110 protein-coding genes, 3 tRNA genes, 1 pseudogene and 1 riboswitch (2 of these 115 running past the window's edge) are annotated in these 112,824 nt (G+C 65.7%); of the genes and pseudogenes, 38 read left to right on the forward strand and 76 right to left on the reverse strand.

Annotated elements, in window-relative coordinates; all coding sequences use genetic code 11:
• The 5 genes from cysN to plsY form a co-directional block, all read right to left on the reverse strand.
• Positions 1-1,297, reverse strand: the 5' portion of a protein-coding gene (cysN, locus tag SLG_RS11115) for a sulfate adenylyltransferase subunit CysN (protein WP_014076563.1). 611 nt of this gene lie to the left of the window's left edge; only the first 1,297 of its 1,908 coding nucleotides appear in the window; it begins with the start codon at positions 1,295-1,297; its stop codon lies beyond the left edge, outside the window.
• On the reverse strand, positions 1,297-2,202 hold the full coding sequence (gene cysD / locus SLG_RS11120) for a sulfate adenylyltransferase subunit CysD (protein WP_014076564.1): 906 nt from the start codon (positions 2,200-2,202) through the stop codon (positions 1,297-1,299). The genes cysN and cysD overlap by 1 nt, the downstream gene beginning before the upstream one ends.
• 159 nt (positions 2,203-2,361) lie before the next feature.
• A complete protein-coding gene (gene topA / locus SLG_RS11125; protein ID WP_014076565.1) occupies positions 2,362-4,965 on the reverse strand; it encodes a type I DNA topoisomerase in 2,604 nt (867 codons plus the stop codon).
• Positions 4,966-5,074: 109 nt separating this feature from the next.
• On the reverse strand, positions 5,075-6,163 hold the full coding sequence (gene dprA, locus SLG_RS11130; RefSeq protein WP_014076566.1) for a DNA-processing protein DprA: 1,089 nt from the start codon (positions 6,161-6,163) through the stop codon (positions 5,075-5,077).
• Positions 6,160-6,747 (reverse strand): glycerol-3-phosphate 1-O-acyltransferase PlsY, encoded by a 588-nt coding sequence (plsY, locus tag SLG_RS11135; RefSeq protein WP_014076567.1) that lies wholly within the window; start codon positions 6,745-6,747, stop codon positions 6,160-6,162. Before plsY ends, dprA begins: the two co-directional genes overlap by 4 nt.
• A 166-nt stretch (positions 6,748-6,913) precedes the next feature.
• On the opposite strand from plsY, the gene SLG_RS11140 reads away from it, so the two are divergent.
• Entirely contained in the window at positions 6,914-10,192 is a 3,279-nt protein-coding gene (locus SLG_RS11140) for an amidohydrolase family protein (RefSeq protein ID WP_014076568.1), read from the forward strand.
• A 215-nt stretch (positions 10,193-10,407) separates the two neighbouring features.
• Positions 10,408-11,139, forward strand: coding sequence for a ParA family protein (locus SLG_RS11145; protein WP_014076569.1), 732 nt, complete (start codon positions 10,408-10,410; stop codon positions 11,137-11,139).
• Positions 11,140-11,158: 19 nt separating this feature from the next.
• Here SLG_RS11145 and SLG_RS11150 read toward each other — a convergent pair whose 3' ends face one another.
• Entirely contained in the window at positions 11,159-13,522 is a 2,364-nt protein-coding gene (locus SLG_RS11150) for a putative bifunctional diguanylate cyclase/phosphodiesterase (protein WP_014076570.1), read from the reverse strand.
• A 134-nt stretch (positions 13,523-13,656) separates the two neighbouring features.
• Positions 13,657-15,375, reverse strand: coding sequence for a fatty acyl-AMP ligase (locus tag SLG_RS11155; protein ID WP_014076571.1), 1,719 nt, complete (start codon positions 15,373-15,375; stop codon positions 13,657-13,659).
• 155 nt (positions 15,376-15,530) lie between these two features.
• On the opposite strand from SLG_RS11155, the gene SLG_RS11160 reads away from it, so the two are divergent.
• From SLG_RS11160 to SLG_RS22190, 4 genes and pseudogenes are all read left to right on the forward strand, one after another.
• Positions 15,531-16,088: a regulatory protein RecX gene (locus SLG_RS11160; RefSeq protein ID WP_014076572.1), complete on the forward strand. Its 558-nt coding sequence runs from the start codon at positions 15,531-15,533 to the stop codon at positions 16,086-16,088.
• Between the two features lie 6 nt (positions 16,089-16,094).
• Positions 16,095-16,661 (forward strand): DUF192 domain-containing protein, encoded by a 567-nt coding sequence (locus tag SLG_RS11165; protein WP_014076573.1) that lies wholly within the window; start codon positions 16,095-16,097, stop codon positions 16,659-16,661.
• A gap of 60 nt (positions 16,662-16,721) precedes the next feature.
• Positions 16,722-17,117, forward strand: coding sequence for an NADH:ubiquinone oxidoreductase subunit NDUFA12 (locus tag SLG_RS11170; protein WP_014076574.1), 396 nt, complete (start codon positions 16,722-16,724; stop codon positions 17,115-17,117).
• A 239-nt stretch (positions 17,118-17,356) separates the two neighbouring features.
• Positions 17,357-17,527, forward strand: a pseudogene (locus SLG_RS22190) (DUF2155 domain-containing protein); the annotation flags it as partial.
• A 35-nt stretch (positions 17,528-17,562) separates the two neighbouring features.
• Here the strand turns inward: SLG_RS22190 and aat are convergent.
• Positions 17,563-18,321 carry a leucyl/phenylalanyl-tRNA--protein transferase gene (gene aat, locus SLG_RS11180; protein WP_014076576.1) on the reverse strand — a complete coding sequence of 253 codons (759 nt, stop codon included), beginning with the start codon at positions 18,319-18,321 and terminating at the stop codon, positions 17,563-17,565.
• A gap of 99 nt (positions 18,322-18,420) precedes the next feature.
• On the opposite strand from aat, the gene SLG_RS11185 reads away from it, so the two are divergent.
• The 4 genes from SLG_RS11185 (at position 18,421) to nusG (ending at position 20,170) form a co-directional block, all read left to right on the forward strand.
• Positions 18,421-19,113 (forward strand): alpha/beta hydrolase, encoded by a 693-nt coding sequence (locus SLG_RS11185; protein ID WP_014076577.1) that lies wholly within the window; start codon positions 18,421-18,423, stop codon positions 19,111-19,113.
• 61 nt (positions 19,114-19,174) lie between these two features.
• A tRNA-Trp gene (locus tag SLG_RS11190) sits at positions 19,175-19,250 on the forward strand.
• A 141-nt stretch (positions 19,251-19,391) separates the two neighbouring features.
• Positions 19,392-19,598, forward strand: coding sequence for a preprotein translocase subunit SecE (gene secE / locus SLG_RS11195; RefSeq protein ID WP_014076578.1), 207 nt, complete (start codon positions 19,392-19,394; stop codon positions 19,596-19,598).
• Between the two features lie 35 nt (positions 19,599-19,633).
• Positions 19,634-20,170 carry a transcription termination/antitermination protein NusG gene (gene nusG, locus SLG_RS11200; protein WP_014076579.1) on the forward strand — a complete coding sequence of 179 codons (537 nt, stop codon included), beginning with the start codon at positions 19,634-19,636 and terminating at the stop codon, positions 20,168-20,170.
• Positions 20,171-20,726: 556 nt separating this feature from the next.
• On the opposite strand, the gene SLG_RS11205 is transcribed toward nusG, so the two are convergent.
• From SLG_RS11205 to SLG_RS11235, 7 genes are all read right to left on the reverse strand, one after another.
• Positions 20,727-21,866 (reverse strand): site-specific DNA-methyltransferase, encoded by a 1,140-nt coding sequence (locus SLG_RS11205; protein ID WP_014076580.1) that lies wholly within the window; start codon positions 21,864-21,866, stop codon positions 20,727-20,729.
• Positions 21,867-22,100: 234 nt separating this feature from the next.
• Positions 22,101-22,670, reverse strand: coding sequence for a TMEM165/GDT1 family protein (locus tag SLG_RS11210; RefSeq protein WP_014076581.1), 570 nt, complete (start codon positions 22,668-22,670; stop codon positions 22,101-22,103).
• A gap of 12 nt (positions 22,671-22,682) precedes the next feature.
• Positions 22,683-22,857: riboswitch (yybP-ykoY riboswitch) on the reverse strand.
• Positions 22,858-22,955: 98 nt separating this feature from the next.
• The gene (locus SLG_RS11215) at positions 22,956-23,537 is read right to left on the reverse strand and encodes a ribonuclease HII (RefSeq protein WP_014076582.1); all 582 of its coding nucleotides are present in this window, start codon (positions 23,535-23,537) and stop codon (positions 22,956-22,958) included.
• Positions 23,534-24,652: a bifunctional hydroxymethylpyrimidine kinase/phosphomethylpyrimidine kinase gene (gene thiD / locus SLG_RS11220; RefSeq protein ID WP_014076583.1), complete on the reverse strand. Its 1,119-nt coding sequence runs from the start codon at positions 24,650-24,652 to the stop codon at positions 23,534-23,536. The genes SLG_RS11215 and thiD overlap by 4 nt, the downstream gene beginning before the upstream one ends.
• A gap of 153 nt (positions 24,653-24,805) precedes the next feature.
• Positions 24,806-25,030 (reverse strand): DUF1272 domain-containing protein, encoded by a 225-nt coding sequence (locus SLG_RS11225; RefSeq protein ID WP_014076584.1) that lies wholly within the window; start codon positions 25,028-25,030, stop codon positions 24,806-24,808.
• A 14-nt stretch (positions 25,031-25,044) separates the two neighbouring features.
• Positions 25,045-26,397, reverse strand: coding sequence for a phosphoglucosamine mutase (gene glmM / locus SLG_RS11230; RefSeq protein ID WP_014076585.1), 1,353 nt, complete (start codon positions 26,395-26,397; stop codon positions 25,045-25,047).
• A gap of 225 nt (positions 26,398-26,622) precedes the next feature.
• Entirely contained in the window at positions 26,623-28,203 is a 1,581-nt protein-coding gene (locus SLG_RS11235) for a peptide MFS transporter (RefSeq protein WP_014076586.1), read from the reverse strand.
• A 184-nt stretch (positions 28,204-28,387) separates the two neighbouring features.
• On the opposite strand from SLG_RS11235, the gene SLG_RS11240 reads away from it, so the two are divergent.
• Positions 28,388-28,966, forward strand: coding sequence for a nitroreductase family protein (locus tag SLG_RS11240; protein ID WP_041391951.1), 579 nt, complete (start codon positions 28,388-28,390; stop codon positions 28,964-28,966).
• 84 nt (positions 28,967-29,050) lie between these two features.
• Positions 29,051-29,398: a GntR family transcriptional regulator gene (locus SLG_RS11245; protein WP_014076588.1), complete on the forward strand. Its 348-nt coding sequence runs from the start codon at positions 29,051-29,053 to the stop codon at positions 29,396-29,398.
• A gap of 13 nt (positions 29,399-29,411) precedes the next feature.
• Here the strand turns inward: SLG_RS11245 and prsR are convergent, their stop codons facing one another.
• The 3 genes from prsR to SLG_RS11260 are packed head-to-tail and all read right to left on the reverse strand — an operon-like array spanning position 29,412 to position 34,283.
• Positions 29,412-30,773: a PEP-CTERM-box response regulator transcription factor gene (prsR, locus tag SLG_RS11250; protein WP_014076589.1), complete on the reverse strand. Its 1,362-nt coding sequence runs from the start codon at positions 30,771-30,773 to the stop codon at positions 29,412-29,414.
• Complete coding sequence (gene prsK / locus SLG_RS11255; RefSeq protein WP_014076590.1) at positions 30,773-32,881, reverse strand: XrtA/PEP-CTERM system histidine kinase PrsK; 2,109 nt, start codon at positions 32,879-32,881, stop codon at positions 30,773-30,775. The genes prsR and prsK overlap by 1 nt, the downstream gene beginning before the upstream one ends.
• Before the next feature lie 13 nt (positions 32,882-32,894).
• Entirely contained in the window at positions 32,895-34,283 is a 1,389-nt protein-coding gene (locus SLG_RS11260) for a TIGR03013 family XrtA/PEP-CTERM system glycosyltransferase (RefSeq protein ID WP_041391953.1), read from the reverse strand.
• Positions 34,284-34,506: 223 nt separating this feature from the next.
• Between SLG_RS11260 and SLG_RS21360 the strand changes: the two genes are divergently transcribed.
• A complete protein-coding gene (locus SLG_RS21360; protein ID WP_014076592.1) occupies positions 34,507-34,929 on the forward strand; it encodes a hypothetical protein in 423 nt (140 codons plus the stop codon).
• Positions 34,930-34,941: 12 nt separating this feature from the next.
• On the opposite strand, the gene SLG_RS11265 is transcribed toward SLG_RS21360, so the two are convergent.
• Together SLG_RS11265 and rmuC are read right to left on the reverse strand one after the other, a co-directional pair.
• Positions 34,942-36,282 (reverse strand): amidohydrolase, encoded by a 1,341-nt coding sequence (locus SLG_RS11265; protein WP_014076593.1) that lies wholly within the window; start codon positions 36,280-36,282, stop codon positions 34,942-34,944.
• A 117-nt stretch (positions 36,283-36,399) separates the two neighbouring features.
• Entirely contained in the window at positions 36,400-37,857 is a 1,458-nt protein-coding gene (gene rmuC / locus SLG_RS11270) for a DNA recombination protein RmuC (RefSeq protein ID WP_014076594.1), read from the reverse strand.
• Positions 37,858-37,987: 130 nt separating this feature from the next.
• On the opposite strand from rmuC, the gene SLG_RS11275 reads away from it, so the two are divergent.
• Entirely contained in the window at positions 37,988-39,055 is a 1,068-nt protein-coding gene (locus SLG_RS11275; protein ID WP_014076595.1) for a PA0069 family radical SAM protein, read from the forward strand.
• A 43-nt stretch (positions 39,056-39,098) separates the two neighbouring features.
• On the opposite strand, the gene dnaE is transcribed toward SLG_RS11275, so the two are convergent.
• The gene (gene dnaE, locus SLG_RS11280) at positions 39,099-42,590 is read right to left on the reverse strand and encodes a DNA polymerase III subunit alpha (RefSeq protein WP_014076596.1); all 3,492 of its coding nucleotides are present in this window, start codon (positions 42,588-42,590) and stop codon (positions 39,099-39,101) included.
• Positions 42,591-42,756: 166 nt separating this feature from the next.
• On the opposite strand from dnaE, the gene SLG_RS11285 reads away from it, so the two are divergent.
• A complete protein-coding gene (locus SLG_RS11285; RefSeq protein ID WP_014076597.1) occupies positions 42,757-43,917 on the forward strand; it encodes a Yip1 family protein in 1,161 nt (386 codons plus the stop codon).
• Positions 43,918-43,924: 7 nt separating this feature from the next.
• Positions 43,925-44,251: a DUF1905 domain-containing protein gene (locus tag SLG_RS11290; protein WP_014076598.1), complete on the forward strand. Its 327-nt coding sequence runs from the start codon at positions 43,925-43,927 to the stop codon at positions 44,249-44,251.
• Positions 44,252-44,317: 66 nt separating this feature from the next.
• Here the strand turns inward: SLG_RS11290 and SLG_RS11295 are convergent, their stop codons facing one another.
• The 3 genes from SLG_RS11295 to SLG_RS11305 form a co-directional block, all read right to left on the reverse strand.
• Positions 44,318-44,983, reverse strand: coding sequence for an SDR family oxidoreductase (locus SLG_RS11295; RefSeq protein ID WP_014076599.1), 666 nt, complete (start codon positions 44,981-44,983; stop codon positions 44,318-44,320).
• An 83-nt stretch (positions 44,984-45,066) separates the two neighbouring features.
• The gene (locus tag SLG_RS11300) at positions 45,067-45,738 is read right to left on the reverse strand and encodes an ABC transporter ATP-binding protein (RefSeq protein ID WP_014076600.1); all 672 of its coding nucleotides are present in this window, start codon (positions 45,736-45,738) and stop codon (positions 45,067-45,069) included.
• Positions 45,731-46,981 (reverse strand): lipoprotein-releasing ABC transporter permease subunit, encoded by a 1,251-nt coding sequence (locus tag SLG_RS11305; RefSeq protein ID WP_014076601.1) that lies wholly within the window; start codon positions 46,979-46,981, stop codon positions 45,731-45,733. The genes SLG_RS11300 and SLG_RS11305 overlap by 8 nt, the downstream gene beginning before the upstream one ends.
• A 1,188-nt stretch (positions 46,982-48,169) precedes the next feature.
• Between SLG_RS11305 and SLG_RS11310 the strand changes: the two genes are divergently transcribed.
• Positions 48,170-48,637 carry an Hsp20 family protein gene (locus tag SLG_RS11310; RefSeq protein WP_041393165.1) on the forward strand — a complete coding sequence of 156 codons (468 nt, stop codon included), beginning with the start codon at positions 48,170-48,172 and terminating at the stop codon, positions 48,635-48,637.
• A 99-nt stretch (positions 48,638-48,736) separates the two neighbouring features.
• Here the strand turns inward: SLG_RS11310 and SLG_RS11315 are convergent, their stop codons facing one another.
• From SLG_RS11315 to secG, 3 genes are all read right to left on the reverse strand, one after another.
• Positions 48,737-49,507: a GNAT family N-acetyltransferase gene (locus SLG_RS11315; RefSeq protein WP_014076603.1), complete on the reverse strand. Its 771-nt coding sequence runs from the start codon at positions 49,505-49,507 to the stop codon at positions 48,737-48,739.
• Between the two features lie 76 nt (positions 49,508-49,583).
• Positions 49,584-51,218, reverse strand: a complete 1,635-nt coding sequence (locus tag SLG_RS11320; protein ID WP_014076604.1) for a CTP synthase — start codon at positions 51,216-51,218, stop codon at positions 49,584-49,586.
• An 82-nt stretch (positions 51,219-51,300) separates the two neighbouring features.
• Entirely contained in the window at positions 51,301-51,681 is a 381-nt protein-coding gene (gene secG, locus SLG_RS11325; RefSeq protein WP_014076605.1) for a preprotein translocase subunit SecG, read from the reverse strand.
• A gap of 285 nt (positions 51,682-51,966) precedes the next feature.
• On the opposite strand from secG, the gene SLG_RS11330 reads away from it, so the two are divergent.
• Positions 51,967-52,527, forward strand: coding sequence for an OmpA family protein (locus SLG_RS11330; protein WP_014076606.1), 561 nt, complete (start codon positions 51,967-51,969; stop codon positions 52,525-52,527).
• A gap of 36 nt (positions 52,528-52,563) precedes the next feature.
• Here the strand turns inward: SLG_RS11330 and uvrC are convergent, their stop codons facing one another.
• The 9 genes from uvrC to SLG_RS11375 all read right to left on the reverse strand — a co-directional run bounded on the left by uvrC (position 52,564) and on the right by SLG_RS11375 (position 61,281).
• The gene (gene uvrC, locus SLG_RS11335) at positions 52,564-54,486 is read right to left on the reverse strand and encodes an excinuclease ABC subunit UvrC (protein WP_014076607.1); all 1,923 of its coding nucleotides are present in this window, start codon (positions 54,484-54,486) and stop codon (positions 52,564-52,566) included.
• A 131-nt stretch (positions 54,487-54,617) separates the two neighbouring features.
• Entirely contained in the window at positions 54,618-55,271 is a 654-nt protein-coding gene (locus SLG_RS11340; RefSeq protein WP_014076608.1) for a F0F1 ATP synthase subunit B family protein, read from the reverse strand.
• A gap of 1 nt (position 55,272) precedes the next feature.
• Positions 55,273-55,758, reverse strand: a complete 486-nt coding sequence (locus SLG_RS11345; RefSeq protein ID WP_014076609.1) for a F0F1 ATP synthase subunit B family protein — start codon at positions 55,756-55,758, stop codon at positions 55,273-55,275.
• A gap of 86 nt (positions 55,759-55,844) precedes the next feature.
• The gene (locus SLG_RS11350; protein WP_014076610.1) at positions 55,845-56,072 is read right to left on the reverse strand and encodes a F0F1 ATP synthase subunit C; all 228 of its coding nucleotides are present in this window, start codon (positions 56,070-56,072) and stop codon (positions 55,845-55,847) included.
• 48 nt (positions 56,073-56,120) lie between these two features.
• Positions 56,121-56,879: a F0F1 ATP synthase subunit A gene (locus SLG_RS11355; protein ID WP_173385024.1), complete on the reverse strand. Its 759-nt coding sequence runs from the start codon at positions 56,877-56,879 to the stop codon at positions 56,121-56,123.
• Positions 56,880-56,948: 69 nt separating this feature from the next.
• Positions 56,949-57,272: an AtpZ/AtpI family protein gene (locus SLG_RS11360; RefSeq protein WP_041393167.1), complete on the reverse strand. Its 324-nt coding sequence runs from the start codon at positions 57,270-57,272 to the stop codon at positions 56,949-56,951.
• A gap of 186 nt (positions 57,273-57,458) precedes the next feature.
• The gene (locus tag SLG_RS11365) at positions 57,459-57,860 is read right to left on the reverse strand and encodes a YdbL family protein (protein WP_014076613.1); all 402 of its coding nucleotides are present in this window, start codon (positions 57,858-57,860) and stop codon (positions 57,459-57,461) included.
• Positions 57,857-58,039 carry a YnbE family lipoprotein gene (locus SLG_RS11370; protein ID WP_014076614.1) on the reverse strand — a complete coding sequence of 61 codons (183 nt, stop codon included), beginning with the start codon at positions 58,037-58,039 and terminating at the stop codon, positions 57,857-57,859. The genes SLG_RS11365 and SLG_RS11370 overlap by 4 nt, the downstream gene beginning before the upstream one ends.
• Positions 58,040-58,062: 23 nt before the next feature.
• The gene (locus SLG_RS11375; protein ID WP_014076615.1) at positions 58,063-61,281 is read right to left on the reverse strand and encodes an intermembrane phospholipid transport protein YdbH family protein; all 3,219 of its coding nucleotides are present in this window, start codon (positions 61,279-61,281) and stop codon (positions 58,063-58,065) included.
• Between the two features lie 74 nt (positions 61,282-61,355).
• Between SLG_RS11375 and radC the strand changes: the two genes are divergently transcribed.
• On the forward strand, positions 61,356-62,063 hold the full coding sequence (gene radC / locus SLG_RS11380) for a RadC family protein (protein WP_014076616.1): 708 nt from the start codon (positions 61,356-61,358) through the stop codon (positions 62,061-62,063).
• Between the two features lie 74 nt (positions 62,064-62,137).
• Here radC and SLG_RS11385 read toward each other — a convergent pair whose 3' ends face one another.
• Entirely contained in the window at positions 62,138-62,734 is a 597-nt protein-coding gene (locus SLG_RS11385) for an EF-hand domain-containing protein (protein ID WP_148276567.1), read from the reverse strand.
• A gap of 306 nt (positions 62,735-63,040) precedes the next feature.
• On the opposite strand from SLG_RS11385, the gene purB reads away from it, so the two are divergent.
• The 3 genes from purB (at position 63,041) to pyrF (ending at position 65,561) form a co-directional block, all read left to right on the forward strand.
• Positions 63,041-64,360, forward strand: a complete 1,320-nt coding sequence (gene purB, locus SLG_RS11390) for an adenylosuccinate lyase (RefSeq protein WP_014076618.1) — start codon at positions 63,041-63,043, stop codon at positions 64,358-64,360.
• A 176-nt stretch (positions 64,361-64,536) separates the two neighbouring features.
• The gene (locus tag SLG_RS11395) at positions 64,537-64,890 is read left to right on the forward strand and encodes a lipopolysaccharide assembly protein LapA domain-containing protein (protein WP_041391955.1); all 354 of its coding nucleotides are present in this window, start codon (positions 64,537-64,539) and stop codon (positions 64,888-64,890) included.
• Entirely contained in the window at positions 64,887-65,561 is a 675-nt protein-coding gene (pyrF, locus tag SLG_RS11400; protein WP_014076620.1) for an orotidine-5'-phosphate decarboxylase, read from the forward strand. The genes SLG_RS11395 and pyrF overlap by 4 nt, the downstream gene beginning before the upstream one ends.
• Before the next feature lie 253 nt (positions 65,562-65,814).
• On the opposite strand, the gene SLG_RS11405 is transcribed toward pyrF, so the two are convergent.
• Genes SLG_RS11405 through ndhC form a run of 20 tightly spaced genes read right to left on the reverse strand, consistent with a single transcriptional unit; the run spans position 65,815 to position 85,115 of the window.
• The gene (locus tag SLG_RS11405) at positions 65,815-66,099 is read right to left on the reverse strand and encodes a DUF1467 family protein (protein ID WP_014076621.1); all 285 of its coding nucleotides are present in this window, start codon (positions 66,097-66,099) and stop codon (positions 65,815-65,817) included.
• A gap of 15 nt (positions 66,100-66,114) precedes the next feature.
• Positions 66,115-67,761, reverse strand: coding sequence for a ribonuclease J (locus SLG_RS11410; RefSeq protein WP_014076622.1), 1,647 nt, complete (start codon positions 67,759-67,761; stop codon positions 66,115-66,117).
• On the reverse strand, positions 67,758-68,552 hold the full coding sequence (locus tag SLG_RS11415) for a type III pantothenate kinase (protein WP_014076623.1): 795 nt from the start codon (positions 68,550-68,552) through the stop codon (positions 67,758-67,760). Before SLG_RS11415 ends, SLG_RS11410 begins: the two co-directional genes overlap by 4 nt.
• Before the next feature lie 32 nt (positions 68,553-68,584).
• A complete protein-coding gene (locus SLG_RS11420; protein WP_331386533.1) occupies positions 68,585-69,304 on the reverse strand; it encodes a biotin--[acetyl-CoA-carboxylase] ligase in 720 nt (239 codons plus the stop codon).
• Complete coding sequence (gene nuoN / locus SLG_RS11425; RefSeq protein ID WP_014076625.1) at positions 69,301-70,740, reverse strand: NADH-quinone oxidoreductase subunit NuoN; 1,440 nt, start codon at positions 70,738-70,740, stop codon at positions 69,301-69,303. Before nuoN ends, SLG_RS11420 begins: the two co-directional genes overlap by 4 nt.
• Positions 70,740-72,281 carry an NADH-quinone oxidoreductase subunit M gene (locus tag SLG_RS11430; protein ID WP_014076626.1) on the reverse strand — a complete coding sequence of 514 codons (1,542 nt, stop codon included), beginning with the start codon at positions 72,279-72,281 and terminating at the stop codon, positions 70,740-70,742. The genes nuoN and SLG_RS11430 overlap by 1 nt, the downstream gene beginning before the upstream one ends.
• Positions 72,278-74,410 (reverse strand): NADH-quinone oxidoreductase subunit L, encoded by a 2,133-nt coding sequence (gene nuoL / locus SLG_RS11435; protein ID WP_014076627.1) that lies wholly within the window; start codon positions 74,408-74,410, stop codon positions 72,278-72,280. The genes SLG_RS11430 and nuoL overlap by 4 nt, the downstream gene beginning before the upstream one ends.
• A gap of 4 nt (positions 74,411-74,414) precedes the next feature.
• Positions 74,415-74,720 (reverse strand): NADH-quinone oxidoreductase subunit NuoK, encoded by a 306-nt coding sequence (gene nuoK / locus SLG_RS11440; protein WP_014076628.1) that lies wholly within the window; start codon positions 74,718-74,720, stop codon positions 74,415-74,417.
• Positions 74,721-74,748: 28 nt separating this feature from the next.
• Positions 74,749-75,363 (reverse strand): NADH-quinone oxidoreductase subunit J, encoded by a 615-nt coding sequence (locus tag SLG_RS11445; protein ID WP_014076629.1) that lies wholly within the window; start codon positions 75,361-75,363, stop codon positions 74,749-74,751.
• Between the two features lie 30 nt (positions 75,364-75,393).
• On the reverse strand, positions 75,394-75,879 hold the full coding sequence (gene nuoI, locus SLG_RS11450; RefSeq protein WP_014076630.1) for an NADH-quinone oxidoreductase subunit NuoI: 486 nt from the start codon (positions 75,877-75,879) through the stop codon (positions 75,394-75,396).
• Positions 75,876-76,922: an NADH-quinone oxidoreductase subunit NuoH gene (gene nuoH / locus SLG_RS11455; protein WP_014076631.1), complete on the reverse strand. Its 1,047-nt coding sequence runs from the start codon at positions 76,920-76,922 to the stop codon at positions 75,876-75,878. The genes nuoI and nuoH overlap by 4 nt, the downstream gene beginning before the upstream one ends.
• Positions 76,919-78,946, reverse strand: a complete 2,028-nt coding sequence (nuoG, locus tag SLG_RS11460; protein ID WP_014076632.1) for an NADH-quinone oxidoreductase subunit NuoG — start codon at positions 78,944-78,946, stop codon at positions 76,919-76,921. The genes nuoH and nuoG overlap by 4 nt, the downstream gene beginning before the upstream one ends.
• Positions 78,946-79,668 (reverse strand): hypothetical protein, encoded by a 723-nt coding sequence (locus tag SLG_RS11465; protein WP_014076633.1) that lies wholly within the window; start codon positions 79,666-79,668, stop codon positions 78,946-78,948. Before SLG_RS11465 ends, nuoG begins: the two co-directional genes overlap by 1 nt.
• Positions 79,665-81,020, reverse strand: coding sequence for an NADH-quinone oxidoreductase subunit NuoF (gene nuoF / locus SLG_RS11470; RefSeq protein ID WP_014076634.1), 1,356 nt, complete (start codon positions 81,018-81,020; stop codon positions 79,665-79,667). The genes SLG_RS11465 and nuoF overlap by 4 nt, the downstream gene beginning before the upstream one ends.
• Complete coding sequence (locus tag SLG_RS11475; protein ID WP_014076635.1) at positions 81,020-81,685, reverse strand: complex I 24 kDa subunit family protein; 666 nt, start codon at positions 81,683-81,685, stop codon at positions 81,020-81,022. The genes nuoF and SLG_RS11475 overlap by 1 nt, the downstream gene beginning before the upstream one ends.
• A complete protein-coding gene (locus tag SLG_RS11480) occupies positions 81,685-81,990 on the reverse strand; it encodes a nuclear transport factor 2 family protein (RefSeq protein ID WP_051003869.1) in 306 nt (101 codons plus the stop codon). Before SLG_RS11480 ends, SLG_RS11475 begins: the two co-directional genes overlap by 1 nt.
• A 50-nt stretch (positions 81,991-82,040) precedes the next feature.
• Positions 82,041-83,279, reverse strand: a complete 1,239-nt coding sequence (locus tag SLG_RS11485) for an NADH-quinone oxidoreductase subunit D (RefSeq protein WP_173385025.1) — start codon at positions 83,277-83,279, stop codon at positions 82,041-82,043.
• Entirely contained in the window at positions 83,276-84,184 is a 909-nt protein-coding gene (locus SLG_RS11490; RefSeq protein WP_014076638.1) for an NADH-quinone oxidoreductase subunit C, read from the reverse strand. Before SLG_RS11490 ends, SLG_RS11485 begins: the two co-directional genes overlap by 4 nt.
• 11 nt (positions 84,185-84,195) lie before the next feature.
• Entirely contained in the window at positions 84,196-84,750 is a 555-nt protein-coding gene (locus SLG_RS11495; protein WP_014076639.1) for a NuoB/complex I 20 kDa subunit family protein, read from the reverse strand.
• Positions 84,741-85,115 carry an NADH-quinone oxidoreductase subunit A gene (ndhC, locus tag SLG_RS11500; RefSeq protein WP_014076640.1) on the reverse strand — a complete coding sequence of 125 codons (375 nt, stop codon included), beginning with the start codon at positions 85,113-85,115 and terminating at the stop codon, positions 84,741-84,743. The genes SLG_RS11495 and ndhC overlap by 10 nt, the downstream gene beginning before the upstream one ends.
• A gap of 229 nt (positions 85,116-85,344) precedes the next feature.
• Here ndhC and SLG_RS11505 point away from each other — a divergent pair, with 229 nt between their 5' ends.
• Complete coding sequence (locus tag SLG_RS11505; protein ID WP_014076641.1) at positions 85,345-85,569, forward strand: (2Fe-2S)-binding protein; 225 nt, start codon at positions 85,345-85,347, stop codon at positions 85,567-85,569.
• 149 nt (positions 85,570-85,718) lie between these two features.
• Positions 85,719-86,198 (forward strand): bacterioferritin, encoded by a 480-nt coding sequence (gene bfr / locus SLG_RS11510; protein ID WP_014076642.1) that lies wholly within the window; start codon positions 85,719-85,721, stop codon positions 86,196-86,198.
• Between the two features lie 505 nt (positions 86,199-86,703).
• On the opposite strand, the gene SLG_RS11515 is transcribed toward bfr, so the two are convergent.
• From SLG_RS11515 to efp, 3 genes are read right to left on the reverse strand one after another with little or no spacing between them, the layout of a single operon-like run.
• Positions 86,704-87,528, reverse strand: a complete 825-nt coding sequence (locus tag SLG_RS11515) for an inositol monophosphatase family protein (RefSeq protein ID WP_014076643.1) — start codon at positions 87,526-87,528, stop codon at positions 86,704-86,706.
• Between the two features lie 44 nt (positions 87,529-87,572).
• Positions 87,573-87,941 (reverse strand): hypothetical protein, encoded by a 369-nt coding sequence (locus tag SLG_RS11520; protein ID WP_014076644.1) that lies wholly within the window; start codon positions 87,939-87,941, stop codon positions 87,573-87,575.
• Positions 87,941-88,504, reverse strand: coding sequence for an elongation factor P (efp, locus tag SLG_RS11525; RefSeq protein ID WP_014076645.1), 564 nt, complete (start codon positions 88,502-88,504; stop codon positions 87,941-87,943). Before efp ends, SLG_RS11520 begins: the two co-directional genes overlap by 1 nt.
• Positions 88,505-88,690: 186 nt before the next feature.
• Between efp and SLG_RS11530 the strand changes: the two genes are divergently transcribed.
• Together SLG_RS11530 and SLG_RS21365 are read left to right on the forward strand one after the other, a co-directional pair.
• Positions 88,691-89,092: a nuclear transport factor 2 family protein gene (locus SLG_RS11530; protein WP_014076646.1), complete on the forward strand. Its 402-nt coding sequence runs from the start codon at positions 88,691-88,693 to the stop codon at positions 89,090-89,092.
• Positions 89,093-89,718: 626 nt separating this feature from the next.
• Entirely contained in the window at positions 89,719-90,006 is a 288-nt protein-coding gene (locus SLG_RS21365) for a hypothetical protein (RefSeq protein WP_148276568.1), read from the forward strand.
• A 343-nt stretch (positions 90,007-90,349) separates the two neighbouring features.
• Here the strand turns inward: SLG_RS21365 and SLG_RS11535 are convergent, their stop codons facing one another.
• The 9 genes from SLG_RS11535 to tkt all read right to left on the reverse strand — a co-directional run bounded on the left by SLG_RS11535 (position 90,350) and on the right by tkt (position 98,799).
• Positions 90,350-90,946, reverse strand: coding sequence for a TPM domain-containing protein (locus SLG_RS11535; protein ID WP_014076648.1), 597 nt, complete (start codon positions 90,944-90,946; stop codon positions 90,350-90,352).
• Positions 90,943-91,569 (reverse strand): thiamine phosphate synthase, encoded by a 627-nt coding sequence (gene thiE / locus SLG_RS11540; RefSeq protein WP_014076649.1) that lies wholly within the window; start codon positions 91,567-91,569, stop codon positions 90,943-90,945. Before thiE ends, SLG_RS11535 begins: the two co-directional genes overlap by 4 nt.
• A 244-nt stretch (positions 91,570-91,813) precedes the next feature.
• Positions 91,814-92,359, reverse strand: a complete 546-nt coding sequence (locus SLG_RS11545; protein ID WP_014076650.1) for a hypothetical protein — start codon at positions 92,357-92,359, stop codon at positions 91,814-91,816.
• 6 nt (positions 92,360-92,365) lie between these two features.
• Positions 92,366-92,908: a glutathione peroxidase gene (locus SLG_RS11550; RefSeq protein WP_014076651.1), complete on the reverse strand. Its 543-nt coding sequence runs from the start codon at positions 92,906-92,908 to the stop codon at positions 92,366-92,368.
• 98 nt (positions 92,909-93,006) lie between these two features.
• Entirely contained in the window at positions 93,007-93,906 is a 900-nt protein-coding gene (locus tag SLG_RS11555) for a fructose bisphosphate aldolase (RefSeq protein WP_148276728.1), read from the reverse strand.
• 163 nt (positions 93,907-94,069) lie between these two features.
• Positions 94,070-94,348, reverse strand: coding sequence for a hypothetical protein (locus SLG_RS11560; protein ID WP_148276569.1), 279 nt, complete (start codon positions 94,346-94,348; stop codon positions 94,070-94,072).
• Positions 94,349-94,437: 89 nt separating this feature from the next.
• On the reverse strand, positions 94,438-95,646 hold the full coding sequence (locus tag SLG_RS11565) for a phosphoglycerate kinase (protein WP_014076654.1): 1,209 nt from the start codon (positions 95,644-95,646) through the stop codon (positions 94,438-94,440).
• 152 nt (positions 95,647-95,798) lie between these two features.
• On the reverse strand, positions 95,799-96,809 hold the full coding sequence (gap, locus tag SLG_RS11570) for a type I glyceraldehyde-3-phosphate dehydrogenase (RefSeq protein WP_014076655.1): 1,011 nt from the start codon (positions 96,807-96,809) through the stop codon (positions 95,799-95,801).
• A 22-nt stretch (positions 96,810-96,831) separates the two neighbouring features.
• On the reverse strand, positions 96,832-98,799 hold the full coding sequence (tkt, locus tag SLG_RS11575; RefSeq protein ID WP_014076656.1) for a transketolase: 1,968 nt from the start codon (positions 98,797-98,799) through the stop codon (positions 96,832-96,834).
• 281 nt (positions 98,800-99,080) lie between these two features.
• Between tkt and SLG_RS11580 the strand changes: the two genes are divergently transcribed.
• The 4 genes from SLG_RS11580 to SLG_RS11595 all read left to right on the forward strand — a co-directional run bounded on the left by SLG_RS11580 (position 99,081) and on the right by SLG_RS11595 (position 100,702).
• Positions 99,081-99,356: a hypothetical protein gene (locus tag SLG_RS11580; protein ID WP_014076657.1), complete on the forward strand. Its 276-nt coding sequence runs from the start codon at positions 99,081-99,083 to the stop codon at positions 99,354-99,356.
• A gap of 1 nt (position 99,357) precedes the next feature.
• Positions 99,358-99,708 carry a cell division protein ZapA gene (locus tag SLG_RS11585; RefSeq protein WP_014076658.1) on the forward strand — a complete coding sequence of 117 codons (351 nt, stop codon included), beginning with the start codon at positions 99,358-99,360 and terminating at the stop codon, positions 99,706-99,708.
• A gap of 203 nt (positions 99,709-99,911) precedes the next feature.
• Positions 99,912-100,487 carry a 5-formyltetrahydrofolate cyclo-ligase gene (locus tag SLG_RS11590; protein WP_014076659.1) on the forward strand — a complete coding sequence of 192 codons (576 nt, stop codon included), beginning with the start codon at positions 99,912-99,914 and terminating at the stop codon, positions 100,485-100,487.
• Positions 100,484-100,702, forward strand: a complete 219-nt coding sequence (locus SLG_RS11595) for a DUF2842 domain-containing protein (protein ID WP_014076660.1) — start codon at positions 100,484-100,486, stop codon at positions 100,700-100,702. The genes SLG_RS11590 and SLG_RS11595 overlap by 4 nt, the downstream gene beginning before the upstream one ends.
• A gap of 201 nt (positions 100,703-100,903) precedes the next feature.
• On the opposite strand, the gene SLG_RS11600 is transcribed toward SLG_RS11595, so the two are convergent.
• The 3 genes from SLG_RS11600 to thyA all read right to left on the reverse strand — a co-directional run bounded on the left by SLG_RS11600 (position 100,904) and on the right by thyA (position 103,244).
• A tRNA-Asp gene (locus SLG_RS11600) sits at positions 100,904-100,980 on the reverse strand.
• A 57-nt stretch (positions 100,981-101,037) separates the two neighbouring features.
• Entirely contained in the window at positions 101,038-102,252 is a 1,215-nt protein-coding gene (locus tag SLG_RS11605; protein WP_014076661.1) for an AI-2E family transporter, read from the reverse strand.
• 8 nt (positions 102,253-102,260) lie between these two features.
• Entirely contained in the window at positions 102,261-103,244 is a 984-nt protein-coding gene (gene thyA / locus SLG_RS11610; RefSeq protein ID WP_014076662.1) for a thymidylate synthase, read from the reverse strand.
• 220 nt (positions 103,245-103,464) lie between these two features.
• On the opposite strand from thyA, the gene SLG_RS11615 reads away from it, so the two are divergent.
• The 6 genes from SLG_RS11615 to ispZ all read left to right on the forward strand — a co-directional run bounded on the left by SLG_RS11615 (position 103,465) and on the right by ispZ (position 107,883).
• Positions 103,465-103,541: transfer RNA gene (locus SLG_RS11615), tRNA-Pro, on the forward strand.
• Between the two features lie 137 nt (positions 103,542-103,678).
• On the forward strand, positions 103,679-103,981 hold the full coding sequence (locus SLG_RS11620) for a helix-turn-helix domain-containing protein (protein WP_041391959.1): 303 nt from the start codon (positions 103,679-103,681) through the stop codon (positions 103,979-103,981).
• 280 nt (positions 103,982-104,261) lie between these two features.
• Positions 104,262-105,089, forward strand: coding sequence for a diaminopimelate epimerase (gene dapF, locus SLG_RS11625; protein WP_014076665.1), 828 nt, complete (start codon positions 104,262-104,264; stop codon positions 105,087-105,089).
• Complete coding sequence (gene mtaB, locus SLG_RS11630; protein WP_014076666.1) at positions 105,086-106,333, forward strand: tRNA (N(6)-L-threonylcarbamoyladenosine(37)-C(2))-methylthiotransferase MtaB; 1,248 nt, start codon at positions 105,086-105,088, stop codon at positions 106,331-106,333. The genes dapF and mtaB overlap by 4 nt, the downstream gene beginning before the upstream one ends.
• Positions 106,326-107,258: a signal recognition particle-docking protein FtsY gene (gene ftsY, locus SLG_RS11635; protein ID WP_014076667.1), complete on the forward strand. Its 933-nt coding sequence runs from the start codon at positions 106,326-106,328 to the stop codon at positions 107,256-107,258. The genes mtaB and ftsY overlap by 8 nt, the downstream gene beginning before the upstream one ends.
• The gene (gene ispZ, locus SLG_RS11640) at positions 107,248-107,883 is read left to right on the forward strand and encodes a septation protein IspZ (protein WP_014076668.1); all 636 of its coding nucleotides are present in this window, start codon (positions 107,248-107,250) and stop codon (positions 107,881-107,883) included. The genes ftsY and ispZ overlap by 11 nt, the downstream gene beginning before the upstream one ends.
• 40 nt (positions 107,884-107,923) lie before the next feature.
• Here ispZ and SLG_RS11645 read toward each other — a convergent pair whose 3' ends face one another.
• Entirely contained in the window at positions 107,924-108,286 is a 363-nt protein-coding gene (locus tag SLG_RS11645) for an antibiotic biosynthesis monooxygenase family protein (protein ID WP_014076669.1), read from the reverse strand.
• A gap of 77 nt (positions 108,287-108,363) precedes the next feature.
• Between SLG_RS11645 and SLG_RS11650 the strand changes: the two genes are divergently transcribed.
• Positions 108,364-108,987 carry a class I SAM-dependent methyltransferase gene (locus SLG_RS11650; RefSeq protein WP_014076670.1) on the forward strand — a complete coding sequence of 208 codons (624 nt, stop codon included), beginning with the start codon at positions 108,364-108,366 and terminating at the stop codon, positions 108,985-108,987.
• On the opposite strand, the gene SLG_RS11655 is transcribed toward SLG_RS11650, so the two are convergent.
• Complete coding sequence (locus SLG_RS11655) at positions 108,953-110,134, reverse strand: phospholipase D-like domain-containing protein (RefSeq protein WP_014076671.1); 1,182 nt, start codon at positions 110,132-110,134, stop codon at positions 108,953-108,955. The two genes, SLG_RS11650 and SLG_RS11655, sit on opposite strands and share 35 nt — an antisense overlap.
• Before the next feature lie 118 nt (positions 110,135-110,252).
• Between SLG_RS11655 and rpoZ the strand changes: the two genes are divergently transcribed.
• Positions 110,253-110,597: a DNA-directed RNA polymerase subunit omega gene (gene rpoZ / locus SLG_RS11660; RefSeq protein ID WP_014076672.1), complete on the forward strand. Its 345-nt coding sequence runs from the start codon at positions 110,253-110,255 to the stop codon at positions 110,595-110,597.
• Here the strand turns inward: rpoZ and SLG_RS11665 are convergent.
• Together SLG_RS11665 and ftsH are read right to left on the reverse strand one after the other, a co-directional pair.
• Positions 110,585-111,256: a DUF3800 domain-containing protein gene (locus SLG_RS11665; protein WP_014076673.1), complete on the reverse strand. Its 672-nt coding sequence runs from the start codon at positions 111,254-111,256 to the stop codon at positions 110,585-110,587. The genes rpoZ and SLG_RS11665 overlap by 13 nt on opposite strands.
• A 176-nt stretch (positions 111,257-111,432) precedes the next feature.
• Positions 111,433-112,824, reverse strand: partial view of an ATP-dependent zinc metalloprotease FtsH gene (gene ftsH, locus SLG_RS11670; protein WP_014076674.1) — the 3' portion only. It continues 558 nt past the right edge of the window; 1,392 of the gene's 1,950 nt are visible here — the last part of the coding sequence; the start codon falls outside the window, past its right edge; it ends in the stop codon at positions 111,433-111,435.

Raw genomic sequence — 112,824 nt, forward strand, 5'->3', positions numbered from 1 at the left:
CCGCCGCGACCGTCGCATTGCTGATCTTGTCGACGAGGATGAAACCGCCCAGCGTCCGGTTCTCGGCATAGGGCTCAAACACGACCGGCCTGTCGGTCGCCAGTTCCGCGACGCCAATGGCATTGAGATCGAGCGTCTTGGCCGCCAGATGCTCCATCGTGTTGACGTTGATCTCATATTTGGGCGCCTGCACCGTCGCGGACACCATCTGCGTGCCGAGCTTGAGCCAGTAGGCTCGGCCCGGCTTGAGTGCCTCGTCCGCCATCCAGACGATCGTCGCCTCGAACTGGTCTGCGACCTGCGACGGATTGTCCGCGGCCGCGATGACATCGCCCCGCGAGCAGTCGATCTCGTCGGCCAGGCACAGCGTGACGGACTGGCCGGCAACGGCCTCGTCCAGATCGCCATCCAGCGTCACGATGCGGCTCACGCTGCTCGTCTTGCCGGAGGGCAGCACGCGGATCGCATCGCCCGGCTTCACAGTCCCGCTCGCGATCAGCCCGGAGAAACCCCGGAAATCGAGATTGGGGCGATTGACCCACTGCACGGGCAACCGCAGCGGCTTTGCCTGATCGGCGCTGTTGTCCACCTCCACGCTTTCGAGATGGTCCATCAGCGGCGACCCCGCATACCACGGGGTATTCGGCGAGAGGGTGGTGATGTTGTCGCCCCGGAAACCCGAGATCGGGATGGCGACGAAATCGGTGATGCCGATCGATCCGGCGAAATCGCGATACTCGCTGACGATCGTCTCGAAGATATCCCGGCCGTAGCCCACCAGGTCCATCTTGTTCACCGCCAGCACGATGTGGCGGATGCCGACCAGATTGGCGAGATAACTGTGCCGCCGCGTCTGCGTCAGCACGCCCTTGCGCGCATCGATGAGGATGACTGCGAGATCGGCGGTCGACGCGCCGGTCACCATGTTGCGGGTATATTGTTCGTGGCCGGGCGTGTCCGCGACGATGAACTTGCGCTTTTCCGTCGTGAAGAAGCGATAGGCGACATCGATGGTGATGCCCTGCTCGCGCTCGGCCGCCAGCCCGTCCACCAGCAGCGCGAAGTCGATTTCCTCGCCTTGCGTGCCGACCCGCTTGCTGTCCGCTTCCAGCGCGGCAAGCTGATCCTCGAAGATCATCTTGCTGTCGTAGAGAAGGCGCCCGATCAGCGTGGATTTGCCGTCGTCCACGCTGCCGCAGGTGATGAAGCGCAGCAGGCTCTTGTGCTGATGCTGGCTGAGATAGGCGTCGATGTCCTGCGCAATGAGTGCATCGGTCTTGTAGATGGGGTCCGTCATCAGAAGTACCCCTCCTGCTTCTTCTTTTCCATGCTGGCGTCACCACCGTCCTTGTCGATCACGCGGCCCTGCCGTTCGCTTGTCGTGGTGAGCAGCATTTCCTGAATGACTTCGCTCAGCGTCGCCGCTTCGCTCTCCACCGCGCCCGTGAGCGGATAGCAGCCGAGTGTCCGGAAACGGATGGAGCGCATGACCGGCGTTTCGCCGTCCCGCAGCGGAAAGCGCTCGTCATCGACCATCAGCAGCAGGCCATCGCGCTCCACGGTCGGGCGCGGCGCGGCGAAATAGAGCGGGACGATCGGAATGCGGTTGAGCTGGATATACTGCCAGATGTCCAGTTCGGTCCAGTTGCTGATCGGGAAGACCCGGATGCTCTCGCCCTTTGCTTTGCGGGCATTGTAGAGGTTCCACAGTTCGGGCCGCTGGTTCTTGGGGTCCCAGCCATGGCTGGCCGTGCGGAAGGAGAAGATGCGTTCCTTGGCGCGGCTCTTCTCCTCGTCACGCCGCGCGCCGCCGAAGGCCACGTCGAACCCGTGGAGATTGAGCGCCTGCTTCAGACCTTCCGTCTTCCACATATCGGTGTGCAGCGGACCATGGTCGAAGGGATTGATGCCCCGCTCCTTCGCCTCCGGATTCTGGTAGACGAGCAGCTCCATCCCGCTCTCCTTCGCCATCCGGTCGCGCAGTTCGTACATGGCCTGGAACTTCCAGGTCGTATCGACATGCAGCAGCGGAAAGGGCGGCGGCGAGGGATAGAAGGCCTTGCGGGCGAGATGGAGCATCACGGCCGAATCCTTGCCCACCGAGTAGAGCATGACGGGCCGCTCCGCCTCGGCGACCACTTCGCGCATGATGTGAATGCTCTCCGCTTCGAGCCGTTCGAGGTGCGTGAGTTTCCGGGTCATTCAGCATCCTGCATCAAGGAGTGGAGATTCGGGGCGCCTCATGGGCGAGGCAGTGCTATCCCAGACCCTACCGCAAGGCAGCATGCTTTTCCTGTATCAGGAAACAATTTGTCTATCGCACCTGGCTTCAGGCCGATCGCGGAGGGCGAAGTCCGGCGATCATTCCGCGGCGGCCGGGGCCTTGCTCTTGGCTTTGGACGGTGCCTTTCCCTTCACTGTCGTTTTCTTCGCGGCGCCTGACTTGCCGGCGCTGGACTTCGCCTTGCCCTTGCGCTTCCCGGCAGGCGCCTTGGCCGCGCGCTCGTCGATCAGCTGTGCGGCTTCCTCCAGCGTCAGCGCATCGGGCGCGACTGTCTTCGGCAGCGTCGCATTGGTGGTGCCGTCGGTCACATAAGGGCCATAGCGTCCCTCCATGAGCCGAATCTCCGCTTCCGTGCGCGGATGCGCGCCGAGTATCTTGAGCGGCTCGGCCGCCTTGCGGGCGCCGCCCCGGTTCGCTGCATCGGCCAGCTTGGCGACGGCGGCGTTCATACCGGTCTCGAAGATCTCGGCCGTGGAGGCGAGCCGCGCATATTTGCCGTCATGTGCAAGATAAGGGCCATAGCGTCCGAGGCTCGCCGTGATCGGCTTGCCGGTCTCGGGATGATCGCCAATGGTGCGTGGCAGCGAAAGCAGTCTGGTCGCCCAGTCCAGCGTCAGTTCGCCATTGGGCAGATCCTTGGGAATGGACGCGCGCTTTGCCTCCTTGCCGCTTCCCATCTCGACATAGGGGCCGAAGCGTCCTGACTTGCGCAGGATCGGCTCGCCGGTTTCCGGATGCGTGCCGAGCTCCTCATTGCCCCCGGCTGCATCGCCATCGGCGCCACCGGGCTGTCCGAATTTGCGGGTGTAGCGGCATTCGGGATAGTTGGAGCAGGCAATGAACGCTCCATAGCGCCCGCCCCTCAGTGACAGCCGGCCGTCGTGGCAGAGCGGGCAGAGCCGCGGATCGCTGCCATCGCCTTTGTCCGGGAACAGCATGGGCGCCAGATATTCGTCCAGCGCGGCCGTGATCTCGCTCGGCTTCTGCTCCATGATCTCGGCGGTCTTGGGCTTGAAATCCCGCCAGAAGGCTTCGAGCACCTGCTGCCACTGCGCGCGGCCACCGGAAATCTCGTCCAGTTCCTCTTCAAGGCCCGCCGTGAAATCGTAGGACACATAACGCTCGAAGAAACGCTCGAGGAATGCCGTCACCAGCCGACCGCTCTCCTCCGCGAAGAACCGGTTCTTCTCGATGCGCACATAGTCGCGGTCCTTGAGCGTCTGGATGGTCGAGGCATAAGTCGAGGGGCGACCGATCCCCAGTTCCTCCAGCCGCTTGACGAGGCTCGCCTCGCTGTAGCGCGGTGGCGGCTGCGTGAAATGCTGGTCGGCGCGCACGTCCTTCTTGGCCGGCTGATCCCCCGCCTTGAGCGCGGGCAGCAGCCTGCTTTCCTCATCCTCTCCATCCCCAGCACCCTGCCGGCCGACAGGATCGTCCCGGCCCTCTTCGTAGAGTGCCAGAAAACCCGGAAAGAGCACCACCTGTCCGGTGGCGCGCAGGACATGCTGGCCAGTGCCGTCCGTCAGTTCGACGGCGGTGCGCTCCAGTCGCGCGGACGCCATCTGGCTTGCCAGCGCACGCTTGAAGATGAGGTCGTAAAGCTTGGCATGGACACCCGAGCCAGCGCTTTCCCGACTGAAGTCGGTGGGCCGGATCGCTTCGTGCGCTTCCTGGGCGTTCTTGGCCTTGGTCTGGTAGTGGCGGGGCTTGTCCGGCAGATAGCCACCATCATAGCGCTTCGCGATGGCATTGCGCGCGGCGGAAATGGCGCTTTCGTCCATCTGCACGCCATCGGTCCGCATATAGGTGATCGCGCCGTCCTCGTAGAGCTGCTGAGCTACGCGCATCGTCTCGCTGGCCGAGAGGCCAAGCTTGCGCGCGGCTTCCTGCTGCAATGTCGAGGTGGTGAAAGGCGGCGGCGGATTGCGCGTTGCGGGCTTGGTCTCGACAGAGGAAACCGTGAAGCGCCCGGCCTCCACATCGGCCTTGGCTGCAAGCGCGTCGCCTTCCTTGCCAATGCTCAGCCGGTCGAGCTTCTCGCCGCGCCAACGCACGAGCCGCGCATCGAATCGCTGCCCGCCCTGCTCCAGAAGCGCCGTGACGGACCAGTATTCCTGCGAGACGAACGCCTCGATCTCCCGCTCGCGTTCCACGATCAGCCGCAGCGCCACGGATTGCACGCGCCCGGCGGACTTGGCGCCCGGCAGCTTGCGCCAGAGCACCGGCGAAAGCGTGAAACCCACGAGATAGTCCAGCGCACGCCGCGCGCGATAGGCGTCGATCAGGTCGTCGTCGAGCGCGCGCGGATGCTTCATCGCCTCCGTTATCGTCGCCTTGGTGATCGCGTTGAAGGTCACGCGCTCCACCCGCTCGGGCAGGGCCTTCTTGGCGCGCAGGACTTCCTGCACGTGCCAGCTTATCGCCTCGCCCTCGCGGTCAGGGTCAGTCGCCAGGATGAGTTCGTCGGCCTTCTTCGCCTCGTCCGTGATGGCCTTGAGCTGTCGCGCCTTGTCGCCATAATTTTCCCAAGCCATGGCAAAGCCATGCTCCGGATCGACTGACCCGTCCTTGGGCGGCAGGTCGCGCACATGGCCATATGAAGCCAGGACGCGATAATCCCCGCCGAGATACTTCTCGATGGTCTTGGCCTTGGCCGGCGATTCGACGATGACGAGCTTCATGATGCTCCGCTAGCTTTTCTTGCGTGTACGCGCGAGAGTGGGAAGCAGGCTGCCTCCTCGTCAAGCCCCGCGCATGAAGATTGGAGAATAGGTAGGATCAGGCGGGCCATCATGCGAGACTGACGCGCCCGCCCGCATGGCGCTGGAGGCGTCCGGCAATCTCCAGTTCCAGAAGCGCCGTCTGGACAAGCGCGGGCGCAAGCCCCGTCTGGCGGATCAGTTCGTCGACAGCCACAGGGCTCATGCTGAGCAGTTCCACGACGCGGGAGCGCTCCGGTTCGGACAGATCGGTCGATGGAGGGCTATGGAAGCTCCGGCGCCCCGAGCGCAGCGCCAGCGGATCGATGGCGCCGATCGCCTCGATAATGTCCTGCGCGTTCTGGACCAGCGTCGCCCCCTCGCGGATGAGGCTGTTGCAACCCTGCGCGCGCGGATCGGCCGGAAAGCCGGGGACGGCCATGACTTCCCGCCCCTCCTCGCCTGCGAGCCGCGCCGTCAGCAGCGAGCCGGAGCGCGGCGCGGCCTCCACGACAGCGGTGCCCGCGCTCATCCAGGCGATGATGCGGTTGCGCGCCGGGAAATGCCGCGCGAGCGGTTCGGCGCCGGGCGGCAATTCCGTGATCAACAGCCCTTCGCGCGCGATGCGGTCCTGCAGATCGGCATTCTCGGGCGGGAAAGCGACATCGATACCCGCGCCGATGACGGCAACCGTGCGCGATGGTCCGGCCCCCATATGGGCCGCCGTATCGATGCCCCGGGCAAGGCCGGACACGACCGTGATGCCCGCCGCCGCCAGTGCATGCGCCAGCTCCCGCGCAAACCGGGTCGCCGCCGCCGATGCATTGCGCGCGCCGACCAGCGCGACGGTGCGCTGTCGGGCAAGCGCCGTGTCCCCGCGCAGGATGAGCGCCGGAGGACTGCCGCCCGCGTCGCCAAGGAGTGGCGGATAATCCCGATCCCCCAGGAAGCAATAACGTGCTTCGTTGCGGACCACCCGCGCGATCTCCGCTTCAAGCGCCCGCGCGTCCGCCGGCCGGAACGAGCGCCCGCCACCGCGTGCGGCCAGTTCAGGCAGGGCCTCGAGGGCCCGCCCCGCGCTGCCGAAGCGCGCCATGAGCTGCCGGTAGGCGACCGGCCCGACATAAGGCGTACGGACGAGGCGAAGCTTGTCGAACTGGTCGTCGGTCAGTGTGCTCATATCTTGGGGGAGGCGCCTACGCGCGGTTCGACGCCGCGTATCAGCCGCGCGATATTGGAGCGATGGCGCCACAGCACCAGCGCCGCCATGGCGCCGAACGCCGGCATGAGCCCGACAAGGCCCAAAGCGAACGCCGCCACTGGCGTGCAGAGCGCCGCGCTGATCCCGCCGACCGAACTGATCCGGGAGAGCGCCAGTGCGACCAGCCAGACCAGAGCGAAGACGAGACCGACGAGCCACGAGAGGGCAAGGCTGACGCCCAGCATCGTGGCAACGCCCTTCCCGCCTCGAAAACCGAGCCACACGGGATAACAATGGCCGATCAGGGCGAGCACGCCCGCGATGGGGCCTCCGCCCTCAGCGCCCAATTGCGTTCCGGCCCAGACTGCCAGCGCGCCCTTGGCGCCATCGAGCAGCAGCGTCGTTGCCGCCAGGCCCTTCCGGCCGGTGCGCAGCACATTGGTCGCGCCGATATTGCCGGAGCCGATCGCGCGAAGATCCCCGGCTCCAGCGAGGCGGGTGAGGATGATCCCGAACGGGATGGACCCGATAAGATATCCCAGGGCAGCAATCAGTGCCGCCATCTGCCACTCCGTCAAACCAGCCCCTCCCTCGTGGATGCGGGCTCTTGTTGCGCGGCACGGCAGACAGTTGCAAGCGGCGAGTGAATTCTCCCCGTTGGCGAAGCATTTGACGGGTGCCCGGCTTCCCTGCACAAGACGCGCAACAATCAGGTTCAGGGGTTCCGGCATGAATTATTCCGTGACGGCGGTCATCGCGGCCGCACTTGCGTTGAGCATCGGGCAAGCACAGGCGGCGGACGAGAAGAAAGACAACGAGCCCGCCTGGGATGTGAACGCCCCGCCGGGTCTCAAGACCCGCGAGGTCCGCATCACGGTGGACGAGGGCAGCTGGATGAACGTGGACGTCTCGCCGGACGGCAAGACGATCGCTTTCGATCTGCTGGGCGACATCTACACCATGCCTATCGCGGGCGGCACGCCGAAGCGGATCGCCGAGGGACTGGCCTATGAGCACCAGCCGCGTTTCTCGCCGGACGGCAAGCGCATCGCCTTCACGTCCGATCGCGGCGGCGGCGACAATATCTGGATCATGAACGCCGACGGCAGCGACAAGAAGGCCCTCACCAGCGAGAGCTTCCGCCTGCTCAACCAGCCCAGCTGGAGTCCGGACGGCCGCTTCATCGTGGCGAAGAAGCATTTCACGACGCAGCGCTCGCTCGGGACCGGTGAGGTCTGGCTCTATCATGTCGCGGGCGGCGGCGGCGTGCCGCTGGTCAAGCGCGCCAACGAAGTGCTGCAAAAGGAACTGGGCGAACCCATTCCGGCCCCGGACGGCAAGAGCGTCTATTATGTGCGCAACGTCACGCCCGGCAACATCTTCGAATATGCGCAGGATTCCGGGCGGAACATCTTCGATATCGAGCGCTACGATCTCTCGACAGGTGAGGTCAGCACCGCTGTGACGGGCCTGGGCGGCGCCGTCCGCCCCACCCCATCGCCCGATGGAAAATCCATCGCTTTCGTCCGCCGGGTCGATGGCGTCTCGACGCTCTGGCTGAAGCAGCTCGATACCGGCGCGGAGCGCAAGCTGTTCGGTCCGCTCGACCGCGACGTGCAGGAGACCTGGGCCGTGACCGGGCTCTATCCGAACATGGCCTGGACCCCGGACAGCCGCGCGATCGTCTTCTGGACCGGCGGGAAGCTCTGGCGGCTCGATACAGGCAGCGACAAGCCAGTCCTGATCCCCTTCCGGATCGATGACACGCGCGTGGTGATCGACGGGCCCCATCCCCAGATCGAGGTTTCGCCCGATCAGGTTCGCACGAAGATGCCGCGCTGGGCCAGCGTGTCGCCCGATGGACGGCAGCTGGTGTTCGAGACGCTGGGCAAGCTCTGGACCAAGCCCGTTTCGGGCAGCGCGGCCAGACGGCTCGTGCCGGGCGACGAGGCGGACATGCAGCTCTGGCCGAGCTGGTCGCGTGATGGCCGTTCCGTCGTCTTTGTGAGCTGGACAGATGAAGGCCTCGGCCACGTCCGCACGGTGCCTGCCACCGGCGGAAGCGCACGCACGATCACCAGCATCGCCGGCCATTACGCCAAGCCCCGTTTTTCTCCCGATGGCAAGACGATCGTCTTCGAAAAGCGCGGCAGCGAAGGCCTCACGTCCACGCGCGGGACTGACGAGCCCGGCGTCTGGCGCGTCGCGGCGAGCGGCGGCGCGCCCGGTCTCGTCGCATCCGGTGTCGGCGATCCCCAGTTCGGTGCCGAGAATGACAGGCTGTTCATGGTGGGTTCCGAGAGCGGCAAGCGGCAGCTCATCAGTGCCGGCCTGGATGGCACCGCGCGCCGGACCCATGCCACGGGCGCCATGGTCACCGAATTCGAGGTTTCGCCGGACGGCCGACATGTCGCTTTCCGCCAGAATTACCAGGCGTTCGTCATGCCGCTCATGCCCGGCACGCAGAATGTGGATGTGGACAAGGAAGGCGGCCCCCTGCCCGTGACGCGGGTGAGCGCGGAAGGCGCGTCCTTCATCAACTGGTCGAACGACGGCGCCGCGCTGCACTGGTCGCTTGGCCCGACATTGTACTCCGCGCAGACCGCCGCTCTCTTCGCGGCCGGCCCGACGGGCAAGGATGCCCCGAAATTCGCGCCGCCCCGTTCCGGCGTAGACCTCTCCATGACCGTACCGGCCGACAAGCCCAGCGGAACCGTCGCGCTGACCGGCGCCCGCATCCTCACCATGGCAGATGATGCGGGCGGCATCATCGAGGATGGCACCATCGTGATCCGGGGGGACCGGATCGTGGCGGTCGGCCCGTGCGGGGATATCGCCATCCCCGCCGGCGCGACGCAGCTGGACATGGCCGGAAAGACGATCATGCCCGGCTTCGTGGATGCCCATGCCCATGGCCCGCAGGGCGAGGACATGCTCATTCCGCAGCAGAACTGGTCATCCATCGCCAATCTGGCGATGGGCACCACGACGATCCACGATCCTTCGTCCAGTGCAGCCGACATCTTCGCGGCCGCCGAGATGCAGCGGGCAGGCATCATCCTCTCCCCCCGCATCTTCTCGACCGGCGAAGTCATCTATGGCGCGAAGGCACCGGGCGTCTATGCGGAGATCAACAAATATGAGGACGCGCTGGCCGATGTGCGCCGGCTCAAGGCGCAGGGCGCGCACAGCGTGAAGAACTACAACCAGCCGCGCCGCGATCAGCGACAGATGGTCGTCGCCGCTGCCCTGGCCGAAAATATGGAAGTGGTACCCGAGGGGGGCTCGCTGTTCACGATGGACATCTCGCTGGTGCAGGACGGCAACTCGACCGTCGAGCACAATGTCCCGCTCGAGACCTTCTACCAGGATGTCGTCAGCCTGTGGTCACAGAGCACGACGAACTACACGCCAACACTGGTCGTGACCTATGGCGGCCTCGCCGGTGACCCCTACTGGCGGGCCCATACGGACGTATGGCGACATCCGATCCTCTCCAGCCATGCGCCGGCCGCGTTGCTCGCCGCGCAGAACAAGCGGCGGGAGCTGGCCCCGGAGGAAGCCTATGTGGATGACGAGTCCGCGCGGGAAGCGAAGAAGCTTGCCGATCGCGGCATCCAGGTCTCCATTGGCGCGCATGGGCAGCAGACCGGCCTTGGTTCCCACTGGGAAATCTGGAGCTTCGTGCGGGGCGGCTGGAGCCCGATCGACGCGCTGCGCGCCGCGACGATCATGCCCGCCCGCTCGCTGGGCTATGTCGCGGACGTGGGTTCGCTGGAGACCGGAAAGCTCGCCGATCTCATCGTGCTCGATGCCGATCCGACGAGCGACATCCGGAATACCGAGAAGATCCATCGCGTGATGCTCGGCGGACGCCTCTACGATCCCATGACCATGAACGAAGTCGACACCGGCAATCGCAAGCGCCTGCCCTATTGGTGGGAAGCCGACGGGACCAGCAATGGCGCAGGCATGAAGCTGAGCATTAGCAATGGCCATGGCCACTGACGATCGCCTGAACTGAGAGACCGAGCGCTTTTCCCGGCTTTCCCCGCTGATCCGTCGGCGGGGAAAGCGCGAGAAACCTGCCCTTTCGGCGCACAGGGGAGCCGCCGTCACGCTTGCCCCGGGCCATGCGGCTTGCCGGCAGCATTGGCTCTGCGACAGACGTTGCAGTCCGACTGTCGCAATAGCATAACATTCGCATGCCAGACAGGCAGCGAATGAAGACGATAGCGGTCTACAGCCTCAAGGGCGGTGTCGGGAAATCCACCTTCGCCGTCAATCTCGCATGGGCATCCGCCGTGCTCTCTTCGCGACGCACCTTGCTGTGGGATCTCGACCCCCAGGCCGCGGCGACATATCTGCTCGCGCCGGCCGCCACCGCCCGGGATGCTGCCCGCGACGTCTTTTCGAAACAGGTCGACCCTGCCGATCTCTGCCAGCCGACCGCCATTGCGGGGTTGGACCTGCTCGCCGCGGATCCATCGCTCCATGGACTGGAGCGGCTCCTCTTCGACCTGGGCAAGAAGAAGCGCCTCGCCCGGCTGATCGAGAACCTCAAGAAACATTATGAGCGCGTCCTGCTCGACTGCCCGCCGGGCCTCACCGAGACTGCGGAACAGGTTCTGAAGGCAGCGGACATACTGGTCGTGCCAGTCGTGCCCTCACCCTTGGCCCGCAAGTCGCTTGACGATCTGGTCGAGACACTGGTGCGTCGTGGCGGCTCCCACCCGCCCATCCTGCCGGTCTTCTCGATGGTGGATCGCCGCCGCAAGCTTCATGTCGCGGCGCTGGAGAGCCACCCGGACTGGCCCTTCGTCACTTATGCCAGTCAGGTCGAGCAGATGGGGACGAGGCGTCTGCCGCTCGGCGCCTATGCACCGCAGAGCCAGCAAGCGGCGCAATTCGCCGGCATCTGGGCAGCGATCGAACGACGACTCGCGCAGAGCTGAGCCCGCGCGACCCGCTCGCTTACGCCACCTGGCTGTCGGCGCTGCCGAACAGCGCCCGCGCATCGGCTGCCGGCATCGGACGGCCGAAATAATAGCCCTGGACGTTGGTGCAGCCCAACGCACGCAGCAGATCGAACTCCCCTTCGGTCTCCACGCCTTCCGCCGTCGTCTCCATGTCCAGGCCTTGTGCCATCGCCACGACAGCGCGCACGATCGCCAGGCTCTCGCGCTGATTGCGCGCGGCACCCTCGACGAAGCTGCGATCGATCTTGATCGTGCTGAAGCGGGTGCGCGAAAGATAACCGAGCGACGAATATCCCGTACCGAAATCATCAAGCGCCAGACACACGCCCAGCTTCATGAGCTTCTCCAGCAGCTGCCCGGCGCCCATCCCTTCGCGCAGGAAGACGCTTTCCGTCACTTCCAGTTCAAGACGATTGGCAGGCAGCCCACTATGGGCAAGCGCTGCGACCACGGTTTCCAGAAAGGCGGGGTCATAAAGCTGCTCCGGCGAGACGTTGACGGAGACGCGCACGTCCTCGGGCCAGGTCGCCGCTTCCCGGCAGGCCGAACGAAGTACCCAGTTGCCGATCGGTCCCATCAGCCGCGCATCCTCCGCCACCGGGATGAAGCGGCTCGGCGACACCTGTCCGAGCTCCGGGTGAAGCCAGCGCGCCAGCGCCTCGAAGCCGCTCACCCGGCCGTCGCTGGCACTCACGATCGGCTGGAAGAGCAGATAGAGCTCATCCCGGGCCAATGCATCGCGCAACGCGATTTCGAGCGTCCGCCGCTCTTCCGCGTCCGCATGCATCGATGGCGTATAATGCTGATGCTTGCCTCGCCCGGCTTCCTTGGCGCGATACATCGCAAGATCGGCATTGCGCATGAGGGTCTCGGCATCCCGCCCGTCATTGGGGGCCAGCGCTGAGCCGACACTCGCGCCAACGAACAATGTGTGCCCATTGACGAGATAGGGCTGGGAGACGGCCTTGATGATCTCGGCAGCCAGTCGATCGATGTAGAGCTGCTCGCCTACATCCCGAACAAGGACCGCGAATTCGTCTCCGCCGAGGCGTCCGCACAGCTCGTTCGGAGAACAGACCTTGCGGAGCCGCTCGGCGACCTGAGCCAGAAGCTGGTCGCCGATGAGATGGCCCAGCGTGTCGTTCACGGACTTGAAGCGATCGAGATCGATCATGATGAAGCCGCAACGCGTATGCCACTGCGACACCTGCGTGATGGTGAGTGACAGTTCTTCGGTCAGGTGGAGCCGATTTGGCAGGCCGGTCAGCATGTCGAAACGCGCCATCTGCGCAATGCGCTCGGCCGCTTCCTTCTGGACCGTGATGTCCGAGCCGACGCCTCGAAACCCGTGAAAGACGCCTTTATCGTCGGTGCGCGGCGACGCAGAGATCTGCCACCAGCGCTGCTCCTCGTTCACCACCACCGGCAGCACGAGATCGGAGAAAGGCGCACGCTGCTTCAGCCGCTCGGCAAGTTCGTGCAAGGCGGGATCGAACGCGCCGGTTTCCCAGGCCGGTCCCGCCAGCACTTGCAGGATCGAGCGCCCCTCCAGGGCTTCGCACGTGGTGCCGAGCATGCGCGCAAAAGACGGTGAAACGCCCGTGAGGCGCCGCGCCGCATCGATTTGCCATAGCGCATCGGCGGCCTCGACATCATGCTCCTTGAGCAGCAGGCTGACCACCTCGCGCTTCTCCGCGAGCATCTTGCTGGTGGTGAGTTGAACACCGAACAGATGGGCCTGACGAAGACTGGCTGCGAGAAGCAGGATCGCATAGGTTGCCCCCACCGCCGCGAGCATCGGGTCCGCATGTTCTCCCATCATCCAGATGGCGCCGGCACTGATCGGCAGGATAAGGCCTGCCGCGGAAAGCGGCGTGGACTGACAGGTCATCGCCGTCGCCGCCATCAGGCAACATGCGATGGTCCAGAGCGTGACCATGCCGGCCGGCCCCGTCTCGCGACCCATTGCGAGGATCGCCGCTGCCCATGCACAACCCTGAAGAAACGACCACAGGCCATGGCGAAGCAACGCGGCGCGCGTGACGCTCGAATAATCGGAAGCCACATGCTTCTGGCGCATGCGGAAGGAGGGGATGTGCACGCCGACCAGAAACAACGTCCAGAGGGCGAGCACCCAGATCGGCACATATCCCTGAAAGCGAACATTGATGAGGAAGACCGAAATCGCCGCCAGGGCGGTATACAGCCCCAGCATCCGGTCGGCCGCGCGAAGCTGCTGACCGTGCACGAATTCGACATGGCCGCCCGGCAACCGCGTGAATCCCATCAGGACGCCAAGGGAGAGCGTCTCGGGAAGGCCGTCCGGCCGGCTTGTCCTGGGCGAGACTCGGTTCGTCACACCCTGCTGATACGGCCCGCTGGTTATCAAGCCGTAAGCAGCGGGCCGGCGAGCCGCGCCTCATCGTAAAGCTGCCGCGCCTGGTCGCCTCTCGCCGCGGGGCCGCCAGAAGGCGCCGTCAGCCCCGCAACGCGCTAGGCAGCGACGTCGTAAGGGACGATCTCACCCTCAAGATAGAGTTTGCGCGCCTTCGAGCGGCTGAGCTTGCCCGAGCTGGTGCGCGGCAACGAGCGTGGCGGCACCAGTTCGATCACGCAGTTCATGCCGGTGATCGAGCGCACCCGCTCGCGAATCTCCTCGCGCAGCCTCGCCCGCTCTTCCTTGTCGGAAACGCGGCAATGGACCAGCACGGCCGGTGCTTCCTCGCCACCCGGCGTCGTGATCGCGAAAGCGGCGATGTCGCCCTGCTTGAAGCCGGGAAGCTGTTCCACAGCCCATTCAATGTCCTGGGGCCAGTGATTCTTGCCGTTGACGATGATCATGTCCTTGGCGCGGCCGACGATGTAGAGATAGCCATCCGAGAGATAGCCCATGTCGCCGGTATCCAGCCAGCCGTCCGCCATGCAGGCCTCGGTCGCTTCCTGATCCCGGAAATAGCCGACCATCAGGCTGGAACCGGTCGTCCAGACCTTGCCGATCATCCGGTCAGGCAGGATATTGCCGAAATCGTCGCGAATTTCGACGGTCATGCCCATCACCGGCTTGCCGCAGTTGACGATGGCGCGGTAGCGTTGCGGCCTGTCCTGCGGCGCATTGCCGCCGGAAAGCTCCGTTTCCTCAACCAGCTCGACGATGATCCCTTCGCCCGGCGGCATGATGGTGACGGCAAGCGTCGCTTCCGCCAGCCCGTAGCTCGGCAGGAAAGCCGAGGGACTGAAACCCGCCTCCGCAAAGGCATCCACGAAGCCCTGCATCACGTCGGGCCGAATCATGTCGGCGCCATTGCCGGCCAGCCGCCAGCGGGAAAGATCAAAACGCTCGGACGCCCGCGTCTGGCTCGACATGCGACGCGCGCAGATATCGTAGCCGAACGTCGGCGAATAGCTGATCGCGGTGCCCGGATGACGCGAGATCATGTCCAGCCAGGCGAGCGGCCGCCGCGCGAAATCCTCGGTCTTGAGATAGTCGGTCGAGACCTGGTTGGCGACCACCGAGAGGAAGCAGCCGACAAGGCCCATGTCATGATACCAGGGCAGCCAGCTGATGCACCGGTCGGTCGGAATGAGCTGCATGCCGTGGCTGTGGGCCGCGAGATTGGCAAGCAGCGCCTTGTGCGTCACCGCGACGCCATGCGGGAAACGCGTCGAGCCGCTCGAATATTGCAGATAGCAGATATCGTCGGGCGATGCGGCAGGCAGGTCGCACGGCGTGACGTCCGCGGCGAGGAAATCCTCAAAGCTCAGCGGCTCGACATCGCGACGGCGCGCTGCCTCGCTTGCCATTTCGGCCAGCTCGGCGGGAAACAGCAGCATCAGCGGATCGCAACTCGAAAGCTGGACGACGAGCTGGTCGATATAGCTTTCCTTGCCGCCGAAGCTGGTCGGCAACGGCAGCGGCACCGGCCAGGCGCCCGCATAGACGATACCGAAGAAAAGCTGTGCGAACTCGGCCCCTGTTTCCGCCACCAGCGCGATGCGGTCCTGCGGCTTCACGCCACGCGCTATCAGCCGATAAGCGCAGTCAAGCGCATCGGCGCGCATCTCGGTAAAGGGATAAGCTCGTGCGAGGTTTCCGCGCGCATCATGGAAATTGAGGCCGCGCACGCCCTCGGCGGCATAATCCAGCGCCTCCCCCAAAGTCCCGAAATCCGCAAAACGTCGCGCAAGCCGATCTTCCGTCGGTGTTGGCTGCATCAAGTGTGACCCTTCTCTTCCGCCTATACTCGCTCGAAATCCGAACCATGGCGGCTTGTCCGGCGTGCTCCTGCGCTTATGCCCGAAAGCCGCAATTCACGTCGCGCCTGGCGATTTCTTGCCTCTGCCAAGCAGATTCACTTATGAACGGGACTATGGCACAAAAAAGGCGCAGTCGCCCGGAAAGGCAAAAAACGGGGCCGCGCCCGCTCGATCCGGAGACGCTCGAGAATCTGGCGCTGACCTATGTGAGCCGGTTTGCGACGAGCCGGGGGCGCTTGACCAGCTATCTGGCCCGCAAGCTGCGCGAACGCGGCTGGCAAGGCGAGGAATTGCCGCCGATCGAAGCGATCGCCGATCGGCTGGTGGCGCTGCGTTATGTCGATGATGAAGCCTATGCCGCGATGAAGGCGGGCGCCATGCAGCGACGGGGCCTCGGCGGTCGGCGGATCGCTCAGGCGCTGCGGCAGGACGGCATCGATGAGACGGTGGCAGCCGGCGCGGCGCCGAACCTGCGCGCCCGGTGGGAGGCCGCCGACCGGCTGGCCCGCCGCAAGCGCATTGGCCCCTACGCGGCTGTCCGCGCCGACCGTCCGGTGCGGGAGAAGCAACTCGCGAGTTTTCTGCGGGCCGGCCATGATCTGACCCTCGCCCGGCTCTGGATCGATGCAGCACCGGATGAGCCGCCACCCATCCCCGATGACCAGGACTGACCAGGAATGAAGCGCAAATCATGGCTGTGGACGGCAAGCCTTGCCTTGCTGATCGCCGCGAGCGGCTGCCGCGGCGATGCGCCGGCCGCGCCGGCAGCGCGGGATGACGGCCCGGATGCCGCCCCGACGACGCGGGAGGGCGAGGTCCAGCTGCGCATCACCACTGCCTCCGGCGACATCAGGCGCTTCCAGGTCGAGCTGGCGGTGGATGACGCCAGCCAGCAGCGCGGACTGATGGAGCGAACGCATCTCGATCCCGATGCGGGCATGCTCTTTCCCTATCCCTATCCGGTCGCCGCGTCCTTCTGGATGAAGAACACGCCGCTTCCGCTCGACCTCATCTTCATCCGGCCCGACGGCACGATCGCCGCCATCCTGCCCGGCGAGCCCAATGATCTCACCCCCCTCTCCGCAGGCGAAGCCGTGTCGGGCGTGCTGGAAGTGAATCGAGGGCGTGCCGAAGCCCTTGGCGTGGCGCCCAGCGACAAGGTGTCATGGGGGAATTGCGACGAGGCCCCACCGGCCGCCAATGCGTGGCGAGCCGATCGCTTCTGCCCGGGCGAGGCCGAATGAACGCGCAGCGGCATTTCGGCGGTTGCCAATAGCGGGGGAGAGCGGCTAAGCGCTGGCGCCATGGGACTTCTCGGCAAGATCTTCACCTGGTGGGACGGCGCCACCATCGGCACCGCGCTTTTCAGCATGCGCAAGGGCACCAAAGTCGGCGAGGATCATCAAGGCAACGTCTATTACGAGGGCGGGGTCGATCCGAACGGCCTGACGCGGCGCTGGGTCATTTACAAGGGTGCCAACGACGCGAGTCGCGTGCCTTCCGAATGGCATGGCTGGCTGCATCACTCCATCGACGGCCCGCCCGAGAGCCATTTGCCCCCGCCGCGCATCTGGGAAGCGGAATTCACCCCCAATCAGACCGGCACGCCCAATGCCTATAGGCCCTCCGGGGCAATCGAGGCTGGCGGCAAGCGCCAGATGGCGACCGGCGACTACGAAGCCTGGGCCCCGGACGCGTGACGCGAGCCCGGTCCGCCGTGCCGGGCCGGTGGTTGCTCCCGCTCGGCCTTGTTGCCCTGCTTGGCGCGTGCGGCCAGCCGGAAGGCGCCCAGAATGCCAGCAATGGCATGCAGGAAGAACGCCGCCGGGACGAACGCCCCGTTCAGGTCGACAACGGCCTGCCCGGTACGCCGATGGCCGAGCGCGCTGCCGAGATCGGCCTGCTGAACAAGCGCAACGGAATCACGCGCAAGCTTGCCATGAAGCCCGGCGAGGCCGTGCGTGTCGGCAATGCCATCGTCCGCCTGCGCGCCTGCGAGTCGACTGCGCCCTGGGAAATGAACAGGGAGACCGGCGCCTTCGTTCAGCTCGATGTGCTGGAAAGCCGTGACAACAAGTGGCACCGCGTCTTTTCCGGCTGGCTCTTCAAGGAGCGGCCGGATCGCAATGTGGTCATCCACCCGATCTACGACGTCTGGGTCAACAGCTGCGCAATGACCTGGCCGGAAACGGGCCCCGATACGGTCAAGGTTTCGGAAAGAGGCACGCGCGCCGAAGGATCGGCAGCAAGCCAGTCCAGCGCGGAAAATGCCGCCGAAGCAGCGCCCGCCGCGCCCTCGCCCACACCCTCCCCTTCGCCTTCCGCCAGCGCTTCGCCCAGCAACAACGAATAGCGTTCGGCCGGGATCTCGATCGCGCCGAGCGATGCGAGATGGGGAGTCATGAACTGGCAGTCGAGCAGAGTGAAGCCGCCCACCCGGAGCCGTGCAACAAGCCAGGCCATGGCGACCTTGGATGCATCGGTCATCCGGCTGAACATGCTTTCGCCGAAGAAGGCCCGGCCGAGCGCAAGGCCATAGAGCCCACCGACCAGCCGCCGCTCGCCATCCTCGCGAAACCACACTTCCACGCTGTGCGCCAGGCGGCGATGATGGAGGCGCAGGAACGCCTCCTCGATATCGCGATTGATCCATGTCGTCGGGCGGTCCTCGGCGCTCTCGGCGCACAGCGCTATCACCTCGGCGAAGGCCGTGTCCGCCGTCACCTCGAACTTGTCGGAGCGCAGCGTCTTGCGCAGCGAGCGGGAGAGATGGAAGCCATCGAGCGGCAGGATGGCCCGCTGCTCCGGCTCCACCCAGAACACCGACCCGGCCGAGCGATCATCCGCCATCGGGAAAAGACCCACGGCATAAGCGCGCAACAGGATCGGCAGGTCGATAGCCATCGAATCTCGGTCTAGCAGGCCCAGCCGCCCTTGTCGTCGCCCACGCTTCCTTCTAGCCCCATGCGGACACAGGCAAACAACCGGGCAGGAGAGAATAGTATGGCGACATATGTGCTGGTGCATGGCGCATGGGGTGGAAGCTGGGGCTATGCCAGCCTCGCGCGGGCTTTGCGTGCCGCCGGGCATGATGTGCATATCCCTTCCCTCACCGGCCTTGGCGAGCGGGCCCATCTGGCGCATGGCGGCATCATACTTTCCGATCATATCGCCGATGTGGTGGGCCTGATTGATTGCGAAGACCTGTCCGACATCATTCTGGTCGGTCACAGCTATGGCGGCATGGTCATCACCGGCGTATCGGCCCTGCGTGGCAAGCGCATCCGCAGCCTGGTCTATCTCGACGCGTTCCTTCCGCAGGACGGGCAAGCACTCTGGAACTTGGCGGACGAGGCGACGCGCCGTCTCTACATCGAGAACCAGAAGGGCACGCCCGGCCTTGTCCAGCCGATCTTCCCGATGCCGGAAGGGCGCACGAGGCGCGTTTCCGGCCATCCGCTCCTCACCCTCCTGGAGCCGGTGAAACTGGGCGGCGAGGAGAGCGCAATCGCTCGCCGGATCTATGTTTACGCCAATGCCAGCCCGCTCACCATCTTCACCCAGTTCCGGGATCGCTGCCTCGCCGACGAGGGCTGGAGCGTCCATGAAATCGCGACCGGGCACATGGTGTGGGACGAGGATCTGCCCGGCGTCACGAAGATCCTGCTGGATGAAGCAGCGGCTGATCTGCGGTAAATCGAAGCTCGTGCTTGCGCCCTCGCGCGACGCGGGTTAAGAGCGCCGCCTTCGCCGGCACAGGAGTGTAGCTCAGCTGGTAGAGCGTCGGTCTCCAAAACCGAATGCCGGGGGTTCGAGTCCCTCCACTCCTGCCAAAGACTTGCCGACGGGCGCGACTGCGCCTAGATGCAAGGCCGGTTTTGGAACCAGGCGGCGGACTGGCCGGGGGAAAAGCTCCGGGTGCGGTCCGCTTTCTTGTGTTCCAAAGAGTTCATTTTTGAAAGAGCAGAGAGAGCGTGGCGAAAACCTCCCCCACAGAGTTCTTCCGTCAGGTCCGCGCCGAAGCCGGCAAGATCGTCTGGCCGACATCGCGCGAGACCGTGATGACCACCATCATGGTCGTCATCATGACGTCGACGCTGGGCCTTTTCTTCTTCGGCATCGACTCGCTGTTCGGATGGATCGTGCGGATGCTGCTGGGCCTGGCCACCGGCCAGGGCTGATCTCCGCCAACGCGAAACTGAGGAACACAAGGCACATGGCGCGCTGGTACATCATCCACGCTTATTCGGGCTTCGAGAACAAGGTCCGCGATTCCATCATGGCGGAGGCGGAGCGCATCGGCCTTGCCCAGCTCATCGAGCAGATCGAGGTCCCCACCGAGACCGTCACGGAAGTGAAGCGCGGCAAGAAGGTGCAGGTCGAGCGCAAGAACATGCCCGGCTATGTCCTCGCCAAGCTGACGATGAACGATGACATCTATCACCTCATCAAGAACACGCCGAAGGTGACGGGTTTCCTGGGGTCCATGGGCAAGCCGCAGCCGATCAGCGAGAGCGAGGCCCAGCGCTTCTTCAGCTCGCGCGAGGAAGCCGCGACCCAGCCGCGCCACAAGGTCAATGTGGATTACGAGATCGGCGACAGCGTGAAGGTGATGAGCGGCCCGTTCGCAAGCTTCATCGGCACGGTGGAAGAGCTGGACTTCGAGAAGAGCCGCGTGAAGGTCTCCGTCTCGATCTTCGGACGCGCGACACCGGTCGAGCTGGACTTCGAGGAAGTCGAGCTTTCCAAGTAACGGCAGGCGCCGCCAGACAAAGAGGGCCGTCGATCGCGAGATCGGCGGCCTTTTCGTTTGCGGGTCTCCGGGCAGCGCGGAAATGTTAGAGTTCGAGACGACCATCGGCCTCCAGAAGGTTGAGATGGGCGAAACGGGATGAGACGACCGCCCCACGACGCCTCACCATGCGGGCTCCGCCCCGCCCGTCCAACATGGCGCTGCAGTCTGGAAGTTTACAAAGATGACGATACGTCCGTGTCATCTTCCGCTTCCGTGAACTTTGCGACGCCGCAAATCAGGTGGACGCCAGAGCCCGTCCCGGCAAGCCTTTGCGGCCTGACCGGACAATGAAGGTCCTCCAATGAGAAACAGCCGCGCCTGCACCTGTCGCTCTCGACGGAAGCAGGCGTCCTGCAGGGCTGCCATGGCAGAGGGGGTGTAGGACAGGGGGAAAGCGAGGCTGACGGGGGATTGAGGGCAAGAAACCCCGGCCATCCCCGCACTCGAGCGCGTCCGCCCCCGTTCAGGAAGGCATCCGCGCTGGTGACAGGCCATGCCTGTCACCCATGCGAGATCATGGCTCGGTTGCGAGCAGATAGAGCTGGCGCAGCGCGTCGACCGGCTTGAGTACGCCTTCATGCTCGATGTGCCAGAAAGTCCAGCCATTGCAGCTCGGCGCGCCTTGCAGTGTCGCGCCCAACTTGTGGATCGATCCCACCTGCGTCCCGCTTTCCAGGCTGCCGTCAGCCCGCACATGGGCATTCCAGCGGCCCTTGACGTCCCGGAGCGCGGTCCCCGGCGCGATCATCCCCGTCTCGACCAGCGTGCCGAACGCGACGCGCGGCTGGCTGCGCGGCGACTGCATGATGGCGAGCGCGCTTTCATCGAGCGGCAGGGCCGCCGCGATGCGCTCGCGCGCCACCTCGCAATAGCTGTCCTCGCGCTCGATCCCGATCCAGCGGCGACCGAGGCGACGTGCCACCGCGCCTGTCGTACCGGTGCCGAAAAAGGGATCGAGCACCACATCGCCCGGCTTGGTGCAGGACAGCAGCACGCGATAAAGCAGCGCCTCGGGCTTCTGCGTGGGATGCGCCTTGTGCCCGTCCCTCTTGAGCCGCTCCTGCCCCGCGCAGATCGGAAGCACCCAGTCCGAGCGCATCTGCAACTCGTCATTGAGCGTCTTCATCGCGCGATAATTGAAGGTGTATTTCGCTTTCTCGCCCTGGCTCGCCCAGATCATGGTCTCATGCGCATTGGTGAACCGCGTGCCCTTGAAGTTGGGCATGGGATTGGCCTTGCGCCACACGATGTCGTTGAGGATCCAGAAGCCGGCATCCTGCATCAGCGCGCCGACGCGGAAGATGTTGTGATAGCTGCCGATGACCCAGATGGTGCCGTCCGGCTTCAGGATACGCCGGGCCTCGGACAGCCATTCGCGGCAGAAGGCATCATAAGCGCCATAGCTGTCGAAATGGTCCCAGGCATCGTCCACGGCATCCACGCGCCCGCCTTCGGGGCGAAAGAGATCGCCCCCCAGCTGGAGATTATAAGGCGGATCGGCGAAGATCATGTCCACGCTGCCGGTCGGCAGCGTCCGCATGATGGCAATGCAATCCCCCTGCAGCAGCATGTCGAGCGGCAGGCTGACGCTCTCCTTGCGCGACACTGTCTTCAGACGTGTCGGCCGATCCGCGACCTTCGCGATAACCCCCATGACGGCAATTCCCCTGTTCGTTCGGCACGGGTTTGAGTCCCCGCGACTCAGCCGTCAAGCTCGGTAATCTTGGTTTACGGATGGCTTGCCGAGAGCCGGGAAGCGGAACGAAACGAGTCCCCCACGAGGGATGGAGTCTCGCGATTCGATCCAGACTCAACATCTTGTGGTGTTGCACGCAGGACTCAATCCTTCCGCGCCCCGGCTTTTTTTTGTGACGCCCGGTTCCATGCGTCACAACAGCCCGGGCCCGGACAGGAGCAGCCAGATACCGATCCCCGCGAACAGCATCGCCGCGACGATCCGCACCGCCTTCAGCGGTACGCGCCGGACCAGCTCATGGCCGAGGAACACGGCGGGGACATTGGCCAGCAGCATTCCCAGCGTCGTGCCGAGCGTCACCATCCCGACCTGCTGAAACTGCGCGCCTAGAGCGACGGTCGCGACCTGCGTCTTGTCGCCCATCTCCACCAGAAAGAACGCGACCGTGGTGGTGAGGAAAGGCCCGAAGCGACCGGGCTCTTCCGGCAGATCGTCCATCTTGTCGGGAATGAGAGTCCATAGGGCCATCGCCAGGAACGAGGCTGCGACCAGATAATGGAACCAGGCGGCGCGAACCAGCGAAGCGACGCTGACCCCGAGCAGCGCAGCGAGGAAATGATTGGCGAGCGTGGCCGCGAGAATGCCCAGGATGATCGGCAGCGGCCTGCGAAAGCGCGTAGCGAGCAGGATGGCGAGCAACTGGGTCTTGTCGCCGATCTCGGCCAGCGCGACCACGGCGGTCGAAGTAAACAAGGCTTCCATGATGATGCACTCAGGGCCAGGGCGATCATACCGAATGACATCGCACCTCCCGCCCGGCCCGGACGAAAGCGCAACGTCATTGGTCTCGCCTGGACCTCCGTCCCCCGCCGCCATGACCTCTCGGCCAAGTATGTTGACGCGCGGGCCCGCCGAACCGGCGGCTGGCTACTCCCCAAGTGACGCAAGCCCGCTAAGGGAAAGCGGCGCGCGCGTCAATCTCGGAGGCGCACGCCGCGCTGGGGGATTTGTGGCAAAGTCCCGCGCCGCCCGCCTCGTTTGCCCGTTTCAGGCCAGCGCCATCTGCGCGACGGGCGTGAAGCTGCGTCGATGCAGCGGGCTGGGACCATGCGCACGCAGGGCGGCGAGATGATCGGGCGTGCCATAGCCCTTGTTGCGCTCCCAGCCATATTGCGGATGGGCCAGAGCCGCCTCGCGCATCAGCGCATCGCGATGTTCCTTCGCGATGATGGACGCGGCGGAGATGCAGGGTTCGAGCGCATCTCCCCCGACGATCGGGCGTGCGCTCCAGCGCCATTCAGGACGGCGACCATGAGGCGTCAGATTGCCATCGATGAGCACTTCAAGCGGATCGCAGCCGATGCGGGCGCACAGTGCCTCCACGGCGAGCGTCATCGCCAGCATGGTCGCGCCGAAGATGTTGAGCTGGTCGATCTCCGCCACGTCGACCACGCCGATGGCCCAGTGGCATCGCCGCTTGATGGTCGCTTCCAGTTCCGCGCGGCGCGCCGCGCTCAGCTTCTTGCTGTCATCGAGACCCGCCGGGCGGGGCTTGCACAGAATCACCGCTGCTGCCACGACCGGGCCGGCGAGCGGACCCCGGCCGGCTTCGTCCACGCCCGCGATCATGGCAGGCGCCAGGGCGGATAGCGCCGGTTCTCGCCGGCCGCGTACAGGCAGACGCGATTGCCGGCCGGATCGACAAGCCACGCCTCGCGCCAGCCCCAGGCCTGCGTCACCGTCTCGCTATCGAAGACGAGACCGGCCGACTGAAGCTGTGCCACGCGCGCGTCCAGATCATCGCACTCGAAATAGACCGCCGGGCTCTCACCATGAATGGAAAGCGTCGCACCGCCCGGCGCCTCGAACCGCGCATAGCCATTGCCGGGACTGTCCACGATGAGCCGCAGGCCGAGATCCTCGTAGAAGTCGCGCGAGGCGGCATAATCCAGCATCGGTACGCTCAACTGGTTGAGCCGCGCGGGCGGCCCGAGGTCGAGCCGAACGGTGCCATGCCCCATCGGACCATGACCCTGGCCCAGCCCCGGCGCGTCCCGCAGCGCCAGCCGCACGAAGAGACGCGCCCGCTCGATGGCCTGGGGCAGATCGAGCCCCTGCCCCAGCCCGCAGGCAATCGCGCTGGCCAGCGTGCATCCGGTGCCATGCGTATGGGGCGTATCGATGCGCGAGCCTTCCCACCGGGCGATCTCGCCTTCCGGCCCAACCAGCCGGTCGATGATCGTCTCGCCCGGCGCATGACCGCCCTTCACCAGCAGCATCTCGCCGCGCACCGTCAGTTCATGCTCGCCGCCCAGTGCCTCCAGCTCGGGGAGGTTGGGCGTCGTGAGAAAGGCCCAGCCCATCAGCTCGTGCAGGCTGTCGATCGTCTCCGCATCCGCCAGCGTGCCGCCGCTGCTGGCGACCATCACCGGATCGAGGACGACCGGCGCGCCGATCGTTTCCAGCCGCTCGGCGAGCGCCAGCGCCGTCTGCGCCGAGCCGATCATGCCGATCTTCACGGCATCCACGCCGATGTCGCTCACCACGCTGTCGATCTGCGCCAGAACCATCTCGGTCGGCACGGGATGGATGCCCTGCACACCCAGCGTGTTCTGCGCGGTGATGGCGGTGATCGCCGTCATCGGATGGCCGCCCAGCATGGTGACGGTGCGGATATCGGCCTGAATGCCGGCGCCGCCGCCTGAATCGGAGCCGGCGATGATGAGGATGCGGGGAATCGTCATCAGGCGCTTTTGCCGAGTGCATCGGCCGGTGTCGAGCCATCGCCCGGCCGAAACACGACCGGAACGGCTTTCAGGCTGGCTGGCCGATCGCAATCGGGTGCCCAAGCCGTTCCAGCGCGCGCAATCCATGCACGCAAGCCATGCCCCAACCGCTCAGCCGCGGAAGCGCCGCTCCGTGGCGGCGGGGTGATCCAAGAGCGCCTTGCCCCTGCGGGTTGGCCGGTCGAGCAGGTCACCGCCGCAATTGGGGCAGCGGTCGTCCATCTCCTCCGCGCAGGTCGCGCAGAATGTGCATTCGAACGAGCAGATGAAGGCGCCACCCGCGTCGGCGGGCAGATCGGCGCCGCAGCGCTCGCAGTCGGGGCGCATCTCAAGCATGGATAGGACCCTGCTCAGGCATTCACGGCCGCGGCGCCGGCCACCGCGTCACAGATACGATCGACCACGCGCTTCACCTGTTCGCCATCGTCTCCTTCCGCCATCACGCGGATCACGGGCTCGGTGCCGGAGGGACGGATGACGAGGCGGCCGACGCCTTCCAGCTCCTTCTCCGCCTGCGCGATCACTGCCTTGACGCTTTCCGCCTCCAGCGGCTTGCCCCCTGCGAAGCGGACATTCTTCAGCAGTTGCGGCACCGGCTCGAACTGGCGCAGCAGCTCGCTGGCCGGCCTGCCGCTTTCCACCAGCGCGGCAAGCACCTGCAATGCGGCGATGGTGCCGTCCCCGGTCGTCGCATAATCGCTCAGGATCATGTGGCCGGACTGCTCGCCGCCCACATTGTAGCCGCCCTGCCGCATCGCCTCGAGCACATAGCGGTCGCCCACCTTGGTGCGCACGAGCGGAATGCCCTTGTCGCCGAGCAGTCGTTCCAGCCCGAGATTGGACATGACCGTCGCCACCACGCCGCCGCCGCGCAGCGTACCGCGCGCGGCCCAGCTCGTGCCGATGAGCGCCATGATCTGGTCACCGTCGACGATCGCGCCGCTCTCGTCCACCACGATCAGCCTGTCCGCATCGCCATCGAGCGCGATGCCGATATCCGCCCCGGAGGCGACCACGGTTTCCTGCAGAAGCTGCGGCGCGGTCGATCCGCAATCCTGATTGATGTTGATGCCGTTGGGCGTCACGCCGATCGGGACCAGTTCGGCACCCAGTTCCCAGAAGGTCGTGGGTGCGGTGTTGTAGGCCGCGCCATTGGCGCAATCGAGCGCGACCTTCAGTCCGTCCAGCCGCAGATGCGCCGGGAACGTGGATTTCACGAAATGGATGTAGCGTCCGCGCCCGTCCTCGATCCGCCGGGCCCGGCCGATATGGGCCGGCTCGGCAAGCGGAATGTCGCCATTCTCGATCAGGGCCTCGATCTTCATTTCGTCGGCATCGGAGAGCTTGTAGCCATCGGGGCCGAACAGCTTGATGCCATTGTCGAAATAGGGATTGTGGCTGGCGGAGATCATCACGCCGAGATCCGCGCGCATCGATTCCGCGAGCATCGCGACGGCCGGCGTGGGAATGGGGCCGAACTGGACCACATCCATGCCCACGCTGGTGAAGCCGGCGACCAGCGCATTCTCGATCATGTAGCCGGACAATCGCGTGTCCTTGCCGATGACGACGCGATGCCGGTGGTTGCCGCGCATGAAATGACGGCCGGCCGCCATGCCCACTCGCATGGCCATTTCCGCGGTCATCGGCGCCGTGTTGGTGCGGCCGCGGATGCCATCCGTGCCGAAGAAGCGTCTGCTCATGGCGCTCCAGGTTTCTGTTTTGCCATATTTTTCGAGTCGCCGGATGTTCCCATCCAGCATCGATACTCTAGCGAAGGCATAGCGCAGGGCGCCAGTATTTTCGGTCCGCTTCCTCCGGCATGTGCGAACCGGCGCGTAGACCACCCGTTGTCAGCCCTGCCCCCTGGGCAGATTTGTCGGTCATGGCGGGAGGGGAAGCGCCTCGGCGCCTCCCCTCCCGGCCGCTCAGTTTGCCGTGGGCGTCACGCGAAGCCCTTCTTCCGGACGGTCATCCGTTGGCGGCGGCTCGTCGCGAAGCGTGTCGAGGTGCATCAGCTTCCTGATGACCGGTGAGACCGCCAGAACCGCGACGGCAATACCCACCGTCCACCAGCCGATGGTCGAATAGACCGCCAGCGTGCCTTCCTTGGTCATCTCGCCGCCATGCCCCCCGGTCGCTTCGCCGATCTTGCCGGCCACGAAATTGCCGACGGCCGTCATGTAGAACCAGGCCCCCATGATGAGGCTTGCCAGATGCTTCGGTGCCAGCCGGTTCATCGCGGAAAGGCCGACAGGCGAAAGACACAGCTCACCGGTCGTCTGGAACAGGTAGACCAGGAAGACGAAGATAACCGGCGTCAGCGCTGCCATGCCGACCGACTGGGCACCCCAGACGAAGATCAGGAAAGAGAAGCCGACCTGCCCCAGCGCCAGGCCGAACTTGGCGGGCGCCGAAGGCTCCCAGCCGCGCTTGCCCAGAAAGACCCAGAGCCACGCGAAGACCGGCCCCAGCAGCACGATATAGATCGGGTTGATCGACTGGAACAGCGAGGCTGGCACGCCGCCCCGGTCAACATAACGGTCCGTATAGAGATTGAGGCTGCCGCCGGCCTGCTCGAACAGTCCCCAGAAGACCGGGTTGAGCGCGATAAGGAAGAGGATTGCGAACATCCGGTCACGCGCATGGGGTTCCAGCTTCAGCGCCGAGAACATCACATAGCCGAGCAGGCCGATGCCCGAGACGATGAGCAGGTTCTGGATGATGCTCTGATATTGCACCAGGAACCAGATCACCGCGATCGAAGCGATGCCGATGCCGTAAAGCCCCCATTCGAGCTGCTTGGTGAGGAGCCGGGGCGGTTCGCCCTGCCCCATGAGCCAGGGCTTGCCGAGAATGAAGACCAGCGCGCCCAGCAACATGCCGACCCCTGCCGCGCCGAAACCATATTTCCAGCCATAGGTCTCGCCCAGCCAGCCCGCCATGATCGTGCCGATGGCCGCGCCTACGTTGATGCCGACATAGAAGATCGTATAGGCGCCGTCGCGGCGAGGATCGGTCAGGCCGTAGAGCTGGCCGACGATCACGGAGATGTTGGCCTTGAGGAAGCCCGAGCCGACGACGATGCAGGAAAGCGCGAGCCAGAAGATGTTGATCGTGGGGTCTGCCTGTCCGCCCGTTCCTTCGAACGCCATCAGCAGATGGCCAGCGGTCAGGATCAGCGCACCGAACAGCACCGCCTTGCGCTGGCCGAGATATTTGTCCGCCAGATAGCCACCCAGCACGGGCGTGATGTAGACGAGGCTGGTATAGGCGCCATAGACCAGATTGGCCTGCCCGTCCGCGAACAGCCAGTGCTTGGTGAGGTAGAAAATGAGCAGGGCCCGCATGCCGTAATAGGAAAAACGTTCCCACATTTCGGCGAAGAAGAGAATGTAGAGACCCTTGGGATGTCCAAGGAATTCAGGTTTCTTGCTGGATAGTCCGGCAGCGCCGCCGATCAGCAGGATCAGCAGCACGCCGAGCGCGATCGCAGGTATGGTGGCCATAAAGTCTCCCGTTTCGCGCGCCGGCGCCTGACCCCCAATGGCCGTCACGTGTCTGGCTGCGCGAAGATTGATCGAGCGAGACTAGAGATAAACCGGGCGCTGTGAAGCGCATTTTTTCCGCGTCTTTCTGCGAGCGGTTCGCAAAGGTCTTGGCGGCGGCGGCGCATTTCGCTAGCGCTTGGCCATGCTCAATGATCGCTCATCCCTGCTCGCTTATCTCTCCACCCGACGCTCCGGAAAGCCGCGCGACCTGGCAGAGCCCGGCCCCGACCTCGATCAGATGCGGGAAATGGTGCGGATCGCCGCGCGCACGCCCGATCATGGAAAGCTTGCACCCTGGCGGTTCGTGATCGTGCCGGGCGATCGGCGCGAGACGCTGGCCGCCCTCCTGGCCGATGCTTATCTCGCGGAGAAGCCAGAGGCGGGCAGGATGGAGATCGAGGCCATGCACCAGTTCGCACGGCAGGCGCCCGCGCTGATCGTGGTGCTTTACTCGCCGAAGCAAAGCGCCATTCCGCTCTGGGAGCAGGAGCTTTCCGCCGGCGCCGCGACGATGAACCTGCTTCATGCGGCGCATGCCATGGGATTTGCCGGTGGCTGGCTCACTGGCTGGCCCAGCTTCAACGATCGCGTGCGCGATGCATTCGGCAGCCCGGACGAACGGATCGCCGGCTTCGTTTTCATCGGAACGCCGGCGCGCGCGCTCGAGGAACGGCCGCGCCCTGATCTGGACGATATCCTGTCGGTCTGGGGCGAGGACTGAAAGAAGGGCGGACCGGCCCGCCGCCCGGGCCTGTCACGACTCTAAGTTCTTGACCGATTGGCTGTATTATGTCACTGACGCAGCATGATCGACGACAACCGTCCCGTCTATCTGCGTTTGCGTGATGTCATCGCCGCAGCCATCCTCGAGGGGCGCTATGGAGATGGCGATATCCTCCCCTCCGTGCGCGCCTTCGCCGCCCAGCAAGGCGCTAATCCACTCACCGTCGCCAAGGCTTATCAGAGCTTTCAGGATGACGGCCTGGTGCAGGTGAAGCGCGGCGTCGGCATGTTCGTATCCCCCGGTGCCTCGCGCAAGTTACGGGCCATGGAGCGCGAACGGTTCTTTTCCTCGGTCTGGCCCCCGGTCGTGGAGCAGATGAATCGCATCGGCATCACGCTGGACGAGCTGACGGACCGGACCGAAGCCTGAGGCACGGCCTCCTTCAGCCCTGCAGATTATAGCTTTTCATCAGGTCGTAGAGCGTAGGCCGGCTCACGCCGAGCATGCGGGCAGCCCCCGAGATATTGCCATCGGCACGCGTGAGGGCACGGCGGATCGCCTGCTGGTCGGCGGCTTCACGCGCGGCTCGTAGATTGATGACGCCCTCGGCACCTTCCCCGTCGACGAGATCGAGATCGGCGGCGCTCACCAGCTTCCCGTCCGCCAGGATGACCGCGCGCTTCACGCGATTTTCCAGCTCGCGCACATTGCCCGGCCAGGCCCATTCGTCGATGGCGGCGATGGCATCCGCCGCGAGTCCCTTCACTTGCGGATTGAGTTCGCGAGCGTAGCGCGCCACGAAATGCCGGGCCAGCAGCACGGCATCCCCGGCGCGCTCCGCCAGCGCCGGAATGCGGATCACGATCTCGGCGAGGCGGTAATAGAGATCCTCGCGAAATCGCCCGTCTGCGATCATCGCTTCGAGATTCTGATGCGTCGCGCACACGATGCGGCAGTCCACGGCGATGGGCTGGCGCCCGCCGAGCCGCTCGATCACCCGCTCCTGCAGGAAGCGCAGCAGCTTCACCTGGAGTGCGAGCGGAATGTCGCCCACTTCATCCAGGAACAGCGTGCCGCCCTCGGCCTGCTCGATCTTGCCCGCCACCGTCCGCACGGCCCCGGTGAAAGCGCCCTTCTCATGACCGAAGAGCTCGCTTTCCAGCAGCGTCTCGGGAATGGCGGCGCAATTGATCGCAACAAAGGGACCGGATGCCCGATCGCTCGCTTCGTGCAGGCCGCGCGCCAGCAATTCCTTGCCGGTGCCGCTCGCGCCGAGCAGCATCACCGTGACATTGGCATTCGCGACCCGCTCGATCATCCGGGCCACCTTGAGCATCTCCGGGGCCGCCGTGATGAGCCGCCCCAGCACCTGCCTGTCCTCGGGGGCCGCTTCGGCAAGGCGCCGGTTTTCGCTTTCGAGGGCATGGACATGGAAAGCGCGCGAGACGATGTGGCCGAGCGCCTCGATATCGATCGGCTTCTGGTAGAAGTCCCACGCCCCTTCCGCGATGGCGCGCCGTGCGCTGGCGCGCTCGCCATGCCCGGATGCGACGATCACTTTCGTCTCGGGGCGTTCGGCGAGCATCTGTGCGAGCAGCGCCATGCCTTCGCTGATACCGTCGGGATCCGGTGGCAGGCCGAGGTCAAGCGTGACCACCGGCGGCGCCTCGCTGCGCAGGATCTCCAGCGCATCCTCACGGTTTCCGGCGATGAAGAGCTGATAATCATCATAGGCCCAGCGCAATTGCCGCTGGAGTCCGGCATCGTCCTCGACGATCAGCAGCTTGGGGCGAGTATCGGGCATCAACCGGTCTTCCGTGCCGGCACGGAGCCGGTTGTGGGGGTGTCAGCCGCCTGCTTAGCGGCAAAAGGCAACCGGATCGTAAAGCATGTGCCTTCGCCCGGCCTGCTCTCGACATCCAGGCTGCCGCCCATGGCGGATATGAGCAACCGGGCCTCATGGGCCCCGAGGCCGAAGCCGTCCGCCTTGGTGGAGCTGAACGGACGGAACAGCTCATCCCGGATGAACGCAGGCGCCATTCCCTCGCCGCGGTCGACCACGCGGAGGCAGGCAGCTTCCTCCTCCTCGGAGAGCATGATCTGCACGATCCGGCCGGCCGGGCTTGCCTCGATCGCGTTGCGGACCAGATGCGCCATCGCGCGGGATAAACTATCGGCGTCGCCACGAACGGGCCGCATGGCGTCACCGGTCACTTCGACCAGCCCGAGGCCGGCGGCCCAGTTCGGCGCCAGCGTGCGGACCAGCGGCCCCAGCACCATGCTCGCCGTCTCGCGCGGCGGTGCGCCGGGCCGACCCAGCCGCTGGAGCAGTTCGGTCATGCGGGACGCGGTCTCCCGGAGCGTAAGCACCATGTCTTCCCGAAAGGCAGGATTGTCCGCATGACGCTGGGCATTGCTGGCCAGCAAGGTCATGTGACTCACCAGATTCTTGAGATCGTGCAGGATGAAGGCGAAGCGGCGATTGAACTCGTCGAAGCGTTGCGCCTCGGCCAGCGCCGCGCGGCTGCGCGCCTCGCTGATGCGCGTTGCCGCCTCATTGCACACCACGCGCAGCACATCGAGATCCTCCCAATCGAGCCGGCGCCCGCCCGGCGGCTGCGCGAGCAGGATCGCCCCGACGAGCTGTTCGTGGTGGATAAGCGGCGCAATGGCCCAGGCGTCGGCGCTCCGGCGCATCCAGTCCGGCAGCATGGCGCCGTAACGAGGCCAGTCCGCCGCGACATCGACGATCCAGCCGCGCCGGGCCATCTCGTCCGCGAGCTCCGGCGCAAGCTGCTCGGGGGGTGTGCTGCGTTCCAGCCATCGCCACTGGCGCGCGCAGGCCAGACGCCCCTCGGCATCGGCGAGATAAAGCGCCGCCGCCGGCGCGTCCACGGCCTCTGCGATCGCGCGCGTGATCCGTTCATCGAGCGGCACGGTCTCCTCGGCATTGTCCGCCACGTTCGCCGCGAACCGCAGCCAGAGCGCGCGATAATCATATCGATGCGCGAAGAGATGCTTGGATATCGCCACCCGCAGCCATGAACGCAGCGAGGCCGAGGGCATCAACGCGAGCACGGAGACCGCCAGCGCGAACAACATCGCCGACTGCGTCAACCGGCCGAGCGGCGCCGCGATCTCGCCGGAGAACATCGCCGCCATCACCACGACCAGCACATAGAGGGCGATGATGCCCAGCGACACGAGCCGCATCATGACCGTGCGGGAGAGCGCGATGCGACGCGTGCCGTCCGTCCGCAGCCCGACGACCAGCAGCACGGTCGCGAGCGCCATCACGAAGCCGCGCATCGGCGCCACTGCCTCGACCGGACCGCCAAGCAGCCACGCCAGGATATAGTGGTTGAAATCATAGGCCCACATGAGCGCCATGGCGCCTCCGACCCAGATTTCCCGGCGGGCGCCGGCAGTCTCCTCCCTGCGAACCGACAGGCCATGAAGCATGACCAGCGCGCCGAGCGCAAAGACGTCTCGCAGCAGCCAACTCGCTTCAAAGACCGGCAACAACGCGGCGCTGACCGACGCCCCTTCGCCGATCACCAGATCGAGGCAAAGCTGCATGCTCAGCAGAAAGGCCAGCGCGACGAGCACCAGTTGCCGGCCGCGGTGAGCCCCTGCCCCGTCGGGCCTGCGCCTCAAATAGTAGGCCAGCACCGCGAGCCATGCGCCGTTGCGGACGGTCTCGGCGACTCCGTCCGCGATCAGATCCACGCGCAGCACCCCGGCAAGGGCATGGCGCAGCGACCACAGGGCCGTCACCGCAAGCGCGACCACCAGCAGCCGCCCCTCGTGCAGTCGCCCGAAACGGCGCGACGTCAGGATGGCGAGACTGGCGAGCAGGGCCGCGGCGAGGGCATGCCCCGCATGGCCGGCGATCATCCAGAGCGAAGGCATGGACGCGCGCGCCCTACCGGGCGCCCTCGGGCCACAGGATCACCCGCAAGGTCTGGAGAATGATGAGCAGATCGAGAAACGGCGAATAGTTCTTCGCATAATAGAGATCATATTCGAGCTTGTGCCGCGCATCCTCGATCGACGCGCCATAGGGATAATTGATCTGGGCCCAGCCGGTAATTCCCGGCTTCACCATATGCCGCTCCGCATAATAACGAAGCTGCTGCTCGAGATCGGACACGAATTGCTGCCTCTCGGGCCGCGGGCCCACGAAGCTCATGTCGCCCTTGAGCACGTTCCAGGCCTGGGGCAGTTCGTCGATGCGCAACTTGCGCAGCAGCCGGCCGATGCGCGTGATGCGCGGATCGTCCTTCTCCGCCCAGACCGCCTGCCCGGCAGACTCAGCATTCTGCCGCATGGTGCGCAGCTTCACGATGTAGAATTCCTGGCCATAGAGGCCGACCCGCAGCTGCTTGTAGAAAGCCGGCCCGCGGCTGTCGATCATCACCGCCAGAGCGCCCAGCGCGATAAGCGGCGCGGTGAGCGCGAGCAGCACCGCGCTTGCCACCACGTCGAACAGGCGCTTGGCGATGGCGGAAATCCGCTGGCCCGAGGAAAAGCCATCCGAGAAGATCAGCCAGCTCGGATTCACCGTATCGAGATCGATCCGGCCCGTTTCCCGCTCCAGAAAGGTCGAGAGATCGTTGACGTGCACGCCTGTCGTCTTGATGCGCAGCAGGTCGCTCATCGGAACCGAGTTGCGGCGCTCCTCCAACGCGAGGATCACTTCGCTCGCCGCGAGCCGCACGACGAAATCCGACATGTTGTAGATGGCGTTGCGATTGATCGCTTCGGGAATGACCTGCTCGCCGTCATTCATCGCGATATAGCCCACGACGATGAAGCCGGAGCCGGGGCGCTTTTCCAGTTGGCGGATACGGTCAGCACGCTTGCCCGCGCCAAGCACGACCAGCCGCCGCTTGAAAGCTTCGCTGCCGAGTATCGACCCCAGCAGGATGCGCAGGACGAGCAGGAACAGGAAAGCCAGGATCATCGCGTAAAGCGAATTGGAGCGCCACAGCGTGTAGTCCGGCATCATGAAGTGCATGACGGAAAGGAAGATCACGCCGAGCGAAATGGCGACCAGCAGCCGCGCCGTTGCAAAGCGCAGCGAGGTCAGCGCTTCCGGTCCGTAGACCCCGACGGCGATCATCGCGGTCTGCAGCGCGATGGCGAAACTCAGCAGCGGCCCGAAGCGGGTCATGACCGGCTCGATGTCCATGGCGATCTGGTGCGCGCGCAGCACCCAGCCGGTCTCCGCAGCCGCGACCAGCAGCACAAAGTCCAGCATGCCGAGCATCAGCACCGCATGCGGTATGTAGTGCTTGAACAACCTTATCATGCCGACACGTCATTCCCCGGGCGGTCGGGCCACTGCCCGCCGCGATACATGAGAGCGTCGAAACCCACGACACCGATTGAAGGCCTTAGACTGCAAATCGCAAAGATATGTTGAATGCGGGGGAGACCATGCATTGCCCCTGCCCTCGCGGCGCCGATTTACCGAATGCTAAGGACGCGCCTGTAGCGTCCGCGCGGAGCGAGCGGAGATCAGGCGCCAAGACATGTCCATGCGACTCTTCCAGATCGTCGCCGTCGCAATCCTTGTCGGCTCACCCGTCGTCGTGCATCTGGCGAGCGAGGCCGTTCCGGGCAACCGGGATGATGGCACCGGCCAGGCGGAAGGCCCTCAGGAGCCGGAGCAGCCTGTCCTCGCGTCCGCTCCGCGCCAGGCCTCCCCAGTCTCGATGCCGCCTGCCCCTCCGCCACGGGAAAGCGCGGCTCCTGCCCCGCTATTCGATGCGACACCGTCGCTCGACGCGCAGGGTATCGCGCCCGTCGCGGCCGTTGATCCTGCGCGCACCTCCACCTCATCTCCGACAACAGCCGCCGCAAGTGTCGCTGGACCATCGGCCATGCAGGAAGCACCGGCCGACGACGCTCCGCCTTTCACGCCGCCAGCCGTCCCCAGAACCGCGCGATACTGAGCGCTCGGCGCCTCAGGCCTTCCCGAGCAGGTCCAGCGCGGCCACGGTCAGCGCCTTGCTGGCGGTGCCGATCACGGCTTCCGGATCGGGTGCCCAGAGCGGACTGTGCAAGCCGGGCAGGCTGATCTCGCCCTTCTCCGCCTGCGCGACCTTCGCCGGATCCACGCCGCCCACCCAGAAGATGAAGCTCTCGATCGACTTGTCGGCGCGATGATATTGGCTGAAGTCCTCGCCAGCCATCACCGGCGGCACGGGCACCACCCGCTCGGCACCAAAATGTCCGCTCAGCAATTGGGAAAGGCGCGCCGTGATATCGGGCGTATTGAAGGTCGAAGGCGTATAGTTCTGTTCGACATGGACGATCGGCATGCGATCGTCAGGCACGCCGGCAGCCATCGCTTCGGCGCGGGCAATCCGCTCGATGCCCTTGAGGAGCGCGGCCCGCGTCTCGTCCGCGTAGCTGCGCACGGTGATGAGCAGCTTCGCCTCGTCCGGAATGATATTGTGCTTCGCGCCGGCAATGAAGCTGCCCACGGTCACCACCGCCGGCTCCTGCGGATCACGTTCGCGACTCACCAGCGTCTGCAGGCTGGTGACGATGCGGCTCGCGATGACGATCGGGTCCTTGGTCAGGTGAGGATAGGCCCCGTGGCCGCCAGCGCCACGGACAGTGATGTCCACGCTGTCCACATTCGCCAGCACCCAGTCCTTCGCGTAGCCGATGGTGCCGGCAGGAAGTTCCGCCGAATCGTGGAAGGCGATCACATAATCCGGCTTGGGAAAGCGGGTGAACAGCCCGTCCTCCAGCATCGCCCTGGCCCCAAGACCGATTTCCTCGGCAGGCTGCAGGATCATGACCAGCGTTCCGGACCAGCGGTCCTTCATGCCGGCAAGCGCCTGCGCGGCCCCCATCCAGGCGGACATGTGCGTATCGTGCCCGCAGGCATGCATCACAGGGCTCTCGATGCCGTCGCGCGTGGTCGCCACCACTTTCGAGGCATATGGCAGGCCGGTCTTCTCAGCGAGCGGCAGCGCATCCATGTCCGCACGGATCAGGAGCGTCGGGCCTTCGCCATTCTTCATCACCGCGACGACGCCGGTCTGGCCCACTTTCTCGGTCACGGTGAAGCCAAGCGCCTTCACGCGCGCCGCCAGCTTGGCTGCCGTCCGCACTTCCTGGAAGCTGAGTTCGGGATTGGCATGCAGGTCGCGATACAGCGCCAGCAGGTCCGGCATGGCCGCCTCGATCCTGGCATCGACCGGCGTCTCTGCGGCGAAAGCGATCTGCGGTGTCTGCAAGGCGATGGCTCCCCCGATGAGGCAGGCAAACAAGGCTGCCCTGAACTGTTTCATATGCGGATTCTCCCTGATGGGGCGAGCATAAGGCCTTTTCACGTCAGCGAAAGAGGCAGGCGCGCCTTCAGCGCCCCGGCGCTCTCAAGCGGCAGGGGCAAGGCGCCCCCCCGATCATCATTCCGCTGCTTGCGCGGAATCCGTCTCGGCTTTCTCCTGCTCGTCCGGCTGCTGCCCTTCCTCTCCGGCAAGCGGCCCCGGCAACCGGGCCAGGGCATCGACCTGATCGATGGCCTCGATCTCGCGTGAGCCGGTCTCGACGCTCAGCTCCTTGAAGCGTCGGCCCGTTACCAGCACGCGATTCTCGAAGCTGGAGACGAACTTGTTGTAATGGCCGACCGATCCGTTGAGGCTCCGCCCCAGCGATGCGAGGTGCCCGGCAGCGACCGAAAGACGCTCATACATTTCCTTGCCGAGAGCGCCGACCTGCTGCGCTTGCTCGGCTAGCTTTTCCTGCCGCCATACGCTGGCGACCGTGCGCGTGATGGCAATGAGATTGGTCGGCGTGGCGAGCAGCACACGCCGCTCGAAGGCCCATTCCCAGAGGCCGGCATCCTGCTCCAGCGCGGCGGAGAGGAAATGCTCGCCGGGAATGAACATCACCACATAATCGGCGGCCTTGCCGAAGCGCGTCCAATAGTCCTTGGCGCCGAGCTGCTGGGCGTGCAGCCGGAGCGATCCGGCATGCGCGCGCAAATGCGCCAGCCGCGTCGTATCGTCGGGCGCGTCGCTCGCATCCTGATAGGCATTGAGCGAGCATTTCGCATCGATGATGAGTTCCCGCCCGCCCGGCAGCCGCACGATCACGTCGGGCCGCAGCCGCCCGTCCTCGGTATCGACCGAGACTTCGCGCAGATAATCGACATGCTCGGAAAGGCCTGCCTGCTCCAGCAGATTGTAGAGCGACTGCTCGCCCCAGCGCCCCCGCGCCTTGGGACTGGAGCGCAGCGCATTCACCAGCCGTGCGGTTTCATCGCGCACCTGCCCCTGTCCCGCGCGCACCAGCTCCACCGCCTCGCGCAGCGCGGCGTAACTGTCCACCCGCTCCTTCTCGACCCGGCCGAGCCCTTCCTCATAGCGCTTGAGCGTGGTGTCGATGGGCTGGAGCAGCGCCTTGAGGCTCGCTTCGCTCTTCTCATGCGCCTGATGGAAGCGCTGGTCCGCCCGCTCGATGAGCGCGCGCTGCGCTTCGTTCAGCAGCTTGCCCGCCGTCTCGCTGAACTGTGCGGAAAGCTGCTCGCGCGCTTCCTGCAGCGCCTTGATCTGCGCCGCGAATGCCTCGGTCCGCGCGGCATGATCGGCGCGCATGGCAGCCAGCTCGCGCCGGGCCGCATCGAGTGCTTCGTCCGTCTGCTCGAGCCGCGCGCGCAACGCCTCCGCCTGCGTCGCCCTTTCCGTCGCGACGGCAAGATCGCGCAGCGCGGCATTGCGCATGTCCTCAGCCGTCGAGAGGCGCCCGGCCAGCGCGGCGCGCTCCGCCTCCGTGCCCGCCGCCAGACGGCTCCGCAGCAGCCATCCCACGGCAAGGCCGATCAGCATGGCGGCAAGGCCGGCGACAAGAGCGAATGGAGACACGGATCACCTGCTTCGGGAGGAACGAAAAGGGAACCTACCTTGTCGGTCACAGCGAAGCAAGCGCCACGGGCCCGCTTCGCCTGATGGATCAGCGCTTGCTCAAATGTTCTTGATATGTTCTATTGCAGCCATGTCCGCGATCAAGGGCCGTGGCGCCCCGTCCAACGCCGGTTCATCCCGCTTTGCCCTGCCCATCCGGCAGGATGACGGCGACTGGCTTGATCGCCTGTGCAACGATGCAGAGGATGCCCCGCCGCCCCTGCGCACGACGGTGACGGAAGAGCAGGCCCGCACGATCATCACCCGCAACACTTCCCCCGATATCGGATTCGACCAGTCGATCAACGCCTATCGGGGTTGCGAGCATGGATGCATCTATTGCTTCGCGCGGCCGAGCCATGCCCGGCTCGATCTTTCGCCCGGCCTCGATTTCGAGAGCCGGCTGTTCGTGAAGCCGGACGCGGCCGCCCTGTTGCGCAAGGAACTGGGCCGTCGCGGCTATGAAGTGCGTCCCATCGCCATGGGCACGAATACGGACCCCTATCAGCCGATCGAGGGGCATTATCGCGTGACGCGCGCCTGCATCGAGGTGCTGGCGCAATGCCGCCACCCGCTGATGATCACCACCAAGTCGGACCGCGTGACGCGCGACCTGGATCTGCTCGCGCCCATGGCGGCGGATGGTCTCGTCGCGGTGGCTCTTTCGCTGACCAGTCTCGATGCGGCGCTGTCCCGAAAGCTGGAGCCCCGCGCGCCGCATCCGCGCAAGCGCCTCGCCGCGATCCGCGCCTTGAGCGAGGCTGGCGTGCCGGTGAATGCCTGCGTTTCCCCGATCATTCCGGCCATCAACGATGCGGAGATCGAGGCGCTGGTGGAAGCGGCCGTGACAGCGGGCGCGCGCTCGGTCTCCAATATCCCGGTGCGTCTTCCCTTCGAGGTGGCGCCGCTGTTCCGCGACTGGCTGGACGTCCATTTTCCGGACCGGGCCGGGAAAGTGATGCACCTGATCCAGTCGATCCGGGGCGGGCGCGACAATGATCCGGACTTCGGCAGCCGGATGCGGGGGTCGGGCCCTTATGCCGATCTCATCCGCATGCGGTTCGACAAGGCGCGGCGGCGCCATGGGCTCGCGGACGGACGCATCACGCTGCGACGCGACCTGTTCATTCCGCCGGGCGACCAGTTGCGGCTCTTCTGAGCGAATAGAAGCTCCCGCCGCCCATCCAGCACCGCAGGCGAGCTCAAGCCACCACGCGCAATTGCGGGCCGATCGGCGTCATGACGACCGCGCGCACGCCTGCGATCGCTTCGATGCGCTCGGCAAGTTCGCCATCGAGCTGGAAATCCTCGCCCACGCAGACGATCGCGTCGCCGCCTTCCGGCAGGGGCGTCGTGATCTCGACGCGCGAGCGCCCGCCACGCCGGCCGGAGAGCATGCCGGCCAGCGGCGCGATGGCTTCCACGGCGTCCACGCTCACCGTCATGCGCAGCTTGGCCACGCTGGCCACGCGCGCGAAGGGCGTGACATTGCGCACCGTGACGCGCGGGGTTTCCTCACCGGGCTGGCGGTCCAGCTCGACACCGAGCAGCGCGCATTCATTCTCCTCATGCAGCCGCGCGAGCAGCTTGCACCCCTCCTCGTCGAAACAGCTCGCCTGGAACTGGCCGCTGCTGTCAGAGAAGGTGGCAGCCACGTAGCGCCCGCCCCGGCGCGTGTCGCGCCAGCGGATTTCCTCCACGAGAGCCGCCATCGCGGCCTGGTTGCGCTCGCCCGACCCCAGGCCGGATGATTGCCCGCACAGCTCGGCATAAGTGCGCACGCCGCGCTCCTTGCTGATCTGGCGATAACGGTCCACGGGATGGGCGGAGAAGTAAAAACCGAACGCTTCCTTCTCCTGCGCCATCCGCTCGCTCTGCGACCAGACGGCATCGGTCGGCAGCGGCACATCGGCATGCGCGGCATCGTCCCCGCCGAACAGGCCCCCTTGCCCGCTCTCGCGCTGTTCGGCCGCCTTGGCAGCCACGGAGAGGATGGTCTCGGCGGCGGCATGGACGACCGCGCGGTCCAGACCAAGCGAATCGAAAGCGCCCGCAGCCGCGAGGCTTTCGAGCTGGCGCCGGTTGAGCAGGCGCGGCTCGATCCGTCCCGCCAGGTCATCGAGATCGCGGAAGCGCCCGCCTTGTTCGCGTGCTTCGACCAGCGTTTCCATGGCCTTCTCGCCCACGCCCTTCAGGCCACCCAGCGCATAGCGCACCGCCATCTGGCCGGACCCGGCGGGATCAGGCTCCACGGTGAAGTCCGCGTCGCTCAGGTTGATGTCCGGCGCCAGGCAGGGGACGCCCATGCGGCGCATGTCGTCCACGAACACGCAGAGCTTGTCGGTCTGGTGGATGTCGAAGGCCATGGAGCCGGCATAGAATTCGGCCGGGTGATGCGCCTTGAGCCAGGCCGTCTGATAGGCGAGCAGCGCATAAGCCGCGGCGTGGCTCTTGTTGAAGCCGTAGCCTGCGAACTTGTCGATCAAGTCGAACAGCTCGTTGGCCTTCTTCTTGTCGATATTGTTGGTCTTGCACCCTTCGACGAAGGTGACGCGCTGCGCGTCCATCTCCGCCTTGATCTTCTTGCCCATCGCGCGCCGCAGCAGATCGGCGCCGCCGAGCGAATAGCCGGCGAGGATCTGCGCCGCCTGCATCACCTGCTCCTGATAGACGAAGATCCCGTAGGTCTCGTTCAGGATCGGCTCCAGCAGCGGATGCGGATATTCGATGTCCTCCTGCCCGTTCTTGCGTCGGCCGAAGAGCGGGATGTTGTCCATCGGGCCCGGCCGGTAGAGCGAGACGAGCGCGACGATATCGCCGAAGTTCGTGGGACGGACGGCCGCGAGCGTCTTGCGCATGCCTTCCGATTCCAGCTGGAACACGCCCACCGTGTCGCCGCGCTTGAGCAGGTCGTAGACTTTCTGGTCGTCCCAGCTCAGCGCGTTGAGATCGACATGGATGTCCCGCTTCGCCAGCAGCTGCACCGCACGCTGGAGCACGGACAGCGTCTTGAGGCCGAGAAAGTCGAACTTCACAAGCCCCGCCGTCTCGACATATTTCATGTCGAACTGCGTGACCGGCATGTCGGACTTGGGATCGCGATAGAGCGGAACGAGCTGGGAAAGCGGCCGGTCGCCGATCACCACGCCGGCGGCATGGGTGGAGCTGTTGCGCGGCAAGCCCTCCAGCATCCGTGCCTGATCGACGAGCCGCTTGATCTGGCCGTCCGCCTTGTACTCCGCGACGAACTCTGCCGAGCCGTTCATCGTGCGCTCGAGCGTCCAGGGATCGGTCGGGTGGTTGGGCACCAGCTTGGCCAGGCGGTCCACCTGATTATAGCCCATCTGCAGCACGCGGCCGGTATCCTTGAGCGCCGCGCGGGCCTTCAGCGTACCGAAGGTGATGATCTGCGCGACATGATCGGCACCATATTTCTGCTGGACGTAGCGGATCACCTCGCCACGCCGCGTTTCGCAGAAGTCGATGTCGAAGTCCGGCATCGAGACGCGCTCGGGATTGAGGAAGCGCTCGAACAGCAGGCCGAGTTGCAGCGGATCGAGATCGGTGATGGTGAGTGCCCAGGCCACCACGGAACCCGCGCCCGATCCACGCCCCGGCCCCACCGGAATGTCCTGCGCCTTGGCCCATTTGATGAAATCGGCAACGATGAGGAAGTAGCCGGGGAAGCCCATCTGGATGATGACGCCCAGCTCGAATTCGAGTCGCTCGAAATAGGGCCGGCGCGCGGCCTCGTCCGTGATGTCCAGCGCTGCGAGCCGCGCTTCCAGCCCTGCCATGGCGTCCTGCCGCAGCTGCGCTTCCTCGCCGGCGCGGTCTCCCGCCAGGCTGGGAAGGATGGGCTTGCGCTTTGGCGCCATGACCGCGCAGCGTTGCGCCACGACCAGCGTATTGGCGATCGCTTCCGGCAGGTCATCGAACAGCGCGACCATCTGGTCCGCTGGCTTCATCCAGCTTTCCGGTGAGCTTTTGGGACGCTCGTCGCTCTCGACATAGCTGCTGCTGGCGATGCACAGCAGCACGTCGTGCGCGCCATGGAAGCCGGCATCGGCATAGCAGGCGGGATTGGTGGCGACGATCGGCAGGCCCCGCGCATAAGCGAGGTCGAGCAGTGCGGGCTCCGCCTTTTCCATCACCGGGTCGCCGGTGCGCGAAAGCTCGATGTAGAGCCGGTCGCCGAACAGCGCCTCCAGTCGGTCGAGCCAGGCCCGGGCCGCGTCGGGCTGGTCCTCCGCGATCAGCCGCGCCAGCGCGCCTTCGCCCGAGGCGGTCAGACAGATCAGCCCTTCATGATGCCGTGCCAGAGCCTCGAAATCGACATGCGCATCCGCCTCGATCGGCCGGTCGACATGCGCCTGGCTCACCAGCGCGCAGAGATTGGCATAGCCCGTTTCGTCCTGCGCCAACAGGACCAGCCAGTCGAGCACCAGCGGGGCACCATCCGGACGGCCCGGCCGCGCGATGGACAATGTGGCGCCGATGATGGGCTGGACACCGGCCTTGGCGGCCGCGTCGGAGAAGGACATGGCGGCATAGAGCCCATTGCGGTCCGTCAGCGCAACGGCCGGAAAGCCCTGCTCCTTCGCCCGCGCCGCGAGTTGCTTTGGCGCGATCGCCCCTTCAAGCAGCGTATAGGCCGATAGATTGCGAAGCGGGGCATAAGGCGCATGGGGCATGGCAGGCCCTTTATGTGGCGCGCGGACCGGCGCTGACAACCCATGGCTTGCCCGCGAGACGACTTGTCCACAGGCTTTTACCCATCCGCGCGCGCAAACTTGCCACTTGCGGCGATTCATGGTCCAAATGAGCGCTGATCATATCCGTTTTGGGGGAGACGATGTCATGACAGTGGAAACGCCCGCAGGGCCCGGCGGGGACATCGCCGCCCGCGCCAAGGCAATCATTCTCAAGCCCAGGGATGAATGGCCGGTCATCGCGCGCGAAACGACGCCCAGCGGCGAGGTCTTCACGCGTTATGCCGTGCCACTGGCCGCCATCGGCCCCGTGGCGAGCTTTCTGGGCGGGCAGATTTTCGGCTACGGCGCGTTCGGCATCAGCTTCCGCCCTTCCATCATGGGGAGCCTGTCGATTGCCGTTGGCGGCTACATATTGTCGCTGGTCGGAATCTTCGTGCTGAGCTTCATCGCCAACAAGCTGGCAGCCAGTTTCGGCGGCGAAAGCAGTTCCCGCAATGCCTTCAAGCTCGTGGTCTATTCCATGACGGCAAGCTGGCTCGCCGGTATCTTCAGCCTCGTCCCTTCGCTTTCCCTGCTCGGCATCGTCGGTCTCTATTCCTTCTACCTCTTCTATGTCGGTGCCGCGCCGATGATGAAGGTGCCGGGCGAGAAAGCGCTCACCTACACCATCGTCACCGTCATCTGCGCGATCCTGCTCTATTTCGTGACCGCCGCGATCGTCGGGGCGATCGGAGGCATGTTCGGCGCGTCCTCCTGGGATTCGCCGTCGGTCTCGGAGGGCGGCGGCAGCATTTCCATCCCCGGCGTCGGCACGTTCGATACGGACAAGATCGAGCAGGCGGGCCGGGACATGGAAAGCGCCATAGAGGGCAATGTGACGGCAGCGGCGCCCGCCGATCTCCAGTCCCTGCTGCCCGCCAGCATCGGTGCCTACCAGCGCGTCGCAGTCGAAAGCGCCCGCGCCGGTCCCGGCAGCACGGCTGAAGGCACATATGAGGCGGGCGACAGGCGGTTCACGCTCAAGATCGCGGACATCACCATCGCGGGCGCATGGGCAGGCATGGCCACCGCCTTCGGGGTGGAAGCCAACCGGGAAGATGCCGATGGCTATGAGCGCACCAGCACGGTCGACGGCAATCTGGTGATCGAGAAATGGGATCGCTCCGCTGGCGACGGCAAGTTCGCCACGATCGTGGGCAAGCGCTTCATCATCGAGGCGGAAGGCGATGCCGCCAGCATCGATGAGCTGAAGGCCGCCGTCGCCAGCATCGATCAGGGCAAGCTCGCCACGCTCGGCAAGAGCTGAACCCGCGATGCCACATGAGGCGGAACGCCTGCGCTTCACGTTCGAAGCGGAGGTGATTTCCTGGCGCGGCCCGGCGCCTTATGTCTTCATCGCAGTGCCCCTGCATGACGCGCAGGCGCTTCGCGAAGCCGGTCGCGCGGTCAGCTATGGCTGGGGCATGATCCCCGCCAAAGTGACGATCGCGGATGTGACGTTCGAGACATCGCTCTTCCCGAGGGACGGCAGCTATTATCTGCCGCTCAGGGACAAAGTGCGCGCGCAGCTCGACATCTCGGTCGGCGACCGCGTGTCGGTCACGCTTGAGGTCCCGGCTGCATCGCCCCGGGCGGGTTAGATCGGGATCAGGCCTGCTCTCAAAAATCAAACGCCGGCAATGATCTAGCCCAAGGCCAGCGAGGGATCACCAGGCGAGTTCACTGCCGTCATAGTTCCAGAATCGCCCGGTCCTGGCGACATCGAGCGCGTCCAGCACGGCCCGCAGGCCCCCGGCGCTGGTCGCCACGTCGATATCCGCTCCCGCGCCGCCCATGTCGGTGCGCACCCAGCCCGGATGCAGGCAGGCCACCGCGATGCCTTCCGCCGAGAGATCGGCCGCAAGGCACTGAAAGACCTTGTTCACGGCCGTCTTCGAAGCGCGATAGGCGACATGGCCGGACTGCGGGGAGGCCATCGACCCCATCAGGCTGGAGACGACCGCGATCTTCCCGGCAGGCGCCTTGCGCAGATTGGGCAGCAGCGCCTGCGTCACGCGCAGCGGGCCAAGCACATTGACGTCAAGAACCTGCGCGAAGCCGTCGAAATCCATATCGGTCGCGCTTTGCCGGGCCGGGCCGGAAATCCCGGCATTATTGATGAGCAGATCGATCGCCCGCCCCTCCAATGCCGCCGCGAAGGTCGCGATCCCGGCCGGGTCACTCACATCGAGCGCGAGCGTCTCGCCGATGGGTTCTTCCGCCTTGTCGGTCCCCCGCATGGCGCGGATCACGATATTCCCGGCCGCCGCATATTGGCGGGCGAGTTCCAGGCCGATGCCGCGATTGGCGCCGGTGATGACGATAGTGGCCATGCTCTCTCTCCTTGCGCTCGAACACATTCATGGTCGCCCGCTCCGGGGCACAGTCATACACCAGACGGGTGGGCGCTGTCGCCTCAGTCCAGTCGCCCGTCGTGCAGGCGCACGATCCGGTCCATCCGCGCGGCGAGCCTCTCATTATGCGTGGCGATCAACGCCGCCGACCCCTGTTCGCGCACAAGCCGGATGAACTCGTCGACGACCACATCGGCCGTGCGCTCATCCAGATTGCCGGTGGGCTCATCCGCCAGCACCAGCGCGGGCCGGTTGGCGAGGGCGCGCGCCACGGCCACGCGCTGCTGCTCCCCGCCGGAAAGCTGGCTTGGCTTGTGGTCGAGCCGCTGCGCAAGACCCAGATCAGTGAGCAGGCTTTCCGCCCGCGCCCGCGCCTCGTCCATCCCCCGGCCGAGAATGAGCTGGGGCAGGATGACATTCTCGATGGCGGTGAAATCCGGCAAGAGATGATGGAACTGGTAGACGAAGCCCAGCTTCTCACGCCGCAGGCGCGTGCGCCCTTCATTGCCTTCCTTCGCCACTTCCACGCCGCACAGGCGGATGGAGCCGCCATAGCCGCCCTCCAGCAGGCCGATCGCCTGCAGCATGGTCGACTTTCCGGAGCCGGAAGGACCCAGCAGCGCGATGATTTCCCCCGCATCAACCGTGAGGTCGACACCGCGCAGCACATCGATCCGGGCGCCGCCCTGGGTGAAGCTGCGCGAAAGCGCGGTGACGGAAAGGACTTCACTCATAGCGCAGCACCTGCACCGGATCGGTGTTGGCGGCCTTCAGCGCCGGATAAAGCGTAGCGAGGAAGGAGAAGCCGATGGACATGAGGCAGATGCCGATGATCTCCACCGGATCGGGCTTGGACGGCAGCGTGGTCAGGAAGCGGATCGAAGGATCCCAGAGCTGCTGGCCGGTGAGGAACTGCACGCCATCGAGGATTCCCTGCCGGAAATGCAGGATGATGAAGCCGAGCGCTGCGCCCGCCAGCGTGCCGGTGGCGCCGATCGCCAGCCCGACCGTCACGAAGATGCGCAGGAGCCCGCGCCATGTCGCGCCCATCGTACGCAGGATGGCGATGTCCCGCGTCTTCGCCCGCGCCAGCATGATGAGGGAGGACAGGATGTTGAACACCGCGACCAGAATGATCAGCGAAAGGATGACGAACGACACCACCCGGTCGACCTGCAGCGCCTCGAACAGGCTGGAGTTCATCTGTCGCCAGTCGATCACCAGCGCCTTGCCTTCCACCTGCTTTGCGAGCGGCGCGAGGATCTCTCCGACCCGGTCGGGATCCACGGTCTGGACTTCCACCATGCCGACCTGATCGCCCATCAGCAGCAGGAGCTGCGCATCCTCCATCGGCATGATGATGAACGCCTTGTCATAATCATAGACGCCGATCTCGAAGATCGCGCCCACCTCATAGGGAAGCTGGCGCGGCACGGTGCCGAATGGCGTCGAGCGGCCCGCCGGATTGATGATGCTGATGGTCTGGCCGACATTGACGCCGAGATTCTCGGCGAGGCGGGAACCGATCGCCACCTTGCCGCTGCCGGCACGAACCGAATCGAGCGAGCCGGCGACCAGCTTGCTGCCGAGCGCGCTGTTCTCGCGGATATCGCTCTCCGTCATGCCGCGGATCAGAGCCGCTTCCACCCGGCCATTGAAGATCGCCAGCAGCGGCTGCTCGATCAGCGGGGTGGCGCTGGTAACGCCTGGTGTCTTGCGCGCCTGCTCGGCAATCGCCTGCCAGTTGTCCAGCCGACCGCCATAGCCTTGCACCACCGCATGGCCGTTCAGCCCCACGATCTTGTCGAACAGCTCCGCGCGAAACCCGTTCATCACGCTCATCACGACGATGAGCGCCGCAACGCCCAGCATCACGGCGACCAGGCTGATCGACGCAACGACGAAGATGAAGCCTTCCCCCCTGCCCGGCAGCAGGTATCGCCGGGCGATCATTCGTTCATAACGGGCAAGGATCATAATGCTGCGGGCAGCTCTGAAACGAGGGAATGCTCACCTCTATGGCTCGCCGGCCCGGGTGGCAAGCGTACTGAGCGTTCATTCCGGATTGCACGCCGGCGCGCACGTTCCCGGCCATCCGTGCGGCCTCTCCGATAGTAGCCCGGGTCGCAAGGGCAGTTCCCGGAAGTCGAGCCGGCCGGTCCGGCTGATTCGCGGAGCCGTGGCGACGACGGGTACTCATGGCGATGGGCAGCGCGGGGGCTCGGGGACGGGCTATCCGTCCCGGTCCAACATGGCACTCCACGCTGGAAGTTTACAAAGATGACGACACGTCCCTGTCATCTTCCGGTTCCATGCACTTTGCGGCGGGACCGATGCGGCGAATGCCGGAGCCTGTCCCGGGCAAGCCGCTCAGTGCGCGGACGAGGGAACGCTTCAATGAAAAAGAGCCGTTCATGTGTCTGTCTCCGCCGATGGGAAGAGGTAGTCGGCAGGGCTGCCATGGCGCGGTGCGTGTAGGACAGCGGAAACGCGAAGTTGGCGCGGAGAGGAAGAGCTGGGCCCCGTCGCCTGCATGCCCAAAATGACCCCTCCTGGTGGCCCGATCCGAGATCAACGCATGGCCGCCGACCGCCCTCATGCTGAGATGTGGTGTCATCCAGATCGAGGACGCCCCTATCTGTTGCGGATTTGGCACAGATGCCGGTTCAATTTCCATGCGGCGCGACTTGCCCCGTGACAGGGCCGGACGGCTCGCTTAGCTTCCTTCTCGAAACACAGGCTCTTCATAGCAGGCCGTGGTTCAGGGATGTCGTTCTCCCGCCTACCCGCTTGAGGGGGCCGGCTAGGCGCGTTGAGACGACTACCAAAGGGGGAGACGATTATTCGTCCACGGGCGCCCGGATCGGCAACGATCTGGGCGCTTAGTCTTTCAGCGATATCGTTTTCTGTCCTCCCGCGATTGACCGGCCGCCGGTCCGCCCCTGCCCGGAACGCTTTTCGGCGGCCCCTTTCCATAGGTCAGGCGCAGCATTCCCGCCCCTTGAGCCGGTGTGTCGGAATCTGAAAACGGCCCTCTTGAAACCGCCTGGACCACGCATATCTCCCTCACGTCCGGTCGCCACTTCGGGATCGGACGGATGCCCCGGGCGCCCGCCGCGGGCCCGGCATCGCAGTTCAAACACGCTCCACAAGGAGGATTTGATGATGCGTGGATTTGATTTGACCCCCTATCGCCGAACCACTGTCGGCTTCGATCGCCTGTTCGATCTCATCGAGAACAACGCCCGGCTCCAGCAGGCCGATAATTACCCGCCCTACAATATCGAGCGGCTGGACGAGGACCGCTATCGCGTGACGCTCGCCGTCGCCGGCTTCAAGGCGGACGAGATCGACATCACCGCCCAGCAGAACCTGCTGCAGATCAGCGGCAGGAAGGCCGAGGTCGCCGAGAGCGATCACGCCAAGTTCCTGCATCTGGGCATTGCGAATCGCAGCTTCGAGCGCCGCTTCGAGCTGGCTGACTTCGTGCGCGTCGACCGCGCCGATCTGTCCGACGGGTTGCTTACCGTGGAACTGGTCCGGGAAATCCCGGACGCCATGAAGCCTCGCAAAATCGCCATCAACGGCAAGGGTGAGGTCATCGACCTCAAGAGCGACAAGGACGCCGCCTGAACCGTTTCACCGTCTCTCTAAACCAGTCAGAGAGAAATGAAGGGCGTCCGGGGCAACCCGGGCGCCCATTTCATTCCATGAGGGGAGCGCCATGCCCGGCTAGCCCCTCTTGATGCGGTAGTGATATCCGTAGAGGTCGCGCGTGAAGCCCAGCCCCCGATAAAGCGCCAGCGCCGGCACATTATCCGCCATCACCTGCAGGGCTGCCGCCCGCGCACCGTTCGCCCGCGCCCAACCGAACAATGACGAAAGACATTGTCGCGCAAATCCCTGCCGGCGCACCGCAGGATCGCTCACCACCGATTCCACGATCAGCAGATCGCCTTGCAGCGCGCCATAGGCCACCGCCTTGATGTCCCCCGCATGGCAGGCCATGGCGAACCCGCACGGCAGCAGGATCGCCGCGACAGTCTCCCGATAGGCGAGGCAGGCGGCATCATCATTGCCGCTCAGCCGATCTCGCGCCGAAAGCCAACGCGCGTCCGGACGTGGGATGAGCGCGGTCTCCGTGCCTTCGTTGGGCTGCGTGGGGAGATCGGCCATGTCGGCCCACAAGGTTCGTGTATGCGCATCCGCTGCATAGCCCCGTTCCGCCAGCAGGGCATCGATGGGCGGCGAGATGTCGGGCACCCGGAAGATCGGCGTGCGCCCCAGCGACTGGTAGAACGCTTCCACGGCCTCGATCAGCGGCTCGCTCGCGGCCGCGTCGCGATGGAGCGGATTGGCGGAATTCAGCCGCCTCGTGGGCCCGCCCGAGGCCCGCAGGAGCCAGCCATCGAGGATGATCTGGCGGGGCGATGGCCAGGCGTTGAGGCATGCCGCCTCCACGCGCCAGCACATCGCCTCAGAGGCCGGATCGTGAATCGCCATCTTCGCTTCCCGGGTCTGGTTCCGTCACTGGATAACAGCCTGCCCGCCAATCCCGGCGAGAACGGCCCTCCACGCGTCAGACCAGCCGGCTCTGCTTCAGCGCCGCAGCGATGAAGCTGGCGAAGAGCGGATGCGGATCGAAGGGCTTGGACTTGAGTTCGGGATGGAACTGCACGCCAATGAACCAGGAATGGTCCGGCCGCTCGACGATCTCTGGCAATTGCCCGTCGGGAGACATGCCGGAGAAAATGAGACCGCCTTTTTCCAGCGGCTCGCGATAACGGGCATTCACTTCATAGCGATGCCGGTGCCGCTCGCTGATCTCCTCAGCCTCGTAGATGCTGGCCACGACGCTATTGCCGGCCAGTTTGGCGGGATAGGCGCCCAGCCGCATCGTGCCGCCGAGATCGGTCTGCTCGGTGCGCTTCTGGAGGCCTTCCTTGCTCATCCACTCGGTGATGAGGCCCACGACCGGTTCGTCCGTCGGGCCGAATTCGGTGGTGGAAGCGCCCGCGATTCCGGCGGTATTCCGCGCGCTCTCGATACAGGCCATCTGCATGCCGAGGCAGATGCCGAAAAAGGGCACGTTACGCTCGCGGGCGAAACGCACGGACGCGATCTTCCCTTCCGATCCACGCACGCCGAAGCCGCCGGGCACGAGAATGCCGTGCATCGGCTCCAGTCTCGCGGCAATGTCGCTCTCTTCCTCCTCGAAGAGTTCGGCATCCAGCCACTGGATGCGAACCTTGACCCGATTCGCCAGTCCGCCATGGACCAGTGCCTCGTGCAGCGATTTGTACGCATCCGGCAGGCCGACATATTTGCCGACGACGCCGATCGTCACTTCGCCTTCAGGGTTCTGCTGGCGATCCATGATGTCGATCCAGCGCGCCATGTCGGGCGCGGGCGCGCCCTCGATGTCAAAGGCCCGCAGCACGGCGGCATCCAGCCCTTCGGCATGATATTGCGCCGGGACAGCATAGATGCTGCTCGCATCCAGCGCGGGAATCACGGCGTCGGTCGGCACGTTGCAGAACAGCGCGATCTTGGCCCGCTCGCTATCCGGCAGCGGATGCTCGGTCCGGCACAGCAGGATATGCGGCTGAATGCCGAGCGACGTCAGCTCGCGCACGCTGTGCTGCGTGGGCTTGGTCTTCAGCTCACCGGCCGCCGCGATATAGGGCACCAGAGTCACGTGCACGAAGATGGATTGCTTCGGTCCCAGCTCGTTGTGAAGCTGGCGGATCGCCTCCATGAACGGCAGGCTTTCGATATCGCCCACCGTGCCGCCGATCTCGCAGAGCACGAAGTCGACGTCGCCGGTCTCCGCAAGAGCGAAGGCCTTGATCTCGTCCGTGACGTGCGGGATCACCTGCACCGTCGCGCCGAGATAGTCGCCGCGACGCTCCTTCTGGATGATCGTCTGGTAGATCCGGCCCTGCGTCACATTGTCGGCCTGCCGGCTCACGACGCCTGTGAAGCGCTCATAATGGCCGAGATCCAGATCGGTCTCCGCGCCATCGTCGGTCACATAGACTTCGCCATGCTGATAGGGCGACATCGTGCCCGGATCGACATTGAGATAGGGGTCAAACTTGCGCGTGCGGACCTTGAATCCGCGCGCCTGGAGCAGTGCCGCAAGCGAGGCAGCCATAAGGCCTTTGCCAAGCGAGGAGACCACGCCGCCGGTGATGAATATGAACCGCGCCATGGGAGATGAGGCTTATGCTGAACCCGAGCAGGAGGGCAAGCGGACGAATCCGCCTGCGGTGAAAAAATTATGCGGAAATGCGTTACTGAGCGAGCGGGACCGCCGGCTCTTCCGCTCGATTGCCGGCCGCTGCCGCTGCGCCCGAAAGCGCATCATTGCCGGCAGGCGCGCCACCCGCCGCATCGCCTGCGGGAGCCGTCTGGCCCACGAGCGACGTATCCAGCGTGGCAGCCCGGTGCTGCGTCGCCGCGATCACGGCAAGCACGATGCTGAGGCCAACGAACAGCCCCGCGAGAACGGTCGTCGCACGCGTCAGAAAGTCTGCGGCGCCCCGCGCGGACATGAGACCGGACGGGCTTCCACCCATGCCCAGCCCGCCGCCTTCCGAACGCTGCATCAGGATGACCGTGACCAGCGCGAAAGCGATGATGGCCTGAACGACGAGGAGGAAGGTGAAAAGCATGAGTGGCGGAAACTTCCGTATGATCGCGTGTTGCGCCGCCCTTAGCGCCGAACGGCGACGGCATCAACCTCGCCCGTGTCGAACGCGACCCCGAATACCCCGCGCGCAATCCCGACCGCCGCGCGAGACCGGGCAGAGCGCAGGCGTCGCAAACTGTGCCGTCATGAGACAATCATGCCCCCGCTGCGTCATTCTGGCGCAGGGATGCGGCAACCGGCACTTCAATTGTGGTGCCGCTGGTGACACTCTGTCCTCAAAGTCTCGTCAACCATTCGAAGGACCGCCATGACGCATCGCTTCGTCGCTCTCCGGCCTGCCCTCGCCGCGCTCGGTTGCGCCGCGCTTCTCGGCGGGTGCGCCACGAAAACCTATGTCAATGAGCAGATCGGCGCGCTGGAGGCCCGGCAGAACGCCCGAATCGATGCCGTTGACCGCACCGCGCAGGAAGCGCTCGAACGCGCCAAGGCTGCCCGTCAGCTCGCGGAAGGCAAGTTCGTCTATTCCGTGGTGCTGAGCGACGACAAAGTGCATTTCCCGACGGGGAGCGCCGCCCTGTCCCGCGAGGCCGAGAAAGGCCTGGCCGAACTCGCGCAGAAGCTGATCGCCGAGAACCGCAACGTCTTCCTGGAAATCCAGGGCTATACGGACAATGTCGGCAGCGCGGCCAGCAACCTGCGGCTGGCGCAGGCCCGCGCCGACGCCGCGATGCTTTTCCTCCACAAGCAAGGCATCCGCGCCAACCGCATGTCCACCATCGCTTATGGCGAGGCTCAGCCCGTTGCTCCGAACACCACGCCGGAAGGTCGCGCGAAGAATCGCCGCATCGTCGTGATCGTGCTGGACTGAAAGGACGGCTGGCGGGGGAGCGGGCCGGTACCGCTCTCAGCCATGGAAATAATCATAGACCGTCTGCGCGACGGCGGATGACACGCCGGGCGCGCGCTGCAGATCATCGAGGCTCGCATTGCGCACCGCGCGCGCCGTGCCGAAATGCATGAGCAGCGCTTTCTTGCGAGCCGGGCCGATGCCGGGCACGTCATCCAGTGAACTCGCCGTGATCGCCTTGGCGCGTTTCTGCCGGTGCGCCCCGATGGCGAAGCGATGCGCCTCGTCGCGCAGCCGCTGGAGATAGAACAGCACCGGATGATTCACCGGCAGCGTGAATTCGCCTCCGTCAGGCAGGTGAAACACCTCGCGCCCTTCCCGCCCGTGATGAGGCCCTTTCGCGACGCCCACCATGGGAACGTCCTCCACGCCCATCTCCTCGAGGACCGCGCGCGCCGCGTTGAGCTGGCCCCGCCCGCCATCGATCAGCACGAGGTCCGGCCATTCGCCCGTCTCGCGCTCGGGATCCTCCTCCTGGGCGCGCGCGAAGCGGCGCTCGAACACCTCGCGCATCATCGCGAAATCGTCGCCCGGCACGGTTTCGGGGCGCCGGATGTTGAACTTGCGATAGGCATTCTTGCGGAAGCCCTCCGGCCCCGCGACGATCATCGCGCCGAGCGCGTTCGTGCCCTGGATATGGCTGTTGTCGTATACCTCGATGCGATCGGGCGGCCCCTCCAGCCCGAACAGATCGGTCAGCTCGGCCAGAACCTTGCCCTGCGCGCTGCTTTCAGCCTGCCGCCGTTCGAGAGCTTCCTCGGCATTGCGCTGCGCCTGCCTGATGAGCTTGACCCGCTCGCCGCGCTGCGGAACCTCGATGCGGACCTTGCGGCCGATCCGCTGGCTCAGCGCCTCGGCGAGCAGAAGCGTTTCCGACGGTTCGCGATCGCACAGCACGAGCGGCGCGGGCGGCACATCCTCGTAGAATTGCGCCATGAACTGCATCAGCACTTCATCCTCGCTCACCTCCGCAGTGTGGACGGGGAAGAAAGCGCGATGCCCCCAGTTCTGCCCGCCCCGGATGAAGAAGGCCTGGATGCAGATGCCGCCATTGCGACTGGCCAATGCGAAAAGATCCGCATCGCCGAGCCCCTCGGCATGGATGGCCTGGCTGCCCTGAATGAAGGTCAGGGCCTTGAGCCGGTCCCGGTAGACGGCCGCCATCTCGAAATCGAGCGCCTCGGCAGCGGCGTTCATCGCCTCGCCAAGCTTGGCCTGCACCCGGGTCGACTTGCCGCCCAGGAAATCCTGTGCATCCGAAACCAGCTCCGCATAAGCGGATTCGCTGATCCGGCCGACGCAGGGCGCGGAGCATCGGCGAATCTGATAGAGAAGGCACGGGCGCGAGCGATTGTTGAAGAAGCTGTCCGTGCAGCTGCGCAGGAGAAAGAGCTTCTGAAGCGCGTTCAATGTCTTGCGGACCTGCCCCGCCCCGGCGAACGGCCCGTAATAGCGCCCCTTGATCTTCCGCGCGCCGCGATGGAGCTGCACCCGGGGAAAATCATGATCCTCGCGCAACAGGATGAAAGGGAAGCTTTTGTCGTCGCGCAGGAGCACATTGTACGGGGGCCGGAAGCGCTTGATGAGCTGCGCTTCGAGCAGCAGCGCCTCGGCTTCGCTCTGCGTGGTGACGATCGTCATGGAGCGGGTCTGCGAGACCATCCGCTGGAGACGCTTCGAGAGGCGCTCGACCTGCGTATAATTGGCGACGCGATTGCGGAGCGCGCGAGCCTTGCCGACATAGAGCACGTCGCCCCGGGCATCCTGCATCCGATAGACGCCCGGCCGCGCGCCGAGCGTCTTCAGCGTCTCGCGGATCGCGGCAACGCCGGCTTCGACATCCGGCAGCTCACTGCCACGGACGGCATAAGTCGCCTTCTCCTCATTGAAGCGATTGGGGGATGACGGACGATCACTCATGATGGCGATTTAGGCGTGCGCCGCTGCGGGGGCAATGCGCCGGCGACGGGATTGCCTCACCGGGCGCCGCCAGGCACGAAAAAGCCGGGCAGGTCGCCCTGCCCGGCCTTTCATGACGATCATGCGCCGGATCAGTGCGCCAGCTTGCCGATCACCTCGTCCACAAGGCCCTTGTCGGCCTTGGCGTCATGGGCCTGCCGGATCAGCGTGGCAGCCGCGGCGGTCGCAGCGGTCGCGGCGCGGGCGCGCACATCGGCGATGGCCGCACGCTCGGCAGCGGCAATCTTGTCCTCGGCCATCTTCTGGCGACGGACGACGAGCGCTTCCGCCTCGGTCCTGGCGGCGCTGATCAGATCGGCCGCTTCCTGCTCGGCAGCGACGCGCATGGCATCCGCCTCCTGCGCGACCGTCGCGATCTTGCGCTCATACTCGGCCTTGAGCGCCTCGGCTTCCTTGCGGAGCCGGGCAGCCTCGTCGAGCTGGGCGCGGATCCCCGCGATCTTCTTGTCCAGCGCGCCACCGATCAGGGCGGGCACTTTCTTCCAGACCAGAATGGCCAGGAAGACCAGCATGGAAAGGCTGACCCAGCCGGTGGCATCCATCCAGAGCGCGGACGATTCAACGCCATGCGCGGCCGGACCACCGAAGGCTTCGGTGGCGGAATGGACTTCTCCGTCCATGCCCTGCATCCGATCGGCATGATCGAGATTATACTGGACGGCAACCGATCCGTTGTCGCTGGCGGCGGCCTCAGCCGCTGCCGCTGCGGGTGCTTCGTTCGCCATGTCAGATCACCGCCTTCACTGCCTGGAGCGCCATATCGGCGGGAACATTCGCGCCGGCAACGCGCTGCACGATGTCGCTCGCAACTTCCGCCGCGACCGCCTCGATCTCGCCCAGCGCCTTCACGCGCCCGGCCTCGATCTCACGTTCCGCAGCGGCCAGTTTCCCCCCGGCCGCCGCATCGGCCTTGGCCAGTGCGATTTCCCGGTTCCGGGCAGCTTCGGCCTTGGCCTGCGCGATGCGGGCCTGGGCCGCGGCGCGTGCCTCATTCTCCCTGGCGCGCCAGTCGGCTTCCAGGGCGTCGGCCGCCGCCGAGCCGGCGCGAGCCGCCTCGAGATCATCGGCAATCTTCTTGTCGCGGGCATCCACCGTGGACTGCACCTTCGGCACCATACCGAGGCCGATCACGAAGAACACGAACCCGAAAGTCAGCAGAAGCCAGAAGATCTGCGACGAGTAGGTTGCGGCAAGCTGGGCTATCTGAGGCATATCACCTGTCCGTCTGCGCGGTCCGACGGTGCCCTGCGAGGGCAACCGCCGAATCCGCCATCATTGTCCGATCGTCTTGCGGGCGATCAGGCAACGAAGATCAGGATCATCGCGACGACGAACGCCAGCAGGCCGAGAAGCTCTGCGGCGGCGAAGCCGATGAACAGGCGGCCCTGCTGGCCGTCAGCGGCGCCCGGATTGCGCAGCGCGCTCTCGAGGAACGAACCGAACACGTTGCCCACGCCCAGCGCGGCCACGCCGGCACCGATAGCAGCCAGACCGGCACCGATCAGCTTTGCGGCTTCTGCGTCCATGTTACTTAACTCCTTTTCAAAAAATCGCTTTGGTCGTTGGTTGAAAAATCAGTGCAGATGCTCGGCGTCGTGAATGTACAGCGACGTGAGCAGTGCGAACACATAAGCCTGAATGCCGGCCACGAGGATTTCCAGCGCCGAAACGCCGATCATCAGCGCGAAGCTGGGCACGCCGACCACGCCGCCCCAGAGCGGGCTGGCATTGGAGGCATTGATGACGAAACCGGCGAGCACCTTGAGCAGGATGTGCCCGGCGATCATGGCGACGAAGAGTCGCAGGCCGAGGCTGAAGGGCCGGAACAGGAAGGACACCAGCTCGATCGGGAAGATCACCAGCACCATGGGCAGCGGCGTGCCGTGCGGGATGAACAGCGAGAAGAACTTGATGCCATGCTTCCAGAAGCCCACGATCAGCACGATCGAGAAGCTCATGATCGCCAGAACGCCAGTGACGGTGAAATGGCTGGTGAAGGTGAAGGGATGCAGGCCGATCAGACCGAGCGGCAGCAGGCCGAGCAGGTTCGCGAACAGGATGAACATGAACAGCGAGAAGATGTAAGGCACATATTTGCGCCCGCCCTTGCCGATATTCTCGTCGGTCAGCTTGGCGATGAAGCCGGTCATCGATTCCACGGCGGCCTGCCAGCGGCCGGGCACCAGCTCCCGCTTCATGCCGCCGAGCATGAACACCCAGAGCACGAGCACCGTGATGACCATCCAGAGCGCACTGTTCGTGAAGGCGATGTTATAGCCGCCGATCGCGAGATGATCGGTGCCGAACATCGGCTCGATCGCGAATTGGTGCATGGGGTCGATCTTGCCGGGTTCTGCCACAGTCTGCTTCCCAATAAACGCCTGCGATATGACGAAAGCGCCCTATTTTTCAGGACGCTTCGTCGAAATCCTAATGATGTTCCTGAAGGCCACGATGATCCCCAGAAAGAGGAAGGCCAGCAGGAGCCAGGGCGACGTGCCGATGAACCGGTCCAGGACCCATCCGATCAGCGCACCACCGGCAAGACCGCCGATCAGTTCCGCAAGCACCCGGTTGCCGAGACGATAATTCGCGTCGGCATGCCCGGTCCGGCCTGCACCGGTCCTGACCTTCTCGACCGCCTCAGCACGATCCAGCCGCTCAGAGAGCGACTTGATGCGACTATCCTCGGCAATCGGGTCCTGCTCGGGTTCGGTCTCGCTCATCATGCCCACTCCCGTTTGCGCCACCGGGGACACAAACCGTCGCTGCATGACTTGCCTGGGCCGCCCCCGTCAAAGCGGGGCCCGTGTAGAAAGCGAAGCCCCGCAAGTCAACACTAGCGGTGGGAATGGCTAAATGCGGCAGAAAAGCTGGCAATCCCCCGCAAAAGAACAGCGAATCGAGCGGGATTATTTGCCGGCTGCGGCGCAATAATCCGGCAGGGCGATCGGACCGGCGCCCTTGGTCTGCCAGTCTCCGTTGCCGATCCGGTAGATCTGCCCCTGGGCGACCCGGCCAGCGAGCGTCTGGCAACCGGTGACGGCCGCCATGTCGGCGACGGTGACGCCGCGCTTGGCGGCCAGCTCGGTATAGGCCGCCCGGCGCTTGATGTTCAGGGCATCGACGGCCGCGCGCACCTCGGCGCTCACGGAGCCCTTGGTGCCGAGATAGCCATCGGCCTGCTCGCCTACGGTTCCGGCTGCCTTCGCGGCGCTCACGACGCTGTCCTGCGCCATTGCGGGCGCGCTCAAGGTCATCAGCCCGGCGAGCATTCCGCTCAGGAGATTCGACCTGCTGAAGATGCGTGTCATTTGGGGAAAAGCTCCGGATTGTTCTCGATGAGGTCTCTGGCGTCCTGCTGGAGACGCACGACGACTTCCTGCTGGATCTTCACGTTGAGATTGATCTCGATGGGCTTCTCGGGCGCCCGCACCTGGATGCAGGCGCACAGGCCGCCTGTCAGCAGCAGCATCAGTCCCGTTCGCTCCATCAACTCCAACCATGGTCGCTGCCTCATTCCTGATCCCTTTCTAGACCCTTTTCGCTGTCCGGCGGCTGAACGGCAAGCCCGCTCTCGCTTTGCGCTTCCTTCCTGCTCGCCGCTTCCTCGTCGAGCTGCCTGCGGATGTGCAGCGTCGGGTCGGCAAGACCGGTCGCGGTATTGAGCAGCCCCCGGAACGGCGCCTCGATGCGAATGTTGAAAATGAAGGGCAGGCCGAGGAACGGTCGGGCAAGGAAGCTCTTTCGCGCTTCCTCCGTGCCCTGGTTGATGCCGTTGACGCGGACCTGCGTCACGAACTCCCCGTCGATCGCGCCATCGAGCAGCACGGCGAGACAGCGATAGCGCAGATTCTTGAGCGCATCGAAGGCCAGCTTGCCGACCGCGTTGAGCTTTGCATTGGACACTTCGCCCACATAAGAGAGATTGCCCGCCTGCCGGCTCTGGTCGCAGGGGATATCCAGTCCCTCGGTGGTCGTGAGGACGCGCGCCGCATCGCCCTGTTGCCGCGCCACCAGCAACCCGCCCTCGATGCGCCCGCCATTCTCATCGAAGATCATCGGCAGCAAGCCGTCGAAAGTGCCGGTGGCGGACACATTCTCCAGCTCCAGCTTGTTGATGAAGGCGCCGGCATCCAGCCCCACCACGCGGAAATCCAGCGAGCGGGGCTTGCGCGAATCGAGCGCGAGGCGGGTCGGCAGCAGCTCCAGCGTGCCGCCGGAGAAGGGCCACAGGCCGCCCTCGATGACCGCCTCCTCGCTGGAGAGCAGCGCATAACGAATCACGCCGTCATTCGCCTCGATGCCGGGATTGACGCTGCGAATGGTCATCACTTGCCCCGGCTGGGTGCGAAGCCCGAGCAGATCGGTGAAGCGCAGGCTCGTGGAAAAGCCCGTCACCGGGCCGAAGGCCGCGGCGAAGGCCATGTCCTGTGTCGAGAAGCTGCCTTCGCTCGCCACGTCCGTGCCCGACCAGCGGATATGCCCCTGCCCGTTCACGACGCCATCGACATTGGCCACGACCCCCAGCGACAGCGGCGTGACGTCATCGGGCTGGAGGCGGTTGCCGAAACGCAGATCATTCACCGTGAAGTCCGCCCGCCCCACACCGCTGGGCAGATCGTGCCGGATCGTCACGGCGGCGATCGTTTCCCGCCGTACCGGATGCACCAGCGTGCCGGTCGCGTCGATCCGGCCGTCAGCGAAGGTCAGGCGGACATTCTCCCCGACAAGCGGATTGAACCGCCGATCGGCCTGCGTGTCGCTCACTCGAAGCGCACCGTCGACCGACAGCCGGCCGTTCCGCAGTGTCCAGCGCCCGGCGATGTCGGCGAGATCGAGCGGCACGCTGCCAATCCGTCCCGCCCCGCCCTCGATCGTCCCGGCAAAGCCGCCCTCGCCCGTCATGGCGCCAGCCAGCCGGGCCGCGGCCATGCGGACAGGGCTTTCCCCCGCACCGATGCGCAGATCCGGTGCGGCCATGTCGAACCGCCCTGTCGCCAGCGCATAACGGGCCGACCGGGTCGAGAAGAGCAGGCGATTGTCGCCCATCCTGCCCGTCAGCCGGACGGGTCCCGTGCGGATCTGCCCCTCTTCGGCGCCACACAAGGTCAGCCCGGCCGGATCGATCGCGACGCCGGCGCTGCGCAGCGAACGCCAGCGCAGGGGCACGCAATCGCTCGCCAGCGAGACACCGCCGCGCGGCGAGAAGCGGAGCCTGAGCGGCATGTTCAGCCCCTCGATCGCGCCGTCCGGTAGCGGACCATCCAGCGTCAGCGCGGAACTCATGGTGCCGCGCCCGGCGGCATCGATCGCGAAGGTCAGCGGCGCCAGCGCCAGACGCGCGGAGCCTGCCGCATAAGGCGCCAGCGTCGCCGTTCCGCGCAACTCGCCCTGCGGCCCGGTCGCGAGACGGATACGGCCCTCCGGCAAGCCGCCGCCGCGCATGTCCAGAGTAGCCGTGGCGCCGATCGCGCCCGTCGGCCAATCGAAGCGCAGCACGCTGCCCTCCTCGGCGGAGAGGCGCGCCCCGCTGGCAGAGGTCAGTTCAAGACGGTCGAGCCGGGCATTGCCTCGCCCGCCGAGCAGATTGACCTGCCCGCCCACAGTCAGCCGGTTCTGCTTGCCAAGCGCGTCCAGAGCCTGCGCCAGCCGCCGGGCAAGTGGCTCGACGGGAGTGCCGGCCGTCGCCGCGACGACTCTCTCGGGCTTCAGGCCACGGGTGGGGCGCGCATTGTCGATCGTCGCCATGCCTTGCCAGACCAGCGCCCGATTGCGCGCCTCGGGCCGGAACGCGAAATTGCCGCCGATCTTGACCGAGCCGGTGTCGATGCCATCCACGGCCGCACCGGTCGCGGCGAGCGATGCGCTCCCGCGCAGGTCGCCATCCTTGCCGGAAAAGGCCAGCAGGCCGGACAGGCGATCGAACACGCGATCGCCCTGCCGCGCTTCGTCCGCATGAAGCGTGATCGCGCCGCTCGGGTTGCGAAGCGACGGGTCGAGGCGCAGATTGACGCCGAGGCGCGGCGTCGCGAGCGTGACTCCCGCGTCCGTGCATGTCGCCGCCGACGTGGACACAGGCCCCTTGAGCCAGATGCCGTCCTCCTGCGTCGTGACATCAAGCGGGGCGATGAGCCGCCCGGTCCGGCATGCGCCCACCGAAAGGCCGGTCGAGGCGAGGCTGATCGTCCCTGAGAAGCCCGCGCGAAGTGGCCCCCGCCCTTCCATGCCAAGGACGAGCATCCCCTGATCGGTCGCGATATCGGCGCGGGCATCGTTCAGGTCGACGATCCAGTCGGGCAGCTGGCTCGCCCCGCCGCCTTCCCCCAGCAAGCGATCGACCGAACCAAGGCTCAGGGCGCCGTCCGCGATCCGCCCTCTCAGCCGCACCCCGCTTGCCCGCACCGCCGCGATGCGCGCGCCCGTCAGGCTCCAGCCGACATCCACTTCGACGGACCGGATGACGAGATCGGGCCGCTTGGGGTCCCCGATGACGAGATTGTCGAGCCGCTGCGTGCGCGGGCCGATTCGCGTGACCTGATAACGGCCCTGCACGCCGCGCGCGGCCAGTTCGCGCGCGATGAAGCTGTCCGCGATGGGCTTGCGGGCCAGCCAGAGCGCACCCCCGGCGGCGACGAGCGCGAGCGCCGCGCTCCCGCCGATCCATCGTGCCAGTCGGGTGCGGCGGCCATGCGCAAGGGCGGCTTGTTCTGGCAGTTCGGCATCCTCGGCCAAGTCGATCAGCCGTCCTTCCCGGTATTTGTCATTCCGCTTGCCGCTTTTACGACCCGCGCCTAGCGTCAACACTCATGAGCGAAGGACGATCCCGGGGCAAGGCCCCGCCCACGCATGACGGCACTGGGCATCGCGCACGGCTGCGGGAACGACTGGCGGAAGGCGGCCCGGATGCACTGCTCGATCATGAACTGATCGAATATCTGCTGGCCCTCGCCATCCCGCGGCGGGACACCAAGCCGCTCGCCAAGGCCCTGATTGCCCATTTCGGCAGCCTCGGCGGCGTGCTGACAGCGGACTGGGCAGCGCTGGAGCGGATGCCGGGACTGGGCGAGACCAGCATCGCAGCCCTCAAGATCGTGCAGGCCGCATCCCTGCGCATGCTGCGCGGCGAACTGGTGCAACGGCCGGTGCTCTCGAGCTGGCAGGCGCTGCTCGATTATCTCCGGGCCGACATGGCTTTCATGTCGGTCGAGCGCGTCCGGGTCCTCCACCTCAACAGCCGGAACATGCTGCTGCGCGACGATCATATGCGCGACGGCACGATCGATCAGGCGGCGGTCTACGTCCGGGAAGTGGTGAAGCGCGCGGTCGAGCTCGGGTCGGCCAGCCTCATCCTCGTTCATAATCATCCGAGCGGATCGCCCGAGCCGAGCCGGCAAGATGTCGAGTTCACGCGCGAAATCATCAATGCGTTGCGCCCGATCGGCGTGTCCGTGCACGACCATATCATCATCGGGACGGACGGCCATTATTCGATGCGCAACGAGGGCCTGATGTAGGAAACGCGAAAAAGGAGCCGGAATGCTCCGGCTCCTTTCCGCGCCCATCAGGGGATTGGGTCGTTCCTCCGGGATCAGCCCTGGAGGAACTGGGTCAGCTCATCCTTGCTGACGAGCTTGTTGCCGTCTGCGTCCGCCGTCGCGAATGCGTTGCTGGCATAAGTGGTCACTTCCGCCTCATCGACCGTTCCGCCGGAGGACTGGAGTTCGGCCGTCTTCAGCGCCTTGATCCACGGCTCGAACTCCGTGGGAGAGAGCGAGCCGTCGCCGTCGGCGTCCGCCTGCGGGAACTGCTGGTCAACGAAGGCCACGACCTGGGGCTTGCCTTCAGCCGGCGCTTCCGCAGTCTGCGCAGGCGCCTGAGGGGCTGGCTGCGTCATAGGCTCGCCAGCGGGGACGGGCGCCTCGGCAGTCTGGGCAGGGGCCGTCGGGGCAGGCGCCTGAGGCGCCGGCTGAGTCGCGGGCTCACTGGCCGGGATGTCGGTCGTGTTCGGCTGCGGCGCCATGGTCGAGGGCGCAGGCGCGGATTCCGTCGGGGCCGGGGCGGTCGGATTGGTCGCCGGGGTCGGATTCATCGGCGCATCCGTCGTCTGCGCATGGAGCACCGCCGGCGCGGCCGCGATCAGGGCGGCCATCGCGAGGGACGAGGTAAATTTGGTCGATCTGGACATCATCTACTCCTGTTCTTCTGAAGTGAATCGATGCTTGCATCGTCGGTCTTGAAGTCTGTGCCGGGGCGCCTTCACCCGTGTCGGGGGCGTTGGTTTCCCGGTGTCGTTGCTCTCAAAACGGCCATCGGGAGCCATGTTTCCGGGATGACCCCTGCGGACGCGGTGAATCGAGCCCTTGCCATGGCGAAACGCCCTCCAGGTGGATGGCACACCCGGCCTGGGCTCCGGCTCACCCGGGCATTTGCCCCCCGCCCGCCTGCCTGCTAGGGGGCGCGCATCCCGTCGTCCAAGCCCAGGAATATGCCCATGGTCCCTCGTTACGCCCGCCCGCAGATGACCGCCATCTGGGAGCCGGAAGCGCGCTTTCGCATCTGGTTCGAAATCGAGGCGCATGCTACCGATGCGCTGGCCGAGCTGGGCGTGGTGCCCAAAAGCGCCGCGAAGGCCCTGTGGGACTGGTGGGCGACCAACCCCACGATCGACGTGGCGGCGATCGACGCCATCGAGGCAGTCACCAAGCATGACGTCATCGCCTTCCTGACCTGGGTGGCGCAGAATGTCGGGGACGAAGCCCGCTTCATGCATCAGGGCATGACCAGCTCGGACGTGCTGGACACCTGCTTCAACGTGCAGCTCACGCGGGCGGCCGATCTCCTGCTTGAGGATCTGGACGCGCTGCTGGCGGCGATCCGCCGCCGCGCCTTCGAGCACAAGCTGACACCCACCATCGGCCGCAGCCACGGCATTCATGCCGAGCCGGTGACATTCGGCCTCAAGCTCGCGGAAGCCCATGCCGAGTTCAGCCGCTGCAAGACGCGCCTGCTGGCTGCGCGGGCAGACGTCGCGACCTGCGCCATTTCCGGCGCGGTGGGCACCTTCGCCAATATCGACCCGCGCGTGGAAGCCCATGTCGCCGAGAAGCTGGGTCTCGCGGTCGAGCCGGTGAGCACGCAGGTCATCCCGCGTGATCGCCATGCGATGTTCTTCTCCACCCTCGCCGTCATTGCCGGATCCATCGAGCGCCTCGCGGTCGAGGTCCGCCACCTCCAGCGCACCGAAGTGCTGGAAGCGGAGGAGTATTTCTCGCCCGGCCAGAAGGGCAGCTCGGCCATGCCGCACAAGCGCAATCCGGTGCTCACCGAGAATCTCACCGGCCTTGCCCGCATGGTGCGCGCTTATGCGCTGCCGGCGCTGGAGAATGTCGCGCTCTGGCATGAGCGGGATATCTCCCACTCCTCAGTCGAGCGCTTCATCGGGCCGGACGCCACCATCACGCTCGATTTCGCGCTGGGGCGCCTGACCGGCGTGATCGACAAGCTGCTGGTCTATCCCGAGCGGATGATGAAGAACATGAACCGCATGGGCGGGCTCATCCATTCGCAGCGCGTGCTGCTGGCGCTCACCCAGGCGGGCGTGAGCCGGGAAGACAGCTATGCCCTCGTCCAGCGCAACGCGATGAAAGTGTGGGAATCGGACGGCAAGCTGTCCCTGCTCGACCTGCTGAAGGCCGATCCCGGCGTCTCGGCCTATCTGGGGACCGCCGAGCTGGAGGCGCTGTTCGACCTCGATTATCATCTCAAGCATGTCGACACCATTTTCACGCGGGTGTTTGGCGAAGCCGGCTGACCCGCGTGACGGGCATCGGACGGAACTGTTCGTCCGATGCCGGCCTCAGATCGCTCCTCAAGACGCGAAGACAGGCTCCCTGGCGGGCGGCGTCCGAATATCGATCACGCCCCTAGGCAACCGGCCCCTTCCCTCTTATGGTCCGCAGGGACAGAGCACGCTGGAGAACCGAAACCATGCAGTTCCTGCGAACCGCTTTCTGGGTCGTGCTGGCGATCATCGTCATGATCTTCAGTTTTGCCAACTGGACCCCGGTGACAATCAACCTCTGGGGCGGGCTGCAGCTTGAGACCAAGCTGGCGCTGATCGTGATCGTGGCCTTCCTCGCCGGCTCGCTGCCTTTCTGGGCCCTGCACAAGGCAACGCACTGGCGTCTGCGCCGGAAGCTCGACACGGCCGAGCGGGCCCTTGCGGCGGTGGTTCCCTCGGCTTATGCGGCCCCCACCGCGCCGCTGCCCCGCGCGACCACTCCCGCGCCCACCAGCGCTCCCGATACGCCTCCGACAGGATCCGACCCGGCCCAGCCATGAGCAGCATCATCTACGTCGCCATCGATACGCCTCTTCTGACCCGCGCGCAGGACATCGTGCGCAGCGTGCGCAACCATGTCGGCGGGATCAAGCTCGGCCTGGAATTCTTCTGCGCCAATGGCCATCACGGCGTCCATGAGATGCGCAAGTTCGGCCTGCCGATCTTCCTCGACCTCAAGCTGCACGATATTCCCAATACCGTCGCCAAGGCCGTGCAGGCACTGCATTCGCTCGAGCCCGCGATCATCACGGTCCATGCCTCGGGCGGGCGCGCGATGATGGAGGACGCGAAGGCCGCGGCGGGCGTCCATACCAAGGTCGTCGCCGTCACCATGCTGACCAGCCTCGACGACACGGACCTGGGCGAGACCGGCGTCTCCGGCACGGCCCGCGAGCAGGTGTCGCGGCTGACCGAGCTGGCCCGCGCCTCCGGACTGGATGGCATCGTCTGTTCCGGCGCGGAAGTGGCTTATGCCCGCAAGCTCTGGCCGAGCGGCTTCTTCGTCGTGCCGGGGGTCCGGCCGAGCGGGGCGGCCAAGGGCGACCAGAAGCGGGCCGTCACGCCGCGCGAGGCACTGGATGCCGGCGCGTCCATCCTGGTGATCGGCCGCCCAATCACGCAGGCGATGGAACCCGATCAGGCCGCGCGGGAAATCGAAGCGACGCTTTAGGCGCGCGCGCCCTTCGGGCGGCCTTGTGGACCGCTCCGGCGGCTCCCCGCCGCCCGTCCCACAACAGGGTGTTTTTACCGGACATTTCGACGAGCGGGTTTAGGGGCGTATGTGCCTATAATCCCGGGCGTTCTCGCGCGGGAAGTGGACAGATCAGGACACATAAAACCGGCCGTCAGCGAAGGTCAACCGCCATTCCCGGATTGCTTGCCAGATATCGCCATCAAGCCACTGTTATATAACAACTTTATGCCTATTCAGCGAATTCCGCGGGCGGGGAGAAGATGGCGTCGAAGCTGCGCACCGTGATCCAGCCATTGACATAGTTGGCGTAGAACAGGGCGAACAGCACCGCGGCCACGACGCTCGTGCGCAGGATGATCCGCCAGGGCCGGAACTCGTGGGGCGCGCTCTCCGCCTGCCCCGGCACCCGCTCCTTGCCCATTTCCTCCGACGTGCGAACCCCTAGGGGCAACACAATGAAAAGGCTGAGAAACCAGAACAGGAAATAGATCGCGAGGAGCGATGTGAACCGCATGATCCGCTCGCTCCCTCAGCCCGCCTGCACGATCGACACGCTGACGATCGGCTTCTTGCCGGTCCATTCCAGCGCCACGCGACGCACCGCAATGCGGACCGCTTCCCGCAGTGCCTCGATGTCGCTCCGGCGCCCCTTGGCGCTGACGGTCGAGGCGAGCGCCGCGCGCGCTTCCTCCAGGAACAGCTCGCGATCCTCCTCGATCGGCACGCCGAGCAGGCGAATGTCCGGCACGCCCACAAGCTTGCCCGCCGACGACAGCGCCAGCCCCACGCTCATATGGCCATGGAGCATGAGCTTGCGCCGCTCGCTCATCGGGCCGCCATCGGCGGGCAGGATGACGTCGCCGTCCAGCACCAGACGGCTGGCATGAACCTCGGTCAGCTTGGTCGGCCCATTGGGCGCGAGCCGCAGCACGTCGCCATTCTTCTGGACGATGGTGCGCGCGATGCCTTCGCTGGCGCCGAAGCGGGCCTGCTCCATCATGTGGCGCATCTCGCCATGGACGGGCAGCAGGATCTCCGGGCGAATCCATTCGTACATCGCGGCCAGTTCCGGCCGGCCGGGATGACCCGAGACATGCACATGCGCCTGACTCTCCGTCACCATGACGACTTCCTTCTCGGCCAGCGCGTTCTGGATGCGGCCGATGGCGATCTCATTGCCCGGGATCTTGCGCGAGGAGAAGATCACCGTGTCGCCGGCATCGAGCGAAATGGGATGCTGGCCGGCGGCAATGCGCGCCAGCGCCGCGCGCGGCTCGCCCTGACCGCCGGTCGCGATGATCATCGCCTCGCGCGGGGGGACGGCCATGATCCCGTCGAAATCCAGCAGCGGCGGGAAATCGTTGAGATAGCCGCAGCTCTGCGCGACGCTGAGGATGCGATCGAGCGAGCGGCCCGCGACGCACAGCTTGCGCCCGGTGAGCCGCGCGACATTGGCCAGGGTGTGCAGCCGCGCCGCATTGCTCGCGAAGGTCGTGACGACCACGCGCCCGCGCGCGCCGGCCACGGTGCTCAGCAGATCGGCCTGCACCGACCCTTCCGAACCGCTGGCCTCCGCATTGAACACATTGGTGCTGTCACAGACCAGCGCCAGCACGCCCGTGTCGCCAATGGCGCGCAGTTCCTCGGCCGTGCTCGGGCGGCCGAGCTGGGGCTCGTCGTCCAGCTTCCAGTCGCCGGTGTGGAAGATGCGGCCGAACGGCGTCTCGATCAGCAGCGCATTGCCTTCCGGGATCGAGTGCGCGAGCGGGACATAGCGGAAGCCGAACGGGCCCAGCTCGAACCCCTCGCCTTCCTGGATGACATGCAAGGGAACGCTGCTTTCCAGCCCCTCCTCGGCGAGCTTGCCGCGGATCAGCCCCGCCGTGAACGGCGTCGCGTAAAGCGGCACGCCCAGTTCGGCGGCGAGATAAGGCACGGCGCCGATATGATCCTCATGACCATGCGTCAGCACGATGCCGAGCAAATCCTTCTGCCGCTCCTCGATGAAGGCGGTGTCCGGCATGATGAGGTCCACGCCCGGATAGGAGGCGTCGGCGAAGGTCACGCCGAGATCGACCATCACCCATTTGCCGCGACAGCCATAAAGGTTCAGGTTCATGCCGATTTCGCCGGACCCGCCCAGGGCCAGGAATAGCAGTTCTTCGCCGGGCGTCATGGCTTCGTCATGCCTGTCTTCAAGCTCCGCTCGTAAAGGATGGCCAGACCGTTGATGGTGAGGTCCGGCACGATGATATCAAAAAGGTCGGTCTTCTCGTCGAACAAGGCCGCGAGCCCGCCGGTGGAAACGACGTGGGCCGGGCGGCCGATTTCCTTGCGCATGCGCTCGACCAGCCCCTCGATCATCGCGACATAGCCCCAGAACACGCCGATCAGCATCTGGTCTTCCGTGGTCCGGCCGATCACGCTCTTGCCCGCGGGCGCCGCGATGGCGATGCGGGGCAGCTTGGCCGCCGCGCTGACCAGCGCATCGAGCGAGAGATTGATGCCCGGCGCGATGATGCCGCCCTTATAGGCGCCGCTGTAATCGATATGGTCGAAGGTGGTTGCCGTGCCGAAATCGATGATGATGAGATCGCCCTCATAAGCTGCATGAGCGGCAATGGCGTTCACTGCGCGATCAGCACCGAGCTGCTGGGGCATGGGCACGTCGACATTGATATGCCACTCGACCGGCGGCTGGCCGGCAATGAGCGGGGTCACCCCGAAATATTTGCCTGCCAGCACTTCCAGATTGTGGAGCGCGCGCGGCACGACGGTGGAGATGATGACCGCCGTCACATCCGCCATCGCCAGCCCTTCCAGCCCGAGGAGCTGGTTGATCCAGACGGCATATTCATCGCCCGTGCGCCGGGGATCGGTCGCGATGCGCCAGCGCGCGCGGATCTCCCCGCGATCCACGAGCGCGAAAACGACATTGGTGTTGCCGGCATCGATAGCGAGAAGCATGGCTTGTCCCTGTCAGACTGTTGCGGGCAAAGTCAATCGAGGAGGCCGACGTCGCCGCTGTGAACGATGTGCCGCGCGCCATCGCCGGTCTCCAGAACGAGCGCGCCATCGGCCTCCAGCCCCGCAAAGTGGCCCGCCAGCGGCTGGCCATCCCCCATGGAGAGGAGAAGCCGCGTGCCGGGCGGATGCGCCCGCTGCTGCCACTCGGGAAGAATGGCGCTCAGCCCGCCCGTGCGCCAGCGCGCCAGCCAGACATCCACGGCAGGCACCAGCGCATCGAGCACCCCGGCCGCCGTGAGGCTGGCGCCGCCGGGCAGATCGGCCAGGGCGGCCGTCGGCCGATCGGGTAGCGCGGGCGCCTGCGCGACATTCACGCCTATCCCTGAGATGACGGCATCCCCTTCCCGCTCCAGCAGCATGCCGGCGAGTTTGGCGCCACCGGCCATGACATCATTGGGCCATTTGAGCTGGACATCCGCCTCCGGCAGCAGGCCGGACAGCGCCGCATGCACCGCCACCCCGAGCATCAGCCCTAGCCCGGAAAGCGGCGGGTCGCCGGGGCGCAGGCGGATCAGGGTCGAGGCATGGAGATTGCCCGCCGTGCTGAGCCAGCCCCGCCCGAGGCGGCCGCGCCCGGCGGACTGGCGCTCGGCGCGCAGCCACTGCCCCTCAGGCCAGCCATCGCCGGCCAGCGCGCGCACGTCCACATTGGTCGAGCCGGTCTCCGGGACGAGCCGGATGCGCCCGGTCAGAACAGCGACGCTGCGGCTGCCGCGCTTGCCTGATCCAGCGCGGGATTGAGCAGATAGCCGAACACGATCACCGCGGCGCACACGACGATGATGCCGTAATCCACCATGCTGCGCTCGGCGGCATAGCCCTCGGCCGGCGGATCGAAGTAGATCGTCTTCACCACCCGCAGATAATAATAAGCGCCGATGACCGAAGCCGCGATGCCGATGGCGGCCAGCGCCGTCATGCCCGCGCCGACGGCGGCATCGAAGACCAGGAACTTGGCCCAGAAGCCGAACAGCGGCGGAATGCCCGCAAGGCTGAACATGAAGATCGCGAAGGCGGCGGCCAGGCCGGGCCGGGTCTGCGAAAGACCGGAAAGGCTGGCGATCGTCTCGACCGGGTTGCCGTCCTTGTCCTTCATCTGCAGCACGCACACGAAGCTGCCGGCAGTCATCACGATATAGATGAACAGATAGCTCATCAGCGCGGCGACGCCCTCGGCCGTGCCGGCGGCCAGGCCGATGAGCGCGAAGCCGACATTGTTGATCGACGAATAAGCCAGCAGTCGCTTGATGTTCGACTGGTTGATGGCAGCCACCGCGCCCAGCACGATGGAGGCCAGCGCCAGGAAGATCACGATCTGCTGCCAGGCGATGCCGCCGGGCCCGAAGGCACTGATGGCAACGCGGGTCGTGAGCGCCAGCGCCGCCACCTTGGGCGCACTGGCGAAGAAGGCAGTGACCGGGGTCGGCGCGCCTTCATAGACGTCCGGCGTCCACATGTGGAACGGCACGGCGCTGATCTTGAAGGCAAGGCCGGCCAGCACGAACACCAGGCCGAACATCAGGCCCGTGCTCATCTCCCCGCCCATCGCCTGCGCGATGCCGGCGAAGCTGGTGGAGCCGGCAAAGCCGTAAAGCAGCGACATGCCGTAAAGCAGGATGCCGCTCGCGAGCGCGCCCAGCACGAAATATTTGAGGCCCGCCTCGGCCGAGCGCACGTCCCGGCGCATGAAGCTCGCCAGCACATAAGCGGCAAGGCTCTGCAGCTCCAGCCCGACATAGAGCGTGAGGAGATCGGTCGCGGAGACCATCATCGCCATGCCGATGGAGGAGAAGACGATGAGCACGGGATATTCCCCGCGCAGGCCGCCCTGCCGCTCGAAGAAGCGCGGCGCCACGACGATGGAGACCGCGGCCGCGCCGAAGATCATCGCCTTGGCGAAGGCCGAGAAGGCATCGGCGCGATACAGCCCGTCAAAGATTTCGCCGCCGGCATGAACGGCCGGATGCGCGAGCGCGAGGCCGGCCACCACCAGCGCGGCGACGGAGAGCCAGCTCACCAGCCCGGCAATGCGATCGCCCGAGAAGGCGGCCGCCATCAGCAGCGCCAGACCCGAAACGGTCAGGATGATCTCGGGCAGAACCGAGGCGAAAACGCCGAGACTGTCCATCAGTGCGCCTCCCCGGCAGTGTCATGCGTCGCCTGTTTCTCCGCCGCTCCCATGGCCAGCTTCGCATCGCCTTCCGGCCGCGCGGCTTCGGTGCGTGCGACGATCGCCGCGACGTCGTTGCGCATCGGCGCGAGGAAGCTCTCGGGATAGACGCCCATCCACAGCACGGCGAGCGCGATGGGCACCAGCAGCGCCAGCTCACGCGGGGAAAGATCAGGCATCGCCTTCACATCGTCCTTGACCAGATCGCCGAAGACGACGCGGCGATAGAGATACAGCATATAGGCAGCGCCCAGGATGATGCCGGTCGTGCAGACCAGCGCGACCCAGCTCGAGGCCTGGTAGACGCCCGTCAGCGCCAGCAGCTCGCCCACGAAATTGCTCGTGCCGGGCAAGCCCACCGAGGCCATGGTGAACAGCATGAACAGCAGCGCATAACGCGGCATGTTGATCGCGAGGCCGCCGTAACGATCGATCTCGCGGGTGTGGAGCCGGTCATAGATGACGCCCACGCAGAGGAACAGCGCGCCGGAGACGAGGCCATGGCCCAGCATCACCATCATGGCGCCTTCCAGCCCCTGCTGGTTGAACGCGAACAGCCCCACGGTGACGATCGCCATGTGCGCGACGGACGAATAAGCGATGAGCTTCTTCATGTCCTGCTGCACGAGCGCGACGAGGCTGGTGTAAACCACCGCGACCATCGACAGGGCGAAGACCAGCCAGGCGAAATGGGCCGAGGCCTCCGGGAACATCGGCAGCGAGAAGCGGATGAAGCCGTAGCCGCCCATCTTGAGCAGGACGCCGGCCAGGATGACCGAGCCCGCCGTGGGCGCCTGCACGTGCGCATCGGGCAGCCAGGTGTGGACCGGCCACATCGGCATCTTCACCGCGAAGCTGGCGAAGAAGGCGAGCCAGAGCCAATATTGCGCCTCGACCGGAAAATCATAGGCCATCAGCACCGGAATGGCAGTCGACCCCGCCTCGCGCACCATCCACAGCATGGCGATGAGCATCAGCACCGAGCCGAGCAGCGTGTAGAGGAAGAATTTGTAGCTCGCGTAGATCCGGTCCGCGCCGCCCCAGATGCCGATGATGAGATACATCGGGATGAGGCCGGCCTCGAAGAAGATGTAGAAGAGGAAGATGTCCTGCGCCGCGAAGACGCCGATCATCAGCGTCTCCATGAACAGGAACGCCGCCATATATTCGCCGACGCGCTTCTGGATCGCGTCCCAGCTCGCGCCGATGCAGATCGGCATCAGGAACACGGTGAGCGCGATGAGCATGAGCGCAATGCCGTCTATACCCAGCGCCCAGGCGAACTTGCCGAAGATCGGCGCATATTCGGTGAACTGCCACTGGGGCGCCCCGGCCGTCTGGTCGAAGGACATCCACAGCAGCACGCCGAGCACGAAGTCGATCAGCGTCGCGACGAGCGCGATCCACCGCGCCGACTGCGCCGTGACGTAGAGACAGGCGATGGCGCCGACCATGGGGACGGCGAGCATCAGCGAAAGGATGGGGAAGCTCTGGCTCATTTCGGCATGATCGCCCAGGTGACTGCCGCGGCGAGGCCGATCAGCATCACCAGCGCATAGGAATAGAGATAGCCCGACTGAAGGGCGCGGGTGACCCGGCCCCCGGCGACGACCACAGCCGCCGCACCATTGGGACCGAAGCGATCGATCACGCCCTGATCGCCGCCCTTCCAGAAGATGCGGCCGAGCCAGAAGGCGGGACGCACGAAGAGCAGGTCATAGAGCTCGTCGATGTACCACTTGTTCAGCAGGAAGTCGTACAGCAGGCCGAACTGCGCCGTGAACCGGGCGGGCCAGTCCGTATGGCGGATATAGGCGAGCCAGGCGATCGCGAGGCCGGTGACCATCACCGTGAACGGCGACCACTTCACCCACTTCGGCACTTCGTGCGCGGCGTGGACGAGATGCTCGTTGAAGAACAGCGTGCTGGCCGCCCAGAAGTGCGCGCCGCCCTCGGCATCGAAGAAGGCGTGATGGAAGGCGAAGCCGCCGAACACCGCGCCGACGCTCAGCACGATGAGCGGGATGAGCATGACCAGCGGGCTCTCGTGCGGATGATAGCCGCCCGTCCCGTCTGCCAGCGCATGCACGCCGGTCTCGTGACCATGCGGATCATGGCCGGCATCTTCCTGCGCGGGCGGATTGTCCGCATCCGGCTTGGCGTGGCCATAGGCCTGCGCGTGCGCGTGATCCTCATGGGCATGATCGTCATGGCCGTGGCCATGCGCGTCATGAACGGCATGCTGGATATGCTCGCTCTGGATCCAGCGCGGCTTGCCCCAGAAAGTGAGGAACATCAGCCGCCAGCTGTAGAAGCTGGTGAGCAAAGCCGCGAACACGCCCACGAAGAACGCGCCGGTGCCATGGCCGCCGGCCGCATAAGCGCTCTCCAGGATGGCATCCTTGGAGAAGAAGCCGGCGAACCCGAAGATCGTGCCCGGAATGCCGACGCCAGTGATGGCGAGCGTGCCCAGCAGCATCGTCCAGAAAGTGATCGGGATCGATTTCCGCAGGCCGCCATAATAGCGCATGTCCTGCTCGTGATGCATGGCATGGATGACCGAGCCCGCGCCCAGGAACAGCAGCGCCTTGAAGAAGGCATGCGTGAGCAGGTGGAACATCGCGGCGCTGTAAGCGCCCACGCCCGCGGCGAAGAACATGTAGCCCAGCTGCGAGCAGGTCGAATAAGCGATGACGCGCTTGATGTCGTTCTGCACCGTGCCGATGGTGGCGGCGAAGATGCAGGTCGCGGCGCCGACGATGGTCACGACCGACATCGCGACATGGCTCGTCTCGAACAGCGGCGAGAGCCGGCAGACCATGAACACACCCGCCGTCACCATGGTCGCGGCGTGGATGAGCGCGGAGACCGGGGTCGGGCCTTCCATCGCGTCCGGCAACCAGGTGTGCAGGCCGAGCTGCGCCGACTTGCCCATCGCGCCGACGAACAGCAGCAGGCAGAGCACCGTCATGGTATCGAGCCGCATGCCGAGGAAGCCGATGGTCGAGCCCGCCATCGCGGGGGCAGCGGCCAGGATCTCCGGGATGTCGATGGTGTCGAACACCAGATAGATGCCGAAAATGCCCATCATGAAGCCGAGATCGCCGACGCGGTTGACCACGAAGGCCTTGATCGCGGCCGCGCAGGCCGATGGCTTGCGGAACCAGAAGCCGATCAGAAGATAGGATGCCAGGCCCACGCCTTCCCAGCCGAAGAACATCTGCAGCAGGTTGTTGGCCGTCACCAGCATGAGCATGGCGAAGGTGAACAGCGAGAGATAGGCGAAGAAGCGGGGCTGGTCCGGATCCTCGTCCATATAGCCCCAGCTATAGAGGTGGACGAGCGCCGAGACGCTGGTGATGACCACCAGCATGGTCGCGGTGAGCGTATCCACCCGCAGCGCCCAGCTCACGTCCAGCGTGCCCGAGCGCACCCAGGTGAACATGGGCTCCACGAACTGCGAACCATGGCCGCTGAGGAACGGCAGGAAGACCGCCCAGGACAGCGCGCACGAAAGGAACAGCGCGCCGGTGGTGACGATCTTGGCCGGCACATTGCCGATGACGCGATTGCCCAGCCCCGCGATGAGCGCGGCGAGCAGCGGACCGAAGACGATGATTGAGATCACGCGCTCAGCCCTTCATGCGATTGATGTCGTCGACAGCGATGGTGCCGCGCGCACGGAAATAAATGACGAGGATCGCCAGCCCGATCGCGGCTTCACCCGCAGCGACCGTCAGCACGAACATCGCGAACACCTGCCCGACCAGATCGCCCAGATAGGCGCTGAACGCGACGAGATTGATGTTCACCGCCAGCAGGATCAGCTCGATGGCCATCAGGATGATGATGACGTTCTTGCGATTGATGAAGATGCCCAGAACGCCCAGCACGAACAGGATCGCGCTCACGACGAGATAATGCGCAAGGCCGATCATGCCGCGTCTCCAGTCCAATAGCGCCCGATCACAGCTCCACCCCCTGCCCCACGGGCTGATTGACGTTGCGGATCGCCTCCTCGGGGCGACGGCGCACCTGCTTGCCGATATTCTGCGTGCGCGTGCCGCCGCGGGCACGATGCGTCAGCACGATCGCGCCGATCATCGCCACCAGCAGGATCAGGCCCGCCGCCTCGAACAGGAAGATGTAGCGCGAATAGAGCAGCTGGCCGATCGCCTCGATGTTCGGCGTCGCATCCGGCACCGGCGCGGCGCGCTGGCCCAGATTGAGCGTGCCCGCCCGCCAGGCGCTGATGCCGAGCACCAGCTCCACCAGCAGCACCAGCGCTATGGCGCCGCCCACGGGGAAATAACTGACGAAACCGGCCCGCAACTCCGCGAAATCGATGTCCAGCATCATCACCACGAAGAGGAACAGCACCGCGACCGCGCCGACATAGACGATCACGAGCAGCATCGCGACGAACTCCGCCGAGAGCAGCACCATGAGCCCCGCCGCATTGAAGAAGGCGAGGATGAGCCACAGCACGCTGTGCACCGGATTGCGCGCGAGGATGACCATCGCGGCGGAAGCCACGACGATGCTCGCGAACAGGTAAAAGGCGAGAACTTGAACGGTCAAAACGTCCCCCTCTGGTCCCTGCGCGGCGCCTTAACGGTAGGGGGCATCGGCGGCAAGGTTCGCCGCGATCGCCCGCTCCCATTTGTCACCGTTGGCCAGCAGCTTGGCCTTGTCATAGATGAGTTCCTCGCGCGTTTCCGTCGCGAACTCGAAATTCGGGCCTTCCACGATCGCGTCGACCGGGCAGGCTTCCTGGCAGAAGCCGCAATAGATGCACTTCACCATGTCGATGTCATAGCGCGTCGTGCGGCGCGAGCCATCGTCGCGCGGCTGCGCCTCGATGGTGATGGCCTGCGCCGGGCAGATCGCCTCGCACAGCTTGCACGCGATGCAGCGCTCTTCCCCGTTGGGATAGCGGCGCAGCGCATGCTCGCCCCGGAAGCGCGGCGAAATCGGGTTCTTCTCATAGGGATAGTTGATGGTCGCCTTGGGCTTGAAGAAATACTTCAAGGTCAGCCAGTGCGCCTTCACGAACTCCCAGAGCGTGAACGACTTGATGAGGTGAGCAACGCTCATCCGGCAGCTCCATAACGGGTCAGCATGAGGAACCCGGACACGAGGAAAACGAAGAACAGCGAGAGGGGCAGGAAGACTTTCCAACCCAGCCGCATCAGCTGGTCATAGCGGAAGCGCGGCACAGTGGCCTTCACCCAGCTGAACACGAAGAAGAAGAACAGGATCTTGGCGAAGAGCCAGATGATGCCCGGCACCAGATAAAGCGGCGCCCAGTCCACCGGGGGCAGATAGCCGCCCCAGAACAGGATGGCGTTGAGCGCGCACATCAGGATGACGTTGGCATATTCGCCGAGCCAGAAGAGCGCGAAGCTCATCGAGCTATATTCGGTCTGGTAGCCGGCGACGAGCTCCGATTCCGCCTCGGTCAGGTCGAACGGCGCGCGCGCCGTCTCGGCCAGCGCGGAAATGAGGAAGACAACCGCCATCGGGAAGAGCAGCGGATTGAAGCCGTGCCCGTTGAGGAAGCCGTAATAGCCCTTCTGCGTCATGACGATGGTCGAGAGATTGAAGCTGCCCGACCAGAGCACGACGGAGATCAGCACGAAGCCGATCGACACTTCATAGGAGATCATCTGCGCGGATGCGCGCATCGCCGAGAAGAAGGGATATTTCGAGTTGGACGCCCAGCCCGACATGATGACGCCATAGACGCCCAGCGAACTGATCGCGAGAATGTACAGCAGGCCCACATTGATGTCGGCCAGCACCAGCCCGGCATCGAACGGGATCACCGCCCAGGCCATGAGTGCCACCGTGAAGGTGATGATCGGCGCGAGCAGGAACAGGCCCTTGTTGGCCGCGCTCGGGATGATCGTCTCCTGCAGGAAGACCTTGAGGCCGTCCGCGAAGGACTGGAGCAGGCCGAAGGGGCCGACCACGTTCGGCCCGCGCCGCAGTGCCATGGCCGCCCAGATCTTGCGATCGGCATAGATGATCATCGCAACGGCCAGCATCAGCGGCAGGGCGATCAGCAGGATGTAGATGAGGTTCGCGACGAACCAGCCCCATCCGGTGCCGAGAAGAGATTGGAACCAGGAGGTCATTCCGCGGCCTCCGCGAAGTCTGCGCCATGGAGCAGTTCCGCCGAGCAGCGCTGCATCGTCGGGCTGGCCCGGCAAATGGCATTGGTGAGGTAGAAATCCTTCATCGGCAGCGCGATCCCGCCGGACGGCGCGGCCGGCAGTGACGGCAGGTCCTTCAGATTTTCCGGCCAACCATAATCGGCCAGCCCTTCTTCCGCCAGCGCCGGCACGGCCGCATACATGGCGGCACGCAACGCATCGAAGCTGTCGAACGGCAAGGGATGCCCGAGCACATCGGACAAGGCGCGCAGGATCGTCCAGTCCTCGCGCGCATCGCCGGGCGCGAACACGGCCTTGTCGCCGCGCTGCACGCGCCCTTCCGTATTCACATAAGTGCCGGCCTTCTCGGTATAGGCCGCGCCGGGCAGGATGACATCCGCCGCATGCGCGCCCTTTTCGCCATGATGGCCGACATAGACCTTGAAGCTCTGCCCGAAGAGATCGAACGGCACATCGTCCGCGCCCATGAGGAACAGCAGCTTCGGCGCTGCCCTGGCGATCGCCTTCGCGCCGCCCGGCGTGGCATAGCCCAGCATCAGCCCACCCATGCGCGCCGCCGCCATGTGAACGACATTGAAGCCGTTCCAGTCATCGCGGACGAGCCCGAGCGTCTCGACCGCCGCCAGCGCCGCGCCATGCAGGCCCGGCACGGCCAGCGCGCCGCCGCCCATGATGAGCGCGGGGCGATGCGAGGCGCGGAACGCCTCGACCAGATCCTTGGGCAGGTTCGCCAGCAGCCCCGCATCATTGCCGAGCGAGGTCACCTTGTAAGTGAGGTCCACGTCCGGACCGAGTGTCCAGACCTTGGCGCCCTTCTTGATCGCCTTGCGGATGCGCGTGTTGATGAGCGGCGCTTCCCAGCGCAGGTTGGTGCCCACCAGCAGGATGGCATCGGCATTCTCGATGCCCGCGATGGTGGAATTGAAATTCACGGCGGAGAGGCTGGAGACGTCGTAATCGAGGCCGCCCTGGCGCCCTTCCAGCATCGTGCCGCCCAGCGCCTTCACCAGTTCGCGCGCGGCGAACATCGTCTCGCAATCGAGCTGGTCGCCGGCGATGGCGGCGACCGAGCCGGCCGCACCCTTGGCGACCTGCGCGATGGCGGCGAAGGCCTCGTCCCAGGTCGCGGGCACGAGCTTGCCGTCCTTGCGGACATAGGGCTTGTCGAGCCGCTTGCGGATGAGCCCGTCGACCGCGTGGCGAGTCTTGTCGCTCGCCCACTCCTCGTTCACGTCGTCATTGATGCGCGGCAGCACGCGCAGCACGGCACGGCCGCGGCTGTCGACGCGGATATTGGTGCCCACGGCGTCCATCACGTCGATGGCGAGCGTCTTCTTCAGCTCCCAGGGCCGCGCCTCGAAGGCATAAGGCTTGGAGGTGAGCGCACCGACCGGGCAGAGATCGACCACATTGCCGGAAAGCTCGCTCTTCGCGGCATGCTCCAGATAGGTGGTGATCTGCATGTTCTCGCCGCGATGGATCGCGCCGATCTCCGGCACGCCGGCTACTTCCTCGGCGAAGCGCACGCAGCGGGTGCACTGGATGCAGCGGGTCATCACCGTCTTGACGATGGGACCCATATATTTCTCGGTGACCGCCCGCTTGTTCTCGTGGAAGCGGCTCGCGCCACGGCCATAAGCGATGGACTGGTCCTGCAGGTCGCACTCGCCGCCCTGATCGCAGATCGGGCAATCGAGCGGGTGATTGATGAGCAGAAACTCCATCACGCCCTCGCGGGCCTTCTTCACCATCTCGCTGTCGGTGCGGATCTCCTGCCCCTCCGCAGCCGGCAGCGCGCAGCTCGCCTGCGGCTTGGGCGGCCCGGGCTTCACCTCGACGAGGCACATGCGGCAATTGCCGGCGATGGACAGGCGCTCATGATAGCAGAAGCGCGGAATTTCCTTGCCGGCCAGCTCGCACGCCTGAAGCACGGTCGCTCCGGCGGGAACCTCGATCTCGATGCCGTCTACGGTTACTTTGGGCATTATTGCTTCCCCGACAGGGCTGCGAGACTGGCCTGACCGGCTTGCGCCTCACGATAGATCGCCTCGGCCAGAATTGCGTTGACAGAGGATCGGTTGAACTTGGCTGTACTGCCTTGCTGCAGACAAGCGCCCATCTTTGGAGCCAGCTTGGAGAGGGCTTCATCTTCCATCCCGCTGGCCGGCTCAGCTAGAACAAACCTGCGCGCGGCTTCGGGCTCCGCACGGGTCAGGCAACTACCGAAATCCAATAGCATCGCGTGCTGTATGGCCAATTCGTTGGGAGTGCCGCCCATAATCTCCGCATGGTTCGGCGCGGCTTCGGCCATTGCAAGCTGCCCCCTGCCGAAATCTCGCACATAAGCCGATCTGAAAATCGCCCCGCGCAACAGGGAGGTGGGCGTTCTCAGCTTACCGGAGTAAAGACATTCGTCCCGTGATTTCACCAATCTGTTGAGAATGGCGAATGCCTCCGGCGAGCCATATTGTGCGTCGATATAGGCCTTCGCGTCACTTGATCGCCGATCGACAACGCAGTTGGCAAACCGATAAGCCAGAATACGCCCCTGAGCTTCCTTGGAAAGCCCCGGCCTGTCGGAATGACGCGCAGCACTTCCACGGGACACGATCGTCCCGGTTTCACGCTCGGCCGGTCCCTGAGCGAGGGCCGATGACGCGCCGCCCACGACCAGCGCCACGGAAATCAGAAGACCAATGCCTCTCACTCCGCCGCCTCCATCACGGGCGCCATGCCGCCGCGCTTGGCGGCGATGCGGCGTTCGATTTCGGGGCGGAAGTGGCGGATGAGGCCCTGGATCGGCCAGGCCGCTGCGTCGCCGAGCGCGCAGATGGTGTGGCCTTCGACCTGCTTGGTGACCTGGAAGAGCATGTCGATCTCTTCCACCTCCGCGTCGCCGCGCACGAGGCGCTCCATGACACGCCACATCCAGCCCGTGCCTTCGCGGCAGGGCGTGCACTGGCCGCAGCTCTCATGCTTGTAGAAATAGGAGAGCCGCGCGATCGCCCGCACGATGTCCGTGGACTTGTCCATGACGATGACTGCCGCCGTGCCGAGGCCGGAGCCCAGCGCGCGCAGGCCATCGAAATCCATCGGCGCGTCCATGATCTCGGCGGCCGGCACCAGCGGCACCGAGGAACCACCGGGGATGACCGCGAGCAGATTGTCCCAGCCGCCGCGAATGCCGCCGCAATGGCGGTCAATCAGCTCGCGGAAGGGAATGCTCATGCTTTCCTCGATCACGCAGGGCTTGTTCACATGGCCGCTGATCTGGAAGAGCTTGGTGCCGCGGTTGTTCTCACGCCCGAAGCTGGAGAACCAGGCCGCGCCGCGCCGCAGGATGGTCGGCGCCACCGCGATGCTCTCGACATTGTTGACCGTGGTCGGGCAGCCATAAAGCCCCGCGCCAGCCGGGAACGGCGGCTTGAGGCGCGGCTGGCCCTTCTTGCCCTCGAGGCTCTCGATCTGCGCGGTTTCCTCGCCGCAGATATAGGCGCCCGCGCCGCGATGCACGAACACGTCGAAATCATAGCCCGAGCCGCAGGCATTCTTGCCGATGAAGCCCTTGGCATAAGCCTCTTCCACGGCAGCGAAGAGTATCTTCGCCTCGTAGATGAACTCGCCGCGGATGTAGATGTAAGCCGCGCGCGCGCGCATCGCGAAACCGGCGACCAGCGCGCCCTCGATCAGCTTGTGCGGATCGTGGCGGATGATCTCGCGGTCCTTGCACGAGCCCGGCTCGGATTCGTCGGCATTGATGACCAGGAAGCTCGGGCGGCCGTCCTTGCTTTCCTTGGGCATGAAGCTCCACTTCATGCCGGTCGGGAAGCCCGCGCCACCGCGACCACGCAGGCCCGAGGCCTTCATGATGTCGATGATGCCGTCCTGCCCGATCTCGAGCAGCTTCTTGGTATTGTCCCAGTCGCCGCGCTTCATGGCGGCGTCGACGCGCCAGTCCTGATAGCCATGGACGTTGGTGAAGATCCGGTCCTTGTCCTCCAGCGGGCCGACGAACGGCGGCGGAGGCGGCGGCGCGGCGGGCGTGGTTGCGTCAGCCATTACCATTCCCCCCGATAATCGTGGTTCTCATGGACCATGGCCTTCGTCGCGGTCGGGCCGCCCTCGGGCGCGCTGGTCTGGCGGTCGATCTGCGGGCCGATCTTCGGCTGCTTGCCGGCGGCGAGATCGTCGAGGATCGCGGTCATGGTCTCGAAGGTCAGGTCTTCGTAATTGTCGTCATTGATCTGCACCATCGGCGCATTGGCGCAGGCGCCCAGGCACTCGACCTCGGTGAGCGTGAACAGCCCATCCGCCGTCGTCGCGCCCTTCTTGAGGCCGCGCTTGTAGCAGGCGTCCAGCACATCGTCCGACCCGCGCAGCATGCACGGCGTGGTGCCGCAGACCTGCACATGGAAGCGGCCGACCGGCGCAAGATTGTACATGGTGTAGAAGGTCGCGACCTCATAGGCGCGCATGAACGGCATATCGAGCTGCGCGGCGACATATTCGATCACGGGGATCGGCAGCCAGCCCTGCGTGTTCGTCTCCGCGCCGACCTGGCGCTGGGCCAGATCGAGCAGCGGCATCACCGCCGACTGCTGGCGCCCCTCGGGATAGCGCGCGATGATCGTCTTGGCCTGCGCGGCATTCTCCGCCGTCCAGGCAAAGCCGCCCCAGCGGGCGCGGACTTCCGCTTCGTCAGGAATCTGGGGTGCGTCAGCCATTAACGGATGAACTCCACGCGCGACACCTTGTCGCCCTCGAATGAATAGATGGACATGACCTCGAACTGCTCGCCATCCGGCGCGCGCGAGACCTTCTCGTGCAGCACGACCGTCTCGCCGAGGCAGTGGCTCGCGAGAATGTCGGCGCGGTTCTGCGGGAACTGCGCGAACATGGCCTTGAGCCCGGCGCGCGTCCCTTCCCTGCCCTCGCGGATCACCGCGCCGCGATAGCCCGCCTCGCAGGCATCGTCGGTCATGAACGCGACATAAGCGTCGGCGTCCTGCGCATTATAGACCTCGATCATGCGCGTCGCGATCGCGATACGCTCGTCGGGGGAAAGAGCGAGATCGATGCTCACCGGTCGCACTCCCCGAACACGATGTCCATCGCGCCGAGAACGGCGGTGGTGTCGGCGAGCATGTGGCCCTTCATGAGGAAGTCCATGGCCTGCAGGTGGCTGAACGCGGTCGGGCGGATCTTGCAGCGATAGGGCTTGTTGGAGCCGTCGCTCACCAGATAGACGCCGAACTCGCCCTTGGGGCTCTCGGTCGCCACATAGACCTCGCCCTCGGGGACGTGGAAGCCCTCGGTGTAGAGCTTGAAGTGATGGATCAGCGCTTCCATCGACTGCTTCATCTCGCCGCGCTTGGGCGGGACGACCTTGCGATCGAAGCTGGCGACCGGCCCTTCCGGCATCTCGTTGAGGCACTGCCTCATGATCCGCGCGGACTGGCGGACTTCCTCGACGCGCACCATGAACCGGTCATAGCAGTCATAATTGGTGCCGACGGGGACGTCGAACTCCATGCGGTCATAGACGTCGTAAGGCTGCGCCTTGCGGATATCCCAGGGAATGCCCGAGCCGCGGATCATCGGGCCGGAGAAGCCCCATTTCAGCGCGTCTTCCTTCGAGCAGACCGCGATGTCGACATTGCGCTGCTTGAAGATGCGGTTGTCCGCCACCAGGCTGATCGCATCCTCGAACAGGCGCGGCAGGCGATTGTCGAGCCAGTCGCCAATGTCGGTGAGGAGCTTCAGCGGCACGTCCTGATGGACGCCGCCGGGCCGGAAATAGGCGCTGTGCATGCGCGCGCCGGACGCGCGCTCGAAGAAGTTGAGGCAATCCTCGCGAATCTCGAACATCCACAGGTTCGGCGTCATCGCGCCCACGTCCATCACATGCGAACCCAAGTTCAGCATGTGATTGCAGATGCGGGTCAGCTCCGCGAAGAACACGCGCAGATATTGCGCGCGCAGCGGCACCTCGAGGTTCAGCAGCTTCTCGATCGCGAGCACATAGCTGTGCTCCATGCCGAGCGGCGAGCAATAATCGAGCCGGTCGAAATAAGGCAGCGCCTGCAGATAGGTCTTGTACTCGATCAGCTTCTCGGTGCCGCGATGCAGCAGGCCGACATGCGGATCGCAGCGCTCGACGATCTCGCCGTCCATCTCCATGACGAGACGCAGCACGCCATGCGCGGCCGGATGCTGGGGACCGAAATTGATCGTGTAGTTCTGAATGGCCGTGTCGCCGGGAAAGGGCTCTCCCTCCTCGGCCAGCGGCTGCAGCTTCTCGGCATAGGTCGACATCAGGATTCACCCTCCGGCGCCTTGGGCTTGCGGGCACGCGGGGCCCTGGCCGGCGCATCGCCCGTGGGCGTCGCCTTCCGGGCGCGGGCCGGCTTCTCCGGCTTCACCGTCTCGGCCTCGGCTTTCTTGGTGCGGCTGCGCTTGGCGGCTTCCTTGTTGGCGGGCTCGCCGGCGCCGGTCTGCTCGGGCTTCTCGGTCGTCTTGGGCGTCACCGTGGCGGGCGCGGGCTTCTCCGCCGCATTGGGCGGAGGCGGCGGCGCTGCGACCGGCGTGGGCGCGCCCGGCGCCTGGCCATGCGCCTTCTCGTCGCCGGGCAGCACGTACCGCGCGCCTTCCCACGGGCTCATGAAATCGAAGCTGCGGAAATCCTGCGCGAGTTGCACGGGCTGGTAGACGACGCGCTTCAATTCCTCGGAATAGCGCAGCTCGACATAGCCGGTGAGCGGGAAATCCTTGCGGAAAGGATGCCCCTTGAAGCCATAATCGGTGAGGATGCGCCGCAGGTCCGTATTGCCCTCGAAGAGGACGCCGTACATGTCGAACACCTCGCGCTCCAGCCAGCCGGCGACCGGCCAGAGATGCGTCACCGTCGGCACGGCATGATCCTCATCGGTGCGCACCTTGACGCGCAGCCGGTGGTTCTTCGTGACCGAAAGCAGGTGGTAGCAGACCTCGAAACGCTCGGCGCGCTCGGGATAGTCCACGCCCGCGATTTCCATGAGCTGCTGATAAGCGAACTGGTCGCGCAGCGTCACCATCACATCGGCAAGTGCCTCACGCGTGACGCCGATCGACATCTCGAAATGCGCTTCGCTGACGGCCAGGACAGCATCGCCCAGCGCCGCGCGCAAGGCATCCGCAAGGCCCTCGATCGGCGCGACGCGGGGGGCGGAATGGACTTCGGCCATGCTCTCTTCCCTCACCGCTCGATCGTGCCGACGCGGCGGATCTTCCGCTGCAGCTGCATGACGCCATAAAGCAGCGCCTCGGCGGTCGGCGGGCAGCCCGGCACATAGATGTCCACGGGGACGATCCGGTCGCAGCCGCGCACGACGCTGTAGCTATAATGATAATAGCCGCCGCCATTGGCGCACGAGCCCATCGAGATCACATATTTCGGCTCCGACATCTGGTCATAGACCTTGCGGAGCGCAGGCGCCATCTTGTTGCAGAGCGTGCCGGCGACGATCATCACGTCGCTCTGGCGCGGCGAGGCGCGCGGCGCGGCGCCGAAACGCTCCATGTCATAGCGCGGCATGTTCACGTGGATCATCTCGACCGCGCAGCAGGCGAGGCCGAAGGTCATCCACCAGAGCGAGCCGGTGCGCGCCCAGGTGAACAGATCTTCCGTGCTGGTGACCAGGAAGCCCTTGTCGCTGACTTCACCCGACAGCGCCTTGAAGAACTCCGGATCCGGCTGGGTTCCGGCCGGCGGCGCGCCGAGCGTGCCGGGCCGTTCAAGCTCTACTCCCAATCGAGGGCTCCCTTCTTCCAGGCATAGACAAGACCGAGCACCAGCTCACCGATGAAGATCATCATGGTAACCCAGCCCGTCCAGCCGATCTCCGACAGGCTGACCGACCAGGGGAACAGGAAGGCAGCTTCGAGATCGAAAATGATGAACAGAATCGCGACGAGATAGAAGCGCACGTCGAACTGGCTGCGCGGATCCTCAAACGCAGGAAAACCGCACTCATATTCGCTGAGCTTCTCCGGGTCCGGCTTGTGCGCGCCAGTGAGGCGCTCGACCGCCATGGGCAGGAAGACGAACGCGCTCGAAAGCAGCAACGCCACCACCAGGAAAAGCAGGATCGGGAGATATTCCGACAGATCGACCAACGTGAATCCCCTTGGCCAAACAGGGCCTTCGCGGGGGCTTTAGGACTGCTGCACTTGCGAGGCAAGGCCCCGGGGGCTGAGAATGACTCGCAACTAGAGGGAGTTTGCGGCGCCCTTCCCGGACAGGTCCGGACAGGCTCGCGGATGGGGCGCGTCTTGCGGCGGATTGAGGGCGCGGAGGGGCGGTTTGCTATTGCAAATGCCTCGCATAAGCCTTACTTCGACCCTCATGCTCGTCTGCATCTGCAACGCCATCCGCGAAGATGAATTGCGGGAAGTCGCCCGCCACGGCGTCACGTGCCCTGAAGCTGCTTATGCCGTGCTGGGAAAAAGCCCGCAGTGCCGCATCTGCCTCGACCATGCCGAGGACGTGATGAGCGAGGAGCGCGCGCGCTGCGCGGACCGCTGCCCGTCGCGCCAGAGGTTCGAGCCCGCGCCCGGCCTCAGCGCCTGAAGCCGTTATCGCGACTTATCGGCAATAGCGCCGATTTGTCCTGTAAATGCAATCCATTATCCATAATATTTGCGAGACGTTCGCGCGTGAATTCGCGCGCCGCTGCTGTTATGAAGGCCCCTTCAAGACAATGAAACGGGAGCTCCCCCATGAAGGGCGATGAAAAGGTCCTCGATTATCTCAATCAGGCCCTCAAGAACGAACTGACCGCGATCAACCAGTATTTCCTGCACTACCGGCTTCTTCATCACTGGGGAATCGCGCGGCTCGCGAAGTTCGAATATGAAGAATCCATCGACGAGATGAAGCACGCCGACAAGCTCGCCGAGCGCATCCTGTTCCTGGACGGCCTCCCCAATTTCCAGCTGCTTGGCCGCCTGCGGATCGGCACCAACGTGGAAGAGATCCTCAAGGCCGACCTCGAGGTCGAGATGGAAGCGATTCCCCTGCTGCGCGACGGCATCCAGCATTGCGAGAGCGTGCGCGACTATGTGACGCGCGACCTGCTGCAGGACATCCTGGACAGCGAGGAAGACCATGTCGACAAGCTCGAGACGCAGTTCGAGATGATCGAGCGCATGGGCCTGCAGAACTATATCCAGCTCAACAGCGAGGCCATCGAGGGCTAGGGCCAATCGACATTCAGCCCTAAGCGCGGGTGGCGCGGGCTTGGATGGTGGCGAAAGCCAGCTTTTGAGCGGCTTCTTTTGTCATCCCGGACCTGCTCCGGGATCCCGCTGCCTTGAAGCCCCCCAGGGCGGCCAGTTCAAGAAACCGGAAGAAGCGGGATCCCGGATCGAGTCCGGGATGACGTTGTTCATGACGAGATGGGGCGCGCCGCCATCGCCTCGGCATTTGTCCACGTTGCCCAAGGCTCGAGGCGAGAGGCCCGGGCATTCTCCGGACAGGCGTATACCGGGCGACTGGCCGCACCCTGCCCCGTTCTTCAGCGACTTGCGTTGCCAGAGAGCGGGGCCGGCGTGACCGGCCGCCCCCCTGTTCGCGCATGCGGCAAAAAGCGCCCGTCGGACCTGCCAGCCGGGCGCTTTTGTCTGTCTGGGACATTGGCGAGCAAGCCGGGCGCGGCGGCCCGGGATGAAAAGGCAGCGCCCAAGCGCGCGCCCCTCCCCCTCTTCAGGCGTTGCGGAGCGAGCCCGCCAGAAGCTTGTGCAGCTTGCTGTGCATGATGTCGTTGCCGGCGAGGATCTCGCGGCGCTCGACCGGCTCGGACCCGCCGCGGAAATCGGTGACGAAGCCGCCCGCTTCCCGCACCAGCAGGATGCCGGCCTGCACGTCCCAGGGCTTCAGCCCCGATTCCCAGAAGCCGTCGAAACGCCCGGAGGCCACCCATGCGAGGTCCAGCGTCGCGGCGCCGAAGCGCCGGATGCCCGCCACCGACGGCGCGATGGCGCCGAAAATGCGGCTGAACTGGGCGAGATCGCCATGGCCGAGAAAGGGTGTGCCGGTCGCCACCAGCGCTTCCGACAGGTCACGCCGCGCCGAGACGCGCAGCCGCTGATCGTGGCGCCAGGCCCCGCGCGACTTCTCCGCCCAGTAGCTCTCGTCCGTGATCGGCTGGTAGATGAGGCCGGTCGTCACCTCGCCCCAGCCGCGCCCGTCCCGCCGCGGCTCCTGCACGGCGATGGAAATGGCGAAGTGCGGAATGCCGTGGAGGAAATTGCTGGTGCCGTCGAGCGGATCGATGACCCAGCGCGGCTTCATCGGATCGCCCTCGATCTCGCCGCCCTCCTCCAGCAGGAAGCCCCAGTCCGGCCGCGCCTTGCGCAGTTCCTGGACAAGCGTGTTCTCCGCCTTCTTGTCGGCGACGGAGACGAAGTCCGCCGGCCCCTTGCGGCTGACCTGAAGATGCTGGACCTCGCCGAAATCACGACGAAGCTGCGGTGCGACCTTGCGGGCGGCACGCTCGATGACGGTCAGCAGACCTGAATGGGATACCATGTTCTGTTCCTCTCTTCCGCGCGGGAAGAGTATCTATGCAAGTGTCACTTCTTGGGCGGCTGCGGGGCCATCTCCGGGCGGAAACCGCACACGGCCGCCATGGCGCCCAGCACATTCTCGGGCTTGCTCTTGTCCAGCTTGCGCGCCGCGATCGCCTTGTCGGTGTTCTCGCTGATCTGGCTGAAGGGCACCGAGTAGACGCAGGCGAACAGCACGTTCTTCACGACCTGCGGCACCTTGTCCGACTGCAGACCGCCCATGAACACGCGGAAATTGTTCGCCGCGGCCTGCATCTGCGCCTGGCTTGGCGGCTTGGGCGCCGGCTGGGCCTTCTTGGCCTGCGCGAGGCCGGGCGTGGGCGAAAGCGCCAGGGCAGCGATGCCGAGCGCGAGAGCGAGGCGAGCGCGGGCCATCAGTCGGCCCGCTTCACATATTCGCGCTCGTAGACGTCCACGATGATGCGCGTGCCGGTCGTGATGTGCGGCGGCACCATGACGCGCACGCCATTGTCGAGAATGGCGGGCTTGTAGCTGGCCGAAGCGGTCTGGCCCTTCACCACGGCGTCGGCTTCCACGACCGTGGCTTCCACCTGCTCGGGGAGCTGCACGCTGATCGGGCGCTCGTCGTACATTTCGAGCATGACCATCATGCCATCCTGCAGGAAGGCAGCGGCATCCCCCACCAGATCGGTCGGCAGGCTGATCTGCTCATAGGTCTCCGTGTCCATGAAGACGAGCATGTCGCCCTCGGCATAGAGATACTGGAAATCCTTGGTATCGAGGCGGATGCGCTCGACCGTCTCGGCGGAGCGGAAGCGCACGTTGTTCTTGCGGCCATCGATGAGGTTCTTCAGCTCCACCTGCATGTAGGCGCCGCCCTTGCCGGGCTGGGTGTGCTGGATCTTCACGGCGCGCCAGAGACCGCCTTCATATTCGATATTGTTGCCGGGACGGATGTCCACGCCGCTGATCTTCATGAGGATCGCCTGTCTGCTAAGGTTGGAAAGAGCCGGAGCGCCCTCTACGCGTCTTGGCGCGGCTCGGCAAGTGGGGCGCGTTCGGGCGAGCCGGGCCCCTGCCCGCGCCTGCCCTCCGCCCGGGCTGTTCTCAAGCCGCCCGGAAGCGGCTATCCACTCGGAAAAGACGGCAAGGAGAGGATCGTCATGATGCGCACGCCCGAGGAGCAGGCGAATGTCCGGCTGGTGCTGGACCTGTTCGAGAAAGTGCTCATCCCGATGGACAAGACGCTGGTCGACGATTTCATCGCGGAGGATTATCTCCAGCACAGCTCGCTCGCCGAGCCCGGGCGCGAGGCGCTGAAGGCCTGGCTCGACCACGTCCGGCAGGTTTCGCCGCAAGCCACCCAGACGATCCATCGCGTCTTCGCCGAGGGCGACCATGTCATCACGCACCAGCATGTCGTGCGCTGGCCCGGCGACCCCGGCTTCGCCGTGTGCGACATCTTCCGCATCCGCGACGGCCGCATCGTCGAGCATTGGGACGTGCTGCAGGAAATCCCGGAAAAGCCGGTCAATCCCAACTCGATGTTCGAGAACGGGCGCTAGGGGCGGATCGATGACCGTGGGGCGGCCTGCGGGTGGCGGTTATCCGGTATTTCGTCCGGAAGGGGCCTGTCGGGATACGACCCAATTGCGGACATCGCTCAGTTTTGAGATCATCTCTGAATGCGGTCGTTGAACGTCTTGTTTGTGAGTTGTGCAGCGCTTCTATCCTGTGCCCCGCAGCCAGTCCTCATAGCTTCGGACCGATGTTGGTCCGTCGCCGTTGGCGACAAGGTTGAAGGCACAGCGCTCCTCTTCGCCTATGCAGGCGAAGGATGCATTGAATGCGGTGCATCTGTGTCGGGGCGCGGCTGCTCCGGGGTAGGATTTTCAACCGGAAATGGCGCCGTGGCTCAAGCATATGATCGTATCGTGCATTCAGCGCCGGCAGATAACCTCGGATTTGTCCGCCAGGTTGTTTTCTTGTCGGGAGAGGTTGTCGCTAATGCAGCGACAGGAAAGCGGATGATCCGTGCCACCAGCTTACGGCTCGCAACGGAAGATGGCGGCACGTAGAGACCGATGAGAGCCGACCGACCGTTTTTCACAACAATGGCGTCATTCCTGCCGCTCCGGACACGACAACCTTTCGGACATTCCCTGTCACCGCTAAGCTGATCAACATGAGGATGCCACCAACCACCCCGCGTGAGGTTCTTCGTGAACTTGCTGATCAACCTACCACCGGCCTTCGGATCGCCCGTTGGTGGAAAATTATCGGGGCGCTGTTCGGCTGTGCGATGGCGGTTGCTCATTTTGCCTATGATGTTCCAATTCAAAATGAAAACACCGGCATTCCTGCTACGGATGGCGAAGTCGTAGCCATAACATCGCTGTTGGGTGGTGGCGGCTTGTTTTTTGTTGTCGCTGGCATTGCTCTGCGACGCTGGCTGCTCAACCGCACGAACGGCAGCTAACCACAACAATTAAGCCATGGGGCCCGCGGTCAAGGTGGCCCCATGGCGGACGACCGGTCAGGCTGGCATGTGTCCACCCGATCTTGGGGAGCGCCGGCCCGTCCTCCCCGGCAACATGCGATGACCCCGCGGGCAGGGTTTCGTACCGGATCGCGCCTGCGCCCTCGGCTGCCGCCGGAAGGGTGACTGGATTCCCGTTTGCACGGGAATGACGAGGAAAGGTTGGGGCGCCTCCCCTCTCCCCCCTGTCATTCCGCCCGGGTGGCGCAGGGTTTGAAGCGGATGCCGCGCCTTGGTCGCCCTGTCGGCGCCATCGGCCCGGGGAGCCCGCACGGGTACGGGGTTATAGGCGCGCGGCGATCGCGGCGACGCCGTTGCGCACGCCTTCGAACATCTGCCCTTGCGCGAAGGCGGGGATCATCTCCTGCTCGATGATGCTCTGGCATGTCTCGTCGGTCAGCCTGGCTTCCATGCCATAGCCCACCGCGATGCGCACGAGTTGTTCGCGCGGCGCGACGAGGATCACCACGCCGTCATCGATGCCCTCGCGCCCGATGCCCCAGCGATTGCCCAGATCGCGCGCATAGCCGGCAATGTCGCGGCCGCCGAGCGTGGGCACGGTGGCGACGACGAGCTGGTGGCCGGTGCGCGCCTCGAGGGCGGACAGGTCGCGAGTCAGCGCGTCGCGCTCGGCCGGGCTGAACAGCGCCGCGGCATCGGTGACGCGACCGGCGAGCGCGAGATCATGGCCGGGCGCGCGCGGGGAGGCCTCGGGTGCGGATGCCTCGGATGGGGTCGTGTCTGTGGCGGGGCGCGTTTCGGATTTCGCCGGTTGGGCGTGGCCGCACGCCGACAAGCCGGGCCCGCCGGCCACGATGATGAGCAAGGCGGCAGCGGCGAGCGGGCCTTGCAAGGCCCTCAACCGATGCCGGCCGGTCATCCCAGCACCGGCGCGAAGGCTGCGACGCCAGCACCCGGGCCATCCGGATGGTTCCAGACCGCACCGCTCACCGCGAGAAAATCCGCGCCTGCCTCGACCAGCGGCCGGGCGTTCTCCGGCGTGATGCCGCCGATCGCGACACAGGGCAGCTCGAACAGCGAGGACCACCAGCGCAGGATATCCGGCTCGGGCCGGTGGCTGGTCTCCTTGGTCTCGGTGGGATAGAAGGCGCCGAAGGCGACATAATCCGCGCCCGCCTCCCCGGCTTCCATCGCCAGATGGCGGCTGTCATGGCAGGTCACGCCGATCTGCGGGCCCGGCCCGAGGATGCGGCGCGCCTCGGCGGGATCGCCATCGCCCTGCCCCAGATGCACCCCGTCCGCGCCGAGGCGCTTGGCGAGCGCGACGCTGTCATTGACGATGAAGGCGACCTCCCGCTCGGCGCACAGTGCCTGCAGCGGGGCGGCGAGCCGTGCGATCTCATGCTCGTCAATACCCTTGAGGCGCAGCTGGAACGCCGCGACCGGCCCTCCGTCAAGCGCGGCCTTCAGCTGCGCCGGGAAATCCGGGCCGATGGCGGGCGGGGAAATGAGATAGAGCTGGCAGGACGGCATATGGGTCATGCCGGTGCCTTAGAACATGTTCCGCCCGGATTGAATCGGAACCTGCGCGGGATGGTGCTTTTGGCTGGGGATTGGTTGGGACAGGCGCTTCTGGGCGGCGTGGGCAGAATTCGAGGCCATGGCGACGCACTATCTCGTCATCTCGTCATTCACGAGGTCATCCCGGACTCGATCCGGGGTCCTGCTGCCTTGAAGATTGCCGGGTCCAGTCGGTTCGAGAAAAAGGAAGAAGCTGGATCCCGGATCAGGTCCGGGATGACATTGTTCGTGAGGAGAGATGGTGCGCCATGGCCTCGGAATCTGTTGACGCCGCCTCGCGCAGGTGCGGCGCAAGTGCCGCGACGAAGGCCGCGCGATCATCGAGCCGGTGCGCGAGGCGGGTGACGGTGCGGCGGCCCATGGGCAGCGGGCCGTCCAGATCGATCACGATGTTGGGCCAGGCGATCAGCGCCATGTTGGCGGTCTGCCGGTCCCGCACCAGGGCCCTGTCCCAGGAGGTGCGCAGCCCCGCGATCCGATCGAGCGGGACGGAAATCATGCGCAGCCAGCCGCAGCGCCACAGCAGCACGCCATCGCGGATCTCGACCGGCCGCGCGCGAAACGAGCGGATGAGCGCGACAAGCCAGAGAAACGCGGCGATGCTCATCACCGAGAGGAGCAGCGCCAGCCATGGCTGCCACAAGGCGACGAGCAGGTGGAGGACGGCGGTCTCCACCGCCATCAGCCCGGCCAGCACCCACATCATCGGCGCGAGGCTGCGATGATAAGGAAAGCGCTCCGCCTCGCGCATGATCGGTCAGGCGGCCAGCGCATCCTCGATGGCGGAGACGAGCGCGGGATCATCGGGCCGGGTGTCCGGCGCGAAGCGGGCGATCACGGTGCCATCGCGGCCGACGAGGAACTTCTCGAAATTCCAGAGCAGTTCGGGCGGGGCATTGGGCACCATGCCATAGCCGCGCAGCCGCTCGCGGAACGGGCCGTCATTGTCGGCCTGCGGGATGGCGGCGGTGAGCTCGGCATAAAGCGGGTGCTTGTCCGGCCCCGTCGCCACCAGCTTCTCGAACATGGGAAAATCCACGCCGAAATTGGTGGTGCAGAAACTCTCGATCTCCGCGTTCGTCCCGGGCTCCTGCCCCGCGAAATCATTGGCGGGGAAACCCAGGACGACGAGCCCCTTGTCCCGATAGGCGACATGGAGCGCCTCCAGCCCCTCATATTGCGGGGTGAGGCCGCATTTGGACGCGACGTTCACGATCAGCAGCACCTTGCCGGCATAGTCCGCCAGCGAAGCCTCGGCGCCACGAATGGTCTTGAGCGGGATGTCGGCAAGCGCGGTCATGAGCGGTCTCCGGGCAAGAAAAAGGGCAGCGGCCAAGCATAGGCCGCTGCCCTCATCCTGTCACCGGCGGAATGCCCGGCCGGGCTCCGCCGCGCCGGTCAGGCCGGAACCTTGTCCACGGACGCTTCGTAGATCTCGTCGATCGCGCTTGCGAGCGAGGCGTTGAATTCCTCGTCGCTCATCTGGTGGCGCAGATCCTCCAGAAGCGCGCGGCTGAAGCTCGCGATCACACCGCGATTCTTCGCCAGCTCGACGCAGGCCTCGGGACGCTTGAAGCCGCCGGAGAGGGCGACCACGCGCAGCACCTTGGGATGATCCACCAGCGGATCGAACAGGCCCGACTTCTCCGGCAGGGAGAGCTTGAGCATCACCTGCTCGCCCTCGGGCAGCGCATCGAGCGCCTTGAGGATTTCCTCGAGCAGGATCTGGTCGGCCTGCGCGCGCTCGGGGCTCTTGATGTTCACTTCCGGCTCGATGATCGGCATCAGGCCGCCCGCGCGCACCTGCTGCGCGACCTCGAACTGCTGCTTGACGATCGCCGCGATGCCCTCGCGATTGGCGAGATTGATGACCGAGCGCTCCTTGGTGCCGAACACGCCCAGCCCCTTGGCGCGGCTGAGCAGCGCGTCCAGATCGGGCATCGGCTTCATCATCTGCACGCCGTTTGCCTCGGCTTCGAGCCCCTTGTCGATCTTGATGAAAGGCACGACGCCGCGCTCGATGAGCGCTGCGGGCGTCGGCTTGCCATCGACGGTGCCGTCCATGGTCTTCTCGAAGAGGATGGCGCCAAGCACCTTCTCGCCCGTGAAGGCCGGCGAGGTGATGATGCGGCTGCGCATCTGGTGGATGAGGCCGAACATCTCGTCATCGCCGGAATAGGCGCTTTCCTCGATGCCATAGCCCAGCAGGGCCTTGGGCGTTGAACCGCCGCTCTGGTCGAGCGCGGCGATGAAGCCTTTTCCGGAAGCGATCTTGGCGGTCATGTCGGCTTGCTGCATCATCCCATCCTGTTTCCATGAATCCCAGAAGGCGCCCGCAGGTGCCCCGTTCGAAGTCTCTTTCACGGGCGCGCGGGAAATTGCAAGCCGGTCAACCATGGTAGCGCCACCGCCTGGCCTGCCCAGCGGGCACGCGATCTCAGGGAGGGGCCCAGTGATGGTCTCAGTGATGATCGTCCGGCCACTCGAAATCCTCGTCCGCGACCGGGCGCGGACGCGGAAAGGCACGGGCATCCCGCACGAGCAGCAGCCCCAGGCCCAGCACCGCGTCCGGTCCCTGATGCGGATCGAGCCCCATCTCCTGCATCCAGGCCACCAGCCTGGCGCTGTTCTCGAAAATGCCGATCGCCGCCATCTCGATGCCGCCCACCGCATAGCTCTGCGGCGGGCGCGGCGCCTCGCCGCTCTCCAGCATCCCGAGAATATCGTTCCTGACCGTCATGCCGACCCCATCGAAAGCGTTGCGTCAATCGCTTCGCAACCTAACGATGTGCAGCGCTTGCGCAAGGCCGCCGGCGATGGTGGTCCGGCTCAGGCTTCCGCCATCAATGCGGCGACGCCGGGCAACTCCTTGCCTTCCATCCATTCCAGGAAAGCACCGCCCGCCGTGGAGACGAACGAGAAGTCGGCGGCCACGCCGGCATGGTTGAGCGCGGCGACGGTATCCCCACCGCCCGCCACGGAGACCAGCGAGCCTTCCACGGTGAGCGCCGCGGCGGTCTTCGCCAGCGCGACGGTCGCCGTGTCGAAAGGCGCCAGCTCGAAGGCGCCGAGCGGGCCGTTCCAGACCAGCGTGCGGCAGGTCTTGAGCACGTCCGCCAGCGCCTCGACAGCGGCGGGGCCGACATCGAGGATCATTTCGTCGGCCGCCACTTCATTGACATTGCACAGCCGGTAGCTGGGCGGATTGGCCGCGAATTCCTTCGCCACCGCCACGTCATAGGGGAGATGGATTGTGCAGCCGGCTTCCTCGGCCCGGTCGAAGATCTCGTTGGCGGTCGACACGAGATCATGCTCGCACAGCGACTTGCCGACATCCACGCCGCGCGCGGCGAGGAAGGTGTTAGCCATGCCGCCGCCGATGATGAGATGATCGACCTTCGCGACCAGATTCTCCAGCACGGCGAGCTTGGTGGAAACCTTGGCGCCGCCGACCACGGCCGCGACCGGCTTTTGCGGATTGCCGAGCGCCGCTTCGAGCGCATCCAGCTCCTTCTCCATCGAACGCCCGGCGAAGGCCGGCAGGCGATGGGCCAGCCCCTCGGTGGAACTGTGCGCGCGATGCGCTGCGGAAAAGGCGTCGTTCACATAGAAGTCGCCCAGCGCCGCCATGGCATCCGACAGGGCCGGATCATTCTTTTCCTCGCCGGCATGGAAGCGGGTGTTCTCGAGAATGGCAATGTCGCCCGGACGCATCACGGCGATGCCGGCAGCCGCCGCCTCGCCCTGGCAATCGGGAATGAACTGCACGTCACGGCCCAGCACCTGGCCCAGTCCGCGCGTCACCAGCGAAAGCGACATGTCCGGGGTCTTCTGCCCCTTGGGTCGCCCGAAATGCGCGAGAATGAGCACCTTGGCGCCCTTGTCCGCCAGCTCCAGCAGCGTCGGCACGGCAGCGCGCAGCCGCGTGTCATCGCTCACCGAACCATCCTGCATGGGCACGTTGAGATCCTCGCGAACCAGCACCGTCTTGCCGGTGATGTCGCCCATGTCGTCGATGGTCCTGAAAGATTTGGACATGCCGTGCTCCCCACAGGTCTTGCCGCTCGTGCGGGCGTTTCCAGAGCTTTGCGGCGGCGCGGCGGGGACGTTTTCGCCCCGGACCCGCGCCCGCCGTCATGCGAACCGCCTCCGCCGCCCGCGCAGGGCAACGGGGCGGCGCGCCTTTTGCCTTACATCAGGCCAGCGACCACCTTGCTGGTGTCGATCATGCGGTTCGAGAAACCCCATTCATTGTCGTACCAGGAGAGGACGCGGACCAGCTTGCCGTCGATCACGGCCGTCTCCAGGCTGTCGACCGTGGAGCTGCGCGGATCGCCATTATAGTCGATCGAGACCAGCGGCTCGTCCGAATAGCCGAGGATACCCTTGAGCGGGCCGCTTTCCGACGCCGCTTTCAGGAGGCCGTTCACTTCCTCGATGGTCGTCGCGCGGCCGGCGATGAACTTGAGGTCGACGACCGAGACGTTGGGCGTGGGCACGCGCACGGACGAACCGTCCAGCTTGCCCTTGAGCTCCGGCAGCACTTCGCCCACGGCGCGGGCGGCGCCCGTCGTGGTCGGGATCATGGAGAGCGCGGCGGCACGGGCGCGGCGCATGTCCTTGTGCAGCTGGTCCAGCGTGTTCTGGTCGTTGGTGTAGCTGTGGATCGTGGTCATGAACCCGCTCTCGATGCCGAGCGCGTCGTGCAGCACCTTGGCAAGCGGGGCGAGGCAGTTGGTCGTGCAGCTCGCATTGGAGATCACGACGTCCTCGGCAGTCAGCGCCTCGTGATTGACGCCATAGACCACGGTGCGATCAACGCCGGTGGCCGGCGCCGAAATGACGACGCGCTTGGCGCCGGCGGTCAGGTGCGCGCTGGCCTTCTCCTTGCTGGCGAAGATGCCGGTGCATTCCAGCGCGATTTCCACGCCCATGTCCGCATGCGGCAGCTTGGCGGGATCGCGCTCGGCCGTCACCTTGATGCGCTTGCCGTCGATGACGAGCGTGTCGCCGTCGACGCCGACCTCGCCCGGGAACGCGCCATGGACGCTGTCGCGCTTGAAGAGCAGGGCGTTGGACTTGGCGTCGCCCAGATCATTGATCGCCACCAGCTCGAAGTCGTGATCGGTCCGCTCGAGCAGGGCACGCGCGACAAGGCGCCCGATCCGTCCGAAGCCGTTGATTGCTACCTTGGTGGCCATGAATGATCTCCTTTCCTAGTTCTCAGTCGAGCGCCGCGAGGACGCGTTGCGCGATCGCCCCGGCGGTCAATCCAAAATGTTCGTAGAGGGCCGGTGCCGGTCCGGACAGGCCGAACTGGTCGATGCCGATGTTAAGCCCGTCCGCGCCGGTGATCGCGCACCAGCCGAAGGTCGTGCCCGCCTCGATGGTGACGCGCAGCGCGCCGGCCGGCAGGACGGCAGCGCGATAGGCCTCGTCCTGCGCGAGGAAACGCGACATGCTGGGCATCGACACGACGCTCGCGGCAATGCCCTGTTCGCCGAGCTGCTTCGCCGCCTCGACCGCGATCTCCACTTCCGAGCCGGTGCCGATCAGCACCACGCGCGGAGAATCGCCGCCGGAAACGAGCGTGTAGGCGCCCTTCGCGGACAGATTTTCTGATGCATTATCACGCAGTTGCGGCAGGTTTTGCCGGCTGAGTGCGAGCACCGACGGCGTGCTCTGCTGGGCAAGCGCCAGTTCCCAGCATTCCGCCGTCTCGATCACGTCGCACGGCCGGAACACCTCCAGATTGGGGATCATGCGCAACGACATGACATGCTCGATCGGCTGGTGCGTGGGACCATCCTCGCCAAGCCCGATGCTGTCATGCGTGAGCACATAGACCACGCGCAGCCGCTGCAGCGCGGACATGCGGATGGCATTGCGCATATAATCGGAGAAGACGAGGAACGTGCCGCCATAAGGAATGACGCCGCCGTGCAGCGCCATGCCGTTCATGGCCGCCGCCATGCCGAATTCGCGAATGCCGTAATAGACATAGCGGCCGGCACGATCATCGCGGCTGAAGGCGGCCTTCTGGTCCTTCGACTGCGTGAGGTTGGAGCCGGTGAGATCGGCCGATCCGCCGAACATCTCGGGGAGCTGCACGTTGATCGCGTCCAGCGCCATCTCGCTCGCCTTGCGGGTCGCGACTTTCTTGGGCTCGGCGATCAGGCCATCAAGATAGGGCCGCAGCGAGAAGTCGGCGGGCAGATCGCCCGCCATCCGGCGCTCGAATTCCGTTTTTTGGGAATGACTTGAGAGGCGATCCTGCCACTGTGCATGAGCCGGGCGGGAGCGCTGGCCAATGGCGAGCCATGCGGTGCGGACATCCTCGGGCAGCTCGAAGGGCGGCAGATCCCAGTCCAGCGCCTGCCGGGTAGCGGCGATCTCGTCCTTGCCGAGCGGCGCGCCATGCACCTTGTGCGAACCCGCCATGTTCGGTGCGCCCTGCCCAATGCGCGTGCGGCACGCGACGATCGAGGGGCGCGGATCGGCCACGGCCTCGGCCAGCGCGCGGCGGATATCCGCGAAATCATGCCCGTCGCAATGCGTCACGTGCCAACCGGTCGCCGCATAGCGCGCCAGCACGTCTTCGCTCGACGAGAGGTCGACGGACCCGTCGATGGTGATCTTGTTGTCGTCCCACAGCACGGTGAGACGGCCAAGGCCGAGATGACCGGCAAGGCCGATCGCCTCATGATTGATGCCTTCCATGAGGCAGCCGTCGCCAGCGATCACCCAGGTGCGGTGATCGACGAGTTCGTCCCCGAAGGTGGCATTGAGGTGCCGCTCGGCCATCGCCATGCCGACCGCCATGGCAAGCCCCTGCCCCAGGGGACCGGTCGTGGCTTCCACGCCCGGCAGCTCGAAATTCTCCGGATGCCCCGCACAAGGGCTGCCGACCTGGCGGAAGGCCGCGATCTGCGCCATCGTGGGCTCTTCATAGCCGGTGAGGTGCAGCAGCGCGTAGATCAGCATCGAGCCATGGCCGGCGGACAGCACGAACCGATCCCGATCCGCCCATTTCGGCGCGGCCGGATCGAACTTCACATGGTCCTTGAACAGCACGGTGGCGACGTCGGCCATGCCCATCGGCATGCCGGGATGGCCACTATTGGCTGCCTGCACCGCGTCCATCGCCAGCACACGGATCGTGTCGGCAAGGCGCTTTTCGGTGACTGGCATGGGCGAACGCCCCTTTCTTCTTCTCTGGGCGCACCACGGCGCGCATTCACGTCGGATCTCGCGCCGGAAGGTCTCGGCCGGCGGGCCGAACAAGCGAAGGCGCGCCATCGGCATGAGGGCGCGAGTCGTTTGCGCCGCCTCCATGTCGGTTCGAGCCGCGAGCGTCAACCTGCGGGGATCGCCACCTGTCGCGCCGGTGCGGCCGATCACCCGCTGCACCGGCCGTCGCAGGGGACCCAACGAGCTTTTGCATTCCCCATTTGCCGTGATAAGGATCGGGCATGGCAAGCGACGCGATGATGCAGGCAATCGGACGGCTGGAGCGCGCGATCACGCGCGCCGAAACCCTCGCAAGGCAGGTTGCCGAGCAGCAGGCGCAGGCCATCGAGGCGCAGCTCGCGCAGGACGACCGCGAGGACATGGCCGGCTATGCCGCCACGCCCGGCGCGGGCCATGGCAGCGAACTCGACCCCTTCTCGCGGGACAAGGCGATCGCCGCGCTCAAGTCGCTCGATGCGCTGATCGGCGACCTTCAGAAAGCCCGGAGCGAAGCCTGAGATGGCCGAAGTCAAGATCATGGTCGGTGGCCGGCAATATGCGGTGCATTGCCGCGACGGCGAGGAAGCCCGCCTGCACCAGCTCGCCGGGATGATGTCCGACCGGGTGAATCAGGTGAAGACCGGCAGCCCGGGCCTGACCGAAGTGCGGCAACTGCTCTTCGCCGGCCTGCTGCTCGCCGACACGCTCTCCGACAAGGCGCTCGAGGCGCCCGCGCCGGCCGCACCCGCCGAACCGGCCGCCCCGCCCCCGCCGGTGGACGACCCCGATACGCTGGCCGCGCTCGCAAAACTCGCCGAACGGATCGAAGCGCTCGGCGACAGCCTTGCAGCGCAGCTCTCCAACGCCTAGATAGTCCGGGACGGGTACTGCCCGGTGCGCGCTTTAGCGAACATCCCTGAGGCGATATCACATCCACGGGGGCTGTCTCTGGCCGGACCCTGGTCCGCGTTACATGGTCCCCACCTGACGTTGAGGCGTCAGAGGATATTCCAGCAAACGGCCATGGCGGTCCCGTCACGCCTTCCCTGCCATCGCCATGGAGCCTTTCCGCGATGACCAATCAGCGCGCCTCCCTGCGGACGGAGTTGCTCGCCCGGCGCCAGGCCTTCGTGGCCGGGCTTCCCAACAGCGTGCGCAATCTTGCCTTTCGCGTTCTCCCTTCCCCCATCCTGGCGCTGATGCCGCCCGGATCGCGGGTCGCCGTCTACCGATCGATGGGATCGGAAGCGCCGACGGAAGCGCTGCTCGAGTTCCTCGACGAGCGCGGCTTCAAGCTCTGCCTGCCGCGCCTGGGACGGACCGTGGCGGAGGACATGGAATTCGCCGACTGGAAGCCGGGAGACATCCTCGTGCCCGGCCAGCTGCGCATTCCCCAGCCCGCGCCACAGGCCGCCACGGTGACGCCGGACATCGTCCTGACGCCGATGGTGGGCTTCGACCGACGCCTCAACCGCATCGGCCATGGCGCGGGCTATTATGACCGCGCCTTCGCAAAGCTGCCCGACGCGCTGCGAATCGGCATGGCCTGGAGCTGCCAGCAAGTCGACCTGCTGCCCGTCGAGCCCTGGGACGTGCCGCTGCACATGGTGGTGACCGAGCAGGCCATCATCTCGGGGGAAGCCGCATGAACGAGTATCGCCCCAGCTGGCGCAAGCCGGCCGGCATGTTCGCCATATTGGGCATCATCGCGTTCTGGGCCTGGATCGTCGCGAGCTTCGCCGAGCACATCGCGCGGCTGCCGGGCATCCTGCAGGCGGTGATCTACATCATCGCGGGAATCATCTGGATCTTCCCCGTCCGGCCACTGCTGGTCTGGATGGAGACGGGCCGCTGGCGCACCTGAGTCGCGTCCGGCGGCAATCCGTTACACGATGACGGCGCGTTTCCGGCGCCTCTGCCCGGCGACGATCAGGACAATATTCGGAGATGTTCGGAGGATGACGAGCCCGGCGGGCCACGGCGCCCTGCTGGTAGCGAGGCGCGTGCGATCCGTGCCTCCCCCGGAGGGAAGGCAGGACGCAAGACGATCATTTCATGGAAGAAATGGCGCGAGTGACGGGGCTCGAACCCGCGACCTCCGGCGTGACAGGCCGGCACTCTAACCAACTGAGCTACACCCGCGCTTGGTCGAGGACGGCGCAGGTATAAGCTGGCGCGGGCGCTGTCAACACCCTCGCGTCATCTCTCGTCATAATCTGTCGGCGCATCGTGCATCGTGCTGGTCAGCGTGCCCGCCTCGAACAGGAAACCCGCGATATCCGGCTTGCCCGCAGCGGCCAGAACCGTCTGGATGATGATGAGCAGCGGCACCGCCAGTAGTGCCCCCGCCGTGCCCCACACCCAGGTCCAGAAGCTGAGCGACACGAGAATCAGCAGCGGATTGACCTTCAGCCGCTCGCCCAGCACCAGCGGCGTCACGATATTGGCCTCGATCAGGTGCAGGCAGACCATGATGATGGCGGGCAGCAGCGCCCAGCCGACGGTGGTGAAGCTCATGAGCCCGCCCAGCCCCAGCAGGATCGCCGCGATGATCGGCCCGAAATAGGGAATGAAGTTGAGCAGGGCGACGAATCCGCCCCACATGAACGGCGTCGGCATGCCCATCAGCATCAGCGCCAAGGCGACGGTGAGCCCGAGGCCCATGTTGATGAACGTGATCGTCAGCACATAACGCGAGGTCGCATCGACCACGTTCTGGATGACCCGGGCGATGGTGAGCGCGCCGGTGAAGCTGCCACGGCCGCGAATCGTGCGGTGGCGCAGCCGCGTCCACCCGCTCAGGAAGAAGAAGATCACCAGCAGGCCGAACAGGACATTGATGACCACGCCCGGCGCGGCCGTCGTCATCATCTGCAGGAGCGAGCCGGGCATGGCGATGTTGCCCGGCCCGTTCGCGATGTCCTGCGTCTCGGTCACCATGCGCAGCAGCCCGTCGATGAAGCCCTGCGCCTGCGTGTAGAGGCGGATGACCGGCTCGAGCGTGATCTTGATCTGGCTGATCCTGTCCGGCAGCTGCGTGATCCAGTCGCTTGCCGGCACCACGATCAGCACCAGCGCGGTGTTGGCAACGAACAGGAAAGCCGACAGGGCCAGGAGGGCCGCCAGCGGAGACGGGATGCGCCGCCGCTCCAGCCATTCCAGCAGCGGCACGAGGCACACGGCGATAACCAGCGCCGCAGTGAGCGGGAGGAAGAATTCGGCGCCGGCACGCAGCGCGAACGGCAAGGCGAGCAGGAATCCCGCCCCGGCGAAGAGCGCGATGGAGGCGGCGAGCCGGTTGCGCTCCCATGCCTCCCGATCGGGCGAGCCCTGGCGCAGCCCGGGCTTCCCTCGCCTCTTCTCTTGGCCGCTCGCCGCCAGATCGTCGTCCCGGTCGATATCGCGCAGCGGCATGGCGCTGCTCAGACCGCGATGGGGGCGGATATGCTCCGCTGCGGCTCATAATCCTCGACGGCGAAATCCTCGATGCGATGCGCGAAAATGCTCTCCGGCCGCCGCAGGATGCGCAGCCGGGGCGCGCCGGCGGGGCGGCGGGAAAGCTGCTCCTCCACCAGCTCGGCATGATTGAGGTAGAGATGCACGTCGCCCCCCTGCCAGACGATCTCACCCGCCTCCAGATCGCATTGCAGTGCGATCATCCGCGTCAGCAGCGCCAGCCCGTAGATGTTGAAGGGAAAACCGAGGCCGAGATCGCAGCTGCGCTGGAAGAGGAGGCCATTGAGGCGCCCGTCCGCGACATGGAACTGATAGGTCATGTGGCAGGGCGGCAGCGCCATCGCGTCGATCTGGTCCACGTTCCAGCCCGTGAAGAGCAGCCGCCGCGAGCCCGGGTTGGCGCGGATGGCATCGACCAGCGCGGCGATCTGGTTATGCCCTTGCGGCGCCTGACGGTAGAGCCCCTCGCCTGCCTCGGGGGCGGGCTCGTAGCGCGGCCAGTTGACCCACTGGCGGCCATAGACGGGGCCGAGGTCGCCCCAGTCCCGGGCGAAATCCTCGTCGGCGAGGATGCGCGCCTCGAAGGCCTCCATGGAGATGGCTTCGCCCGTTTCCCGGCGATAGCGATCGAGCGGCCAGTCGCTCCAGATATGCACGCCCTGCGCCACCAGCGGCCGGATGTTGGTCTCGCCGGAGAGGAACCAGAGCATCTCGCGCGTCGCGACTTTCCAGAAGACGCGCTTGGTGGTGAGCAGCGGCACCGCGTCATCGGCGAGCGAGAAACGCATGGTCGCGCCCAGGATCGACCGGGTTCCGACGCCGGTACGGTCGATTCGCTCATGGCCGTTGCGCCAGATGTGCGCCATGAGGTCGAGATATTGCTGCTCGTAATGCGGCGCACCGCCATCGGAGGACGTGAAAGGCCGGGCCGGGGCGGAAGCTGTCGTCATGGACCCGTCTTACCCCGCGCCCGGTGGCGGCGCCAGTGCAAGACGCGCGCGCAGGAGATGTTTGCGCGCCATATTCCCTCGCCCCGTCGCCCATCACGGCGCCGCGCGAGGGCCATCGCAGCGCCGTGTCACGGATTTGCGAAGCAGCGCTTGCCAGCAGCAAAAGCCGCCCCTATAGGGCTCGCCTGCCTTGCCGGCGCGGACACGCGCACGGCCCGGTCGGGGAGTAGCTCAGCCTGGTAGAGCACTGTCTTCGGGAGGCAGGGGCCGGAGGTTCGAATCCTCTCTCCCCGACCATTTCATTCTTCTGTTTCCTGTGCTCGGGTGCGACATCGGTCGCGCCCGATCGCGTGCCCCCCATCGCATAGCTAAGTGTTTCGCTTCGCGCGCGGATGCCGCTATTCTGCGCCGGCAGGGTATCACAGGAGGCTTCATTGACGATAACCGGACCGCTGGCTCATGCCGCACGCGCGCTGGTGCAATGGCCGCGCGACCATGTCGCCCGCCTCGCCGGACTGGACGAGGCGGCGCTGGCGGACTTCGAGGCCGGGCGGGCCGACCCCGGCGACGCGGCGCGGGCGCGGCTGCGCCATGCGCTGGAAGAAGGCGGCGCGCATTTCCTGCCTGATGAGAACGGCCTTGGCGTCGGCGTCCGCCTGCGGTTCGCGGCCCGGGACATCCCGGCGATCAACAGGCTGGAAGGCGAAGGCGGCGTGGTCGGCAGCGACGACGTCTAAGGCCGGGCGACGGGCTGGCGGGCAAGTCCGGTCGATCGGCCCCACGTTATATAGGCTTTGCCTTCAGGCTGGCGCGCTGCCTCGCCGCCGGTCCTGTGCCGGGAGGGGGACTGGATTCCCGTGTGCACGGGAATGACGGGGGAAGGAGCGGTGATGTCGGCGCGGACGATTCGCCGCGGTGCGTGGGGCCGTACGTGGAATCCTGCGGACGCGCGGGCGGCCACGCAGAGCACGCGCCGGGGCGATGGACTTCGCCGGCGCGCCTTCCTACATGCAGGCCATGTCGCAAAACGCTCCCCTGCCCTTCGCCAAGATGCATGGCCTCGGCAATGATTTCGTCGTGATCGACACGCGCGAGACGCCGGTCGCCATGGACGCGCCGCTGGCGCGGGCCATTGCGGACAGGAAGACGGGCGTGGGATGCGATCAGCTCATCCTCATCGGCGCCTCGGACCGCGCGGATGTGAGCATGCGCATCTTCAATCAGGACGGCAGCGAAGTGGAGGCCTGCGGCAACGCCACGCGCTGCGTGCCGCTGTTCACTGGCCGGGACGTGACGATCGAGACCAAGGCGGGGCTGCTGCATGCGGCGCGCATCGGCGGGCTGGTGAGCGTCGACATGGGCGAGCCGCGCTTCGGCTGGGAGGACATCCCGCTCGCTTATGCCATGGACACGCTTGCCATGCCGGCAAGCTGGGACGAGCTGCCCCCGCCGGCCGCCGTGAATGTCGGCAATCCGCATGTCGTCTTCTTCCTCGACGATCCCGCGCGCGTCGACATGGCCCGGCTCGGCCCGCTCATCGAGACCGATCCACTGTTCCCGCGCCGCGTGAACGTCAATTTCGCGCATCTCGTGGATGACGACCATATCCGCCTCACCGTGTGGGAGCGTGGCGCGGGCTTCACGCGGGCCTGCGGCACGGGCGCCTGCGCCACCGCCGTCGCCGCCATTCGCCGCAAGCTTGCGCACGGCCCGGTGCGCGTGACGCTCGAAGGCGGCGACCTGCTCATCGACTGGACGCCGGGCGGTCACATCACGATGACAGGCCCTGCCGTCCATGTGTTCGACGGCGTGCTGGACCCGGGCAGCTTCCCTGCCACGCCATGAGCGGCGCCAGCATCATCACGCTCGGCTGCCGGCTCAACATCGCGGAAAGCGAAGCCATCCGCCAGCAGCTCGGCGACGCGGACGACCTGATCGTGGTGAACAGCTGCGCCGTCACCGGCGAGGCGGTGCGCCAGACGCGGCAGGCGATTCGCCGCGCGCACCGGGACCGCCCCGAGGCCCGCATCGTGGTGACCGGCTGCGCGGCGCAGACCGACCCCGCCATGTTCGCCGCGATGCCGGAAGTCTCGCGCGTGGTCGGCAATGCCGAGAAAGCCCTCTTCGCGGAGGCGGTGCGCGACGAGGCACCGGTGCGCGTGGCCGACATCATGACCGTGGCCCGGCAGGCGCCGCAGATGGTCTCCGCCTTCGCCGAGCGCGTGCGGGCCTTTGTCGTCGTGCAGAATGGCTGCGACCACCGCTGCACATTCTGCATCATCCCTTATGGGCGCGGGCCGAGCCGGTCCGTGCCGGCCGGATCGATCGTGGAGCAGGTCGCCCTGCTGGTGGCGCAGGGCGTGCAGGAAGTGATCCTGACCGGCGTGGACGTGACCAGCTACGGCCCCGACCTGCCGGGCAGCCCGACACTGGGCGCGCTGGTCGAGCGCATCCTGCGCCATGTGCCGGCGCTGCCCCGGCTGCGCCTCTCCTCGCTCGACGGGGTGGAAATCGACGAACGGCTGTTCGAGCTGATCGCGAGCGAGCCCCGGCTGATGCCGCATGTGCACCTCTCCCTGCAGGCCGGGGACGACATGATCCTCAAGCGGATGAAGCGGCGCCACAGCCGCGCGCAGGCCATCGACCTCGCCGACCGCCTGCGCGCGCGGCGGCCGGACATCGCCATCGGCGCGGACATCATCGCCGGCTTCCCGACCGAGGACGAGGCGATGTTCGAACGCAGCCTCTCGCTGGTGCGGGACTGCGGCATCGTCCACGGCCATGTCTTCCCTTATTCGCCGCGCGAAGGCACGCCCGCCGCGCGCATGCCGCAACTGGACAAGCCGGTGATCCGGGACCGGGCGGCGCGGCTGCGGGACGCCTGCGCGCAGCAGCGCACGGACTGGCTGCGCTCGCTCGTCGGCAGCCGCCAGCGCGTGCTGGTCGAGACCAGCGGCCTTGCCGGCCATGGCGAGAGCTTCGCCCCGGTGCGGTTCGCCGCGCCACAGCCGGTCGGCGAAATTGTCGAGGCATGCATCACGGGACTTGAGGACGGCGCGCTCATCGCGCATGGACAGGCGCATGGCTGAACTTTCCTGGCGCGAACGCCTCTTTGGCGGCTTCAAGCGCACATCCGACCGGCTTGGCGAAAGCGTCTCCGGCATCTTCGGCAAGGCCGCGCTCGACGAGCAGACGCTCGATGAGCTGGAGGAAGCGCTCTACACGACCGATCTGGGCCCGGCCATGGCGGCGCGCATTCGCGACCGGCTCGCCGAAGGCCGCTTCAACCGGGAGCTCACCGAGGAATATCTGCGCGAGATCCTGGCCGAGGAAATCGAGAAGGTGCTGACGCCCGTCGCCAAGCCGATCGAGATCGAGGCGTTCCCGCGCCCGCAGGTGATCCTGGTCATCGGCGTCAACGGCTCGGGCAAGACCACGACCATCGCCAAGCTTGCCCATCTGTTCCAGGAACAGGATTATGGCGTCATGCTGGCAGCGGGCGACACGTTCCGCGCGGCGGCCATCGGCCAGCTCAAGGTCTGGGCGGACCGGCTCGGCGTGCCGATCGTCACCGGGCCGGAAGGCGGGGATGCGGCCGGCGTCGTGTTCGACGCGGTGAAGCAGGCCACGGCGCAGGGCATCGACGTGCTCATCGTCGACACGGCCGGGCGCCTCCAGAACAAGACCGAACTGATGGACGAACTCGCCAAGATCAGGCGCGTGCTCGGCCGCCTGAACCCGGCCGCGCCCCATGACGTCGTGCTGGTGCTGGACGCGACGACCGGGCAGAACGCCCTCTCGCAGATCGAGATCTTCCGGGACGTGGCACATGTTACCGGCCTCGTCATGACCAAGCTGGACGGCACGGCGCGCGGCGGCGTGCTCGTGGCCGCGGCGGAGAAATTCGGCCTGCCCATCCATGCCATCGGCGTGGGCGAGAAGATCGACGACCTGCGGCCCTTCGAACCGGCCGAACTGGCGCGGGCCATTGCGGGAGCAGCTTATGCACGGTGACGGACGCGAACCGCACGGCGTGGACGTGACGATCGATTCGGCACCGGTCGCGCCTGGTCCCAAGGGCGAAGGCTGGCTGCCGATGGCGCTCGACTTCGGGCCGCTGCTCGTCTTCTTCCTCGCCACCAAGTTCATCGGCATGTTCGCCGGCACCGCCGCCTTCATGGTGGCGATCCTCATCGCAGTGGTGGTGAGCAAGTGGCGGCTCGGCCGCGTCTCGCCGATGCTCTGGCTCTCCGCGATCCTGGTGACCTTCTTCGGCGCGCTGACGCTCTATTTCCACGATCCCGCCTTCATCCAGGCCAAGCCGACCATCATCTACGCCTTCTTCGCGCTGATGCTGCTGGGTGGATGGATGCGCGGGCGGCCGCTGCTGCGCTACCTGCTCCAGTCCGCTTATAATGGCCTGACCGAGACCGGCTGGCTCAAGCTCTCGCGCAACTGGGGGATCTTCTTCGCCGTGCTGGCCGTCGCCAACGAAGTGATGCGCGCGACGCTGAGCTTCGACACCTGGCTCGCGGTTAAGGTGTGGGGCGTGACCATCATCTCGATGGTCTTCGCCATGGCCAACCTGCCGATGCTGATGAAGCACGGCCTCGACCTTGGCGATGGCAAGTCCTCCTGAGCCCCGCCGGGCCGTGCCGGAGCCGGAGCGAAGAGATCGTTCAGTCCGGCGTGTCGGGTGCGGCGGCGGCGCGGTGCCAGTCATAAGCGCGCGTCACACGGGTCGCGATCATCCGGTAGGAGTCATACCAGCGCGCCCGGCCGACATCGCGGGTGGCGGCATGCTCGGCATGGGCTCGCCAGGCGCGCGCGCTCGCCTCGTCCGCCCAGTAGCTGACCGTGATGCCAAGGCCATCGGCGCCGCGCGCGCTGTCCATGCCGAGATAGCCCGGCTGGCGCGCCGCCAGCGCCGCCATGGCCGCCCCGGCGCGCTCATAGCCGGCCTCGTCTGCCTCCGTGCGCTGCGAGACGAAAATCACCGCGACCGCGTCCTTCGGGGGCAAATCGCCCGGTGCCATGCTCATGTTAATCTCCTGCGCGCAACGTCCTTGCCAGTCGTGCGTTCTTTTGTCACCCGTCGCACATGGGAGACCCTGACTAGATGACCGCAGCAGAGCGCATCGCTTCGCCCGGCCTGTTTTTCGCCAAACAGTTCCTGCGCCATCCCCGGATGATCGGCTCGGCCATTCCGACCTCCTCGATCGCGATCCGCGCCCTGCTCGATCCTGTCGACTGGGCATCGGCGCGCGTCGTCGTCGAATATGGCCCCGGCACCGGCGTGTTCACACGGGCGCTGCTGGCGCGGCTCTCCCCCCATGCCCGGCTGATCGCGATCGATACAAACCCGGTGTTCGTGAATTATCTGCGCGACTCCCTAAAGGACGAGCGGCTGACCTGCGTGGAGGGATCGGCCGCCGACGTGCGCAAGATCCTCGCAGACCTGGGCCTTGAGGCGGCGAATTATATCGTTTCCGGCCTCCCCTTCTCGACCCTGCCGGACGGCGTGGGCGACGAGATCATGGACGCGACGCAGCGCGCCATCGCGCCGGGCGGCGCGTTCCTCGTCTACCAATATTCCAGTTTCGTGCTGCCTTATCTGAAGGCGCGCTTTCCGCGTGTCGACGTGGATCGCGTCTGGCGTTGCATCCCGCCCGCGCAGCTCTTCTGGGCCCGGAAGGACGCGGCCGCCGTCAGCGTTTGCGGCGAGAGTTTAGCCGCCGAGTGACGGTGTAATCCAGCACACCGACCAGCAGATATTGCAAGGACCAGATGAAACGCTGCAGTGGGCCCGCCATGTAGCGGTGAACCCGCGCATCGATCTCGTCGCTATCCGCCGCGAGCCGCTCGACCAGCGCGCGCGCCTCGGCGGCGAAGGCGGCATCCTCGATGCGCAGCATGAGCTCGAGATTGATGAACAGGCTGCGCATGTCGAAATTGGCCGAGCCGACATAGACGATATCATCGATGACGATCAGCTTCATGTGAAGCTTCTGCGGCCGATATTCGAAGATGCGCACGCCGCCGCGCAGCAGCCGCTTGTAGAGATGCCGGGCGGCGCCGATGGTCGCGCTGTTGTCCGAGCGCATCGGCGCGATCAGCCGCGCGCAGCCGCGCCGCGCGACACCGTTGATCCGCTTGATCATGCCCCGGCTCGGCGAGAAATAGGCCGCGACGAGGTCCAGCCGCTCGCCTTTCTCCAGGTCCGCCTTCACATGGCGCGTCCAGCTGTTGAGATAGCGGGTGGGGCCGCCGATGAGCCAGCGCGCCTCTCCCGTTCCCGGCTTCCAGTCACGCACCAGCTGGCGCAGCCGGCGAAAGCGCTGCGGGCTGTCGATGGTCCAGTCCGCCAGCGCATCGAACCAGTGCTGCAACGCGCCGGCGAGCGGCCCGCGCACCATCATCCCGAGATCGCACCAGGCGAGCTCCTCGGTCCATGAACCGAAATAGGATTTCTCGCAGTTGAAGCCGCCGATCAGCGCGTGCCGGCCATCGGCGATCGCCATCTTCTGGTGATTACGGATCAGATAGCGGGTGGTGCGATGGGCACCGAAGCGGGCGAAGCGCGCGCCGGCCTCCCGAAGCGGCGCGAAGACCGAATCCGGCGTCGTCGCGGTGCCGAACGCATCGACGATCAGTGTCACCGCGACATGCCGGTTGCATGCCTCCACCAGCGCATCGATCACCTGCTGGCTGCACTCGTCCCGCCCGAAGATATAATAGAAGATGTCGAGCCGCTCGCGCGCGTCCGCGATAAGCCCGAGCAGGGCCTCGAGGCGCTCGATGCCGCCCGGGATGAGGAGCAGTTCATTGCCTGCGACGATGTGCCGGGCGACAGCTTCTTCTCGGGCTTGGCGGGCGCCGTGGCTTTCCATAGCCCCTCCATGGGCCACTCTCGCTTGCTTGCCAAGACGCGCATTTCCTTGACTTGCGCACGCGTCGCTGTTAGCGGATCGCGCTTCCCAATCATGTCCGCTGTTTCAGGAGCCAAGCATGGCGCGCGTTACTGTCGAAGATTGCATCGACAAGGTTCCCAACCGTTTCGACCTCGTTCTTCTCGCTGCGCAGCGCGCGCGGGCGATCTCGGGCGGCGCGGAACTGACTCTCGACCGGGACCGGGACAAGAACCCCGTCGTTGCCCTGCGCGAGATCGCCGAGGAGACCGTCATGCCCGACGATCTCAAGCATGAACTCATCGGATCGATGCAGAAGATGCAGATTGACGATGACGATACGCCTGACGAGATCGGCTCGATCGCCCGCTCGGCTGAGGCACTGCGGCTCACCGCCGCCACGCCGCCGCGCGCGCACAATCTGGGTGCCGACTACGAAGGCTGAGAAGCCGGGTTTCGCGATTTCGGACGTCCGGCATTGCCCTGCAATGCCGGATGTTTTTGTTTGGGCGGCGGCACCGCGCGCAAGCGACCGCTGCGCAGCATGCCGGTCTCGAGAAACGGCGCCACGATTTCGTGGATGCGTCCTGACCGGTTCGATCCGATCGCGAGATTGAAGAAGCTGTTCGCCACGACATCGGCGATTTGCACGCCCGGGGAAAGATGGCTGTGGACCAGACGGGCCGAGCCGCAGCTTTCGAGCAACCGGGCAACGTCCCGCCGCATCTCCTCCAGCATCAGGTCGTGATAGCGCCCGGTATCGATCACGAAGCTGACGCAATCGCCTCCTTCGGCGAGCCATTCCGCGACAAGCTGGTTGAGCAGGGCGACATAGACGTCGAAATCATCCGGCCGGCCGCCCGGCTGCTCACGATCGTTTTCCAGCGTGCAGATGCGGGCGCGGCCGCCGAAGCGGTCCAGCAACTCGAAGAAAAAAGCGCGCTCGATGGTGCTGATGCGGCTGCCCTTCAGCTCGCCATGCAGGCCCGTGACGGCCTTGAAGCGCTTGAGGAGCGCATCCGCCGCATCCGCCTCGATATCCACGGCGGCGATAACCATCGCGCCGGCGGGCAGGCTGCCGCTTTCATCCATGTAGATCGGCATTGCGCTTCTCCCTCCCCTGACCGCGGCGCCCTGTTCCACGCTTGCGCTGCCTACCGGCCGCGGGGTCCGGCGGCGTCATCGGTCCCGCGTGGATGGCCAGTCGCGCAGACATGAAAAGGCCGGACGATCCGCTTGCGCATGACCGCCCGGCCCTGTTTCTGTTCGTCGTCCGGACCTCAGACGCCCTGTGGCGCCGGATCGGCGACGGGCCCCTTGCGGCGGCCGGTCTTGGGGATCGAGGTGCCGGTGGTCGGCACCGACTGCGGCCGGACCGTCTGGCCTTCGCGCACCAGCTCGCCCCTCTCGATCAGGGTCTTGATTTCCTCGCCCGAGAGCGTCTCGAACTCGAGCAGGGCATTGGCGAGCAGATGCAGCTGATCGTTGTGATCCTTGAGGAGCTGGTGCGCGCGGTCATAGCCCGCGTCCACGATCCTGCGGATTTCCTTGTCGATCTTCTGCGCCGTCTCGTCCGACATGTGGACGCGCTGGCTTTGCGAATAGCCCAGGAACGTCTCGCCCTGCGGCTCCTCATATTGCAGCGGCCCCATCTCGTCGGACATGCCCCACTGCGTCACCATGTCACGCGCGAGGCGCGTGGCATACTGAATGTCGCTGGATGCGCCGGACGACACCTTGTCATAGCCGAAGATGATTTCCTCGGCGACGCGCCCGCCCATCGAAACGGCGAGGTTCGCGTACATCTTGTCGCGGTGGTAGCTGTAATTGTCTCGCTCGGGCAGGCGCATGACCATGCCCAGCGCACGGCCGCGCGGAATGATCGTCGCCTTGTGGATCGGGTCCGAAGCCGGCTCGTGCAGCGCGACGATGGCATGGCCCGCCTCATGATAGGCGGTCATCTTCTTCTCGTCCTCGGTCATGACCATGGAGCGCCGCTCGGCACCCATCATGACCTTGTCCTTGGCCGATTCGAACTCCGCATTGGCGACGAGCCGCTTGCCGCGCCGCGCCGCCATCAGCGCCGCCTCGTTGACGAGATTGGCGAGATCGGCACCGGAGAAGCCCGGCGTGCCGCGCGCGATGGCGCGGGCGTCCACGTCCGGCGCCAGCGGCACCTTCTTCATGTGGACCTGCAGGATCTTCACGCGGCCCTCGATGTCCGGGCGCGGCACGACCACCTGCCGGTCGAAGCGGCCGGGGCGCAGCAGCGCGGGATCGAGCACGTCAGGCCGGTTGGTCGCGGCGATGATGATGATGCCTTCGTTCGATTCGAAGCCGTCCATCTCCACGAGGAGCTGGTTCAGCGTCTGCTCGCGCTCGTCATTGCCGTTGCCCAGGCCAGCGCCGCGATGGCGGCCGACCGCGTCGATCTCGTCGATGAAGACGATGCACGGCGCGTTCTTCTTGGCCTGCTCGAACATGTCGCGCACGCGGCTGGCGCCGACGCCCACGAACATCTCGACGAAATCCGAGCCGGAGATGGTGAAGAAGGGCACGCCCGCCTCGCCCGCGATGGCGCGGGCCAGCAGCGTCTTGCCGGTGCCGGGCGAGCCGACCAGCAGCGCACCCTTGGGGATCTTGCCGCCCAGCCGCGCGAACTTGCTCGGGTC

Origin of the sequence: Sphingobium sp. SYK-6, assembly GCF_000283515.1 — a bacterium.
GTDB lineage: Bacteria > Pseudomonadota > Alphaproteobacteria > Sphingomonadales > Sphingomonadaceae > Sphingobium > Sphingobium lignivorans.

Coding starts and splice junctions, on each gene's coding strand:
- tkt (WP_014076656.1), bottom strand. CDS start 98,799: ATGCCAGTCACCGAAAAGCGCCTTGCCGACACGATCCGTGTGCTGGCG.
- SLG_RS11240 (WP_041391951.1), top strand. CDS start 28,388: ATGCTCAATGATCGCTCATCCCTGCTCGCTTATCTCTCCACCCGACGC.
- SLG_RS11360 (WP_041393167.1), bottom strand. CDS start 57,272: ATGAGCGAGACCGAACCCGAGCAGGACCCGATTGCCGAGGATAGTCGC.
- thiE (WP_014076649.1), bottom strand. CDS start 91,569: ATGACCCATATGCCGTCCTGCCAGCTCTATCTCATTTCCCCGCCCGCC.
- SLG_RS11605 (WP_014076661.1), bottom strand. CDS start 102,252: ATGCCGCTGCGCGATATCGACCGGGACGACGATCTGGCGGCGAGCGGC.
- SLG_RS11665 (WP_014076673.1), bottom strand. CDS start 111,256: ATGCCGATCTACATGGATGAAAGCGGCAGCCTGCCCGCCGGCGCGATG.
- SLG_RS11205 (WP_014076580.1), bottom strand. CDS start 21,866: ATGGGGGTTATCGCGAAGGTCGCGGATCGGCCGACACGTCTGAAGACA.
- plsY (WP_014076567.1), bottom strand. CDS start 6,747: ATGGCGGCACTGATTGCTGCCCTGGGATATCTTATCGGGTCCATCCCG.
- bfr (WP_014076642.1), top strand. CDS start 85,719: ATGAAGGGCGATGAAAAGGTCCTCGATTATCTCAATCAGGCCCTCAAG.
- SLG_RS11160 (WP_014076572.1), top strand. CDS start 15,531: ATGGCACAAAAAAGGCGCAGTCGCCCGGAAAGGCAAAAAACGGGGCCG.
- SLG_RS11245 (WP_014076588.1), top strand. CDS start 29,051: ATGATCGACGACAACCGTCCCGTCTATCTGCGTTTGCGTGATGTCATC.
- SLG_RS11140 (WP_014076568.1), top strand. CDS start 6,914: ATGAATTATTCCGTGACGGCGGTCATCGCGGCCGCACTTGCGTTGAGC.
- SLG_RS11285 (WP_014076597.1), top strand. CDS start 42,757: ATGACAGTGGAAACGCCCGCAGGGCCCGGCGGGGACATCGCCGCCCGC.
- SLG_RS11595 (WP_014076660.1), top strand. CDS start 100,484: ATGAACGAGTATCGCCCCAGCTGGCGCAAGCCGGCCGGCATGTTCGCC.
- SLG_RS11145 (WP_014076569.1), top strand. CDS start 10,408: ATGAAGACGATAGCGGTCTACAGCCTCAAGGGCGGTGTCGGGAAATCC.
- pyrF (WP_014076620.1), top strand. CDS start 64,887: ATGAGCAGCATCATCTACGTCGCCATCGATACGCCTCTTCTGACCCGC.
- SLG_RS11650 (WP_014076670.1), top strand. CDS start 108,364: ATGACCGCAGCAGAGCGCATCGCTTCGCCCGGCCTGTTTTTCGCCAAA.
- SLG_RS11170 (WP_014076574.1), top strand. CDS start 16,722: ATGGGACTTCTCGGCAAGATCTTCACCTGGTGGGACGGCGCCACCATC.
- SLG_RS11315 (WP_014076603.1), bottom strand. CDS start 49,507: ATGGCGATTCACGATCCGGCCTCTGAGGCGATGTGCTGGCGCGTGGAG.
- SLG_RS11415 (WP_014076623.1), bottom strand. CDS start 68,552: ATGCTTCTCGCTATCGATGCCGGCAACACCAATGTCGTTTTCGCGCTC.
- dnaE (WP_014076596.1), bottom strand. CDS start 42,590: ATGCCCCATGCGCCTTATGCCCCGCTTCGCAATCTATCGGCCTATACG.
- rpoZ (WP_014076672.1), top strand. CDS start 110,253: ATGGCGCGCGTTACTGTCGAAGATTGCATCGACAAGGTTCCCAACCGT.
- SLG_RS11295 (WP_014076599.1), bottom strand. CDS start 44,983: ATGGCCACTATCGTCATCACCGGCGCCAATCGCGGCATCGGCCTGGAA.
- cysD (WP_014076564.1), bottom strand. CDS start 2,202: ATGACCCGGAAACTCACGCACCTCGAACGGCTCGAAGCGGAGAGCATT.
- SLG_RS11225 (WP_014076584.1), bottom strand. CDS start 25,030: ATGCTTGAGATGCGCCCCGACTGCGAGCGCTGCGGCGCCGATCTGCCC.
- SLG_RS11555 (WP_148276728.1), bottom strand. CDS start 93,906: ATGCAGCAAGCCGACATGACCGCCAAGATCGCTTCCGGAAAAGGCTTC.
- dprA (WP_014076566.1), bottom strand. CDS start 6,163: ATGAGCACACTGACCGACGACCAGTTCGACAAGCTTCGCCTCGTCCGT.
- SLG_RS11235 (WP_014076586.1), bottom strand. CDS start 28,203: ATGGCCACCATACCTGCGATCGCGCTCGGCGTGCTGCTGATCCTGCTG.
- SLG_RS11590 (WP_014076659.1), top strand. CDS start 99,912: ATGACCAATCAGCGCGCCTCCCTGCGGACGGAGTTGCTCGCCCGGCGC.
- ispZ (WP_014076668.1), top strand. CDS start 107,248: ATGCACGGTGACGGACGCGAACCGCACGGCGTGGACGTGACGATCGAT.
- nuoF (WP_014076634.1), bottom strand. CDS start 81,020: ATGGCTGACGCAACCACGCCCGCCGCGCCGCCGCCTCCGCCGCCGTTC.
- efp (WP_014076645.1), bottom strand. CDS start 88,504: ATGAAGATCAGCGGCGTGGACATCCGTCCCGGCAACAATATCGAATAT.
- SLG_RS11275 (WP_014076595.1), top strand. CDS start 37,988: ATGTCCGCGATCAAGGGCCGTGGCGCCCCGTCCAACGCCGGTTCATCC.
- gap (WP_014076655.1), bottom strand. CDS start 96,809: ATGGCCACCAAGGTAGCAATCAACGGCTTCGGACGGATCGGGCGCCTT.
- SLG_RS11210 (WP_014076581.1), bottom strand. CDS start 22,670: ATGGAAGCCTTGTTTACTTCGACCGCCGTGGTCGCGCTGGCCGAGATC.
- SLG_RS11645 (WP_014076669.1), bottom strand. CDS start 108,286: ATGAGCATGGCACCGGGCGATTTGCCCCCGAAGGACGCGGTCGCGGTG.
- SLG_RS11305 (WP_014076601.1), bottom strand. CDS start 46,981: ATGATCCTTGCCCGTTATGAACGAATGATCGCCCGGCGATACCTGCTG.
- SLG_RS11475 (WP_014076635.1), bottom strand. CDS start 81,685: ATGGCTGACGCACCCCAGATTCCTGACGAAGCGGAAGTCCGCGCCCGC.
- nuoI (WP_014076630.1), bottom strand. CDS start 75,879: ATGAGCGTTGCTCACCTCATCAAGTCGTTCACGCTCTGGGAGTTCGTG.
- SLG_RS11565 (WP_014076654.1), bottom strand. CDS start 95,646: ATGTCCAAATCTTTCAGGACCATCGACGACATGGGCGACATCACCGGC.
- SLG_RS11290 (WP_014076598.1), top strand. CDS start 43,925: ATGCCACATGAGGCGGAACGCCTGCGCTTCACGTTCGAAGCGGAGGTG.
- SLG_RS11215 (WP_014076582.1), bottom strand. CDS start 23,537: ATGATCGCGGGCGTGGACGAAGCCGGCCGGGGTCCGCTCGCCGGCCCG.
- SLG_RS11340 (WP_014076608.1), bottom strand. CDS start 55,271: ATGGCGAACGAAGCACCCGCAGCGGCAGCGGCTGAGGCCGCCGCCAGC.
- SLG_RS11350 (WP_014076610.1), bottom strand. CDS start 56,072: ATGGACGCAGAAGCCGCAAAGCTGATCGGTGCCGGTCTGGCTGCTATC.
- nuoK (WP_014076628.1), bottom strand. CDS start 74,720: ATGATCGGCCTTGCGCATTATCTCGTCGTGAGCGCGATCCTGTTCGTG.
- SLG_RS11370 (WP_014076614.1), bottom strand. CDS start 58,039: ATGGAGCGAACGGGACTGATGCTGCTGCTGACAGGCGGCCTGTGCGCC.
- SLG_RS11300 (WP_014076600.1), bottom strand. CDS start 45,738: ATGAGTGAAGTCCTTTCCGTCACCGCGCTTTCGCGCAGCTTCACCCAG.
- nuoG (WP_014076632.1), bottom strand. CDS start 78,946: ATGCCCAAAGTAACCGTAGACGGCATCGAGATCGAGGTTCCCGCCGGA.
- SLG_RS21365 (WP_148276568.1), top strand. CDS start 89,719: ATGCCACCAACCACCCCGCGTGAGGTTCTTCGTGAACTTGCTGATCAA.
- prsK (WP_014076590.1), bottom strand. CDS start 32,881: ATGCCTTCGCTCTGGATGATCGCCGGCCATGCGGGGCATGCCCTCGCC.
- SLG_RS21360 (WP_014076592.1), top strand. CDS start 34,507: ATGTCCATGCGACTCTTCCAGATCGTCGCCGTCGCAATCCTTGTCGGC.
- prsR (WP_014076589.1), bottom strand. CDS start 30,773: ATGCCCGATACTCGCCCCAAGCTGCTGATCGTCGAGGACGATGCCGGA.
- SLG_RS11385 (WP_148276567.1), bottom strand. CDS start 62,734: ATGTCCAGATCGACCAAATTTACCTCGTCCCTCGCGATGGCCGCCCTG.
- secG (WP_014076605.1), bottom strand. CDS start 51,681: ATGCTTTTCACCTTCCTCCTCGTCGTTCAGGCCATCATCGCTTTCGCG.
- SLG_RS11355 (WP_173385024.1), bottom strand. CDS start 56,879: ATGCACCAATTCGCGATCGAGCCGATGTTCGGCACCGATCATCTCGCG.
- SLG_RS11530 (WP_014076646.1), top strand. CDS start 88,691: ATGATGCGCACGCCCGAGGAGCAGGCGAATGTCCGGCTGGTGCTGGAC.
- SLG_RS11265 (WP_014076593.1), bottom strand. CDS start 36,282: ATGAAACAGTTCAGGGCAGCCTTGTTTGCCTGCCTCATCGGGGGAGCC.
- SLG_RS11580 (WP_014076657.1), top strand. CDS start 99,081: ATGGCAAGCGACGCGATGATGCAGGCAATCGGACGGCTGGAGCGCGCG.
- SLG_RS11655 (WP_014076671.1), bottom strand. CDS start 110,134: ATGGAAAGCCACGGCGCCCGCCAAGCCCGAGAAGAAGCTGTCGCCCGG.
- SLG_RS11505 (WP_014076641.1), top strand. CDS start 85,345: ATGCTCGTCTGCATCTGCAACGCCATCCGCGAAGATGAATTGCGGGAA.
- SLG_RS11585 (WP_014076658.1), top strand. CDS start 99,358: ATGGCCGAAGTCAAGATCATGGTCGGTGGCCGGCAATATGCGGTGCAT.
- SLG_RS11320 (WP_014076604.1), bottom strand. CDS start 51,218: ATGGCGCGGTTCATATTCATCACCGGCGGCGTGGTCTCCTCGCTTGGC.
- SLG_RS11155 (WP_014076571.1), bottom strand. CDS start 15,375: ATGCAGCCAACACCGACGGAAGATCGGCTTGCGCGACGTTTTGCGGAT.
- SLG_RS11520 (WP_014076644.1), bottom strand. CDS start 87,941: ATGGCCCGCGCTCGCCTCGCTCTCGCGCTCGGCATCGCTGCCCTGGCG.
- SLG_RS11260 (WP_041391953.1), bottom strand. CDS start 34,283: ATGATAAGGTTGTTCAAGCACTACATACCGCATGCGGTGCTGATGCTC.
- topA (WP_014076565.1), bottom strand. CDS start 4,965: ATGAAGCTCGTCATCGTCGAATCGCCGGCCAAGGCCAAGACCATCGAG.
- thiD (WP_014076583.1), bottom strand. CDS start 24,652: ATGACGATTCCCCGCATCCTCATCATCGCCGGCTCCGATTCAGGCGGC.
- SLG_RS11310 (WP_041393165.1), top strand. CDS start 48,170: ATGCGTGGATTTGATTTGACCCCCTATCGCCGAACCACTGTCGGCTTC.
- SLG_RS11395 (WP_041391955.1), top strand. CDS start 64,537: ATGCAGTTCCTGCGAACCGCTTTCTGGGTCGTGCTGGCGATCATCGTC.
- thyA (WP_014076662.1), bottom strand. CDS start 103,244: ATGACGACAGCTTCCGCCCCGGCCCGGCCTTTCACGTCCTCCGATGGC.
- SLG_RS11430 (WP_014076626.1), bottom strand. CDS start 72,281: ATGAGCCAGAGCTTCCCCATCCTTTCGCTGATGCTCGCCGTCCCCATG.
- purB (WP_014076618.1), top strand. CDS start 63,041: ATGGTCCCTCGTTACGCCCGCCCGCAGATGACCGCCATCTGGGAGCCG.
- SLG_RS11330 (WP_014076606.1), top strand. CDS start 51,967: ATGACGCATCGCTTCGTCGCTCTCCGGCCTGCCCTCGCCGCGCTCGGT.
- mtaB (WP_014076666.1), top strand. CDS start 105,086: ATGAGCGGCGCCAGCATCATCACGCTCGGCTGCCGGCTCAACATCGCG.
- nuoH (WP_014076631.1), bottom strand. CDS start 76,922: ATGACCTCCTGGTTCCAATCTCTTCTCGGCACCGGATGGGGCTGGTTC.
- SLG_RS11545 (WP_014076650.1), bottom strand. CDS start 92,359: ATGCGCGAGGCGGAGCGCTTTCCTTATCATCGCAGCCTCGCGCCGATG.
- aat (WP_014076576.1), bottom strand. CDS start 18,321: ATGGCTATCGACCTGCCGATCCTGTTGCGCGCTTATGCCGTGGGTCTT.
- SLG_RS11185 (WP_014076577.1), top strand. CDS start 18,421: ATGGCGACATATGTGCTGGTGCATGGCGCATGGGGTGGAAGCTGGGGC.
- SLG_RS11560 (WP_148276569.1), bottom strand. CDS start 94,348: ATGACGGTCAGGAACGATATTCTCGGGATGCTGGAGAGCGGCGAGGCG.
- SLG_RS11410 (WP_014076622.1), bottom strand. CDS start 67,761: ATGACGCCCGGCGAAGAACTGCTATTCCTGGCCCTGGGCGGGTCCGGC.
- SLG_RS11480 (WP_051003869.1), bottom strand. CDS start 81,990: ATGATCGAGGTCTATAATGCGCAGGACGCCGACGCTTATGTCGCGTTC.
- SLG_RS11345 (WP_014076609.1), bottom strand. CDS start 55,758: ATGCCTCAGATAGCCCAGCTTGCCGCAACCTACTCGTCGCAGATCTTC.
- SLG_RS11490 (WP_014076638.1), bottom strand. CDS start 84,184: ATGGCCGAAGTCCATTCCGCCCCCCGCGTCGCGCCGATCGAGGGCCTT.
- nuoN (WP_014076625.1), bottom strand. CDS start 70,740: ATGGACAGTCTCGGCGTTTTCGCCTCGGTTCTGCCCGAGATCATCCTG.
- SLG_RS11535 (WP_014076648.1), bottom strand. CDS start 90,946: ATGACCGGCCGGCATCGGTTGAGGGCCTTGCAAGGCCCGCTCGCCGCT.
- SLG_RS11405 (WP_014076621.1), bottom strand. CDS start 66,099: ATGCGGTTCACATCGCTCCTCGCGATCTATTTCCTGTTCTGGTTTCTC.
- radC (WP_014076616.1), top strand. CDS start 61,356: ATGAGCGAAGGACGATCCCGGGGCAAGGCCCCGCCCACGCATGACGGC.
- nusG (WP_014076579.1), top strand. CDS start 19,634: ATGGCGCGCTGGTACATCATCCACGCTTATTCGGGCTTCGAGAACAAG.
- ftsY (WP_014076667.1), top strand. CDS start 106,326: ATGGCTGAACTTTCCTGGCGCGAACGCCTCTTTGGCGGCTTCAAGCGC.
- SLG_RS11365 (WP_014076613.1), bottom strand. CDS start 57,860: ATGACACGCATCTTCAGCAGGTCGAATCTCCTGAGCGGAATGCTCGCC.
- SLG_RS11550 (WP_014076651.1), bottom strand. CDS start 92,908: ATGACCGCGCTTGCCGACATCCCGCTCAAGACCATTCGTGGCGCCGAG.
- glmM (WP_014076585.1), bottom strand. CDS start 26,397: ATGAGCAGACGCTTCTTCGGCACGGATGGCATCCGCGGCCGCACCAAC.
- dapF (WP_014076665.1), top strand. CDS start 104,262: ATGTCGCAAAACGCTCCCCTGCCCTTCGCCAAGATGCATGGCCTCGGC.
- SLG_RS11515 (WP_014076643.1), bottom strand. CDS start 87,528: ATGGTATCCCATTCAGGTCTGCTGACCGTCATCGAGCGTGCCGCCCGC.
- uvrC (WP_014076607.1), bottom strand. CDS start 54,486: ATGAGTGATCGTCCGTCATCCCCCAATCGCTTCAATGAGGAGAAGGCG.
- SLG_RS11165 (WP_014076573.1), top strand. CDS start 16,095: ATGAAGCGCAAATCATGGCTGTGGACGGCAAGCCTTGCCTTGCTGATC.